Source organism: Clostridium algidicarnis, from assembly GCF_000703125.1.
In the GTDB taxonomy this organism is placed as follows: domain Bacteria; phylum Bacillota; class Clostridia; order Clostridiales; family Clostridiaceae; genus Clostridium_L; species Clostridium_L algidicarnis.
The window spans coordinates 1,723,641-1,838,983 of sequence record NZ_JNLN01000001.1 but is presented as its reverse complement, the minus strand read 5'-3'; the positions used below and the strand labels follow the sequence as shown (position 1 = coordinate 1,838,983).

Here is a 115,343-nt window from a genome sequence, read left to right as displayed (position 1 = left end):
CTTCTTCTGCTATGTCTAGCGGTAATAACGCACTTTTTAGTCAAAAATCCACAATAAAACAAACTAAAGATACATTTTTAACTATAAAAAGTGAATTAAATGAATCTGTAAATGAAATAGAAAAATGTATAGTTAACCTTACAAATTCCTCTGAAAAAAAAGATATAATAATATCCTCTATAGATGATATATCTTCTTTATCCGAAGAAAACTCTTCTTTATCTGAAGAAATTGTAGCAACTATGCAATCTCAAGATTCAACAATACAATCAATTAATGAAGGAATAACTAATATAGAAAATTCTTTTAAAGAATAATCCATACTTTGATAATATCTTCTAAAACGCAAAAAAATAGTCAGTTAAAACTGACTATTTTTTTGTTTATATAAATAAATTTACATTAGATTCTTCAGCCTCACCTAAATAGTATCCAACTCCCGCTATTTTTACCCCATCTATCAACTCTTCCTTTTTTAGTCCTAAAAGATCCATTGACATTTGGCAGGCAACTATCTCTATTCCACTATCTATAGCTGCTGTTATAAGTTCTTCTAAAGATGAAACATTTTTATCCTGCATTAATTTTCGTATAACCTTAGATCCCATACCAGCCATATTCATATTTGAAAGCTTAAGCTTCTTTGATCCTCTTGGCATCATAAACCCAAAGGCCTTTTCCATAAACTTCTTTTTTGTAGGAACTTTTTCATCTTTTCTTAATATATTTATTCCCCAAAAGGTGAAGAACATAGTTACCTTTTTACCCATAGATGCAGCTCCATTTGCTATTATGAATGATGCTATAGCCTTATCTAACTCTCCACTAAATACAACCATGGTTTTACCATCTTTTTGTGTAGATACTAATTCTTTATTATCCTCATCTTTTGTTACTCCCTTAGATCTTTTTTTTATATAAGCTTTTATCATGCCTCCTTCTCTTTCCAAATCTAAAAGCTGATTCCCTGTATTTTTACACCAAGACTGTACATCTTCGTAAAAACCTGGGTCCGAGGCCTTAATACTTAATATTTTACCTTCTTCTAATTTATCCATACTATTCTTTAAACTCATTAAAGGACCTGGACAACATAGGCCTGAGGCATCTATTTCTTTATCAAATTCTTTATCCTTTAATTTTATTAAAGTTTTATCATCATCTTTTATATTACTTTTATTTATTTCTAAAGGTTTAAAATCAGCTTTTTTTATACTTTCATATCCCCCAGTTAAATTTTTCACCTTAAATCCATTTTGGGTTAATATTCTCGATGCTATATATCCTCTAAGTCCTACCCTACAATATACCCATATTTCTTTTTCTTTATCTAATTCGTTCATTCTGTTTCTTAAATCATTAACTGGTATATTTATTGCCTTGTCTATAGATCCATTTTCTACTTCTACCTGATCTCTTACATCTAATAATATTTCTTTATTTTGATTAAAATCATTAATATCTTCTATATTTAATATATCCATTCTATCTTCTAATACATTTTCAGCTATAAATCCCATCATATTAGCTGGAGACTTTGCAGAAGAATAAGGTGGTGCATATGCAAGTTCTAGTTCTGTTAAATCTTTAACTGTACCATTTAACTTTATTACAGTTGCTATTACATCTATAGTTTTATCTACTCCGTCATATCCCAATATTTGAGATCCTAATATCTTGCCTTCCTCATTAAATATAAGCTTAATGGACATCATAACTGCTCCTGGATAATATCCTGCATGAGAATTTGGATGAGCATATATTACCTTATAAGGTATTTGAAGCTTTTTTAAGTTTCTTTCGTTATTTCCAGTACTAGCAGCTGCCATATCAAAAACCTTAATAATTGATGTGCCTAAAGTGCCTTTGTATTCTGACTTAATTCCATATATATTGTCTGCTACAATTCTTCCTTGCCTATTAGCAGGACCTGCTAATGGTATTGCTGTTGAATTTCCATTTATAAAATCTTTAACAAGTATAGCATCTCCTACAGCATAAACATCTTCTACATTTGTGTTCATATATTTATCTACTACTATATGACCTTTATCTCCAAATTCAATACCTGTATCCCTCAAAAATCCTGTATCAGGGATTACACCTATGGCAAGTATCACCATATCTGCATCTAACTTTTTACCACTACTTAAATTAATAGATACCTTACCTTCATTATTATTAAAACTTTTAACACCATCTTCAAGAATTAAGGAGACTCCATGATCTTCTAATTCCTTTTCAGCTATAGTTACCATATCAGAATCAAATGGTGCCAATATATGAGGTGCAGCTTCTACTAAGGTAACTTCAAGGCCTCTTTTTGAAAGGTTTTCTGCCATTTCTACTCCGATATATCCACCACCAATTACTACCGCACTTTCAGTTTCATTTTTATCTACGTAAGCTTTTATACTATCAGTATCTGGTATGTTTCTAAGTGTAAATATTTTTTCATTATTTATTCCCTCAATGTTTGGTCTTATAGGCTTAGCTCCTGGGGATAGTACTAAATAATCATAAGATTCTTCATATATACCTTTTTCTTTGCTATTAATACTTAATGTTTTTTCTTTAACATTAACCTTTATTACTTCACTGTTAATTCGTGCATCTATATTAAACCTATCTTTCATAGACTTTGGTGTCTGTACTAATAACTTATCTCTCTCATCAATAGTTTCACCTATATAATAAGGTAACCCACAATTAGCAAAAGAAATATATTCATCTCTTTCAAAAATTATAATTTCAATATTTTCGTCTAGTCTACGAAGTCTCGCTGCAGTGGATGCACCACCTGCAACTCCTCCTACAATTAAAGCTTTTTTTGTCATTTTTACCCCTCCTTATATATCTTAATTCGCTGGTTTTCTTTTTATTCTTTAATCAAAATTCCCATTAATAGTTTAACTCTTGGATCTTTAATGCTATATATAACCTCAAGGCCTCTTCTTTCACTTTGCACTAATCCTGCAGCCTTAAGTTTTTGTAAATGCTGAGATATTGTTGATTGTGGCACTTCAAGGCAGCCTTGCATGAAGGTTACATTGCACTCACCTTTTTTAATAAGACCATTTAAAATACAAATCCTCACGGGGTGTGCCATAACCTTTAATAATTCTGCTACCTCATCAAACCTTTTATAGTTGTTATCCATAATTACTCTCCTATCAATCTATATATTCATATATTACAATATAGTGATTTAGTTGTCAATAAAAAAAGATAATACGCCTCCAATTTTAAAAAGAAGTTGTATTACCCTTTTTTTATTTAGCCATATTCATAAAAGTTTTTAAGCGTATTTATTAAATTCATCTCTCAAACTTCTGTTTTGTTAATATATCTTATATTAATTTAGCCATCTTTATTATTTCATTTCCAAAAACCTTTTTATTATAAATTAAGCTATAATCAATCTTTTTATAAAACTCAGCTACATATGCATCTTTTGCTAGTAATGTACATCTAGAGTATTTACTTCTTTTAGCTAAGGTTTCTGCGTGCTCCATTAAAAGCTTTCCTATGTGAAGGCCCTTTGCTTTTTCTGCTACAGCTATATTTGCTATATAAAGGTCTCCTTTGTCGCATTCTTTAACAGTTATAAATTTTAACTCACTTATTATAAACTTAAACTTTTGCTTTATTCCTTTAAGCCTTTTTAGTATGGCTACACTGGTTTTTATATTAGATGTCCCTAATTTATTATATGGTATTAAAACAAGAACCCCTGCAACCTCACCTTTATATTCAGCAACTTTAGCAAATCTACAGCTATATCTAGAATCATGGTTTTTAATAAGGTATTTTATTAACTCTAAGTTTTCTTCTTTGTTACTACCTCCCCATACATCTTCTGGATTACTTTCTGTACTATAAATTAACTCTGCTATAATATCACTGTCACTATCTTGAGCATCTCTAATGCTCTTATCCATGATTTTAACCCCCCCTAGTTATTATATCAAGTGATTCTTAGACTCAGGTGGAGTTTGCTTATAAGGAATACATCTCTCCATCTGAGTCTTAGAAGAACTTATCCAGGGGCGTAGCAACCGTCATCCCCCACCTTGAAGAGGATAGGGGTGTTACGGATGGTAGCCATCGGATAAATCTTTTTTTTAGAATTATACATATCTTTATATATAGTATATGACTTTAAGTTCATATTTTTAATCCATACTATTGCGGATTTTATATACACAAAATCTACTTATTTTAGATAAACTTTTAATGCTAAAATCACAAATTAGTACCTGAAATAACCCTAAGTAGTCCTTATACCTTGTAAAATATATAAAGTACATTTAAAAGCAAACAAAGTAAGACAAAGTTAAATTAATAACTTCGTCTTACTTTGTTTATTCTTAAATTAAAATTCATAGATATAATTGGTTAAATATTATCTTCATCTAATATAAAACTATTAGTTGCAAAGCTTTAATGTGGTTTTTAATCAGATAAAATCTTCACTGGATCAAAATCTATATAATCACAAGAGGTCATTATATATTCCACTCCATCTTTATCTCCATTTAATACCTTAGCTAGTGCTGGTCCATGCAAATGACCATATATAACCTTAGATACATTATATTCTTTAAATATTTTAGTAACTTCTGACTCCTCAAACCTTTCGTTAGTTGGAGGATAGTGAATCATCACTATTATCTTATCATAACCTTTTTTCACTGCCATATCTAATGAAAGTTTTAGTCTTATAAGCTCTCTTTCATATATCTTTTCATCATGTTTAGTGTAGTTCTCTCCACCAGGACAAGTCCATCCTCTAGTACCACAAATGGCCCAGTCTTCATAATTAAAAAAGTTATTTTGGATAAAATCCATATTATCGAACATAGCATTAAGTTTTGTAATACTATTCCACCAATAATCGTGATTCCCCTTAATAAATATCTTCCTTCCTTGAAGATTATCTATCCATTCTAATTCTTTTTTGCTATCTTCCATAGTCATAGACCAAGATATATCTCCAGCAATAAGTACAGTATCCTCACTAGAAACCTTCTTTAACCAATTTTCTTTTATCTTTTCATCGTGCTTAAACCACTGCTGCCCAAATACATCCATGGGCTTATCTCCACTTAAAGCTAAGTGTAAATCTGATATTGCATATAATGCCATTATTCACTCACCTTTCTCCTAATATAGCATCTATATCTGTAATGTAAGCTATTATCTCCGCTATAGCTTCATAAAGTTCAGAGGGTATGAATTCTCCTACGTCCACATTATTTAACAAATCTGCAAGTTCCTTATTATATACTATTGGAACATCACTTTCTTTAGCTTTTTCTAGTATTTTATCTGCTATATCTCCCATTCCTCTAGCTGTAACCATTGGTGCATCATAGGAATGTTCATATTTAACAGCTGCTGCCTTCCTTGCTTTTTTCATACGTTACTCTTCACCACCTTAATAGCTATAATTAATACTTATCACATCTTTTAACCCTATTAGTAATTTTAGCACTTATAATATGATTTTTAAAAGATCTCTCATATGATTTTACACCATAACATTTAAAGATGTAAAATCATTATCATTAAAAAACTCTCTACAACTCACTATATCACATGCTATTTCTTTTTTAGAAAATTTAATATCACAATTATATCCTAAACTTTCTAATGATTCTTTTAATGATTCTCTTTTCATATTTAATATCTTTATAGACTTTTCATAACACTTTATTTCTAAATTCATAAAATCATTTTTAACTTTTATAAATCCATCAACCTCGCCTAAAAACTGTGTCTTTACTGTAACTACCATTTTAACATCTTTAGAATCAATTTTCTTTCCTTCTTCTCTCTTATCTTTTATTATTACCCTACAAGGATACTCTTTATAGTTCATTTCTATAGGTAAATCCATATAATAATATTCATTAGAAATTGTATTGAATAATTTAAAGTCACTTAAATTATTCTTTATGAAAGATAATATGTTATTTATATTATCCTTCCCATCTAAAGACTTATTTAACACATCATTTACTATGTTTTTCATGTTATTTAACTTTATATCCATCTGATTTTTAATTATGGTGGCACTGTCCTTTAACAACTCTTTAGATGTACTTTCAGCTAAGCTTTCGTAAATGATACCTTTTGTTTCTAAGGACTCTTGATTTATATTTTCTTCTATATTCTTGCCCATGATTAAAGATAAGGTCTGTTCACTATCTATATTAAAATTGCTTAAACTATCTTTTCCCTTGCTTTGTGAAAAATTCATTAAAAACTTTACGGTTTCGTTTAATTGAAGGTTTTCTTTATTAACCAGATTTAAAATCTTTTCAAGGTTATCTCCAGTTAGATTATTTAAACTTAACATAGTTTCTGTAACATTTTGTGAGATGTTTGCTATATTTTGCTTAAACTCAACAAAAGATTTTGGCTCAGTTTCTTTTTGTATAAAATTTGATAAGTTATTAACTTCATTTTCTGTTAAAATGAGTTCTTTTGGAAATATTTCTTTAAGTTCAATTTTTATTTGATCCTTACTATTTAAAATTTGATCTTCCACTGCATTTATCAAAGTAGAAAGATTCCTAATTCCCTCTTCATCAAAGTCTCCTTTAGATATATCTATTAACATATCATCTACATTTATGTTGTCAATCTTTAATACTTCTTGTATGCTTTTTAAAATGTTCTCTTTAGTGAACTTATTTAGTGATGACATTAAATCACTTATAGAATCTTTATTGAAATTTACATCCATATTTAAAGTATCTTTTATTCCTTTAGAAAGTATTGCTTCTACCTCTTTTTCATTAAGGCTTCCCCTTTCTACCACTTGTGTTTTAATTATAGATGATTCTTCCACCTCTATATTGGCTGAATCTTTAGCAATACCATTTTCTTGTTTTACATCTTCAATTGCGAGTAGCTTTTCCATATCTTTTAACAAATCATAAAGCTTACTATCTTCCTTAAATATATTTTTAAAACCTTCTATAGTTTCTTTATCTAAAGTCAGATCATTTTCCATCATAAACATTAAATCCTCTATAGATAACTCTTTAAATTTAGAAAAGGATTCTTTTAAAACCTTTTCTATGTTTTTTCCTTGTTCACTGTTTATATCTATGGATTTACTATTTAAATATTTTAATATAAATTCTCTTTCTTTTGAAGGATCAGACAATACATTTTCTTTAAAATCTATTAATGTTTTAACTTTTGAAATATTTTCTTTATTCAGCTCTATATTATGTTTTAACATCTTAACTAATATTTCTCCATCTGCTTTGGTAAGACCATTTTCTTCTAATATTAAGTCGATGGATCCTTTAAAATTATCTTCTAATGCTACTTCTGACTTTAAGATTTTTATCTTAAGCTTGTTATCTTCAAATCCTTCTACTACAAACTTTCTTATTCCTTTATAATCCAAGTCTATATTTTCATCTATTTGTGCTTCAAATTGCCATCCATCTATCATCCTTAAAGTAACTTCATCTTTAGAATCTCCATATGCTACAACTCTTGCTGAAAAACTTTCTCCATTTTGAAATGTAAGTTTTGAGGTAAGTTTTTTATTATTAGTTCCATAAGGATTATTTACATTAATCATATTTCCCATAGTTCATCCTCCAGATTAAATTTATCTATATGTTTTAAATTAAGAATCATTTCATTGAAACCTTAATTTAAAGGTATTATGACACTTAATAGCTATTTTTAAGCTTCTATTTATTATCGTTTAAATTAAGTTTTTCTGAAGATTATACTATATGACTACACAAAACAAACTAATTCTATAACTAAAATAAACTACTTTCTTAAAAGAAAGTAGTTTAAAATTAATTTTTCTAAGTATTATCAGAGCGCGTTAACATTTTTAATACTATCTGTAAATTTAAGCCGCATACTTTTGTAAAAATAGAGGTATTTCACTATAATCTGCATTTATATTTATATAAAACTCCAACTTATAATTGTGAGCCAACTTTTCCATCTTCAAAAATAAATGTGCGGCATCTTCTAAGTTTCCAGAAATAATGTTACACAGACCATCTATAAAGATAGTTTCTATATCATAGTCTTCTGAAAGTATGCCGCACAAAAAACCGTACATTTCATTATAATCTTTTAATTTAAAGTCATCTGTAATAATCATTCTAATCCTAGAATCTAGATTAAACATGGGCCCCTTATCATCATCTATATATATAACAGTACCTTTTGCTTTTTCAGCTTTAGCGTTTGCAAGTTTTATTAATGATTTGGTTTTTCCTGTACCTCTTTGGCTGCAAAATACATGTATCATCTTAACCACCCCTTTATTATATTTGAGAGAAAGTCACTTTGTTAATATAATTATATAATATTCAGAATATTATATCAATGAAGCTTCAAAACTTAATAAATTATTTACATTTTCCTCTACTTTAGTTAATTATACAAAAAAAGATTACTTCCTTAATTAGAAATAACCTTTGTTTTAAATGTTATACATAACTTTATTTTTACCTGCTCTTTTGCCCTTATATAATAATCTATCTGCAGTTTGGATCAAATTTATTATATTCTGACCATCTATAGGATAAAAAGATATACCAAAAGTTGCAGTTACAGCCTTATAATCTTCTACTAATGAATATTCATTATCTTCTATAGACTTTCTAATATTATCAACAATTTTATAAACACTTTTGAAATCTTCGCCTTGGTCTATATATAAAACAATCTCTTCTCCACCATACCTAGCTACAATATCTTTTGGACCTAAGCCTTTTTTTATTTCCTTTACTGTCTTTAGTAAAACTTCATCACCAAATTGATGCCCAAAAGAGTCATTAATCTTTTTAAAATCATCTAAATCAATCATAACTATAGCAAATCTACTACACTCATTCTCACTAATCTTATCATTTACAAAATTCATAAAATATTTTCGTGTGTAAATTCCAAGTAGGGGATCCATGTTTATCTGTCTTTGTATTTCCTTATACAAAATGTTGTTTTCAATAGCAATAGCAATTTGATTAGCTATAGAAGATATGAACTTCACATGATCTGGGTTAAAAAAATTACAAAGGCTATGCTCTAGAATCATATATCCCATAAACTTTTCTCTAAGATTTATAGGTACACCTATTGCGGAATGCATGTTGCCTCTATTTCTAGTATTAAAAATTGTTTCTTTAGAATTTAAGATAAAAGGTTTCCCACTTTTTATCTTTTCAATATAAAAATTTTCTTCAAATATTAAGTATGCTTCTTCCATATTACTGGCTTTTATTATGATTTCACCGTTTTCTTCTAAATAAATAGAAGAATAAGTTGCACCTAATATACCTATTATCATATCATTTATCATAGGTATTAGATTTTCATTACTTAAATATGAATTTATATATTTACTTATTTCTACTATATTAACGAGGGCATCAAGACTTTTTTCTAAGCTTATATTTTTTTCACTCAGCATTTGAATTTGTGTTTCTGCAAAGTTTTGGTATATTTCAAATTCTTCTAGTGACTTTTCATACTTTTCTTTATAACCTTCCATTTTTTCTTCTCCAAAATTAGTCTTATTATTAACCTTATCCATGGTTTAATAATAAAATAATTTATTTATCTATAGTTAATAAATTGAAGTTCTATCCCAAAATCTTTTCCTTTTAATAAAGCCATAACAGCTTGCAAGTCATCTTTGTTTTTTCCTGTAATTCTTAACTCATCATCTAATATTTGTGTTTGTACCTTTATTTTACTTGATTTTATTTCAGATACTATAAGCTTTGATTTTTCTTTGTCTATGCCATTTACAATTTTGCCCACTTGTCTTACGGTTCCCATAGTAGCATCTTCCACTTTTTCAAAATCTAAAGCTTTTGCTGAAATACCCCTTTTTATAAGCTTTGCCTTCAATATTTCTATTACAGCTTTTAATCTAAAGTCATCTTCAGAAGCTATTTTAATTTCATTCTTTACAAGTTCAACTGTAGACTTACTACCTTTAAAATCATATCGTTGACTTATTTCCTTTAAAGTTTGATTTATAGCATTATCCACTTCTTGCATATCAACTTTTGATACTACATCAAAAGAATAATTACTTGCCAATACTTTCTCCCCCTTTGTGTATAATCTTATGATTTTACCTAATACTTATAGTTTAAAATACTTCCAATATATAATCAACCATTTATTTGTTTAATTATAGCAATATTATATCATATATACCTTTATTATTGAAATTTTATATCATTAAAGTAGATTGAATAATTAATTAATTTCATATTGAAATATTATAACTATATGTTATAATATCATTATGAGCTTGGCTCTATATATTATATGGGTCCAATTTAATGAGGTAATTTCCCTTCCTTTGATCAAGGGAAGAAGTTATCTATAAATTAACCCTTTGATCACAAGGAGGTTTGTAAAATGGAAGATAAAAATATTGTATGTAAAGATTGTGGAAAAGAATTTGTTTTTACAGCTGGAGAGCAAGAATTCTTTAAAGAAAAAGGATTTGAAAATGATCCTGTAAGATGCCCTGATTGTAGACGAGCAAGAAAAGCTGAAAGAAACAATAGATAAGAGAATATAAACTTTATTTTCTCATGAGTTCTAGGACTAATTTATTTATAAATTAGTCCATTTTTTTATATTTAACTTGTCCTATTTTCCCTTTTATACTATTCTATGAGTTTCTACTACCTTTATTAAAGGTAATGCAATTATTATACCTACAAATACCTGTAGTATATTCCCTGGTATATCATAAGAAGATACTATAAGCGCCTTCATAAATGTTATGCCCTCGCCTAAAAACAGCATCTTTATTAAGGCTCCTGATATAAAATATGCACCTATCATAAATATCCCAGATACTAAAAATGCAAAGGCATATTTTAATGTGGATTTATTCTCCCCCCTTTCAATTATCCATCCTGCTATAAGTACCATTGAACCTTTAATAATAAATGTAAAAGGTGCCCAATAAGTATACCCATGAAGTATATCAAACAAAAACATTCCTAATGCTGAGGATACAGCACCTTTCTTCTTACCTAATAAGATAACTGATATAAATATAATACTATCTCCTATATGAATAACTCCATTATAAGATGGTATTGTTATAAGAGAGGTTCCTAAAAGTACAATTGATGACATAAGCGCCATGTAAATTAAATCCCTTATTTTACTTTGTGTCTTTGCTATTTTGTTATCTCTTTTCTTTTCCATCACCATTCCCCCTAAAATAATATTGTAAATATAATTACCTTTCCTATATATATACTATTCCCTAATTACCACTAATTCAAATATATGTAACACATTTATTGTTTCAAGTTCTATTAATATAAATATGTTTATTGTATATTGACATAATTATTAAATAGTACTATTATAGACTCAATACAATTAACAATGTATATTAAAATCCCAATAATTTAAAACTTTAAAGAGAAGTAAGTAAGTTTAAAAACAGATTTTAAGAGAGTTATGGATGGTGGAATCATAATAGTCATGTTTAAACCCAATGGGTCTCTTTTGTGCTTAAATGAATTTTAGTACTTTAAGCCGTGCATCTTACGTTAAAAGGATAAAGATATGATAGTATCTTTAAAAGATGAGGATTATTTCCTCAAATTAGGTGGTACCGCGGTTATACAAGCGCCCTATGATTTTTTCATAGGGTGTTTTTTATATCCAGGTATATAAATACTAAAAGTTAGCTATTCTATATTTAGATACATTATAGGTATTCTAGAGTACCTATATATAATAATCTATAAAACTTAAAGGAAGTGTAACTTATGGAAGATACAAAAAAAATTATATTCAGCGGAATAAAACCCTCTGGAGATTTAACACTTGGTAATTACTTGGGAGCTATAAAAAACTGGGTAAAACTTCAAGATCAGTATGACTGCTATTTTTGCGTTGCAGATTTACATGCAATAACTGTAAGGCAAGAACCTAAGGATCTTAGACGAAGAACTTTAGAAATCTTATCTATATATATATCTTCAGGCATAGATCCAGAAAAAAATACTCTTTTTATCCAATCTCATGTCCCTGCTCACTCTGAAGCTTCATGGCTACTAACTTGTTCTAGTTACATGGGTGAACTTGGACGTATGACTCAATTTAAAGATAAATCTCAAAAGTATGGTGAGTCTATAAGTGCTGGTCTTTTTAATTATCCAATTCTTATGGCAGCAGATATACTTTTATATAATGCAGATTTAGTTCCAGTAGGTATAGATCAAAAACAACACTTAGAACTTGCAAGAGATATAGGCGAAAGATTTAATAATTTATATAGTCCTACTTTCACTATCCCTGATGGATATATACCTACATCTGCAGCCAAAATAATGGACCTTCAGGATTCCTCTAAAAAGATGTCTAAATCTGAAGATAATCCTAATGGATATATTTTAATAATGGATCCACCTGAAGTTATTAAGAAAAAAATAAGTAGAACTGTAACAGATAGTATTGGAATAGTTAACTACTCTGATGATCAACCTGGCATTAAAAACTTAATAAATATATTAAGTTCTATAAAAGGTATTTTACCTAAAGACATCGTTAAAAACTATGAAGGTCTTGGCTATTCCGACTTAAAAAAAGATGTTGCCGAAGCTATAATTTGCGAGCTTTTACCTATTCAAACTAAAATAAATGAATTAATGAGTAATAAAACTTACCTAGAAGAGATATATAAAAAAGGTGCAGAAAAAGCTAACTATGTAGCTAATAAAACCTTAAGAAAAATGCAAAAGAAAATAGGTTTAATTCCTAGGTAATATTGTTAACTTAAATAAGGTACGAAAACTAAATATAAGCCCATTAAATGTCTAATAATTTTATATTAGATTTTTAATGGGCCACTTCTTTTATCTCATAAACTTTTTAAAATTAAATTTATACGATCTTTGCAAAAGAAATATTTACAACATTTCTATAAATGCTGAAATTCTAGTTTTTACTTGTCCTATATCCGAAGATGAGTAGCTTGTTTCTAATGCCATATAAGGAATTTCTTTATCTTTTGTTACAAACTCTCTTATCTTTTTAGTCTCTACAGCGTAGGTATGACAGGCTTGGAGTACAACCTCTATAACCCCTTCTACTTTATACTCATCTATTAGTTCATTTAATAAGCTTATTCTATTATTATTAGGTGACATAACTGAGCAACCTATATTTATATACTTTTCTGTAAGTGCATCTATAGGATCAATACTTTCATCTACCAATCTACTTTTTTCCTTAACCCCAGAACAATTTTCATAGCATACTACAACTGCATTATTATTCTCTTCTATAGATTTTATAATCTTGTCTGCTACCCCTCCAATAGGACATCCTGTTATAAGTATTCTTTTAGCATTTTTACTTATTTTTCTTTGTCCATTTTCATAACTATGTTTTATATCTTCTATCATCTCTTTGAGACTTATATTTTGTTTATGCTTGTCCAAATTAAAGGATGATCCTTCTAATACTTTATGAATTTCATACCCACTGATTGGAGGCGGACATAGCTTTTGAAGATCATAAAACTCCTGTAATAATAGTCTTTCTTTATTCCTTGCTTTTATAGATTCTTTTATATCTTCTTTTGTGATAATAACATCAAAGTCATTTTCAAGTTTCTCTTTTAAATATAATATTTCATTTTTCCAAAGATTAAAAGAGTCTTTTCTCTCTAGATTTTGTGGTAACTGCATTACATGAACATTTTTTATTTCTCCTAAATATTCATACATCTTTTTCTTGCCATCACAAGTAGTTTCACCTACTATTAGATCTGCAAAATATGTGTAAGGGCAAGTTTTTGTAATTGCAAATCCATAGCTAGATTTAATAAGAGGGCATAAATTTTGTGGTAAATCTATCTCAGCATCTGATATAGGCTCATCACTCATTCCACATAGTGATACTGGAATTGCTCCTGCTGCAAATATAATTTCTACAGGAGTAAAGGTACAAAAGGTACCAACTATTTTTTTGCCTTCATCCTTTAATTCCTTAACTTTTATGAATCCATTTCTTCTCGCTTCACTAAACTCCTCGAATCCCTTAGGGTAATCTTCCATTTCCTTTATCTCCTTTTAATTTATATTTAACTTTTAATTTATATTAACATATAAAATAATCAAATCCTTATAGTACTTTTCTATACTATTTAACCACTCTATAGCTTATATTTATAATGCCATTTAAAACCTTTAAATACTTTTGTATATATTTTCTCATATCTAACATTTACTATTATTGAAAATTTCTTTTTTAACTGTTATAATTACTGTGTTTAGAATTAAAACCCTAACCTTAAATGGTCTAGGGTATAATCCTTAAAAACATAAGGAGGATTTTATAGTGAATCTTAAAGAAGAAATAGAAAAAAGACGAACCTTTGCCATAATCTCTCACCCAGATGCTGGTAAGACTACACTTACAGAAAAACTACTATTATATGGTGGAGCCATAAGACTTGCTGGTTCCGTTAAGGCTAGAAAGGCATCAAAGCATGCAACTTCAGATTGGATGGAGATAGAAAAACAAAGGGGTATTTCAGTAACTTCATCTGTAATGCAATTTAATTATGATGGATACTGTATAAATATATTAGATACACCTGGTCACCAAGACTTTAGTGAAGATACTTATAGAACTTTGATGGCCGCTGATAGTGCAGTAATGGTAATTGATGGTGCAAAAGGTGTTGAAGAACAAACAAGAAAGCTCTTCAATGTTTGTTCCTTAAGGAATATTCCAATATTTACTTTCATAAACAAAATGGATAGAGAAACTAGAGATCCTTTTGAACTTTTAGAGGAACTTGAAAACGAACTTGGGATAAAATCTTATCCTATGAATTGGCCTATAGGTTCCGGTCATGATTTTAAAGGCGTTTATGAAAGAGGCACTAATACTATACAAGTCTTTAATGGCAACAAAAGCCATGGTCAAACTAGAGTGGAATCAGTAAAAGAAAGTATAGATGATGATGTATTTAATGACCTTTTAGGTAAAAACCTTCACGATAAATTAATAGAAGACATCGAGCTTTTGGATATTGCCGGAGATGAATTCGATATAGAGAAGGTAAAAAAAGGAGAGTTATCCCCTGTTTTCTTTGGTAGTGCTATTACAAACTTTGGTATTGAACCATTTATTAAAAACTTTTTAGAGTTAACTTCTCCACCTTTATCAAGAAATTCAAATATAGGCGAAATAGATTCCTTTTCAGAGGACTTTTCAGCTTTTATATTTAAGATTCAAGCAAATATGAATCCTGCTCACAGAGATAGAGTTGCCTTTATGAGAATATGCTCTGGCCAGTTTAAAAAGGGCATGGAAATATTTCATATGCAAGGTAACAATAAAATAAAATTATCTCAGCCTCAACAATTTTTAGCTCAAGATAGAGAAGTTGTTGAAGAGGCGTTTTCAGGAGATATAATAGGTGTATTTGACCCAGGTATATTTAGTATAGGCGATACTCTTTGTAAAGCAGATAAAAAATTTAAATTTGAGGGAATACCTACCTTTGCGCCTGAATTCTTTGCAAGAATAAGACCTGTAGATTCAATGAAGAGAAAGCAATTTGTAAAAGGTATAACTCAAATAGCTCAAGAAGGTGCTATTCAAGTATTTAAAGAACTTTTTATAGGAATGGAAGAAATAATTGTAGGTGTAGTTGGTGTTCTACAATTTGAAGTTCTAGAATATAGACTTAACCATGAATATAATGTTGAAATAAAAATGGATAGACTAGCTTATAGATTTGTTAGATGGATAGAAAATAAAGATTTAGATATGGATAGCCTTAACTTAACAAGTGATACCAAAAGGGTAGTGGATTTAAAAGATAGACAAATTCTTATATTCCAAAATGATTGGGGTATAAATTGGGCTTTAGATCATAATAAAGGCCTTATATTATCAGATGTAGGTAAGGCTGACAATTAATCTTTTTCTAAAGTAAATAAAACCCCCTCAAAATATAATTTTGAGGGGGTTTTTATTTATTATTTAATTTAAGCTCTCCATAGTCCATGAAGATTACAATATTCTCTTACAGATACTATTTCTCCACATATAGTGAAAGTTGCTTCTGGCTTTTCACCTGGTTTTAAGTGTTTTCTATATACCTTGTTTTCTGTTATGATCTCTATCCACTCTATGTAGTGTTTATCCTCCATTGGGTGCTCTACAGATCCAACTTTAACAGTTACAACATCTTCATCTTTTTCAACTACAGGTACATGCTTTTCTTTTGCTGCATCTACAGTGTTTTCTTCCATAAGCTTCATAGGTTCTCCACAACATACTAATTCACCTGCTGATGCATGAACCATTTCCACAATATTTCCACATACATTACATTTATAAATTTGATGTAATTTTGTCATTTAAATTACCTCCTTAATTATTTAATAACTGCTTGTACACTTAATTATACATCATATTTAACATTAATAAAGTACTACTAGGTTAAATTTTAAAATATTCATATAATTTTTACATCAGATACCTTCTTTATTTAAAACTTCCATTTTCTTTGTATTATTATTTTAGAAATATTCCACATACTAAGTATAGAGGTGATAGATTATGAGTAAAAAATCTAAAGTTCCCTATCTTCCATTGGAAAGGGGTTATTTAGAACAATCTTCTAAAGATTTAAAATCCTGTTCTAAAGAAAATAAAGAAAGTTGTTCTAAACTTCCTGATCCCGTTGAAGATCCTATTGTTTGTAACAATATAGCTTGGATGGAATTCGACTATACCTCGAGAGATCAGCCATAAATAGAGCACCATAAGAGTATTAGATCAGATAGTCATTTCACAAAAAAAGGTTATCGTAGTTACGATAACCTTTTTTAATTGGATTTATCTAATATTTTTATTATTTTTATTAGATATCTTATATATATACCACTATATTTTGCTCTCCTTCTTTAAAGTTTATGAATCCATCTTTAGATATCACCCCATCTATTAACACCCTTTTCTCTTCATCTCTTTTTACAATTATATTGTAAATCCCTTTGTCTTTTTTATATGTTATTTTATATTCATTCCACTCTATAGGCACACAGGGTTTAATAATAAGCCCTCTTCCTTTTATTATTTTTAATCCTAGTATATCTTCTACTGCTGTTTTATACATCCATCCAGAAGCTCCTGTATACCAGCTCCACCCGCCTCTGCCTTCATAAGGCTCTAGGGAGTATATATCTGCTGTCATAACATAGGGTTCTGTCTTATACCTTTCAATATCCGTTATGGATAATGTGTGATTTATAGGGTTTATCATATTAAATAACTGTAAAGCTTCACTATTATAATTTAATTTACACATAGCTAGTATAACCCAAACTGCTGCATGGGTATATTGGCCTCCATTTTCTCTAACTCCTGGTATGTAACCTTTGATGTATCCTGGTTCTAAGCTTGATTTGTTAAAAGGTGGAGATAGCAATACTATCATACCTTTATCTTTTTTTATAAGGTTTTTTTCTACGGAATTCATAGCTTTCTTTGCTCTTTTTATATCTGCTGCACCTGAAATAACAGACCAACTTTGTGATATAGAGTCTATGGTACACTCACTATTTTCTATGGATCCAAGAGGAGTACCGTCATCAAAATAAGCCCTTCTATACCAAGCACCATCCCAGGCATTCTTTTCTAAATTTTCTCTAATAAACTTTTTAGTTTCAGAATATTTCCTCTTAGTATCTTCATCTTTTTTTATATTACATATTTCAATAAATTCTTCTAATATATAATATAAAAACCAACCAAGCCAAACACTTTCTCCTGTACCCTTGTTGCCTACAGTGCTAAATCCATCATTCCAATCGCCGCTACCTATTAAGGGTATATTGTGTGGTCCAAAGTTTAGTCCCTTATCTATAGCCTTTAAACAGTGTTCATATATGCTTCCCTGCTTATCACAGTTCATAACTACATTATATCTTTCATCTTCTCCTTCTTTTAAAGGCTCATCTTTTAAGTAAGGTACATTTTCATCTAAAATGGATAGATCCCCAGTATGATTAATATAATCTGCTGTTACAAAGGGTAGCCAAAGTAAGTCATCACTAAACCTTGTACGTATCCCACTATTAATGACTGGATGCCACCAATGTTGTACATCCCCTTCAATATATTGCCTTCCAGCACTTCGAAGGATCTGATCTCTTGTAATATTTTCATCTACAAGTCCTATAGCCATAGAATCTTGGAGCTGATCTCTAAATCCATAAGCTCCTCCTGATTGATAAAAGGCAGTTCTTGCCCAATATCTACAACATAAAGTTTGATACATAAGCCACCCATTTAACATTATATCCATACTCTTATCTGGAGTTTCCACCTTAATCTTTCCTAAAACTTCTTCCCAGTATAATTTAGTTTCATCTAGTTTTTTTTCAACTTCTTTTGTATCTGACATATCTAATAATATATTCTTTATAGAATCTATATCTTCTAGCTGACCTAATGCTATAACTATAGTCTTTTCTTCTAGCGGATTTAACTTAATCTTACTACACTGACTTAAACAAGGATCAAATCCTGCACCTGCAGTATTTGAAAGATTCTCCTTTTTCATAGCTAAAGGGTACTCTATGGCTCCGCCTTTACCAATAAACTCTCTTCTATTTCCAGTAAAACTTATATCTTCTCCACCTACAATCTTTAAAAAGGTCTTTAACCCTCCAAAATGCTCACTATAAGGATTCCTTGCCCAAATAAAATCTTCTTCTATCTTGGTATATACATACTGGCTACTTTTTTCTATAGATTCCCCTAACACCATTCTAGAGTAATAAAAACTAGATATATTCTTTATTTTGTTGCTAGTGTTTTTTAATGTTACAACAATATATTTTATTGGATTATCTTTGTCAACAAAAACTGTATAACTACCATCTACATCATATGCACTATGTGTAAACTTGCTATATCCAAAACCATGTTCGATTATATATTCACCTGAATCTCTTACAGGTCCTGGAGTTATGCTCCAAAAATTTCCCTCATCATTGTCTCTTAAGAAAAAAGCCTCTCCTGCTGGATCTATTATACTATCATTACTCCAAGGTGTAATTTTATTTTCTCTACTGTTTTTATTCCAAGTATGTGCAGATCCGCTTTCTGAAATAAAGCATCCGAATTCCCTATTAGATAATATATTTATCCAAGGCGCTGGGGTATTATTATAGGATTTTAGACATATTATATAACTATTTCTTTTAGGGTGAAATCCTCCAATACCATTAAAAAATAATAACTCAGATGTATCAAAAAAAATTTTTCTTCGTGTATGCTCTTTTGACCCTACGTCATAAGATTTACTTATTTCTAAGCTAAACTCTGTAGCAAAACTATCCTTTATCCACTTTAAGTTTTTAATTCCTTCAATTTCTCTATTCCAAGACTTATTATAATCATCCTTAGAATCGCTATTAGCATTTGCTATTACTTTATTATTATTATAATTATAGTTTCTAATAAAACTTACTGCATTACTTTTTGGTTTAAACTCAATATTATCAATTAATTGCGGAGATTTATCTTCTATTTTATTTTCTATCCGCTCTTTAATATTATTATTGAAGTTACCCCGTTCTCCATAAAAGACAAATCTTGCAATACCTAATATAAGATTTATATCTTCTTTTTCCATACTGTGCTTACCTTTAACAAATATTCCAGCTGGTTTTTCTTCTTTATTACTAAGTCCAAGCTTTCCTATAATCTGTTTTATTTCCTTTTGCAATGGTTCATCATAGGATGAATCTTCTTCATTAAGTATTATGCAGTCAAACTTTATAGCTTTTTTGTTTAAGTATTTGTAAGCCATAAAAACCTGTGTTACTAACTCTAAATCCTGGTTTTTAGAAGCCTTCACTAAGACTATAGGATAGTCCCCAGATATACCATAACTCCAGAGATTTTTCTGACTTCTTTTTATACCTTTTAGATATTCTTCTCTTTCCCTTTTTGAATCATTTAGAAATATTATCTTAGATGCAAGGATTTGATATAAGTTTGCTTGATTTGATGTTATTCCAAGCTGCTGAAGTTCAGTTTTGACCTCATTATTAGCTATATTAAAAGCTCTATCAATATCTTTTATAGTTTCATATCTATTTACTATATCTAAAATATCCTCTTTATCATCACTTACAGAAGTTATAAAGGCTATTTGTGCACTCTGACCCTTTTTAATTTTAAATACTCTTCTTAAACTTATTATGGGATCTAGCACATATCCTACTGTGTTTTTTAAAGGTACTTCGCTTTCCATTGTATAAGGATTAGAAAGATTTCTATTCCTTCCTATAAAATTTAATCTATTTGTTTCATATTGTAATGCTCCTACTGTATCACCTTTTGAAATAATCTTATTTGCCAAGTATTTTCTTTTTTCACCCTTACTTCGAGGCCTTCTACTTGCTAAAATGCATTGATCTTCTTCTATATATTCAGTATTTATAAATAAATTACTAAAGGATGGATGGGCTACATCTGCTTCATAGGTTGAAAGTGTTACTTCCATATAACTTGTTACTTCTATATATCTAGTACTATCACTATTATTTGTTATAATTAATTTCCTTATTTCAGTATTATCATAACTTGCAATACTAACATCTAGTTTAGTTAAGATATTTCCATCTTTTCTTCTATACTGAGCCTTATCTAGTGAAAATATAGCTTCATATTCTTCACCTTCATGTTTGCAGGGTTCATAGGTAGCACTCCAAAATTCATTAGAATTTAGATTTTTTATATAAAAATACTGACCCCCTATAGAAGTTGTAGAATCTTCCCTCCATCTATATAACATCATATCTTTCTCTTTACCATATCCGCTACCATCATTGGTTACCATTAAAGAATAATCTCCATTAGACAATACTTGAACTTCAGGGAACTTTGTATTTGCATCACTATGTCTTCGTATTAACATATTCTTTTCATAAACTTCTTTCTTTGAATATGAAGGATCTCTTTTTCTACTAAATACTATTCTATTTATAGGTTTTTCTTGAAGTAATAACTCTATAGACTTCACTTCAGGAATATTATGAAACCTGTTTTGTAGTGTATCTTTATTGATTATATTATTTAAAGCCATAAAACTCATTCCTTGATGATGGACCATATAGGATTTTACTAAAGCTTTATCCTTTCCTTTTGGAATTCTTTCTTTTGTATAATCTAAAGCTTCATATAATCCATATCTCCCTAACATACCCATACTTATTAAAGATTTAATATTATCAATAGACGCTCTAAAGTCTACCATAAGAGCCATTACAGTTGAATATGGTGATATCACAGTATCATCTTCGAGACCTCTTTTAAGACCCACACTTGGTACACCGAAGGCCTTATACTGAAAATTTTCCTCTAAGTCAAATTTAAAGTAAGCAGATTCTGATATACCAAAAGGAATATTAAGGTCTTTTGCATAATTTTTTTGAGCTTCCACTACTCCCTTATAAGTTTCTTCTAATAAGGTATCAGAATATGACCTCATTAAAAGTAGTGGCATTAAATATTCAAACATAGTACCGCTCCAAGACATTAATATCTTGTTTTTTTCCACCTTTCTTAAAGATCTTCCAAGCTTAAACCAATGTTTATATTCTATATCTCCCTTTGCAATGGCTATATAACTAGCTATTCTAGACTCAGAGGCTAAAAGATCATAATAAGAATCGCTATACCTTTCTTCTTCTAGGTTATACCCAATATAAAATAATCCAGCACTTTCATCATATAACATCTTAAAATCTGTTTCTTTTATTATCTTTTCACAATTTAAAATTAAAACTTTAATCTTATTTATAAGTCTACATATTTCTTTTATACTATTTTCAATAAGAACTTCTAACTCAAAAGAGCATTCACCTATACTTTTAAAATTATTTAATCTATCTGGCAAATCCTTTAGGTTAGTATTTATAACTATATCCATTAACCTATTACTAAAATCTTCATCTTCCTCCACTGCAGTATCAAAAAAGGGTAATAAATCTTGCAATTCTTTAAGTCTTTTATTTACCATAGATTTTAGTTTCTTATTCCAATAATAGTTCTCTCTCTCTTCCTTTTCTATATGAAAACAGCCATCTCTTATGGCTCTAAGCTTATCCTTATAATCTTTTAATGATTTATATGAAGTAAAATCTAAGTTTTTATCAAAGTATGTGGTTTCTTTTTCTACCTCTTCTAGTAATAATTTTATGGTATCTTCTAGCCCATTCATATAATTTTTATTTATAAGTGGTGTTTCAAGGTATTCTTTAAGTGTTCCTGGTACCATCCAAAGACAAGCTACTAAATTACCACTATCTACTGTAGATACATATCTAGGATGCAAAGCTTTTGATGTTTCAGTATCATACCAATTATAAAGATGTCCCTGGCACTTTTCTAAATCCATTAATGAGTGTATAGATTTATCCATCCTATTTACTACCTCTTCTATGCCAATATAACCTAAGTCATAAGCTGATATATTAGAGGTAAATATCATTCCTATATTAGTAGGCGATGTTCTACAAGCTAATCCTTTTAATGGTTCTTGTTGGAAGTTATCTGGAGCAAGCCAGTTACTTTCTTCATTAATAAAATCTTCAAAATATGCCCAGGTTCTTCTTGATATATTTTTTAATAAATCTATTTCTTCCTTCTTAAAATCTTTAGTATCAATGTTGATTTCTTTGCTTATATAGTAGGCTATAATTGGGCTCAATATCCATAAAAGACTTGGTAATAGATAGACATAAAATGCTTCTTTGCTATTTATATAGGATAAATAAAGTATTGTTATACCAACTATACTTCCTATAGCCATGGATTCCACATAATCTATAATTTTATTTGAAACCTTTGATTCAACATCTTCAGCTGTTTTCCACTGAAGTAAATTCTTTTTACTAATAAATAATCTATATAACGTTCTAACCATTGCATCTATCATGATGTATCCCTGATATGGTATAAATGCGAACGTTAAAATTACTTGCTTTATTATTCTTTTAAAGGAGTTAGTATATGTAAAAATGCTTATACTTTTTAAAGGCGCTGTTACAATATCCGTTATATTAAATAATATAGGACATATCATGGAAATAATTCCAATAGCAGTGCCTATACCATAGCCTCCAGGTTCTAATGTCAGCGCATACAAAAATAATATAATAATAGATGGTGTGATTAAACTTCGCCTTAAGTTGTCTATAATCTTCCACCTTGATAAAGAGTTGATTGGAGATTCTTTGTATATCCAAGGTAGCAGCTGAAAGTCACCCCTTGCCCATCTATGAAGTCTTAATATACTAGAGTTGTAATATGCAGGGTAACCATCTACTAGCTGTAGATCTGTTACTAAAGCGCATCTCACATAGCTTCCTTCTAAAAGGTCATGACTTAGTACAGTATTTTCAGGAATAGCACTCACTAACATTTCATTAAATACATCCACATCATATATACCCTTGCCTGTAAATATGCCTTCGTAGAATAAATCTTGATATACATCAGACACCGCCGTTGTATAAGTATCTATACCATTTTCCCCAGAAAATATCTTAGAGAAAAGGGTCTTATTTGAATCCTCCATACCAACTGTAATCCTTGGCTGCATTAAACCATATCCACGTACCACCTTTTTTAAACTTGCATCTACATAAGGTTTGTTTAATACGTGGGCCATGGCACCAATTAGTCCTTTAGCTGTTCCCATTGGTAATTTAGTGTCTGCATCTAAGGTTATTACATATTTTATCTCTTGAAGTTTAGATATATCACCACTTATTACATCATAACTAGTATTTTCATCTCCTCTTAATAAATAGTTAAACTCCATAAGTTTGCCTCTTTTTCTCTCCCATCCTATAAACGCATCTTCTTTTTCATTATACTGTCTATACCTATTAAAAAAATAAAAGATATCCTCACCCTTTGAATATTTTTTATTTAACCTTTTTATTTCTTTTAACATAGTTTCTATTATTACATTGTCCTTTGGCTCTTCTTTTGTTTTTGAATCTTTAAAGTCTCCTAAAACTCCAAAACAAATTCCTTCCATTCTGCTGGCAAGATAGTATACTTCTAAGTCTTTTATGAGATCAGTACCTCTAGTTTCGTTGTTTATCAATGTAGGTATCACTACCATAGTTTTATATTCCTTTGGAATAGACTCTTTGAATTCTATTTTTGGCACAAACTTTGGAGGAGTATACTTAATTATAATCCAATGAAAAATAGATATAACAATTTCACTTAAAGGTATTATAAAAACCATAAATCCTAGTACATACTTGTATATTTTAATATCTAAATCCTTAAGCCTAAAGTTATATAAAATTAAATACTGGGAAATTGCTATCATGGATATTATAAAAGAAATATAAAGAGTGAATTTGTTCATTTCTAAAAATGATGATAATTTATTCATAGCACTATTTTTATTTATAAAACATTCTTTAAGTTCTCTTGACCCTTGATCTATTATGTAATATCCCACATGACATTTATAAATTTCTTTATCTTTTACTTCTTTTAATTGTAAGTTACTTTTTTCGCTTAGCTCTAATACCTTATCTACTACCTGGCTTTCCTCTACCTTAACCTTTCTTGCAATCTTTTCTAATTCATGTCTATAGTAATCTCGTGAGCTAAAGTCCATAGAAGTATATACATGTAGGGTATCCTTTGAAAGCGTCTTTTCCACATAACTTATTTTTTCAAATGTACACTTCCAGTCTTTAGATTCTATATTTTTTAAAGATGTTATTGCATTTTCCATAAAAGAGTTTAAGTTAGCTTCCTCTATACTTTCTCTTCTACTTATTAAACCTATGTTTTCCTTTGAAACACCGTACTTATCTTCAATCCACAAATATATTTCTTCTTGGTCTAAACCATTATCTTTAACAGATTTTACAAGCTTGTTTATGAAGGTATCACTATAGGGTATATCTTTATGCTTTAGTATCTCTAGATAATCCTTTAATCTATCCTCTGTATAAGCTAAAATTAATTTATCTATTATAATATCTGCTTTTTTTCTTTCATTATAAATTTTATTAATTATAGATGAATCTTTGCTTATAGACTCTATAAGTACCATCCTAAGCATTAAAGGAAAAGACCATAACTCTCCCATTGAAAGGTGGTTATAACTTTCATAACTTATTAGAAAGTCTTCTATATTATCCTTATTTACACTATTATCAAAATAATCAACAAAGGTTTTAGTCATATAGTAAACTCTAAGATTTCTATCACAAATCTTATTTTCTACTATAGGAAAATATCTACAATAATCTTTAGGAATATTATATTTTATAGTCTCGTATTCTTTTTCTATCACATATATATTATCCAAAAGCCACTCTGCAGCTCCCGTTAAATTCTTTTGTGTTTTCTCGTTTTCTTTTAACATTTCATAATTTTTTATTATATTTTTATAATCTTTATTTAATTTATTCATTAACCTTTTTTCTTTAATTCTTTTGTTTGGAATTATCTTATTATTAGCTATGATGGATGCCAACTTATCTATGTCCTTACAATTTAGATCTTCTTTTTTGTCTTCGCCCTGAATTATGTTTTCCTGATTTTCATTACCTTTTTTAAACTTTATTAGATATGTGAATAGTAAAGCTAATAATAAACCTACAGCTATAAATATATACGTCATAATATCCGACTCCTTTTGCTCGCTTATTTTCATATTTGTAACATGCCTTTTTAGTATTCACATATTCACATAAAATTATAGATACAAAAACAAAAATAAGGATACCAGTAAATTTCTTTTCCGGTATCCTTTAAATTTCATTCTTGATAAAGATTGTAATAAGTTATTTAAATTTTATAAAACTCTTCAAATGATTTAGTTATAGATTCTTGATCTTCTATTCCACCAAGCTCTCTTATAGAGTGCATTGCAAGTATTGGTGTTCCAATATCTACAGATCTTATATGAAGATGTGTAGATGATATAGGTCCTATAGTAGATCCACCTCTTAAGTCTGATCTATTTACAAACTTTTGTACAGGTACTCCTGCATTGTTACAAATTTGCTCATATACTGCTATAGAGTTACTGTCTGAGGTATAGCTTTGATTTGCACTTATCTTTATAACTGGTCCTTTATTTATAACAGGTCTATTTACAGGATCATGTTTTTCACCTGCATTTGGATGAACCGCATGAGCTAAGTCTGCTGATATCATAAAGGACTTTGAAAGTGCTCTAAAGAAATCTTCTCTGCCTTTATTAAAACTTAAAGCTATTCTTTCTAATATGTTGCTTAATAGATTAGAATCTGCTCCTTGTTTTGTAGAACTTCCTACCTCTTCATTGTCGAAACACACCATAACATTTGTAGCCATATTAACCTTTGTATTTATAAGTGCCTTTATCCCTGCATGAACCATAGCAAGGTCATCTAGCCTTGATGAGGATATAAACTCTTCATTTAAGCCTATAACGCTTCCTTTTTCATATTCATAAAGGAATAAATCAAAATCTAATATATCACTTACATTTACAGAAAGCTCTGCCGCTATAGTATTTATTAAATACTTATCTTTTTCAAGGCTTTCATTTACAAGTGACAACAGTGGAAGGGTATCTTTTTGTTTGTTTAGTTCCACTCCTTGATTTACTTCTCTATTCATGTGTATTGCTATATTAGGAATTATAAGTATTGGTTTATTTATATTCAACAGTCTTGTTTCTGGGGAAAGTGGATTATTCCCTCTTAAAGTAACTCTACCTGCTATAGAAAGTGGTCTGTCAAGCCAAGTATTAAGTATTGGACCACCATAAACCTCTGTATTTAATCTTACATAAGTATTTTCAGAAGTCATTTCTGGAAATGGCTTTATTCTAAATGAAGGTGAATCTGTATGTGCACCTATTAGTTTAAATCCATTGCTTTCTAGCTCTCCGTCTCCTACTACAAAAGCAATAAGAGCTGAATCATTTTGAGTTGTGAAATACTTTCCACCCTTTTTAAGATCCCATTTTTCAGAATCCAAAACTTCTGTAAAACCTTCTTGTTTTAACATTGATTTTATAGTGCTAACTGCGTGAAAGGCTGTAGGACTCTCATAGATAAAATCTATTAATTCATTTGCTAATTTAATATTTTTTTCCATAATATTACCCCCTCTTAACTTCCATTATTATTTTAACATAAATATTATTAGCATGCCTTACATTTATATAATATTTTAACCTAATGTATTCCTTCATTTAATCATTCTAACTTCTAAAGACTTATGATAACTATATACGCCCAAACTTCATTATCATTTGATAATCAAAATCTATAGATTGTTAATAAATCCTGTGGTATAATGTAAAGCTAATGACAAAGAAATAAGGAAGTGTATTTATGATATCAGATTTTCTTGTAAAAAAGTTTGTTAAGAATTATAAAAATACTGAAGAAGAAAAGGTAAGAAACTCCTATGGTTTCCTTGGTGGGATTATTGGAATTATAATTAATTCTTTGCTATTTGCAATTAAATTATCTATAGGGCTTATAGTTGGAAGTATAGCTGTCACAGCAGATGCCTTTAATAACTTATCTGATGCAGCTTCTTCATTAATTACCATCCTTGGATTTAAATTATCTAGTTTACCTGCAGACGAAGAACATCCTTTTGGCCATGGTAGACTAGAATATATCTCCGGCCTTATAGTAGCATTTATGGTAATGATGGTTGGTATTCAATTTATTAAATCCTCCTTCCAAAGGATCATAAATCCTGAAGTGGTAAGCTTTGAAACTGCACCCTTCATACTACTACTTGTGTCTATACTTTTCAAAATATGGCTAAGCAGATTTAATAAACTTATTGGAAAGAGAATTAATTCTTCTGCTTTAAAAGCTGCATCTATAGATGCTTTAGGAGATGTAGTTACTTCTAGTACAGTTGCTTTATCACTATTGCTTTCTAATTGGATCAGCTTTCCAATAGATGGTTATATAGGCGTAATAGTATCTTTAATCATTTTATATTCAGGATATTCACTAATAAAAGACACACTAAGTCCTCTTCTTGGTGAATCACCTGATAAAAAATTAACAAGTAATATAAAAGAAGGTGTTTTATCTTATGATGAAATATCCGGGGTTCATGACCTTATTATTCATAATTATGGGCCAGGTAAAGCTATGGCTTCTATTCATGCTGAAGTTCCTAGTACATCTTCTATAGTGAAAATACATGAGATTATAGATAAAGCTGAAAAGGAAGTTTCAGAAAAATTTAATATTCATTTAGTTATACATACAGATCCTATTTGTGTAGATGATAAAGAAATATTAAAAACTCAAGAGGAACTCCAAAGTATTTTAAATAAAATAGGAGTAATAAAGTCTATGCATGATTTTAGGGTTGTTGGAGAAGGTGACCATAAAAATCTTATTTTTGATATAGTTGTAGACTCTAGTAAAAGAGGAAAAGAAATTACTGACACAGAACTTATAGACATGATATCTATGAATGTAAAAAGACTATCACCTTATTATAATTGTGTAATAACTATTGATAATGATTTTACTGTGATTTAAACATAACATTTAAACTTAAGTTTAGAGAGACTTCTTTAAATATATAAGAGCTATATTACTTTAAAAATTGACATCTAAAGTAATATAGCTCTTTTTTATTTTTTAAAATAATTTCCTTTTATTATCTTGTTAGAAATATAAGGACCTTTTAGCATTAAATCCTTTTCTTTATCTGAGGGTGGATTCCCTACAACTTCCCCAGAAAATAACACAGTAAAATTCCAATTATCTTGAAACATGACTCTTCCCATAGCTGAATTATTAAATTCTTCTTCTGGAACACCCATAAGATAGGCTACTGTTGGCATAATATCTATCTGCCCACCTACATTATTAAAAGTTTCGCCCTTAATATTCTCATTATATATAATAAAGGGTACTTTCATTTCTTTTTCTAACCATTTTTCATTTTCTACATCTAACCCTTTTAACTTATCTTCATAAAATTTATGCACACCTGTATGATCACCATAAATAACAACAACGGTATCATCTAACATGTCCTTATCTTTAAGTGTATTCATAAAGTTTCCTATTTCCCTATCTACATAATTAATACTTTGAAAAAACTTACCTAGTACATTTTTATCTAACTCACTTGGTAAATTTAAAGCCTTTTTATTCCCTGGTAAATCAAAGGGTCCATGACTTGTAAGTGTTGCCATATGCAAAAAGAAAGGCATATCTTCTTTTGAAATTTTATCTGATATCTGATTAAAGAAAGATCCATCGGAAAGTCCAGCCCCTATTACCTCCTCTAATTTATAATCATTAATATCAAATATTTTCTCATATCCTAAGGCTTTATGATTATGAAGCCAATTCCAATTACCGCCTTTTTCTGGGTGAGTAGATATGGTATTGTATCCTAAACCCTTCATAAGATCTGGCATAGATTTATATTTATTAGCAGCATGATCCATATACGCTACCCCAGATTTTAATGGTAGTATAGATGTATTACTAATAAAATCTCCATCAGCACTAGTTCCAGAGCCTGTCTGCTCATATATGTTATTAAAGTAAAAAGAGTTTTTAACCATTTTGTTTAAATTAGGAGTTATCTCCTGACCTTGAACCTTTTCTCCTATAACAAAGTTTTCTAGAGACTCTACTTGTATAAATATTAAGTTTTTTCCTTTAAGTTGCCCCTTATAGCTATTGTTTTCATCTTTATAATTTAGTAATCTTTCTTTTTCTATATACCAATTATTTATTTCCTCTTTTTCACTTTTAGAAAGTTCTATAGATTTTGAATCATTAAACTGTCTAACAGCATCAAAAAAGTGATATCCTATAGGCGATAAGTTCGACATTGTCTGAAAGGGATACCAAGAATTCCTAAAGAACATAATGTTACCCTTACTTACATCTTTTACATCTATAATGTAGTGATCACAACCTATCTTTGTAACAGAAATTGACAACATAATTAAAAATGCTACTATATTTCTTCGATTATAAAGGTTATCTCCTTTTTTCTCATTATACTTTTTTATAATAAAGGGTATATCCATTACTAATAAAATATCAATAGGTCTTATCTGAATCAAGTTTCTATTTAGCGGATTAAATATCTCCTTGTTTTTAATAAAATAAAAAGATAAGAATGTTCCATAGTTTCTGTAATAAAAAAGATCTAGAAGCAATAATATTGTTATAAGCATGTGAAATATTATGTAATAAATTCCTCTGTTTTTCTTTAATAAAAATCCTATGCTTATAAATATTAAGAAAAACATAGCATGAGAAATTATAGGTCCAACAGTAAAATAGACTCCAATTAAGTTAAACCTAGAAGAGTTTTTACTATTTACAATACCTTGAAATAAAATATATTTTATAATTAAACAAAAAAACGTAAATGATGCAATTTTATCTCTTTTAGCCCATATAACCTTAATATTTTCTTTATCAAAAATCTTTTTGGTTTTGGCAAACATATTCATAGTAATTCACCCTCACCTTTTATTAAATTATATTGATTCATAAAATTCCTCCTCACATAATTAAATTTTCACTTAATAATTGTTATTTTTAAGAATCTACTAACTAACTATTGATTATACTATAAGTACTGACCTAATAAAATAAATCTTCATAACATGTATTAATTTTTAATTTAGGAGCGTGATTTAATGGTAAATAATTTAGAAAGACATATGTTTTTAGGTAGCAATAGTTCTGAAGGATTCTTTTCTAACTTTCAATATATATTATCTCAAAAGGAAGCTAACAAGATTATCTGTATAAAAGGTGGTCCTGGTACAGGTAAATCTTTTATGTTAAAAAAGGTAGGCAACCATTTTAAAGAAAAAGGCTATACTGTAGAATTTCATCATTGTTCTTCAGATGTTGATTCTTTAGATGGAATTCTTATAACAGAACTTAAAGTTGCTATGATAGATGGTACTGCGCCTCATTCAATTGATCCTAAGACCCCTGGGGCTGTTGATGAAATATTAGATTTAGCTAAATACTTAGATGAAGATAAAATAAGGGGCGAAAAAGAAAAAATAATGGATATAAGTAAAGAAGTGTCCCTATATTTTAATCGTGCCTATAAATATCTTAGAGCTTCAAGAGTAGTGTTTGAGGACTTGGAATCTTTAAATAAACTTGCTTTGAATGTTTCAAAACTTAATTTAATTAAGGAAGATTTGAAACATAAGTTATTACCTATGAACGTATCTGGTGTTGGTACATCAAGGCATCTTTTTGCCACTGCATTTACACCTACTGGTATAGAAACCTTTGTTGATACTCTTTACAAAGGTTATAACACTGTTTATTTGTTAAAGGGTGATGCTGGTACAGGGAGTAGAGAGGTTTTAAAATATATTTATGAAGAGGCAATTAAAAGAGATCTTTATGTAGAAGCCTTTCACGACCCTTTTATACCTAAAAGATTAGAGCATATATTAATTCCTGACCTATCCATTGCACTATTAACTTGTAATGAGATAAATAAAGAATATTTTAAAGAAAACTTAACCGATGTAGAATTACAAATAGACATGGATACAATTTTAAATAAAGATATTTTAAATAAATATGAATCTGAAATAAAATATAGTGAAGATCTTTTTTATGAACTTTTATCAAAAGCTTTAAATATATTATCTGAAGTTAAAGTCATTAGAAATACCTTAGAAGATATTTATATAAATAGCATGAACTTTAAAGAAATTGACGCCATTTATGAAAATATCATAACTAAAATTATGTCTTTCCAATAAAAAATATAGTCTTAGTTTATGAATATCATAAACTAAGACTATACTGAATTAATTTAGTTATTAAATTAATTTTTAATGATTTATTCTGACTCTAGATCTGATGAAGAGTTTGACTTTTTAAAAGTAACCCACCCTCTTTTAGCTAAATACTTTAGGTAAATAATTAATCTACGTAAAGATTCATCTATATCGTCTCCAGCCTTTGATGAAACTATCTTTGCAATATCATATATGCTTCTTTCGCCATCTATAAGTAACCATGCGGAAGAACAAAGTTCATCAAATTCAATATCGCAGACCTTTGGTTTTTTTACAAGCCATGCTGCAAACTTTTTAACAGGATCTGTTACTTCATAGTATAGAGTAACCTTTCCGTCTTTCTCTTCCCATCTATCATGCTTTATTTCTGGCACATATAGTACAAAGTTGTATTTTTCATCTTGGGTATTACTCATAATTAGATAACTCCTTTGTCTTCTCTAGTTGAAAACATGTATATCCATACTGCTAATCCAAGGAACATAATAAATGATAATAAGTTTCCTTGAGTTATGCTAGGTGCTATTTTAGCTCCAAAACCTAGTTTTTCGTCTAAGCTTAAAGTTGCAAATATAGCTATTATAATACCTACTAGAGCATCTCCTGCTACAAGTCCTGAAGCAAGTAATGTTCCTTTTTCTAAAGAACCTGACTTTCTTTCTTCATTATTCTTGAATTTCTTCTCAACTAGAACTCTGATTAATCCACCAGATAATATAGCTGTGTTTAATGTTATAGGTAAATATAATCCTAAAGCAACTGGTAATATAGGAATCTTTGCAAGTTCGCAGAATATAGCGATTGCAGCTCCTACTATAACCAATGTCCATGGAAGTTGAGCTGTCATAATTCCTTCGACAATCATCTTCATTAATACTGCTTGTGGTGCTGCTACAGCTGCACTACCTATTCCATAAGCTTTATCTAGCATTTTTATTACTAGCCCTGAGAATACAGAAGCAAATGCTACTGCAACAAACATACCAACTTGAACCTTTTTAGGAGTACCTCCTATAATAAATGTTGTCTTTAAACTTTGTGCTGTTCCACCTGCAACTGCAATAGCAACGCACACAACTCCACCTATTAATAGTGCCTTTTTAATACCTTCGTCTCCTACTGATCCTGTAAGTTTTAATACTGTTGTAACAAATAATAATGTTGCTATAGTCATTCCTGAAACTGGATTGTTTGAAGCTCCGATTATACCTACCATTCTAGCAGATACAACTGAGAAGAAGAAACTAAATACTACAACTAGTAATCCTCCAATGAATCCTCCTCCTATAGCTGGTAATAACCAAGTTAAAAGGAATCCAAGTATTGCTGCCGCGATAACCCATATTAAAGGTGCTTCAACATCTATTCTGTCTACTTCGCCATTTATTTTTGAACCAATACCTGACATTGCTTGTTTAAAGCTCTTTATGATTGTAGGTAAAGATTTAATAAGTGAAATAAATCCACCCATTGCAACCGCACCTGCACCAATATATCTTATATAGCTTTTCCATATTTCCATTGCTGACATTTCTGAAATTAATTTAGCTGAAGGAAATAATGGTGCTGCAAGTCCGCTTCCTAAATATTTTATTAATGGTATAAAAGCAAACCAAGCAACGAAAGATCCACCAAACATAAGTAAAGATGCATTCGTACCTACTATAAATCCAACACCAAGTAATGATGCTAATGTATCTACTCCTATCATTGTTCCTTGGTAACTTTTTATTGTATATGTAGCTTGTTCAGCCCATAATCTAGTTCCACCTGATAAGAATTTATATGCTCCACCCATTCCAAGTCCTGTTAAAACTGTTTTAAAAGCACTTCCACCTTCACTACCAGTAACTAAGACTTCAGCTGCTGCCATAGCCTCAGGGTAAACTAAATTACCATGCTCTTCAACTATTAAGAATCTTCTTAATGGTGTTACAAAGAATACTCCCATAAGTCCACCTACTACAGTTACAGCTACTACAGTTGTAATGCTTAGGCCAAAATTTGAAAGTATTAATGCAGGTAATACGAATATAATTCCACCTGCTATTGATTCTCCCATTGCTGCTAATGATGATACCATATTAGCTTCTAAAATACTGTTTCTTTTAAATAATCCCTTCAAGATTCCTGTAGCTAAAATAGCACCAGGTATTCCTGCAGAAATTGTAAGACCTACTTTTAATCCAAGATATGTGTTTGCTGCTGCGAATAAAGCTGCAAACAAAATTCCAAGTATAATTGAATAACCTGTAGTTTCAGGCATTGCTACTGTTGTAGATATAAATGGTACATAATCCTCGCCTTTGCATCCGGAATATGCGGTGCTAGAAAGTTTCTTTTTATCACTTGCCATTGGTAAACCCAACCTTTCTTAATATATATTAATATAATTGCTAAAATACATATCTCATGTTCCTTTTATAAAAGAATACATGAGATATAATTTTATATTGATAACAAATTTAAAATTAATAATCCAAGTAAATACAACGTAGCAATTCTAGTAAATATTAACACTCACTAAACTAATAAAAACTTATTTATTATTTTATATTTTTAAGTAGTTCTTGTAAGAAGTTCCATACTCTTTCTACAGACGATACACTTAAATGTTCATTTGGTGTATGGACATCATATAAGTTAGGTCCAAAACTTATCATATCTGTATCTTGCATCTTTTCTTTTAGAAGTCCACACTCAAGTCCAGCGTGTATTGCATCAATCTTTGGTTCTTCGTTAAATAATTTTTTGTGAGTTTCTATACATAACTCTCTTATTTTTGAGTTCTCTTCATATTGCCATTCTGGATATTCGTTAGAAGTTGTAAAATTACCTCCAGTTATTTTTGCTAGAGATTCTATTCTTTCTGAAATTTCATATTTCAAACTCTTAACGGAACTTCTAACTGATATAGTAAATTTAACTTCATCATTACAAGTTTCTAAAATTCCTATGTTTAAACTACTTTCAACTAAGTTTTCAATGTCTTTACTTACAGTTTGAACACCATTTGGAACTGTCATTAAAAATGTGATTAACTTTTCTGTATCTTCACAGCTCATTTGTCTTTTAGATTTCCCTGATTTTGAAACATTTATACTTATATTTGGATCTTCTACTCTAAATTCATTTTTAAATGTTTCTTCTAACTTTTTGCATAAGTCTTGTACCTTTGTAAATTCATCTGAATTAACTGTGATAATTGAGTTACATTCACGAGCAATAGCATTGTGTTTTGATCCACCATTCATTGATACTAAGTTAAAAGATAGTTCCTTCTTTAATGAGTTAAGAACTCTTCCCATTAACTTAACAGCATTAGCTCTTTGTTTTATTATCTCCATACCTGAATGTCCACCATTTAAACCAGAAATCTCAATTTCTACAGTTTCCTTTGAAGTTTCTTCAAAGGTTGGTTTAAATATAACTGTTGAATTTACTCCACCAGCACAACTTACTAGGTATATGCCTTCTTCTTCAGCATCTATGTTTAAAAGTATTTTACCCTTTAAGCTAGAAGGGTCTAAAGCATCAGCTCCGAACATTCCTGTTTCTTCTTCAGTAGTAATTAAAAGTTCAATTGGAGGATGTGCTATACTATCGGAATCTAACAATGCTAAGCCGTAAGCTACAGCTATTCCATCATCTCCACCTAAAGTTGTATTTGTTGCATATAAATGATCTCCATCTAGTCTTAATTCTAAAGCATCTTTTGAAAAGTCATGTGAACTATCCTTTGATTTTTCACAAACCATGTCCATATGTCCTTGAATTATTACTGTAGGAGCATTTTCATATCCTTTGGTTCCTTGTTTCTTTATAATTACATTTAGGTTCTTATCTTGTACTACCTCTAAACTTCTTATCTTTGCAAAATTCACTAAATAATCGCTTATTTGTTTTTCTTCTGCTGAGCAGTGTGGTATCTTAGTTAATTCTTCAAAAAAGTTAAAAACGTTTTGGGGTTTTAAATTACTTGTAAAACTCATTATTATTCCTCCTTTTTATTTAGATATTTATTATAACCTTATTAACAATTAAGTCCCCTCTCTAGTCTAACAGAAAAGGTTTTCTTTCATGCTATTAGTTTTAATATTTTAAAATATAACACTAAAAAAACACAAATTCAAGGATATGTATTTCAAAAATCCGTTGTATATACATTGCTTTTTTATACATATCACGTTTTAGTGAGGGTTTTATTATTTAATTATTAATTTAGCCATACAAATAATATTATACTACTATTTTTCTTGTTTTTGTTTAATATTATTTAATATTATTGCGAATTTTTTGATAATTTATTTATTTTTCAACATATTATTTCATTTAATAATATTTAATGAAATATATCTTTTTAAAATTGCAAAATTATTATTTATCTATACTATAAACTTTTAAGATATTAAAAAAAACAAACTAAAGTGTTAAACCTTTTATAACACTTTAGTTTTAAATGTTAAGTTATTATATTAAATTAAATTCCTTTAGTTCATGTAATGCCCTAGTACACATAACATATTTTACTAGATCTTCTCTTTTTTCTTGCTTATTATCTACCAAAATTGCTGCATCAAATTCTAATCCTTTTGCAAAATAAGATGGTATTAGCACTGCTCCACCACTATATATGTCATCTTCTGATGCAATGACTTTTATTAGCACCTCATCCTTCAAAGGTTTCTTTATTGAATTTACCATACCTTCGTCCCTGCATATTACAGCTATAGTGTCATACCCCTTATTTTTAAAATTTTCTAAAGCATCTTTTAAACTTTTAATAAGCTGAGATTTTTCTTTGAATATTTTATATTCTACCTCTTCACCATCTCTTACAAAAGGTACTATTTTATCTTCTGTTAAGTATCCATTAGCATAATCTATTATTTGCTTTGTTGATCTATAGCTTTTATTTAGATTGAAATATTTTAAATCTTCCGTAAACACTTCATTTAAATCATCTAAAGCTGGATTATTTTTGTTATTTATAAGTCTTTGATTGATATCCCCTACTATAGTAAAAGAATTGCATTTTGTAATCTCTTTTATTACTTGCATTTGAATCAAACTGTAATCTTGTGCTTCATCTATAACTACATGTTTTATATCACCTTCATATTTCACTCCATATAGCTTTAACTTAAGATATAGCATGGGTGCTAAATCATCTATAATCAACTTATTATTTTCATTTAACCTTAGGTATATCTCTTCTAGCGATTCATTATCTAGCCAATGTAATTGTTCTTTGCAACTCATGACATCCCTTATGAGTTCTCTTATTTGTAGTTTTCTATTGTATTCTATGGTATTCATTTCATCATTTTTTTCTTCCTCTGAAAGATTATCTATTAGTTCTTTGTATTTCTTTTCTATTTTTCTAAAATAATCATCTCTTTTATCTTTTATTTTACTAATTAAAACTCTTCTTATTCTCTTGCTTCTTTTAAAAAGAGGCATATATGCATAATGGATATTAAACATTTCTTCAATTTCACTTTTTTCTACAATAATTTCATCTCTAAAATAAAGGTCCTCTATCTGAAAGTAATCCTTATTTAATATCCCTATATGTTGATCTAAAAATTTAATATACTCCCTTGAATTCTTATATTCTATATCTTTTATTAATTCTTTATCTTCTCTTACTATAGACTCAACATAATCTTTAAAGTTCATTACTTCTGATTTAATTTCTAATATGTCTTTTGCAAAATCTTGAAAAGTCTCTTGCTTTACAGCTACTTCACCTAAACTTGGTAGCACACTTGATATATACTCCATAAATATATTGTTAGGTCCTAGTATTAAAACCTTATTTTCTAATGCCTTTCTGTTATTATATATAAGATACGCAACTCTGTGTAAGGCTATAGTAGTTTTTCCACTACCTGCCACACCATTAACTGCAACCACTCCACCTTTTGGATACCTTATTATTATATCTTGTTCTTTTTGAATTGTAGTTATTATATCTTTTAACTTTTCAGAGCTATTACTACTTAATACTATTTGCAATATCTCATCTTTTATATCTAGTTCAGAATCAAACATACCTTGAAGTTCAGCCTTTTTTATTATAAACTGTCTTCTTTCTACTATATCAGTATTAACTAAGCCTTCTGGAGAATTATAAGTTGCCTTACCAAGTGTCCCTGCATAAAAAAGAGAAGATACTGGCGCTCTCCAGTCAACTACAACAGGATCAATACTAGAATCAGGTATAACACCAAATTTACCAATATAAATTTGTTCATTAGTATCATCACCCTCTTCTATAAAGGTTACCTTACCAAAATAAGGCGATAACTTTAATTGCGTAAGTTCTTTTAACCTTCTATCTATAGTTTTGAATGCTTCTTCTTTTATATATCTTTCATGATCAAAATAATCTATTATCTTATCCTCATCATCTCTAAACTCTTCTATAACATTTTTCCTATAGTCTAATATATACTGTGATATCTCTTTTCTCTTTTTTAAATACTCAATTACCTCATTATTTATAATATCTTTAGTGTATTCTAACCTTAACTTTTCTGCAGCAATCTCCAAATCTTTGTTTTTATCTTTCGTATCTTTCATATCTCTCACATCTTCCTTACTCATAATCATAATATAAGAAGCATTAATCTTCCTATATACCTCCTTTCTTGTTAAGTTTTAAAAGGTTACAAAATAGACAGAGCACTTAGCTTTAGGATATCCTAAAGAAGTGCTCCTTATAACCATTTTAAAATCTACTAGCAATTTATATCTTCTATAGTGCCAAGGATTTTAATTTATATTTATATTAATCTTCCTTAGTTTCAATATTAATTTTGCTTTCAATCCTTGGAAGATTATTTCTATCTCTATATGCATTTATTATACTCATAAATTCATCACCGGAAAGTGTTTCTTTTTCAATAAGAGTTTCTGATATTTCTACTAGAAGATCTTTGCTTTCCTTTAATAACTCAACAGCACCTTTGTGACAACCTTTTATTATACTTAAAGTTTCTGAATCTATAAGTGCTGCAGTTTCCGCACTACAATTTTGGACTGGTCTTCCATCTAGATATCTGTTACTCATAGATTCAAGTGCCATCATATCAAACTTGTCTGTCATACCATACATAGTTACCATACTTCTAGCAGTTTGAGTTGCTCTTTCAATATCATTAGAAGCTCCAGTGGATATACTGTTAAATTCAACTTCTTCTGCTGCTCTTCCACCTAACATAACTGTTATTTGATCTATCATTTCTTCTTTAGATACTAAATACTTTTCTTCTGCTGGTAATTGCATAGTATATCCAAGAGCTCCCATGGTTCTTGGAACTATGGTTATCTTATGAACTGGATCAGCATTATCTAATGTAGCTGCTACAAGAGCATGCCCTACTTCATGAAATGCTACTATTCTCTTTTCGTTAGAAGACATGATTCTGTCTTTTTTCTCTTTACCAGCTATTACAACTTCAACAGCTTCTTCTAAGTCTTCTTGGGTTACAACTTTTCTATTATTTTTTACAGCTCCTAGAGCAGCTTCATTTACCATATTAGCAAGATCCGCACCAACAGCTCCTGGAGTAGATTTTGCCAAAGATAGAAGGTCTACATTATCTCCAAGTTTAACGTCTTTTGAATGCACCTTTAATATAGCTTCTCTACCTTTAAGATCTGGTCTATCCACAATTACTCTTCTATCAAATCTACCTGGTCTTAAAAGTGCCTTATCTAATATTTCTGGTCTATTAGTTGCAGCTAATATTACAACTCCTTTAGATGAGTCAAAACCATCCATTTCCGAAAGTAATTGATTCAAGGTTTGTTCTCTTTCATCATTACCACCTTGCATCGATGTATCTCTACTTTTTCCTATGGCATCTATTTCATCAATAAATACTATGCATGGAGCCTTTTCTTCTGCTTGCTTAAATAAATCTCTTACTCTTGAAGCTCCCATTCCCACGAACATTTCAACAAAATCAGAACCTGATAATGAGAAAAATGGCACTTTAGCTTCTCCAGCTACAGCCTTTGCTAGTAATGTTTTCCCTGTACCTGGAGGTCCCACAAGTAGAGCGCCCTTAGGTAGTCTAGCTCCAATTTCTGCGTATCTTTCAGGTTTATGAAGGAAATCTACAATTTCAACTAAAGATTCCTTTGCTTCTTCTTGACCTGCAACATCCTTAAAAGTCTTTCCTGTTTCATTTTCAGCATAAAGTTTAGCAGTGTTCTTTCCAAAGGACATAACCCCGCCGCCCATTTTTTTATCTATTTTACCAAAAAGAAGTCTTCCTATCATAAAAAATATAATTAAAGGAAGAATCATAGATAATATAGAATTTAGGATAGGACTATTATTTGGAACATCAGCATTAAATTCTACGTTAGCATTAGTTAATACCTCTATAAGATTAGGATCTCTAAGATTTCCTGTATATAAAGCCTTTTCAGCAAATTCAGTACCTTCTTTAGCTTTTATAACAATTTTATCTCTTTGAATAACTACTTTTTCTACGTTTCCTTCTTGGACTAAAGTTAAAAATTGATTGTAAGGTATTTCTTTTGTACCCATATTTGTAGCAAAATAGTTTGCTGCAAATATGGCTAGTATTACGCCTACAAAATAAACCATCCTGTATTTAAATTTTTTATCATTAAACATCATATTACCCTACCTTAAAATTAACTAAATTTTAAAATAAAGTTGTTACACATCCTTTCTAATGTCTATTTCGCTAATTCATATATGGCATTACCATATATCTTTGCATTTAGTATTAAATCGTCAATTTCTATATATTCATTAGGTTGATGATCTAAATCAGGTTTCCCTGGGAAAATTGGTCCGAATGCAACTATATTAGGTATTTCTTTTGCATAAGTCCCTCCACCTATAGCTAATAATTTTGGTTCATCACCTGTTTGCTCTTTATATACCTTTTGTAATGTTTTTATTAATTCATGTTCTGGTGGAAAATATAATGGCTTATCTTCCTCAAAGTTTTTAATTTCAATACCAGTTCCCATTAAAGTCTTTTTGAAAGGTTCCATCATATCTTCTAGCTTAAAGGTTACAGGATATCTTAGATTTAAGGTCATAATAATCTTTCCTTCATTATAATTTATAACCCCTACATTAAAAGATAATTTTCCTGAGGCTTTGTCTTCTAAGTATACTCCAAAATTTCTTCCATAAACATCATAACTTATATTTTTATTAACAAAACTTATAAATTTCTTTAAAGAATTATTTGAAATATCAATATTGCTTAAGATATCCATCATAAACATTATTGCATTTTTGCCTCGTTCTGGTGTACTTCCATGAGCTGAAACCCCATAAGTCTTAATTATTATATTTTTATTTTCTTGTTCTAATAATACCTTAAGTCCTTCTTTTTGGTTAAACTTTTCTATATGAGATGTTAACCATTCATAAGAAAGTCCTGATATAGATGATTCACAATAATCTGGCACCATATTAGCTCTGTTTCCGCCTTTTATATAGTTTATCTTAAGACTTTCATCTTCTAATACATCTATTTCTTTTACAATATCAAATATTGTGGCACCTTTTTCCGCATAAATGATAGGATATTCTGCATCTGGAGTAAATCCAGCTATAGGTGGCTTTTCATACTTCATGTAATAATCCATATCTTTAGATCCTGTTTCTTCATTAGTTCCAAATATAATACGCACCTTTTTAGCTAAGGATAAGTTACTCTCCTTAACTGCCTTTAGACCATACAAAGCTGCCATTATTGGACCTTTATCATCTAGAGCTCCTCTTGCATATATTTTTCCATCATGAATCTCTGCCGCATAAGGTGGATACTTCCATCCATCGCCCTCTGGAACTACATCTAAATGTCCTAAAATGCCTATATATTCTTCACCTTCACCATACTCTGCATAACCTACATATCCATCCATATTTACAGTTTTAAATCCTAATTTATCACATATATCTAGTGCCTTGTCTAAGGCCTCAGATACACCTTCCCCTAGTGGAGCATTTTTAGTTGGCTCTCCTTCAACGCTTTTTATCATCAAGATATCTCTTGTGGATTGTATAAGTTCCTCTTTTAATTCATCTATCTTTTTAGATATCATAATAATCAAATCCCCCTTAAATTAGTTTTAAATCAACAGTTACATCTATCTAACCATTCCAACTCGATCAAAAGGGTATACCCTAACTTGTGCCTTTCCCTTTATCTCGGATTTATCTATATAAGGATCCTTCCAAAGTCTACTATCTTTTGAATTGGCCCTATTATCCCCTAAAAAGAGGAATTTATCATTTGGAACATTAAAATCACCACTATGGCCATCTGGGTGTTTAACATAAGTTTCTTCAATTTTACTACCATTAACTAAAACGCTTCCTGTATCATCTATATTTATTTCATCCCCTGGTAATCCAATTACTCTTTTGATTAAAAGATCTCCAAGCTCATTAGAATAAAATACAACTATATCTCCTCTTTCTATTTTTTCTGTATTATATATCTTGGTGACAAATAGCTGATCTCCTACTTTAAGAGTAGGGAGCATAGATTCAGATGGTATAAGTACTTTAAACACTAAAAATTTATTTATAAGTCCTGCTATTACTAATGCTAATAATATAGGTAATATCCATTCTGTAAAAATCTTCATAAATTTATTGTTGTCAGACTTTGGATTCTTAATTTCTTCATATCCTTCTGTGAAATCATTATTCATCTATCCACATGCCTTTCATTAAATTATTAATATAATCTTTTCTCTTTTTAGTAAGCGTAGAGTCTTTAAAATAGGTTTCTCCTTTTAGGGTTATAATATCCCCTTCATTAATATGTCCTTTAAACAACTTTAAAGATACATTTAATATATCCCCATTATAATCCTCTAATACAACTAAATTACTTTCTATTCGATCTACTATAAAATTGTTTGAACCTAATTTGAATTCCATTACTATACCTCCAAATAAAGAGTATCACGATATAATTATATCATGATACTTGTAGTTTCACTAATTAAAATAGCAATTAACATAAATTTAATACTTATAAGTAAAATTAATAAACTATTTTATTTTTCCTGTTAAATAATTCATCTCTACTTCATAATCTACTAATTGTAAATTATAATCTCTTATAACAGTTGTTAAAAGTTCTGAATATATTTTTTCACCCTTGTGGTTTTCAGCAGTACTGTAACCACCCTTTTCTATAGCTTGTACTTGTTCTATATAATGTGTGCAATTAAAAACTCCTGAGACTTTATATCTTGGATTCTTATACAAAAACTCCCTATGGTCATTTATCGAGTCATTTTTATTATCATATACTCTAAAATTATCCGTTATCATTTCATTATTATATTCTGAGGTCTTCATTGAAATCTTTTCACCCTTCCAACTTGAATCCGCCTTAATTCCAAAAAGATTATTAGCCTTTACAGTAAGTTCTGATTCTCCCCACCCTGATTCTAATATAGCCTGAGCAATTGTTACTGATGGGAATATACCATATTTAACATATCCATTCATAGCCTCATCTTTAATGCTATTAATGAATTCCGTTTGAATACTATCCTTTGAAAGTTCTTCTTTTAAGGTTCCTTTATAAGCCAAATCCTCTAAATACTTATTAGCTCTTTCTATTTCTTTAGATTTAAACCCAAGTTCTGTCATAACTTCATCCATGCTAAGTAGCCTATAAGCACTATCTTTAACTTTAAACTGTCCTTGGTTTTGTTCTAAAAATTTGTTTGATAGTTCAAGTTTGGTCATATGGTTTGATAAAGTAAAATCATTTTTATATATTACCCCTTCAATTGCTGCTACTTGTTTCCAGTTCACTTGTAATTTCCCTTTGCTTGCTTCATCTGCCACCTTTATGTATTCTATAGCCTTAAAATCTTTTAGGTTTATATCCTTATACTTCATATTATAATTTCTTACATATAAGATATAAGCCAAAGCAAGGGCAAGTATTATTAATATAAATGATGTAATAAATCTTTTAATCTTTTTTGGCATTATTATTCTCCCTAAAATTATATTTTATATATTGTGACAAAACTACTTATATTATCTTATAAAAATCTTAATTTTACAATAGCGCCTTTTTTAATATTAATTAAATTCAAATTGAGGCAACTATTTTATATAATCTTTAAATATATAATAGTCTTACATTCTATTATGCAAAAAAAGAGCTATAAAAGCAATTCTTTATATAGCTCTTTCTATCTTTAATTTTACTTTAATCTTATTATTTTAGTTTTCTTACTAGATTTATATTTACCCTTTGCAACTTTTCTGTAGATGTATCACCTCTAACAGTTACATCTTCTACAGATAATCCTAGTTCTCTTGCAATTATTGCCTTAACTCGTCTTTGGCAAAAGTTCCCTTGACATGTTCCCATACCTGCTCTTGTTCTTCTTTTTACAGCATCTGTAGATTTTATAGGTATTCCTCTGTGAAGAGCGTCCACAATCTCTGACTCTGTAACAGTCTCACATCTACATATTATATTTTTATCTGGATTCTTATCATCTATTTTTAATCCTAAATTGTTATTCATATCTTTTGCTTTAAAAATAGGTTTTCTATAAGGATCAAATTTCTCATTTTCATTTAAAACAAGCCCTGATTCCTTTAATATAGCACTTACCTTCTTTGCAATAGCTGGAGAAGATGTAAGGCCTGGCGAGTCTATCCCTGCTACATTTATAAAACCTTTAACCTTACTTTCTTCTATTATAAAATCTCCAGTGCTACTTATAGCTCTTATACCTGAAAAAGTTGTAAGAGCCTTTTTTACATCAAAATCTGGAATAGACATTCTTGCAGTATCTAAAACTTTGTTTAAAGTTTCTATATCTGTTGCTACATCCATCTTATCGTCTACTTCTTCTGCATTAGGTCCTATCATCAAATTCCCATGATAAGTGGTAGTTACAAGTATACCTTTTCCTTTTTCTGTAGGAACTTGAAATATTACTGTACTTATAAGCTTTCCTTGATCCTTACCTAATAATATATACTGTCCTCTTCTTGGTAATATTTTAAAATCATAAAGCCCTACCATGTTAGCAATTTTGTCGCTGTAAACCCCTGCAGCATTTATTACATATCTGCTTTCTATATCCTCTTTGTTTGTTTTTATTATAAACCTTTCCTCTTTTTTCTCTATAGATTTTACTAAGGTTTCAAGTTTTAATTCTACGCCATTTTTTATAGCATTTTCTGCAAGGGCTATGGTAAATTCATAAGGGGATGTAACTCCTACGCTTTTTGCATACAAAGCTACATAAACTTCTTCATTAATATTTGGTTCTATTTCTTTTATTCTATCCTTATAAATAATTTCTAAATCATCACAGCCTATTTTGATTCCATTATCATAAAGACCTCTGATTCTTTTCTCATCCTCTTTATCAAACCCTATAACTAAGGCTCCTGTTTTCTTATATCCAAAGTGTAGCTGCTCCTCTAATTCCTTATACATACTATTTCCCTTAGCACAAAGTTCTCCCTTTAATGTTCCATATTTTGCTGAATAGCCTCCATGGACTATCCCACTATTTGCCTTAGATGCTCCTGTTGTAACATCGTCCTCTTTTTCTATAAGACAAGTTTTTAGATTATATTTTGAAAGTTCCCTTGCTATAGCAGATCCTACAACTCCTGCTCCAATAATGGTTACATCATACATTGCATTCACTCCTTTGTAAAATATAAAAAGACGAGAAGGTGTCTTGATTTATATTTCAAGTACACCTTCTCAAATTCTCAGGCTAAATATTTGTTTTATTTAATTTTACTATTATATATTTATCCGATGGCTACCATCCGTAACACCCCTATCCTCTTCAATGTGGGGGATGACGGCTGCTACGCCCCTGGATAAGTTCTTCTAAGAATCACTTGATATGTTATTTAAAAGATCTTTCATATTGTTTTGGGAATTCTAATTCTATGCCATTCTTTTTTGCCTCTTGAAGGGTCCAGTAAGGATTTCTAAGTAGTTCTCTTCCCAAAGCTACCATGTCAGCTCTTTCATTTTGGAGTATTTCTTCAACCATATCAATCTTCTCTATAAGTCCAACTGCAATTGTTGGTATTTTGCAGTTGTTCTTTATCTCTTCTGCAAATTTCACTTGGTATCCAGGGTAAGTTTTTATTCTTGTGTTTACTACAGCCCCTGAACTTACATGAATTATATCTACCTTATCTTTTATAAGATTAACTATTTTTATCATTTCATCTATATCTATTCCGCCCTCTGCATAATCAGATGCTGAAACTCTAAGGCCTATAGGTTTACTTGAAGGCCATACTTCTTTTATTTCATCTAATATTTCATTTAAAAATCTAACTCTGTTTTCAGTACTCCCTCCATACTCATCTTCTCTTTTATTAGCTAATGGTGATAAAAATTCATTTATTAAGTATCCATGTGCTCCGTGAATTTCTATCATATCAAATTCAGCTTTATCTGCTCTAGAAGCAGCATCTTTAAATCCTTTAATTATTTCTTTTATTTCGTCTTTTGATAAGGCTTTTGGTTGTCTATATTTTTCACTAAAGGAAATATCACTAGGTGCTACTATAAAGTCAGCTTTTGCTTCACATTTTCTTCCTGCATGAGCTAGCTGTATAGCCACCTTTGAACCATTATCTTTTACTGACATTGCGATGGTTTTAAGTCCCTCTATATGACTATCATCCCATATGCCAAGGTCATTATCTGATATTCTTCCATTAGGTGCAATTGCTGTGGCTTCTAAAATTATAAGTCCAGCTCCTCCGATAGCTCTTTCTGTATAGTGTACAAAATGAAACATCTTAGCCATACCGTTTTCATCTGCACTATACATACACATAGGTGGTAAGACTATCCTATTTTTAAATTCTATATCCTTTAATTTGTAACTCTCAAAGGTCTTCACTTATATCACCTCTATCTATATATTTTTGAAAACTAATTGTTATTGTAATTTTACTCTAAAACAGTTATAAGGTAAAGTATCTATCTATCTTTCTTGGTACATATTTTAACTTTCTTTAATATTCTCCATATTCTGTCTCATTTTTAAGTATATTTATCCCATAACCACCACCTTTATTTATTAAAATTAGCCCTATATTTCACTTTTGTGAAATCTTTTTGCTTGTCTTACCTAAATCTAAAACCTTTAGCATTGCATAAGCTATACCACTACCACCTATGGTGCTTATTAAAAATGAAACTACGTAAAATAATGCTGCCACATCCTTACCTAATATAAACTTTGCTATAGGAAAAACCATAATCCCCCCTAGTATGCCTGTACCAAATACCTCACCTAAAATAGCCATTTCTTTTTTTGAAGTAATTCTAAATAACAATCCTGCAATCAATGCCCCTATCATACTACCTGGAAATGCCAACAAAGATCCTATGCCTAGAACATTTCTAAGTAGTGATATTGAGAAGGCTATTCCAACAGAATACACAGGACCTAAACTAATAGCTGAAATTATATTTATGGTATGTTGAACTGGAAAACATTTTGAAGCGCCTACTGGAATGTATATAATTTGGCTTCCTAGCACTCCAATTGCTACAAACATAGCTGAAATTGTCATGTTTTTAATTTTCATTTATGTCCCCCTCTTCCCTTTATTAAAATATAATAAAGCACAGACCAGTACGGCCTGTGCTATATATCTTGCAATATTACTATAGTACACTTCCTACGCTGGCATTATCCAGTTCAGGTTTTGGGTCTAAGAATAGTCATTCTTACTCTCAGCCAGTGATTATCTAGCTCCCCTGTGTTATATTATTCTATTAAAAAAACTTACCCTTTTATCTAATCACTTGATTAGACTATTCATATATATGTTATATATTTCATCATAGCCTACCTTTTCTGGATGATTTTTTAACTTAGCTTCATTACTACACATTATTTTTGCATATACCTGTATCTCTTTTTCAGTTATATCTAAGGTAGTATCCATTAATTTAGATATTATGCTACTAAGCTCTTCTATGTCTTTTAAATTTAAAAAACTTAAAACCTTATTTACTCTAGTTTTATCTTTAAAAACATTTAAGTATTCTCCATACAATAAAGCATTTGCTTTTCCATGAGGTACATTTTTAAAATATGTCAGTGGATAGCCCATGCCATGTGGTAATGAAGTACCTGTTTGAGCTATTACCATTCCTCCAAGTGTAGATGCTAGCATAAGATTTTCCCTAGTAGAGTAATCTATATTATTTTCTAATATATCTTTTAAACACCTGCCAAAAAGACGCAATCCCGATTCTGCCATGGTATCCGTAAGTTCGCTTGCATTATTATTTAAATAACCTTCTGCTAGATGCGTAAATGCATCTATGGCAGTGCTTACTGTTACATCACACCCTATATTCATGGTATAAGAAGGATCTAAAAATGCTACATTTGGAAAAACACTTTGACCTAAATTCTTTTTTGTTTGATTATTATGATCAGTAACTATAGCATACTGTGTGACTTCAGATCCAGTGCCTGAGGTTGTGGCAATAGCAATTATAGGTAAACTTTTTAAATCTTTTGTTTCATTTATATTATCCTTATTTATGTTAGGGTTATTTATAAAAATTCCAATAGCTTTAGCAGCATCTAGTGGGGATCCCCCTCCAATACCTATTATAAAATCTACTTTTTCATTTTTACCTATTACTGAAGCCTTTTCAACAGTTTCTAATGAAGGATTCTCTTCTACTTCATCAAATATTATATGTTCTATGTTGTTATATTCTAAAGCTTCTATCATATTATCTAAAGATCCATTAACTTTTGATGAACTTTTACCTGTAATAATATAAGCTTTCTTTCCAAAATCTTTGAGTATATTCTTATTTTTAAGTACTACATCTTTCCCAAAATATATTTTAGTAGGCATAAAATAATTGAATAACATGATTATTCCACCTTTCAAAATTTTATCCGATGGCTACCATCCGTAACACCCCTATCCTCTTCAAGGTGGGGGTTGACGGCTGCTACGCCCCTAGGATAAGTTCTTCTAAGACTTTGATGGATAGATGTATTCCTTATAAGCAAACTCCACCTATGTCTAAGAATCACTTGATCTTTCTAAATTCCAAGAAGCATTGTTGCTGTAGCAAAGTATAATATTAAAACTAAGGCATCGACAATAGTTGTTATAAGCGGACTTGCCATTATAGCTGGATCCACTTTAAGCTTCTTTGCTATTATAGGTAGTAATCCTCCTACAGCTTTTGCAATAACTACAGTAAAAAACAAAGTAGAACATACAGTTAAAGCCACATAAAAGTCTACCTTTTCCAAGAAATAAATTCTTAGAAAGTTTACAACCGCTAAGGTAGATCCTACAATAAGACTTACTCTAAATTCTTTAAATAAAACCTTAGGCCAATCCTTAAGTTTTATATCTCCAAGTGCAAGACCTCTTATTACCAAAGTGGAAGATTGTGAGCCTGCATTTCCACCAGTATCCATAAGCATGGGAATAAATGCCGTTAAAATAACCACAGCTTGAAGTATGTCTTCGTATTTTCTAATTATACTTCCAGTAAATGTAGCAGATATCATAAGTACTAATAACCAAACGATTCTATGCTTTGCTAAAGAAAAAACGCTTGTATCTAAATAATCTTCTTCTGAAGGCTCCATTGCAGCCATCTTGTAGAAGTCTTCTGTAGTCTCTTCTTCTATAATATCTAAAATATCATCTATTGTTATTATACCAACTAACCTATCTTCATTATCTGTTACTGGCATAGCTAAAAGATCATATTTTTTAAATAATAAGGCAACCGTCTCTTGATCATCGTGAGTATTTACATACTTCACATCTTTATCCATAATGTTTTCTATTATTTCATTTTCATCACTTAATATAATTTGCCTTAACAACACCACACCCTCAAGTTTTCTTCCCTTTGATGTGACATAGCAAGTATCTATAGTTTCCCTATCAATTCCAATCTTTTTAATTCTAGATATAGCTTCTTTTACTGTCATATTTTTTTTAAGGTCTACATATTCTATAGTCATTATGCTTCCAGCAGAATTCTCAGGATAATTCAAAAAGAAGTTAATCCTCTTTCTTGTTTCATCATCTGTATTTCTTAGTACCTTTTTAACAACATTCGCTGGTAGCTCCTCAACAAAATCTACAGTATCATCTAGGTATAAGTCCTCTACTAAAGATTGAACTTCCTTATCTGTTATAGATTCAATTATAAATTGTTGCTCTTTTTGGCTTATATAAGAAAATACTTCTGCTGCAATATCCTTTGGTAATATCCTAAATATTATGAGTTTCTTTTCTTCTGGAATTTCTTCAAATATTTGAGCTATATCCACCACATTCATTTCAGTGAACTTTTCTCTTAATATTTCTATTCTTTCCTTATCTAAGTAGCCAAACAATAAATTTTTCATAGCCAAACCTCCTTAGTAAGTTCGACCCTATTTTCATACCACATAAAAAATAATGATTACTCAATTATAATCGAGGCACACTAATACATTGTTTTAAGTGAACTTATTATAACTAATATTATTAGTAAGAAAATGGTCTAACATTACATTGCTTATATTTAATTTTGTCCTATACCCGCTAGGGTAATCATCCACGACCACCATCTCACTTTCTCTTTTTTATAAATTTAATCCTTAAAACAATTAAGACTTACATATTGTATGTAAGAATTATTTTTTTAAATCATCATATTATTAATTATATCAGAAAATCAGTTAAACATACATGGAAATATTCCATCTTAGCAACCTTATATCCTTTACATTCATAACTAATTTATTTTGCTTTGGTTAAATGTTAAAAAGCGTCTTTAAGATGAAACATCTTAAAGACGCTAATTTTTATTTTATTAACCTTTTTACAAAGAGGTGTTTTAAATCTAATTACTATTTTAAGCTTTTACTTACTTCTAATACTAAACCATTTTTTATCTTCCGGTACATCAAAAGGTGACTTGCCATTCTTTCTTTTTGCAATTATAGGAAGTATAAGTCCAAGCCCTATAAGCACAAAAGGTGTAAGTAGATTTAAGGTTATTTGGAATTTCCATTCCTTTGAAAATGATGTAACGCCCTTAGGGAACATGCCCATTATACATGCAAATGCTGTAAATGCAAAGCACCATAACCCTACTATAAATCCTCCATTTTTGCTTTTTATAAACTTATAACCTGAATCAAACTTACCATCTACGGATTTCTTTAAGGCCATATATGCAAGGAATACCCATAGATATCTAAGTGGCATTACTACTGAATTAAGGTCTAGTAACCAATTAAATAACGTATTCATATCACCTATTCCTATAGCTGGTAGTATTATAAGTATACTTACCAATACCGCCGTTAGCTTATATCCATTAATTGGTGTTCCACGGTCATTCATTTTAGCTAATTTTTCTGGAACATATCTTTTATCAGAATCTGCAAGTAAAACTTTAAGTGGTGCATCGATAGAAAATACCAATGCTGATATTTGCGCTGCCATATTAGCTAAAGCGTATATTACAAGCAGTATGTTTCCAAGTCCATAATATTCTCCAAGCATCTTAAATGCATAATACTGTCCATTCATTTTTAAATCTTTTGGAATATTATTAGCATCAAACATCATTCCCATAGCTAAAGAACCAAGTATTGCTGATACAGCAACCATGGCTGCTAATATTATCATTCCTTTTGGGAATTCTTTTGACGGATTTTTGGTATTGTTTACATAAGGGGATATTTTTTCACATCCACCCACTGCAAATACCAACATAGATATAGTAGTAAAATATGCAAAATTAAATTCCGGCATAAATGTTTTAAATGTTAAGTTTGTAGTAGCAGGCCTCACACCTCTAAGTGCTGGAGCTGCTATTACAAGTAATATGTAAAGTATAGACATTACAAATGTTGCTGTACCAGCTATAGTACCTATCTTTTTTAGTGAGTTAATCCCTCTTGATGCAATCCACAAAAATATAAAGAATAATACCAATGTAATAGATTGTAGAATCATAGGATTAATTGATTTAATTCTGCTTCCATCTTGAAATATCGCCCAGCTTAAAGCTATTAGTATAGATTGGGGCTTTTGTGCCAAATATGGTATATGAACTACCCAGTAAGTCCACCCTGCAAAATATGCTAGAGTAGGTCCCATAGTAGATCTTATCCAAGATGAAACTCCCGCTTTTCCATCTTTAAATGTAGATCCAAGTTCCCCTACCATTAACACATAGGGTACAAAATAAATTGAGATCATAATTATCCATGAAAACACCACCTTTAAACCTTGGTTTGCAAAATTATTTACAACGTTACCAAATCCCCAAACCATAACAAAGCCCATTAAAGATAGGTTATACCACCTAAGTTTTTTTGATTCATCTTCCACAATATAGCCTCCTATCGAATTCTGTACATTTTTTTGCGTGTATGTTTAAACTTCTACTTTAATAATATATTTTTAATTATTATCTCTATATAATCTTTAGGAGATCAGAACTATTTTACTATCCCTATAGAATAAAAAAATATTAACAACAAAAATATGGGAGATATATATCTTATAACAAAATAATATAATTTTATTAGTTTTATATTGTTTAACTCACCCTTATTTGAAAGTTCATCTATTATACTCTGCTTTTTGCTATAGTACCCTACAAGTATTATTATTAAAAACCCACCTATAGGCATAAGTATGTTAGATGATAAATAATCAAAAATATCAAAAATTCCTTTTCCGAATATAGTTATTCCACCCAAAATCCCTTCACTATCTGCAGATAATGTAGCAAAAATTCCTATACAAATTATAATTAGAGCATTTATTATAACAGCTTTTTTTCTACTCATAGACTTTTCTTCTGTATAGTATGCAATTAGCACTTCTAACATAGACATCATAGCCGTTGTTGCAGCTATAGAACTTAATACAAAAAATGCCACTAACATAACCTGACCAAATGGTATCTTTGAAAAAACTAAGGGTATTGTTAGAAATAGCAACCCAGGTCCTGCCTCTGGTTTTAATCCAAAAGAAAATACTGCAGGAAAAATAGCAATGCCAGCTAATATAGAAACTAAAGTATCAGATAAAGCTACCTTTAATGAAGTACCTATCATATTATTATCTTCTCTAAAATAACTACTATATGTAACCATAGTACCTACACCAAGAGATAATTTGAAAAAGGCAAGGCCTAATGCTACTAAGAATGCATCTTTAGTAAGTAATGAAAAGTTGGGTTTAAATAAAAATTCCAAACCTTCTGATGCATGAGGAAGAGTTAACGCCCTTATATCACAGATAATTATTAACACAAATAATAAAGGCATAAGAGTTTTAGTCACCTTTTCTATTCCTTCACCTACACCTAAATATATTATTGTAGACACTACTACAACCACAAGTACTTGCCATAAAATAGGTTCTATGGGTCCTATAATAGTGTTTTTAAATGCAATATTTGCAATATCCCCATTTATATTCTTAAAATCTCCTTTTAAGGCCTTAAAAACATAAGAGTATACCCATCCACCTACAGAGCTATAAAAAAACAAAATCAAGTAGGCTGTTACTATACCTATTATCCCCATATGTTGCCACTTTGATTCTCCCTTAATAGTTTTTATAGCACCCACTATATTCTTTTTTGTTTTCCTACCAATATAAAACTCACTTATCATAATAGGTAATCCAACTAAAAGGATACAGCAAAGATAAACTATTAAAAATGCCCCTCCTCCATTACTACCTATTAAATAAGGAAACTTCCATATATTCCCTAGACCCACAGCTGAACTTAAAGTAGCAAAAAATATTGCCATACCCGATGAAAATGACTCTCTATTATTTAAATCTTTCACTTTTTATCTCCCTTCAGTGTTTTCACCTTATAATTTAATACAAAAAAAGTACCACGTATAAAATGCAGGAGTTTTATCCGTGGCACAATCTATATCACAGTTCTTACACCATATCCTTAAAATATAAAGTTGAATAATTATACTTATTATTTATATATTCTATTAGCAAATTCATAATTATACAACTAAGGTTAATCCTATTTGACTAAAGGTAAATGTTTACACCATCAATTGTTTGTTTTTTTCTTTAATTATTGATGAAATTCATATTTTAAATTAATAGAGATTTTTTAGCTAATAATTTTCATTTGATGAGTACCAATTTTGAATCAAAAACCTTTTTATAGAGTTAATTTATGACCGTTTATTTTAAGCCACTGCTTCTCTTCTTTGTAACTTGGCATTATAGACTCTACTAAATTCCAAAAATTTTTAGAATGATCTTTATGAACTATATGGCACATTTCATGCAAAATGACATAATCTATAGCCTGTGGACTTGCCATTACACATCTCCAGTTAAATAGTAATCTGTTATCATAGGTACAGCTACCCCACCTCTTTTTTTGTTCCTTAACCACTATGTCCTTTGACTTTTTATTAAAAATCTTTTCATACTGCTTTATACTGCCTAAGATATAATTTAAAGCTTCCTTTCTATACCAAAGTTCCAAACTCTTTTCTACATCCGCCTTATTGTTTTCCTTAAGTCTAACCACAATATGTCCTTCTTCTATATATACCTCTGGCTTTTTTCTTAAATAATCTTCATATATTATAAGATTATATTCTCTTCCAAGATATAATAACTTCTCACCATTAATGAATTCTCTATTTATAGGTTTATAATCTATAGCTTTGAAATTATTTAAATGTTTTAATATCCAATCTCCCTTTTCTGTAAGTCGTTCTATAATCTTATATTTAGGCAACCTCATAGGCACTCTTACTGTTATTTTATCCGGTGGTTTTATACTTATCTCCATAGTTTTTCTCTTACTATATATTATTTCATATTCTATCTTTTCATCCTTATATACAAAACTTTCCTTCATCTTCCCCTACCCCTATATAATTTTCTATTTTAGAGCTACCTCTATAACATCCAATACTAAGTATTGACTTAAAACATCTTAAAATTTCGAACTTATTTTAAATTAAAATCACTATATAATAAAGCCTCCAAAGTCTTTGCATGGGCTCTAGGTATTTTATTTATTGAATTACCAAATACTTTAAATATACTTTCTGCTTCCTCTTTTAAATTTATATCTCCTGTAATTTTAAAAAGTCTTAGCATATTCATAGCAGCTACACTATTCCCTGAGGGTATCGCTCCGTCATAAATATCTTTAGGTCTTAATATAAGTTCCTCACTATCCTTACCGTATAGGAATAATCCACCTTTTTCTTTATCTAAGAATAATTCTATCATCTGTTTGTTTAACTCTAAAGCTTTTTTTATATAAAAATAATCTTTAGTTACTTCATAAACCTCAATAAGTGCCCAAATAATAAAAGCGTAATCATCTAAGTAAGCCTGGTAGCGTGATTCACCCTGCCTAAATCTAGCAAGCAATCTCCCATCTTCTCTTTGAAGTTTACTAAAAATAAAGTCTAAAGCTTTAGTAGATACATCTTTATACTTCTCCTCATGGAAGACCATACCTGCCTTTGCAAAAGCTGCAATCATAAGTCCATTCCAAGATGTTAGTATCTTATCGTCCTTATGCGGATGAATTCTTTTTTCTCTATAGTCAAAAAGTTTTCTTCTTATATTTTCTAATTTCTCCTTTAAACTGTTCTTATCTAAATCCTCTAATTCTTCCCCAATTAAATTGGGTATATTACTCCCTTCAAAGTTTCCTTCCCTTTGTATACCGTAGTAATTAATAAATAAATTGGCCTCTTCCATATTTAAAACCTTGTATAGTTCTGTAAAGTCCCATAGATAAAACTTACCTTCAACCCCTTCCGAATCTGCATCTTCTCCACAATAAAACCCTCCTTCTTTTGATGTCATATCCCTTAATATATAGGTAAGTATCTTTTCTGCTACTTCTTTGTATATATTATCTTTAGTTATTTCATAGGTTTCTATATAAGCTATAGCTAAAAGAGCGTTATCATAAAGCATCTTTTCAAAATGAGGTACTAACCACTTTTCATCCACAGAATATCTAGAAAATCCAAATCCTATGTGATCAAATATACCACCTTTATACATGCTCTTTAATGTAATTTCAACCATTTCTAAAGCCTTCGGTTCTCTTGTATCCTTATAATAACTTAAAAGATAAGATAAGTTATGAGGGCTAGGAAACTTAGGTGCCTTACTAAATCCACCAAATACAGCATCAAAAGAATTTAAGAAACTTTGAAATCCTTCATTAAGGATATCTTTTGAAATATTAGAACTCTCATCATAAGTATCCCCATTTAAAGTTTTAACTACCTGATCTGCTGTGGTTAATACATGGTCGTTGTTACTTACCCAAACATCATGTATACTTTCTAAAATCTCCATAAACCCTGTCTGATTCTGTCTAGAAGTCTTAGGAAAATAAGTACCTGCATAAAAGGGTTTTTTATCTTTAGTTAAAAATAAATTAAGAGGCCATCCACCCCCTCCTGTCATAGCCTGACATACTGACATATATACACTATCTATATCCGGTCTTTCTTCTCTGTCAACTTTTATAGACACAAAATAATTGTTCAATATATTTGCTACTTCCTCATCCTCAAAAGATTCATGCTCCATAACGTGACACCAATGACAAGTACTATATCCTATACTTAAAAAGATAGGTTTATTTTCTGTTTTAGCTTTTTGAAAAGCCTCCTCACTCCATGAGAACCAGTCTACAGGATTATAAGCGTGTTGAAGTAAATATGGTGATTTTTCATTTATTAGTCTATTAGTCTTTTTATTTATCCTATCACTTACCATTGTGTATCCCTTCTTTCAATTTTTATTATATATATTAATAAAATTAAATATCTAATATATAGATTTAAACTATTGTTTTTATCCGATGGCTACCATCCGTAACACCACTCTCCTCTTCAAGGTGGGGGATGACGGCTGCTACGCCCCTGGATAAGTTCTTCTAAGACTCAGATAGCGAGATGTATTCCTTATAGGCAAACTCCACTTGAGTCTAAGAATCACTTGATATATTTATTATAACCTAAAAAGCTATTGGATATTATCCAATAGCTTTTTAGGTTATTTTTATCAAAATATTATTTTAATAAAGAAATACTTGTGTTAATTACTTCTGGTGCTCTTTTAAATAGGAATTCTCCTTTTCTAACGGAACAATTAACTCCTACTCTTTCTAGTATTGCATCAAATTCATTTTTTGCATTTAACACTATAAAATTGGCATCCTTTCCTACTTCTACACCATATTTATCTTCTATATGTAGAGTCTTTGCACCATTTACTGTAATTAAATCCAGTGCATTATTAATCTCTTCAACAGACATCATATGACAAATATGAATTCCAGCATCTAAAATATTCATTAAATTTCCGTTCCCTAATGGATACCATGGATCCGAAATTGAATCTTGTGCAAAACAAACATTCATCCCTGCATCATTTAATTCCTTAACTCTTGTAAGTCCTCTTCTTTTTGGATATGTATCATATCTTCCTTGCAAATGGATATTTTCAGTTGGACATGATATAAAGTTCATTTTTGATAATTTTAAAAGTTTAAATAACTTAAAGGCATATGCATTATTATATGAACCCATAGCGCAAGTATGGCTTGCTGTTGTAAGCTCCCCAATTCCATTCATATAAGACTCTGCAGCTAAAAGCTCAACAAATCTTGATTGTTCGTCGTCTGTTTCATCACAATGAACATCAATTAACTTATTGTATTTCATAGCAAGCTCTACAGTTTTCTTAACTGATTTTTCTCCCATTTCTCTTGTAAATTCAAAGTGAGGTATAGCACCTACTACATCAGCACCCATTTTTAATGCTTCTTCTACTAATTTATCTCCATCTTTATATGAATACATACCTTCTTGTGGAAATGCTATAATTTGTATATCAACAAGATCCTTTACTTCTTCTTTAAGTTCCATCATTGCTCTTAAACCAGTAAGTTTTGGATCTGTTACATCAACATGGGTTCTAAGATATTGTGTTCCATATAAAATCTCTTTTTTAAGCGCTACTCTTGCACGCTCTTTTATTTCCTCTGTTGTCATGTTTCCTTTTGTTTCAGACCATCTTTGAATACCTTCAAAAAGAGTTCCTGTTCCATTGCTTGCACCAGGCATACGAGCTGTATATACGTAATCTAAATGAATATGTGGATCAACATAAGGTGGAATAACAAGGTTTCCTTCTAGGTCGAAGCTTTCTACATCTTTATATTTCGCTGAAATATTTGAACCTATTTCTTTATATACCCCATTTTCAACAAACAAATCAACTAATGTTTCATTTCCTTTTAATCTAGCATTTTTAAATAAAATAGCTTTCATTTAATAATCTCCCTTCAGTTTTTACTGTTTAATCTTTACTATTAAAATTAGCAATAGAGGAAGTTTAACATGAAAACATAAACTAGTCATTGTACTAAATATACAATAATATTTTAATATCACTGTGCATTAAAAGAACATATTTTTGTGAATATCTTTGTATTTTTAGTACATTGTATGTACTATATACCCAGAGTATAATAAATATTGCTTTTAAAAAATATTATTAAAGATATAAAAAGGAGACGTTATTATGTATGAAAATTTTAAAATGTCAAATATGACTTGGCAGGAATTTGCAAAGAAAAAAGATGATGTAATCATCTTGCCAATAGGTGCTACAGAGCAACATGGTCCTCATTTACCTACTTGTGTAGATGCTGTACTTGCAGAAGGATTTGCTTATCGCATAGCTGAAAAAATAAACGGAGTAGTTGCTCCAACTCTTTCTTATGGTTATAAATCAAAACCATTAAGTGGTGGTGGCCCATTATTCCCTGGAACTATTGATTTAAATGGAGCTACATTACAAGCTTTAGTAATGGATATACTTGATGAGTTTGTTCGTGATGGATTTACAAAAATCTTTATTTTAAGTGCCCACTTTGAAAATGAAGCCTTTATTGTAGAAGCTATGGATTTATGTTCTGCAAAATATGGTGATAAAGTTCAAATTCTTCTTACTAACTGGTGGGATCCAATGTCACCTCATGTAATTGATGAGGTATTTAATGAAGTACCATTCCCAGGTTGGGCTTTAGAGCATGCTGCTGTTACAGAAACTTCACTTATGATGTATTTTGCACCAGAACTTGTTAGAGAAGATCAAATCTTAGACACAAAAAATGCTAGCCCAGCAACTTACTATAGATATCCTGTAGAAAAAGGTATTGTTCCTGAAACTGGTATATTAGCATCTGCTAAATCATCTTCAGCAGAAAAAGGAAAGATAATTGTAGATAATGTTATTCCAAACATTTTAAAAATAATGGATGAAGCTTTTAAATAAATTTATACGGAAAGAAGTAATTATAATATGAAAACAAAAGGAATAATTCTAACAATGTTATCTTCTATTACTTTTGGATTTGCCTTTACTCTTGGACCTATGACCTATGGTGCTGGAGGAAGCAATCCTGTAACCTTAACCTTTCTTAGAAACTTTTTAAGCTTACCTTTTTTATTGCTTATTATATTGTTTTTAAAGGTTGATTTAAAAGTAACAAAAAAACAGCTTAAAAATTTAGCAATACTAGGGTTTATAGGTAATGCGATAACAACGCTTATGTTAAATATAGCTTTTGCTAATATCGATGTAGGCATAGTAACTCCAATACATTTTACTTATCCAATGTTTGTAACACTTGCTTGTGTTATATTCTTCCATGAGAAGTTAAGCAAACAAAAGATAATAGCATTAATTATAGCTATGTCTGGTATAGGATGCTTTTTCTTTGCAGCTCTTAATTCTGCATCCTTTAATTCTAGTACATTAATTGGATTAGTTTTAGCAGTAGCTTCAGGAATGTTCTATGCATTCTATATTATATTTATGGATAAGAGTGGTTTAAAAAGTGAATCTCCATTTAAAATAACATTTTATGTTGCATTAGCTTCAAGCATAGGCATGTTTTTATATGGTAATATTACAAGTCAACTTGTTTTATCTACATTAACACCTAAGTCTTGGGCTATATCTACAATATTTGCATTTTTATGTACAGTTGTTGCTTTATCCTTATTACAGGTTGGTATAAACCATATTGGAGCAAGTGAAGCAGCGGTTATAAGCACATTTGAACCTATAACCAGTGTTATTTTTGGAGCACTTTTACTAGGTGAGAAGATAACATTAATAAAAATTATTGCATGTTTATTAATTTTTGCAGGGGTTTTAATATTATCTTTCGCAAAGGACAATACTACAGAAAAAACTACGGTATAGCGAAGATAGTTTCCTTTAATCAATCTTATAAAAAAATAAAAAGGTTCTGTATAAAAACATTTTTTATACAGAACCTTTTTATTTTTTTAGATTAAGAAATTCATAAATTAATATGCTATTAAAAAGTTCTAGATCCGTCATAGCATCATCTAAGTCTCTTTTTAGGAGATCTTTTATTGTAGACAATCTATAAAGTAATGTGTTTCTATGAATAAAAAGTTCTTGTGACGTCTTTAATAAATGCCTATTGTTCTTAAAATAACATTTTAAGGTTCCTATTAGATCCATACCGTGTTTTTCATCATATTCTAAAATAGGACCTAAATTTTCATAACAATACTTTTCAATATCCCTAACATCGTCTAATTCAATAAGTAACCTTATAATACCTAATTCTTCATACCTTATAACCTTTGAATCCTTGTTATATATATGTATCATAGATAAGGCTTTAAATGCTTCCTTGTAACTCGTCTTTATTTCTGAATTTGATCCTCTTATTCGACTAAAACTTAAACTAATTTCAGCATTAGGGTATTTTGCGCTTACAAAATTAAATACAGCTTCAACAGAATCTGATGATTTTTTTGCCTCTTCATAATCGTTCGCAAATATTAAGCTCGTCATATGATTAGCACATTCCATAGGTATTAAGGTGTAATTTTCTTCATTTAGCCCTTCCCCTAAAGAGTGAACTATATACTTGCTTACATCTTCCATGTCATCAGAAGTATTAAGTAACTCCTCCATCTTGAATATACAAATGTAGTAAAATGGTCTCAATTTTATATTGTAAAACTCTGCCAAGGTTTGAATGTCTTCATCTTGTTTACTTGGTGATAAAATAAGAGATTCAAGAAAATGTTTTGCATTCTTTGATTCTTCTCTTTTTTGTTCTATCTTAAAAAATATTTCTTGTATAATATCAATTAGCTTAACATCCCATGGGATTGTAAAAAGTGGTAGGTTTTCTTCATTAGCCCTATTTATGATTATCTTTGATATACTTCTTCTATCTTTATCGTTAATTAAAATCACAACACCAGAAAGTTTTTTTTCAATACTTTCTTCTAATAACATCAAAAGACTATCATCATCTTTTTCAATACCTGTATAGGTAACAAACAACAATTCCCCTCCATGAAGCCACTGTGAGATAGATTCTGTCATTCTTGCATAAGGCCAAGAAATCTCACGATTTAATCCACCCTCTCCAGCTAATAGCACTGCCTTTGAAAAATGTTTAAATTGAAATAGGTCTCTACAGCAAAGAGTCATAAAATCGCTCCTTCTTATTTCTAAAATTAAATAATTTATCTTATAATTCTTATATAGGATTTAAATATTATCCTCCTATTTAATTACATTAGTATATTTTAGCACTATTTTTTGGTATTATAAAGCATGTATTGTAAAAAGTAATGATAAGGTGGTTACACGCAATGAATGAAGGGAAATTATCGAAATTTACAATAAAGGGGTATCTGAAATTATAGGTCTAATTAAAGAACTCTCAAATCAAATAAAAACTTTGGAATCTGAAACAAAGAATCTTTCTGATGAAAATAAAATTTTAAATGAGCGTGTTAAATTGCTGGAAAGTCAAATCAATAAAAATAGTAATAATAGTAGCAAACCGCCATCATATGATGAATTAAAAAAAGAAAACTAAGAGTTTAAGAACTAAATCAAATAAAAAACCTGGAGGTTAACAAGGTCATGATGCTAAAACACTAGAATTTAGTGAAACTCCAGATGAAATAATAATGCATGCTGTAGATAAATGTGATATTTATGGATAATCCTTACGGTATGTAACTTCGGAGAAATATATTGTACGTCAAATAGTTGATATTCCAGATATAAAAGTTAAAGTTATTGAGCATAGATCAGAAATCAAAAATGTCTAAAGTGCATAAGAAAAAACACAGGTAAATTACATGATAGCATAACTAATGCAGTTCTATATGGATAAAAAGTAAAAGCTGTATCTGTTTATTTAACTCAATATCAATTGATTCCATAGTCTACTTCAAATATCATTGATCCCACCTTAGTATAACTAAGATATTTTTAGGGGTATTAGTTGAGTTGATCCCCTTATTTGTACATAATTATTATAAATAATTTCAACCTTGGAATCATCAAATTTTGATAATGAGATTTCACTTTGCACCTCTAGGCTTTCATATTTAAATTTATAATACCTAACAAAAAAATCAGATTTATAGTTGCCATGTTCAATCATTATTACTGTTTTATCTGAAAAATATTTGTGAAAAATTGCAATAACAAATTGAACTAATTTCTATTTATGACTTAAGTCGTTGAAATTACTTATGCTGCATATATTATATCTAACTGTGCTTCAAATAGCTCCTCTGGAGTTTTGTATTTCAGTATCCTTCTAGGAAGGGTGTTCATCCAATCTTCTATGAAGTGCATAATAATCCCTCCATCTTCTACTTCTCCATCCTTGTATATTCTTTCTGTGACATTTATATCAAAGTATCAATTCGATAGCTTTAATATTCTCCTTAAGATATTCCATCCAATCAGCCTTAAGCTCACCATATCCTTTTCCGAAATAATCCTCATATGTTAATGTATCGAAATCCTCAACTCTTAAATATAAAAGCTTTTCCAACCCATATTCATGTATTAAATAGTTAGTGAAAATTTGATTTAAATAATAATCAATATAATTTCCTTCATCCATTGGCCTTAATGTTTGATTAGCATTGTATCCATCTTTAACAAAAACTGTATCTTCAATAAGTATTTCTGATCCTTTGTTTTTTATAACTTTTATTCCATCTATAAGTACTATATTAACAATTTTTATTCTCTCATCTTTATCTTTTATTATCTTATCTAGCTTATTTAAATCTATATCATTTACTTCAAGAACCTCGATAACTTTATCATAATCATAATATATTTCTTTTACTGTGTCGTCTTTTCTTGCCTCTAACAAATCACTTACCATCTCTTCTGTAATAAGTCCAGAATATGCCATATCCAAATAGTTTACTATACCTTCATCTAGCCATTCGGGCATATTATCTATTTGTATACTATTCTTTAAAAAAGAGTCTGTCACTACTATATGACCGAATTCATGTGCTTGAGCGCTTAATCTTTTAAGTTCAATCATTCCTTTTCCCAAAAATGCACCACCTTGTGTCTTTGAGTTATTATCAAAATAATAGTGTATCTTAGGAACATTTTCTATTACAGTACTATAATCATTATAGAAATTAGGAGCGTCTTTTTTTATTCCTTCTTTTATGCCTTTTATACTTGTATCCATCTTAAGTACAAAATCTTCTAGTTCTTCAGCAACATCATATTGTTTATCTATGGTTCTCAATTCTATGGTAAAGCCATTAATATCTTCCTTTGTGTTTAAAGTTAAATATACATTTGAATTTAATTTATTTGCTTCCATTCTATTCATTAGGCTCTCTATACTTCTTTGATAAGATAGGTCTATATTCTTATCCTTTGCCCATTCTTCAATATCTGATATGTCTACTTGATTTTTCAGTAATTCTTCTTTTTTTCCCTTTTTTATTGTATACTCTACTAAATCTATTGATGCAGCTTGTACATTTTCTATTTCCCTATTAGATGCGAATGGCTCAAAGAATCTTGCTCCAAATAATGAAAAGTCATGTTCTTCATAGTATTCAGGAAACTCTAAAACTTCCATATCCTCCTTAAATATCCTTGCATAAAGTCCTTCTGAAATCCAATTATCATATATATCATAGGATTTTTTTATAAGTTCCTTTTTAAATTCTTCTGTCTTTATAAAACTACTATTACATTTAATACTTCTTTCCACTTTGGGTGTAACATTCTTTTCATCTATATCTATTTCTATATTATATATTGGTGAAAAGCTGTTGATTTTCTGTAAATCCTCCAACAGCATACTATAGATATTTTCTTTGTCCTTCACTGTATTGGATATCTTTATACTTATATTGTCATTTGAATACATTATGAAATACTTTTCTTTGGTTTCTACTAAGCTTACCTCTTTACCACATCCAATTATTGATAATGTTACGACAAGTATTAGCAAAATAAATATTATCTTTTTTTTCATATTATATAACCCCTTAAAAATTAATATTATTACTACATAAAATGAACAAAAGATTAGACTTCAATCTTTTTGTTCATTTTATTGTAATTTTTAAGTTATATCATTCTAGTTTCCTCATTTGCTAAATACATCCCCCTGCATATATTCCAGACTGATAGGAACTACAACCAGCATAATTACACATACAAGCATCTGTCAACATAGTAGGCTGTCCAATCCCCATTGGCACATATTCATTATCTTTCCCTTTTTCTTCCCCTATCTCTACATCTTTATTCCATAGTATGTTATTCAATGATTTCATTTTTTCACCTCCTTTCTGCAATTTTTATATCAAAGTATCAATTCGATATCTTTAATGTTCTCTTTAAGATACTCCCTCCAATCAACCTTAAGTTCTTCATAACTTTTCCCAAATTGATCTTCATAGGTCAATGTACTGAAATCCTCAATCATTAGATATAAAGTCTTTTCTAATCCATATTCTTCAATTAAATAAGTTGTAAAGCTAAGGTTAGCGTGATAATTAATATAATTTCCTTTGCCCATAGGCCATGATTTTTGTTCAGAATTCCTTGGCTCTTTTGAAAGAAAAACAGTATCTTTTATCACTGATTCAAAACCCGGAACTTCTGCATGTTTTAAAACAGAAGCCATCCATATATGGCACATTTTAATTCGTTCACTTTTATTTGTAATAATTTCCGTGGTATTACTTAAATCCATATTATTCGCCTGAAATATAGTATTCATATTATTTATTAGATTTTCTTCATGTTCATTAAGTTTTTCTTCGGACATTAAATCATTAATACCTTTTATAATAAATTTATATCTGTCTGAATATGCATAATCCAAATAATTTGCTATACCTTCATCTAGCCATTCAGGTACATTTACTACTATGTTGTTATTTAGAAAGGAATCCGTTATTAGTATGTGACTGAATTCATGTACTTGCGTAGTTAGATCTTTAAGTTTTATTATTCCTTCTTTTGTTAATGCAAACCCATTTACCTCTAATGTATTATCAAAATAATAATGTATTAGAGGAATATTTTCTATTGCATCACTATAGTTATTATAAAAATTAGGAGCATCTTTTTTTATTCCTTCTTTTATGTTGCTTATATTTTTATCCATCATCAATATAAACGTTTCTATCTTTTTAGCAGTATCATATTGTTCATCCATAGTCTGTATATCTATGATAAATCCATTAATATCTTCCTTTGTGTTTAAAGTTAAATATACATTTGAATTTAATTTATTTGCTTCCATTCTATTCATTAGGCTCTCTATACTTCTTTGATAAGATAGGTCTATATTCTTATCCTTTGCCCATTCTTCAATATCTGATATGTCTACTTGATTTTTCAGTAATTCTTCTTTTTTTCCCTTTTTTATTGTATACTCTACTAAATCTATTGATGCAGCTTGTACATTTTCTATTTCCCTATTAGATACGAATGGCTCAAAGAATCTTGCTCCAAATAATGAAAAGTCATGTTCTTCATAGTATTCAGGAAACTCTAGAACTTCCACATCTCTCTTAAATATCTTTGCATAAAGCCCTTCTGAAATCCAATTATCATATATATCATAGGACTTTTTTATAAGTTCCTTTTTAAATTCTTCTGTCTTTATAAAACTACTATTACATTTAATACTTCTTTCCACTTTGGGTATAACATTCTTTTCATCTATATCTATTTCTATCGTATGTATTGGTGAAAAACTGTTGATTTTCTGTAAATCATCTAACACAATATTATATATATCTTCCTTTTCCTTAATTGTATTGGATATCTTTATACCAATATCATCATTTGTATATGCTGTAAAATAATCTCCTTTAGTTTCTAAAAGACTTATTTTTTGACTACATCCATAGGTGAATACTGGGAAAATCAATATTAACAGGATTAATGATAGCTTTTTTTTCATATTATTTCCTCCCTTTTCAATCCATATGTTGCATATATTTTACCATAATTCTCATTGATTTACATCAGTTCTTTTTATAATAATAGATATATTTAAATAATTTATGGTATTCCCTTTTCATAAATTTAAATAACTTTTAAAAGAATATAAAAAATAATAAAAGCACAAAATACACATATATCAAATAATCTTTAAAAATATAAACAAAAAGTTTGACAAAAATTAAACAATCTAATAAAATGAGTTCATAGAGAAGTTTGATAAAAAAATAACAATTGAAAGTTCAAAATTTTTATATGATTCTAGGAGGAATAATTATGTTAGTAACAAACTCAAAGGAATTAACAGAGAGAATTAGGCAGTTAAGAGAAGCCCAAAAGTTATTTGCAACATACACTCAAGAAGAGGTAGATGAAATATTTAGGCAAGCTGCTATGGCCGCAAACAACGCAAGAATTAAACTAGCTAAAATGACTGTAGAAGAGACTGGTATGGGTATCGTTGAAGATAAAGTTATAAAGAACCACTTCGCAGCAGAATATATATACAACAAATATAAAGATATGAAAACCTGTGGGATAATAGAGAAAGATAATACCTTTGGTATTACTAAGGTTGCTGAACCTATTGGAGTTATAGCTGCCATTGTCCCAACTACTAATCCAACCTCAACAGCAATATTTAAAACATTAATAGCCTTAAAAACAAGAAATGCTATAATCATAAGTCCTCATCCAAGAGCAAAAAAGTCTACAATTGAGGCTGCTAAAATAGTTTTAGATGCAGCAGTTAAAGCTGGTGCACCAGAAGGAATAATAGCATGGATAGATGAACCTTCTGTTGAATTATCACAAAATGTAATGCGTGAATCAGATATAATCTTAGCTACTGGAGGACCTGCCATGGTTAAATCCGCATATTCATCAGGTAGACCAGCTTTAGGTGTTGGTGCCGGAAATACTCCAGCTATAATTGATGAAACAGCTCACATAAAAATGGCTGTAAACTCAATATTACTCTCTAAAACCTTTGATAATGGTGTAATCTGTGCTTCAGAGCAAAGTATAGTTGTTATGGATTCAGTTTATGAGGAAGTAAAAAAAGAGCTAGCTCTTAGAGGAGCTTATATATTAAAAGGCGAAGAAGTGGATAAGGTTAGAAAAATAATTTTAAATGATAAAGGTGGATTAAATGCTGATATCGTTGGACAATCAGCCTTTAAAATAGCTGAAATGGCTGGAGTTTCTGTACCAAAGGTGGCTAAGGTTTTGGTTGGAGAAGTAGACTCCGTAGAGCTTGAAGAGCCATTCTCACACGAGAAGTTATCACCAGTACTTGCAATGTACAAAGTAAAATCATTTGACGAATCTTTAACAAAGGCTGCTAGACTAGTAGAATTAGGTGGATTCGGTCATACTTCCATACTTTATACAGATCAAGTTAAGTCAATGGATAGAATTACCCAGTTTGGAGCTGCCATGAAAACTGCTAGAACATTAATAAATATGCCAGCATCCCAAGGTGCAATTGGAGATATATATAACTTTAAGTTAGCTCCATCTTTAACACTAGGTTGCGGATCTTGGGGTGGTAACTCCGTTTCAGAAAATGTTGGTCCTAAACACTTAATTAACATAAAAAGTGTTGCTGAGAGGAGAGAAAATATGCTTTGGTTTAGAGTTCCCGAAAAAACTTACTTTAAATATGGTTGTTTACCAATAGCTCTACAAGAGCTACATGATTTAAATAAAAAGAAGGTATTTATAGTTACAGATAAGATATTATTTGACTTAGGATACACTCATAAAGTTACTGATATACTAGATCAAAATAAAATAGACTACAAAATATTTTCAGATGTTGAACCAGATCCAACACTTAAAACTGCAAAAAAGGGTGCTGAAGAAATGTTAAGCTTCAAGCCTGATGTAATACTTTCATTAGGTGGAGGCTCACCAATGGATGCAGCTAAAATTATGTGGGTAATGTACGAACATCCAGATATTAGATTTGAAGATCTTGCTATGAGATTTATGGATATAAGAAAAAGAGTTTATAAATTCCCAGTTATGGGTGAGAAGGCAATGATGGTTGCTGTCCCAACATCAGCAGGAACCGGTTCAGAAGTAACCCCATTTGCAGTTATAACGGACGAGGAAACAGGTATTAAGTATCCATTAGCCGACTATGAATTAACTCCAGATATGGCTATAGTCGATGCAGAACTCATGATGAGTATGCCAAAAGGATTAACAGCAGCTTCAGGCGTAGACGCATTAACACATGCCCTAGAAGCTTATGTATCAGTACTAGCATCAGAATATACTAATGGTATGGCCTTAGAATCTATAAGATTAATATTCAAATACTTACCAGATGCCTACAATGAAGGAACAACTAATATTAAGGCTAGAGAAAAAATGGCTCATGCTTCATCCATGGCTGGTATGGCTTTTGCTAATTCATTCTTAGGAGTCTGCCACTCAATGGCACATAAGTTAGGTGCATTCCACCACATACCACATGGTACTGCTAATGCACTTTTAATAAATGAAGTAATTAAATTCAACGCTACCGATGCTCCAGTTAAGCAGGCAGCCTTCCCTCAATATAAATATCCAAATGCTGCATGGAGATACGCTAGGGTAGCTGATTACCTAGGTTTAGGTGGAAGTACTATAGATGAAAAAGTTCAATTGTTAATTAAAGCTATAGATGAACTAAAATCTAAGGTTAACATGCCTAAAACTATAGCAGAGGCTGGGGTATCATCACAAAAGTTCTATGCTACCCTTGACGACATGGTTGAACAAGCCTTTGATGACCAGTGTACAGGTGCTAACCCAAGATATCCATTAATGAGCGAAATTAAGCAAATGTATGTAGATGTATTTGAAAGCGTAAAACTCGAAACTAAAGAATCAAAAAAGGCAACTAAAAGCAAGTAATATTAAAGTTTAAATATTAAAAAAGGCTAAGCTACATGTGGTTTTAAAATCCACTTGCAGCTTAGTCTTATCTTTTTACTTAAATAATCCTAATAATTCTTCTTCATTTAGACTTGAAAATCCTTCTCCTTTAGAAGATTCATCTCCTATAAATTCTGATATAAGTCTTTTCTTTTCTTCTTGCAATAAAAGAATCTTTTCTTCTATGGTTCCTTTAGCTATTATTTTTATTACTTCTACCACATTCTTTTGTCCTATTCTGTGAGCCCTATCTGTAGCTTGTTCTTCTACTGCTGGATTCCACCAAGGATCAAAATGGATTACAGTATCAGCCGAAGTTAAATTAAGTCCCGTGCCCCCAGCTTTTAAACTTATTAAAAATACAGCATTCCTACCTTCATTAAAACTATTTACTAATTCTATTCTTTTTTCTGAGGATATAGATCCATCAAGATAGTTAAAGCCTATGCCTTCTGCTTTTATTCTTTCACCTATATTTTTTAACACTGTAGTAAATTGTGAAAATATCAATATTCGATGCCCTTCTTCTATACTCCCTTGAATTAACTCTAATAAAGCTATAAGTTTTCCGCTATCCCCAGTATAATCAGTCATTAATATTGTTGGATCTAAGCACAATTGCCTTAACTTTGTTATATAAGATAATATCTCTATCTTACTATTTTTAAACTCATCATCCTTTACCTTTTTTTCTATTAGCCGAGCTACATAATCAGCATAAGCTTTATATACCTTTTTTTGCTCTTCTTCTAGGTTAACTAGTAATACCTTTTCTATCTTTTCAGGTAACTCTTTTAAAACATCACTTTTTTTCCTTCTAAGAATAAAGGGTTTTATTAGCCTATTTAAATCCTCCAAAACTTCTGGTTCTTCCTTAAGCCTTTTTTGATATCTAACACTAAATCTTTTTTCATCATAAAGATATCCTGGCATTATAAAGTCAAATATTGACCATAGGTCCATAAGAGAATTTTCTAAAGGAGTACCTGATAATGCAAATCTTGTCCTTGCCTTTATACTCTTTGAAGCTATGGAATTTTGAGAATTATAGTTTTTTATATTTTGCGCTTCATCTAATATACAATAATCAAATTCTAAATTACAAAAAAGATCTATATCTCTTTTTAATAAATTATATGTAGTTATTAGAACATCCACATCTTCTATATTCTCTAAAATACATTCCCTCTCTTCTTTTGGTCCATTAATAGCCACAACCTTTAGATTTGGTGCAAACTTATGAAATTCATTTATCCAGTTATAAATTAATGATGTAGGGGCTACAATTAATGATTTACTTCCCTTATTAGATAGTAAAAATGCAATTATTTGAATAGTTTTACCAAGACCCATTTCATCAGCTAAAATCCCTCCAAATCCTAAGTAATCTAAAGTTTTAAGCCAGTTATAACCTATCTTTTGATATTCTCTTAGTGTGCCCTTTAATTCAGAGGGCACATTAAACTTTAATTTTTCTATGTCTTTAAGTCTATCTTTTACCTTCTTTAATTCACCCTTGCCTTTTATATATCTAATATTATTTTCTTCTATATAACTATCTAAAAACACCGCTTTATTCTTAGATATTTCAATATGATTCTCCTCTACATTAAAAGAAGATACTGAATCTAAAAGCTTTAAGAACTTATTAAGTTCTAGTTCCTGTAAATCTAGGTACTCTCCACTTTCTAATTTATAATATTTAAGGTTATCCCTAAATGATCTTATTATATCCATAGTTTCTTTAGATGATATATCCCCTATATTAAAGTCCATATCAAAATAATCATATTTACCTGAACTAATTTGTGCATTTATGCCTTTAGTTCCTATATATTTTAGTCCCTTAAAATTTTCAGAATAATAAACTTCTCCTATTTTTTGAAGCCTTTCTATATCATTTTTAAAAAAGTTAAATATATAATCATCATCTTTTAAAAAATGAAATACTCCATTTATTTCTTCAAATCCTAAGGCTTTAATAATTCCAATTGTCTCCTCTTCCTTTTTAATAGCTCTATATATAACCTTTTCTTTAAAGTCCTTAAAAATATTAAATTCAAAGGCTCCATACCTTACCTTAACCTTTAGTGTTACAATTTCATCTTGTCTATCAAAATAAAAATTAAATTTGCAAGAATCAATTACAATCTTATCTTGTATAGAATTTGATAATGAAACCATAGGTGATAAGGAATTAAGGTCTGGAATTAATCGCCTTAATATAGTATCTTCTTCAGATATTGGAATAGTTACAATTTTAGCCTTACTAAATATTTCAAAATAAGGCCTTATCTTATAACAAAATTCAAAGCTTGGAAGATAGACATTTGTGCCGTATAATAAGACTTCATTTTTGGGTTCTAAAATGCTAGGCATACCTTCAGTGACCTTCAGGCTGTAATTACCTTTAGAATTATTTAATTCAAATCTTATTTCAGGGTCCTCTATTATAATTTCTGTTTCCACTGGTCTTGAAAAAAATCCTTCGTTTAAATATACCCTGTGATTTTTTATTATATGAAAAAATTCCCGAACCATGTATTCTGGAATGTTTATATATTTCCCATCTATATTTTTCTCCCGACTACTCTTAAAAGCCTTAGTATTTTTATCTAAAGTCCAAAGATTTTCTGTAAAATCTATAAGCCTTTTGTCTTTTACATTTAATTTTCGAGTCTTTTTATGAAATGTGAAGGTTTTACTATAAATCACTGGAAAATTATTATAGTAAGCTAGTAAAAATTGATTAACATCCTTTAACACATTAAGATCACTTGACCTTGCAAATTTACTACCTATTTTAAATTCAACCTTTATACCATTATTCCACTTATGTTTATTAATATAAACCTCTATTTTAATTTCTTCTTTATCTTTTTCATCACCTAAAAGTATATCTAGAACACCACTTTTATCCTTATATAAACTATCCAAAGGAGGATGCTCTGTATTTAAAACCTTCAGAGTTTGTAAGCTTTTAAGTGCTTTATAAAATGTTGCTACTAAGTGTTTACAACAATAATTTTCTTTTTTAAATTCATTTTTCTCATAATCAGCACAACTACAAAAGGTAGACAAAATACTCTTGCTTTTTCCATCTATTTCAATTATAGTCTTGTACTTATTAAAAAGGCTTTCAGAAATAACTCTACCATCTACACAAATTAAGTTTTCTTCACTTATTATGTCTATAGAAGAAACTAAATCATTATCTATAATTCTTTGGCCTTTAATATGATTTTTACCACTGGTTCCCTCATTAAACATTTGTAATAACTCATATTTTTTCAATGTTTTCGCTCCTTAAATCATATCTTATAATACTTATTTTGCTATAATTATAACATAACTTATCCGATGGCTACCATCCGTAACGCCTCTATCCTCTTCAAGGTGGGGGATGACGGCTGCTACGCCCCTGGATAAGTTCTTCTAAGACTCAGATGGAGAGATGTATTCCTTATAAGTAAACTCCACGTGAGTCTAAGAATCACTTGATAAAATACAAAGGAGACTTATGAAAATGAAATTATTTTTTATATCAGATATCCACGGTTCTGCCTATTATTTAGAAAAAGCTTTAGAATTCTTTGAAAAGGAAAAAGCTGACTACTTAGTTATCCTTGGTGATCAACTATACCATGGAGCTAGAAATCAACTTCCTAGAGATTATGATACTAAAAAGGTTGCCTCAATTTTAAACTCCTATAAGGATAAAATTATAGCTGTAAGAGGAAACTGTGAAAGTGAAGTAGATCAAATGGTACTAAATTATCCAACTATGAGTGATTATTCTATAATTCTATATAACGACAAAAGATTGTTTTTAACTCATGGTCATATTTTTAATAAAGATAATATACCAAATTTAAGTGATGGAGATGCTTTAATATATGGTCATACTCACGTACCTTTAGCTGAAAAAATAAATAACATTTTTGTAATAAATCCTGGTTCTATTACATTTCCAAAGGAAGATACCCCCCATTGTTACGGTATTTTGCATGAAAATATATTTGAAATCAAAACTTTAGATGGAGAAATATTTAAAAAGATAGATTTTTAAATATATTTAAACAACAACCTCAATAAAATTTATAATCTACTGACATGTTATTTTAAAAATAAACTTTTTATATATTTTCCGCTGTGTGTAAAGATAATAGTTTTCGACTAATAATCATTATTGACATCACTGGTGATTAGAGCTATTATATATTTATAATAATAACTATATAACAGATTACGAAATTTATGATATAAAATTATTGAAAATTTATAAAGCGAGGTGTTTAATTTTGAAATTTAATATATTAGTTGGTGGTACAGCGGGACAAGGCATGGATACCATAAGTGATTTTCTAGAAAAGTTGCTTTTTAAAAAATGCTTTTACGTATTCTCTAATAAAGATTATATGTCAAGAGTTAGAGGTGGACACAATTTTACGCAGGTTCGTTTTGGTGATGAACCAATTTATACACATACAACCTCAATAGATTTAATGATTGCTTTAGATAAAGATACTATAGATGCTCATTTAAATAATCTTAAAGATAATGGGATAATTATAGCTGATGAAAAAATAGAACATGATGATAAGAGAGTTAAAGCTTTTCCACTTATGAAACTTGCTAAAGCTGCGGGACTTACAAGGGCCTTTGGTTCTGTAGCTGCTGGTATTGTTATAAAACATTTTGGAATATCAAATGAGGGTGTTTCCGAAATCTTTAATAATAAATTTACAGATGAAATAAGGGATATAAATGTGGATGCTTTTAATAAAGGCTATGATTTAGTAGATAGCACCTATGATTTAAAAGAAGGCCATCTAAAAGATAATATGCTTATAAATGGCAATACCTCAATAGCTCTTGGAGCTTTAGCTGGTGGGCTTTCCTATTATGCTGCTTATCCTATGACTCCTGCCACAAGTATAATGACCTACCTTTCTAAAAAACAGGTAGAAGCTGGAATTGTAGTAGATCAAGTAGAAGATGAAATAGCAGCCATTAATGCAGCTATAGGAGCCTCTTATGCAGGAGCTAGATCTATGACTGGTTCATCTGGTGGTGGTTTCTCACTTATGGTAGAAGCTTTAGGTCTTGCAGGTATTATGGAAACTCCTCTAGTTGTAGTAGATTCACAAAGACCAGGTCCTGCTACAGGACTTCCTACTAGAACTGAACAAAGTGATTTAAGCTTCTTACTTACAGCTTCTCATGGTGAATTTCCACGAATGGTTATAGCTGTTAGAAACCCTGAAGATGCTTTTTATCAAACTTTTAGAGCCTTAAACTTAGCAGATAAATATCAAACTGTAGTTTTGTTATTAACAGATCAATATCTAGCAGATTATAATATTACTGTTCCAAAGTTTGATGTTCAATCTCTTAAAATAGAAAGACATATTTCAGGAGAAGAGGTCTTAACCGATGGAGAAGAATATCAACGATATAAGTTAACTGAAAATGGAATATCTCCAAGGTTTATCCCTGGAAAAGTTAAAGGCCAGATAGTACTAGTTGATAGTGATGAGCATACTGAAGATTCCCATATAACTGAAGACTCCGATGTAAGAAATGAACAAATGCAAAAGAGAATGAAAAAACTAGATTTAATTAAAGAAGATTTAATTGAACCTGAGTACTTTGGAGTGGAAACTCCTGACACCTTATTACTAGGTTGGGGTTCAACTTATGGTGCTTTAAAAGAAGCTGTAGATATGCTTAATAAAGATGGTCTCAGTGTTGGTGCTCTTAGCTTTGGAGATATATCTCCCCTACCTCAAAATTTACTAGCTAAGTATTCTAAAGATGCTAAAACATTAATAAATGTTGAACAAAACTTTACAGGACAACTAGGCAAGTTTATAACTCAAGAAACAGGATTAATCATGGATAAAAGTATACTTAAATATGATGGGCGACAATTAAATTCTTTGGAAATATATGATTCAGTAAAAAAGGAGGTGCTATAAATGTTAGATATAAAACTTTATAACACTAAAGATGAAAATACATGGTGCCCTGGTTGTGGTAATTTTAATATACTAGATGCCATAAAGAGAGCCGCTGCAGAGCTTGATATAGCCCCTGATCAATTAGTAATGGTTTCTGGTATAGGGCAAGCCGCAAAGACACCTCACTATATAAGAGCAAATGGGTTTAATGGTCTTCATGGAAGAGCTCTACCTCCAGCTCAGGCTATAAAAATGGTTAACCAAAATTTAAAAGTTGTGGTTACTGGTGGTGACGGTGATGCTTATGGAGAAGGAGGAAATCACTTCTTACATGCACAAAGAAGAAATGTGGATATAGTTCAATTAGTTCATGATAACCAAATTTACGGATTAACTAAAGGACAAGGCTCTCCTACCACTGCTTTAGGTCAAAAAACTTCTATGCAATTTGAAGGTGTTAACATATATCCTTTAAATCCACTAGCCGTTGCTGTAAGTGCTGGAGCTACCTTTGTAGCTAGGGCCTTCTCTGGGGATAAAGATAAACTAGTAGAAATTATAAAAGCTGCTATGAATCATAAGGGATATGCTTTAATAGATATACTTCAACCTTGTGTAACATTTAATAAAGTAAATACTTTTAAGTGGTATAAAGATAGACTTTATTATTTAGATGAATCTCATGATCCAAGTAATAAGCTTTCAGCCTTTGAGAAGGCATCGCAATTTGGAGATGAGGGAATTCCAGGTGGTATAATTTATGAGGAAAAAGGTAAAGCCACTTACGGAGAACTTCATCCTGTATTAAATTCAGGAGTATCATTAGTAGATAGAACATGGGAACCTAAAAATGTAGATAAGTTCCTTAATGAGTTTATGTAAATTATATAATTCATTAATTAAAACCTCGCCTTAAGTGGTGAGGTTTTTTTATGGTGTAACCATTCATAAATACATGAATAATATATTAATATCTATAATCCCGTATTATATTCCCGGGGAAATACGATAAAGTCTTACAAAATAATATTGGCAGGTGATATGATGTTAGAGTCCCTACTATTGGTACTAGCCTTATCTTTAGATGCACTAGTGGCTAGTATTGCTTATGGTGCAAATAAGATAAAAATCCCTTTTGTATCTATAACAGTTATTAATATAGTTTGTTCTTCTTGCCTTGCTATATCGCTTTTTTTTGGTTCCATAATAAAAAGACTTATTCCAGGTAATATTACCTCCATAATAAGTTTTTTAATATTATTTTTACTTGGTATATACTATTTATTTCAAAGTCTTGTGAAAAGTTATATAGGTAAATCTTCAAGTAAGAAGATAAATTTAAAATTATTTGATTTAAGATTTATAATTGATATATATGCCGATGAAACTAAAGCCGACTTTAATAATTCAAAGGAGCTTGAGCCAAAAGAAGCCTTATATCTAGCAATAGCTCTATCTTTAGACTCTTTAGCTGTTGGGTTTGGAAGTAGTCTTGGAAATGCTAATTATATACAAGTAATCTTGTTATCTTTAGTTTGTGGCATTGTAGCTATATATTCAGGTATCTTTTTAGGCAAAAAACTTGCTAAAACTTCAAAACTAGATTTATCTTGGCTTGGTGGAATATTGTTAATTATTTTATCTATTTTAAAGATAAAGTGATTTTTAATTTAAACATAATATTAGCCACCTTTATTATAAATTTCAAAAAGGTATATTAAATATTTTAAACTAATATTAATGTATAGCTAATTTTTAAATATTAATAAAATAAAAAAGAAGCTTTGATAAAAGCTTCTTTTTTAATTATATTATAGTTACATCTTAAAATTAATCTGTAACTATAAATTTTCTTATGTACTTTTTATATATGTAATTTACTATAAAAACTAATACATAACCACCTATGACATCTAAAGGATAGTGATTTCCTACATATATCCTGGCAATACCTACCATTATAGATAAAAAGGTTAAAAACATTCCTATTAAATTATCAAATGAAAACAATCCTACAGCTATACTCATAGTTCCCATAGCGTGGTTACTTGGAAAAGAAGCATTACTTTTGTGATCTATAAGCAAATTAACCTTGTTTTTAACAAAAGGCCTGTCTACATAAAACACTTTGCCTATTATAAAACTTAATATCATGCTAATTATAGTTATTATTAAAGTTTCTGTAGCATATTGAACTGGTCTTCTTTTATTTTTATATAGCCCTAATATAAGTATGCTTCCTAAAACTAATATAGATATATAAGGGCCATACTTTGAAATTACAATCATTACTCCATCTAAAAGACTACTTTTATTGGCTACATTATTTATTGCATGAAAAATATAATCGTTCATTCTCTTCACCATACTTTCTTTATCCAAAGACCTATCGAGGTATAAGTTCAGGGTGTTTGAATCTTTTAAATAAAGATGTTTAAGCTTTAGTATGCCCTTTTTCTACTCCCAAAGTTTCCAAACCTCTATGGCATAGCCAACTGTAGCCACCTTACCATTACGAACTATAGGTGTTTTGTATAGTTTAGGGTTATTTAAAAGAATTTCTTCTCTTGTACTATCGCTTCTAATATTTGAAAGATTTAGCTTTTCATATTCTTTACTTTCCTTATTTATTAAATTTATTAATCCTACAGAAGATTTTACACTTTGTAGCTCTCCCTTACTTAATGCCTTTTCATTTAAATCAATAAACTGATATTTTATATTTCTTTCCTTAAAATATCTTTCTGCCTTTTTTGTATCAAAGCATTTTTTGATGCCAAAAATTTGAATATTCATAACTAATAACTCTCCTCTAAATATTTCCTGTAAACTTCTATAAAAGTCCTAATTCACCTGTTAATCTTCTTGAATCTCAACTCTTCCACCATACATATATTTCTCTGGAATAATAATCTTAAAGCTATCTTCATATTTTTTTATAAGGCCTTCTTCTTTAGGATCTACAAGAGAAAATACTTCTCCTATTTCTCCTGCCCTTGCAACTCTTCCTGCTCTATGTAGATAATCTTTAGAATCCTTTGGTAGATCTAAATTTATCACATGAGTTATGCCTTTAATATCAAGTCCTCTTGCAGCAATGTCAGATGCAACTAAAACTTGTATACTACCTTTTCTAAAGTTTTCTAAAGCTCTTTGTCTGTCTTCTTTATCATTACTACCGTGAACAGAGTCTACCTTTATATTATGGAATCTAAGCTTTTCAAGGGTTTTCTCTACATCATAACTACTGTTAATAAACACAAGAGCCCTTTTAGGTTTTACTGCAGATATAAGTTTTCTTAATGTATCTATCTTCTTTCTATGTTCAGTTAAAATATATCCATGAATTATATTCTCATTAACGGCATTTGTATTTTTAACACTTACAACAACAATATCTGAAGCTAAAGTTTTAGAAACATCTAAAGTATTGCCTGTTATTGTAGCTGAAAACATCATTATTTGAGTTTCCTTTGGTGTAGCTTTTATTATCTCTTTTATAGAAGGGATATTATCCTTATCTAAAAGCTTATCTACTTCATCAATAACCATGGTTTTTATGGTGTGTGCAGATATCTTTCTTTTTTTTATTAACTCTAATATTCTTCCTGAAGATCCTACTATAATATGAGGCTTTGACTTTAACTTTTCTATTTGTCTTGTAATATTAGCACTTCCTATTAAAGGTGTAGATAAAACCTCTATACCTGAACTGTTTCTTAAATCTGAAATGGTATTATGTATCTGCATTACAAGCTCATGGGTTGGAGCTATTATTATACATTGCATCTCTTTTTTATTTACATCTATTTTTTCTATTATAGGTAGAAGATAAGAGAGCGTCTTACCTGTACCTGTCTCAGACTGTCCTATTAAATTTTTTCCCTCTAAAGCTAAAGGAATTACCTTTTCTTGAATCTCAGTAGGGTTTTTAATTTCTAAACCTTCTAACCCACTTATCATTTTTTCTGTTATTTTAAGACTTTCAAAATTAACTTCCATCTTTTTTCTACCTCTTTCATCAAGTTACCTGATTATTAATTTTATCAATAGTTTTATCTATTGTCAAAAAATTATTATAGGTTTTATTTTAATTAAAAGTTCTATATAAAAAAGATCAGCATATTTTAAAAAAATCACTGATCTCTAGTTAATTAATATTTATAAGAGTTTAGCCCTTCAATACTATTGCTTTAATAACAGCTTATAAGAGATAATAACCCTTAACAAGTTCTTCTTTAATAATGTTTAAAAAGATAGCTAATTCGTATGTAGCATATTTTATACCTTTAACTATTATTTTTTTCAGATTCCTTAGATAACTCTTCAATCTTAAGTTTTAAAATTGCAACTTCTTGTACTAAGTCTTTTATACTGTTAGATCTTTTTGAAATAGTAAGTGTTAACGTAAACGTAACTAATAACAGAAAAAATATAACTAAAAGAAATATTGTATTAACAGGTTCTTCAATATGTAATAATCTTGAAACACTAATTAAGGTACCTGGAAATATAGACATTAATATGAAAACTAAGCTAGATAAAACCCAAACCAAACTATGTCTAAGGTCCATCTTATAATTTGTTATCATTTTATAAATAAATATAAAAAATCCTATTGACACTAATATTAGAATAATCTGAAGCTGATAATTCATCTATCCATCCTCCAAAGTTCAAATTATAATTATGTTATCTATTAGAAATTGAAGTAAAGCATATAGCTATTGAAACCTTTATCATATAGTATATGGATTTAATGAGATTTATTGATGATACTCCACTTTCTCTCTCATTCATTACTACCGGAATCTCTTTTATACGAAGCTTGTTTTTTGCTAAATAAACTACCGTTTCAGGCTCTGGGTAATCTGTTGGATATCTTTTTGCAAACATCTTAATTACAGTTTTATCACAAGCTCTAAATCCCGAAGTTGGATCTGTTATTCTTTTTTTACATACCAAATATATAAGGTTTGAAAAATATACTATACCTATTCTTCTTGCAAAGGTGGATTGAAATCCCGCCTTATCTATAAACCTTGATCCAAGACACATATTTTCTCCCTTATTAATCTCTTCAATAAGATCCTTTATGTACTTAGGATTATGCTGACCGTCTCCATCTACCTGTATAGCAACATCGTAATCATTATAATATGCAAATTTATACCCTGTCTGTACGGCTCCACCAATACCTAAATTAGATCCTAAATCCACCTTATAAACTGGTGCCTCAAATCTTAAAAGTCTTGTATTATCTGTTGAACAATCATTTATCACTAAGATATCATAAAGAGGACAACACATCTTTATGCTATCTATCAATTTAATTAAGTTTTCTTCTTCGTTAAAAGCAGGAATAATAATCAGTACTTTCATTATTAGTTTACCTCTTTATCTTCTTCATTGTTAATTATATCTAAGCATTTTCTTTATTTTGACATCAATTATAACATATATCCTCTGTATTTTAAATTTTGAAATAGCTAACTACTATATTGTAAATTATTTCTTAACTTACTTTATCACATTTATTTACATATGTCACCTGTTGTGACATAATACTATATATATTCATTAATTCCCCATATAAAAATAATTATTTTAGAGGTGAAATATGATTAACAAAAAAATTATTAAAGATCTAACTAGTTTAATTTTAGGTATTATTTATAGTTTTACAATTTCTCTTTACATTAATCCAAACAATAATAATAGGATGCTTATACCACTATTTTTTATTATTCCCCTAACTATATTTTCCAATAAAATAATAAATGAGCTACCTAATAAATTTAATAGTTTAAGCAAAGCGCACAAAATACTAATACCTATTTTTTCTTTTCTAGCATGTATATTATATAAAATTATATTTATATCTTATAAAAACTACTTATTACCTTATCCAACTATTGTTAACTATTCAATCAAACTATTTATGTTTTTACTTCTTTTTACTTCTTTTTTCATCTTTTTTATATACCTTTTACAGTTTGAAATTCCAGTTGAACATAAAAAGGTAAATAAAAAAAGAATACTTATCTATTCTGTTCCTTTTATTTTATTGGGGATCTTTTATTTACTGTCATTTTATCCAGGGGTTATGACAGCAGACTCCATGAATCAATGGACTCAAATATCAAAGGGTGTATATTATGATTCTAACCCTGTAGTACATACCTTATTCACCTATTTAATTACAAGAGTATGGTATTCTCCTGCTGCGGTTGTTATAGTGCAGGTGATTATTATGTCTATAATGATTGGATATTGTATGTATAACTTTGAAAGACTTGGTGTAGATAAAAAGATTTTATATTTAATTATTTTAGCCATGGCCTTAAACCCTGTTAATGGAATAATGTTTGTTACTTTGTGGAAGGATATAATTTATAGCGGATTTATACTCTTATTTACAATGCTAATTATAAACATTGTTATTACTAATAATGAATGGATATATAATAGAAAAAATCTTATTTATTTTATACTTTGTTCCCTTGGTGTTGTGTTATTTAGACATAATGGCTTAGTTCCGCTATTCGGAACATTAGTAATATTAATAGTATCAAATATAAAAAAATCAAAACCATATATAATAACGTTTGTTTCTGTCTTAGTTGTTTTTCTTTTAATAAAGGGACCAATTTATAGCCTAATTGGAATAGAACCTGCTTCCTCTAGTGAGGCTTTTGGAATTCCAACACAGCAAATTGCTGCGGTTATAAAAAATAATGGCTATTTAAATGAAGATCAATTAAAAAAAGCTAGTGAAATAATGCCTTTAAATTCTTGGTCAGAAAATTATATGCCAGGTAATGTAGATTATATTAAATTTCACAAAGACTTTAAAGTAGATAAATTAATGGAGGATAAAATGGCCTTCCTTAAACTTTGGGCTGGTGCTTGCATTCAAAATCCTAAGATAGCTTTTGATTCTTACCTAAGCCAAACTGCTATAGGTTGGTCAGTCAAGGGATATGTAAATTGGGGTAGTAGAGAGATTTCAGCAAATTCTTTAGGATTAAAACAAACTATTTTAAGTAATAGCCTAACTAAGATGGGTAATAAATTTTTAAATTTAACTCAGAAGCCTGATTTGCAACATTTCTTTTGGAAACCAGCTTTTCAAATGCTTTTTATTTTATTATTTGGGTTTTTAGCTATATTAAGAAATGGTTCAAAAACTTTACTTGTAATTTTACCAGTATTGCTAAATGCAGCAACTATATTTATAGCTACCCCGGCTCAAGATTTTAGATACCTTTATGCTAACAGTCTAGTTTGCCTTATACCTATTGTATTTTCTTTTATTAAAATAGAGAGGCCAAGAAAAGATATTTCTACTGTACCTAAGGATACTTCTAAAAAATAATTGTATATAATCCTTCTATTTGTTACTTTAATAAAAGTAAGGTTTGTACTATAATTAAACTAGTTATTCTACAAAGATACCCTAAAGTAAAATTCAGATAGGAGATTTATTATGCTTAGAACTATAGCTTGGTATACTCACTTTGCCACAAGTTTAATTGGTAAAATCCCAGGTGTTTATAAAATTAAATCTTTAGAACGCCAAGGAAAAATTAAAGAAAAGGATGAATATATAAATAAGGCTACATCAGCCTGGGCTATGTCCCATGTTAAGCTCAGCGGGGCAAAGGTTAATGTTTATGGCAAAGAAAATGTTCCAAAAGATATTCCTGTGCTCTTTGTTAGTAACCATCAAGGTAATTTTGATATTGCCTTGTTTATGAGTTATATAGATAAGCCTAAAGGGTATGTTGCTAAGATTGAGATGAAAAAGATACCTGTTTTAAGTACATGGATGGAATATATGCACTGTGTTTTCATGGATAGAAGTAGCATTAGAAAATCAGCTGAGGCTATTGTAGACGGTATAAATATCCTTAAAAGTGGTTATTCTCTAGTAATATTCCCTGAAGGCACTCGAAGCCGTAAAAATGAAATAGGTAATTTTAAAGCTGGAAGCTTTAAATTAGCCACCAAAGCCAAAGTACCTATAGTTCCCGTTACCATAAATGGATCTTATAAACTCATGGAACAAAACAGTGGTAGGGTAAAACCTGCTGAAGTTGAAATTTTTATACATCCAATGATAAGAACAGATAACCTTTCTAAAACAGAATTAGATAATTTAGCTTTTAATGTTAAAGGAATTATTCAAAGTAAATTATAATATATCTCCATAAGAAATAAAGAATCAATATAGCAAACGCCATAATGATTCTTTATTTCTTATGTACTACTTTTCTTTTAATACTTTATCCGATGGCTACCATCCGTAACACCCCTATTCTCTTCAAGGTGGGGGATGACGGCTGCTACGCCCCTGGATAAGTTCTTCTAAGCCTTTGATGGAGAGATGTATTCCTTATAAGCAAACTCCACCTGAGTCTAAGAATCACTTGATATTCATATGTTACTTATTAACTACCTTTTTGAAATGATCCATATTCATATACCCACTTACCATAACTCTTTTTAATTTATTCAAATCATCTTTTCCTGTAGCATGTCCAAACTTTGTAGTAAAAGACATTTTATAGCCTTCAAGATAAGCATCTCGAACTACTTGTTTGTTGCACCTTCCATAAGGATATGATATATATTTCACCTCTTTATTTAACACTTCATTAATATAATCCTTAGAACCTCTCAATGTGTTAATCCTATCAACTTCCGTAAGCTTGTCTAGTTTTGCATGATTCGTAGTATGGCTTTCAATGTCAATATTATTGAGCTGCATTTCTTTAATTTCATCTACACTAAGGTAAGCACTTTCATCTAAATAATCTGTAACTACAAAAATAGTGGCATTCATTCCAAATTCTTTTAATATGGGGTAGGCATTATAATAATTATCTTTATACCCATCATCAAAGGTTATTGCTATAGACTTATCTTCAAAGGATTTATTGGTTTTAAAGTGCTCATACATTTCATCCATACTTAATATAATAAAATCATTATCTTTTAGATATCTCATTTGATCATAAAAATTATCTTTAGTGACCCTAAACATCTTTTTATTATTATCTGTAATAGAATGATACATGAGCACAGGTATATCACAACCCTTTTCATTAAATTTACTTTTAGATAAAACTTGTCTTACCGTAAATAGATTAATTGCTATTAATATAACTGCAAATTTAATCCATCCTGTGTTCCTTTTCATAAAAATCCTCACTTTCTTGTATATCCATAATAATTAGGATTTCTTATTTTCAATATAAATATTATATTAACACACAACTTACCAACTATCCTAATCTATTTTTTGTTTTATGTAGAAATAAAATACATAAATAGTATATACTATTTATATCAACATTATAGGGAGGTATCATTATGAACTTAAACTGGAGCTTAAAAGAACTCTACACTTCTTTTGATAGCAAAGAATTTAAAGAAGATTTAAATGAGTTAAAACTATTTATATATAAAATAAATAGTGAAGTTAATTCCGACATAAATAGCAATGACATAAAATCTACCCTTGAAAAATATATAAATGACAATATAAAGCTTACAAACTTAGTAACAAATTTATATTCTTTCTGTAGTTTAACAACCTCAGTTGATACTAATAATTCCGAAGCTTTAAAAAATTCAGAAATAATCCAAAAAATATTAGCTGAAATGGCTGAAAGTGATTCAAAATACAAAAAATTCATAGGATCTATTGATAATTTAGATAATATAATAGAATCTAGCCCTTTGCTTAAAGAACATGAGTTTATGCTTAAAGAGATTAAGGCAAATAGTAAATATGTACTAAGTGATAAAGAGGAATCTATAATAGCAAAAATGCAGACTACAGGATCCTCAGCATTCGACACCTTAAAAGAAGCTTTGGTTTCAAAGCTTATGGTGGATATAGAAATTGATGGCGAAAAGAAGATATTGCCGCTTACAGAAGTTAGAAATTTAGCTCATCATAAAGATAGCGAAGTTAGAAAGGCGGCTTATTATGCTGAACTTGAAAGCTACAAAAAGATTGAAGACTCATCAGCTGCTGCCCTTAACGGAATAAAAGGTGAAGTTATAACTACTTCTAGATTAAGAGGATACGAATCACCTCTTCATGAATCCTTAATTAAATCTAGAATGGACACGGAAGCCTTAGATGCTATGATAGATGCTATGAAGGAATATATTCCTTATTTTAGAGGATACTTAAAAAAGAAAGCAGAAATTTTAGGTTATAAAAATGGACTACCTTTTTATGAAATGTTTGCTCCGATTGGACAAGTAAATAAAACTTACAGCTATGATGAAGCAAAAGATTTTGTTGAAGAAAATTTTAGAACCTTTAGTGATAAACTTGGAGATTTTGCTAAAAGAGCTTTTGATGAAAATTGGATTGATGTACTTCCAAAGGAAGGAAAAGTAGCAGGAGCTTTTTGTGCTGGCCTTCCTACTATAGGAGAAAGCCGAATAATGTTAAACTTTGGTGGAAACCTTAGTGATGTAATTACTCTAGCTCATGAACTTGGTCATGGATACCATGGTAATTGTCTTCTTAACGAATCTATACTAAACTCTGATTATCCAATGCCTATAGCCGAAACAGCTTCCACTTTTTGTGAAACCATAGTTAAAAAGGCTACTCTAAAAAAGGCAACCAAGGAAGATGCTTTAAGTATTCTAGAAAGCGAGCTTCAAGATTCTACACAAATTATTATAGATATTTATAGTAGATTTTTATTCGAGAAAAAGCTATTTGAAATGAGAAATGAGGCGGCACTAACGCCTAAAGAGCTTAATGAAATAATGATCTCAGCTCAAAAAGAAGCCTATGGTGACGGTTTAGATCAAGATTTATTACACCCATATATGTGGATTTGTAAGCCTCACTACTATTCAGCAGGATATAGCTATTATAACTTCCCTTATGCCTTTGGTTTGCTATTTGCAAAGGGACTTTATGCTGAATATCTAAAAAGAGGTAAAGAATTTATTCCTGAATATGATAAACTATTAGCACTTACAGGAAAAAATAGTGCAGCCGATGTAACAAAAGTTATGAATATAAATATTAATGATATTACCTTTTGGAGGAACTCTTTAGAAATAATAAAGGGAGATATAGATGAATTTTTAAATTTATGCCATAACTAATATCTGTAATATATTAATTTAAGAAACAATATTAGATATTTAAAAATACCTTATATTGTCTCTTAATTTCAAAAACATATAAAACAAAAAAGACTTCAGCTACTTTAAGCAATTACGCTTAAAATAGTTGAAGTTTTCCTTCTTTAATAAACTTTAATGATTATGGTGTTCGCCATTATGGTTACACACTACATTCTTATCCTCTAAGTCACCTTTTAAATAAGCTCCTAGTATCTCATCTATTTTGCCACTAACTCCTCTTATAACCTCTAAATTGTTTTCTTTTAAAGCATTATAAGCTCCAGCTCCTATCCCTCCTGTTATAACCAATGAAACACCTTCATCTAAAAGTAATTTTGAAAGCCCTCCATGATTATGTTGCAACTCTAAAGATGAAATTTCCTTTTTATTTATAATATTTCCATCTTTAATTTCAGCAATTAAAAAACTTTCACTTTTACCAAAGTGTTGATTAATCAATTCCCCATTTTTAGGCATTGCTATTTTCATGTACACAGATCCTTTCCATATAATATATATACATTATACACCATTCCCTTTAAATTTTCTTATTAGCAGAATATCTTTTCTTTAATAAAGCCACTATAAATATTATAAATGGAAATATAATTTGCATTAAAAGCGCATATGGTGGCCACAAATCATTTGTAAATTCCATGGCCTCCATAATACTTTTAAACATTATTTGAACAAAATTTATCATTAAAATAACTATAGGAATTAAAATATTTCTATACTCTTTTAAATTGAATACTTTTGTAACCCCCTTAGACACTCCTAATACACAAAAACTTATTTGAAGAAATTGTATTATTGTGAAAGCTATAGAAACTATTACCTCTGCTCTTTGGAACTCTCCATGTAATTCTAACCTTTTTACAGCCTCATAACCTGAATAATAAAATGAATTATACTCTTCCCCCCCTAGTATCATTATATTAACAAGTGTAAAAACTACTATAATTACACCACCTATAATTAAGGGTTTAACGAATATGTTTTTACTCTTTTTATTGTAATCTAGATAATCAAAAAATGTCATAAATATAAATATGCCGCTAAAAGGAAATATCATTAACTTAAGTGATTCTTTTGATATAGCCTTAAATCCACTATAAAATACTGGTTGTAAATTTGTAATATCCATTTCAGGTATTAATAATATCCATACCAAAATTACAAACACCAATATAATCCTTATAAAAAATTGGCTCCATGCTGACATAACTTCAATTCCTTCTTTTAATATCCATATGACTAAAATTCCAATACATATGCTCGTAACTGCCGAAGGTGTATTAAAAAGAGCTGTTAATTTAATAAAGTCAATAAAATCTCTTAATATATAAGATCCTAATAAAAATGCATGAATAACAAAAATTATATTTATGCATTTACCAAAACCTTTTCCAAAAACTATTTCTATAATATCAAATAAGTTATTTCCCTGGTATAAATACATAATCCTACTGTACATAATCATGATAGGAATAGTAATTATTACTGATATAATAGAGGCTATCCACGCATCTTGTTTTAAACTAGCTCCCATATTAAATAAAAGGTATCCTCCTATACTATAACAAAATATAAAAAGTTGCATTTGCCTATTGGATATAGACTCCCCCTTCATAAAAATCCTCCTAGTATACTTTTTATTACACTTAATAGCTTTCCAAAATACATCATGGGTTTCATATTAATTTTTAAAGCAATCAAGATGCTTATTATTACACTTATAGATAGTATAGACATATACACTATTGCTTCTTTTTTTAACTTATTATTATATAAATATATTAAGTCACTACTAGATATTAAGATATATCCCATCAATACTAAAACAATCATATCAATCGCCCACTTCTATATTTTTATTAGTTACTCCATTATATTTAATCTCTAGATTTATATCTAAATTAACCTCTATATTTTCAAATATATCTAGCCAATTATACTCCATTTTTTTCCACACATTAGGGTTTCTCTTCTTTAATATATCTCCAAATCCTATTGCATCACTTTTATATTCTTTTTGAAGTTTTTCTATTACTTTATAGCAACTAATCTTTATTTGTTTTTCTGATTGTTTTTTTAACTTATCTCTTTCATCTTTTAAAATATAATCAACTCCACTTGACGCTAATTCAGATAAAGCTGTATCGATATTTATAGTCATATCTATAACAACTTTATTATCTTTTATTTTAGTATTTATACTTCTATCAATATTCATAATTTCTAAACTTATATTATTACCTTTTTCCAATTCAATAGGTAATACAAACCTTACATTATCTTCTTTTAAAATTTGTAAAAACATAGTTTCAAATTCATTTAGTGTACCTACCATTTTTTCACCTTTAAATATAGCGGTTCCAGAAACCTCAAATTTTGATTCAGTATTATTATTATCTACATTAACCATAGGCGCTATAGCAGAAGACCCTCTATCTGAGATGTCACTTATAATTTTAAATATCTCTACCTTCATATACTTACCTATTTTATTTGAATTTGCAATGGATGCTGCTAATTCATAGGATATAATTTCATTTCCTTCTTTTCCTTTACGTAGTATATCTGACGCAGTATCACTTTCAGAAATTAAAATCCACATATCGTTTCTTAATTCTACATCTCTATCTATTAAATCAATAACTGGGACTATCCCTTCTTCTGCAATGTCTTTACTTACGATAAATACCTTTGCATGAGAACCTTGAAGCATATTTCCTGTCTTTTTAATGGCATCTCTAAGTGCTCCATGTATTGTTTTGCCCCTACTTTCAATAATATTAGAGTTTATTGCCTTTGAATTTGTAGATGCTTCTAATACCTCTAAAGTTAATATGTAATCATTGGTGTATTTATCCTTATCTACTGCAATACCAGCTAAATATTTTAAATTAACCATTTCTTCATAGTCCCAACAACCCAGAAAGGTTACCGCAAAAGATATTAATATAAATAATATAAAGGATTTTTTTAAATATCTTTTCATTATCTATACCTTCTTTTAATATAATCTTTACTTCTTACTTCATCTTTAGCAATAAATTTTGTTCTATACTTTAAAATCCACCATGGTGCCCTTATACTAGAATCTCTTATATTATATTTATCTAAATCTATAAGTTTCATCATATAAGGTATACCAAAACTTTTTAGGGACATTAAATGTATAACTAATCCCATAAGTGTGAAAACAACTCCATACAAACCTAATATTGATCCTAATATTAAAAATATTAATCTTGAAACAATTATACCTGCATTCATTTCATATAAGATAAGTCCACATATACCTGCAATAGCTGTTACAATTACTATAGGTGCACTTACAAATTTAGCATTAACAGCAGCATCACCAAGTACCAGTGCCCCTACAATACTTACTGTGCCTCCTATATGCTTTGGAAGTCTTAACCCTGCTTCTCTTATTATTTCAAATATAATAATCATTAATAATGTCTCTACAACTGTAGGTAATGGAACTCCCTGTTTTGATACATATATGCTTAAAGCAAGCTTAGTTGGAATAAGTTCTTTATGAAATGCAACAAAGGCAATATAAACTCCTGGAGTACTTATAGTAAGTATAAATGCTATTAATCTTAAAATTCTATTTATAGATGCATAAATAAAACTATCATAATAATCCTCATTTATTTGAAAGTTTTCAATGAATAAAAATGGTAAAGTTAATACTGTAGGTGACCCATCACATAATATAATAATTCTACCTTGTAATAATTTAGATGCCGCTACATCTGGTCTTTCAGTATTTCCTATAGTCTTGAAAGGTGATAAAGGTCTATCATTTATAAATTCTTGTAGTGTCCCACTAGAAAAAAAACCTTCTATATCTATTTTATCTAGCCTAAGTTTTAATTCTTTTAATATCTTAGGGTTTACTATACCCTCAACATATCCTATACATACTCTTGTACTCGTTCTAACTCCTATTTCTTGAATCTCAAATTTTAAATTTGAAGAGTTAATCCTTCTTCTTATTAAAGACATATTGATATTTAAAGACTCATTGAAACCTTCTCTTGGTCCCTTCACTACAGTTTCTGATTGTGGTTCTGATATGCTTCTAGTCTCCCATGATTTTGTATTAAGAATTATACCTTCATCAAAATCTTCTATAAGCAATAAGGTATCTCCATAAAGTAATAATTTTAAAATCTTTTCTACTTTACTGGATTCACTTAAATCATCTATTATTAAAACTTCTTCTTTTATGTAATCTATCATGTCTTTAGATTCAAAATTAAAATTATCTTGCATTAATGGATAGATTATATTTTCATTTATAACTTCTCTATCAGTCATTCCATCTATAAATATTAAGCAAAATTTCAAGGCAGTGTTCTTATTTTTAAACTCTCTATAAATCACTGTATCATCAGACTTAAGTATATTATTTTTAAATAATTCTATATTTTCCTTAAGTGATTTCGTTAAGGCATATTTACTAATATCATCTTTTAATGCTTTACCATCCTTATTATTATCTATGTCACTTGAAGAACCTTCCATAAACTCACCACCCACAATATAAATTTTCACTTAATCATATTCTGTGCAAATACAGTAAATTTATTCATATAATATTGTTATGGTATTCAAAACTTATTGTTAACATGGTATTATTACAATATAAATTAAAAACTATACTACTAAAAATAATATTTAACGGAGGATAGTATGAAAACAAAATTAACTAGAATGCTCCCAGACCTAGTCTTTGCTATAATAATATTTTCATCTATATATATGGGATATCCCCTTGTAGGTAAAATACTATTAGCTGTGTACTTTTTATATTTAATATATAAAAGTCTACCTGCTATATATGCAACAGCAGGAGGTAATGCTTATAAAAAAGGTGATAAAGAAAAGGCTCTAACTTATTTTAAAAAGGCTGCAAACTCTAAAAATGCAAAGGCTAACTTTATATCATCCTATGGCTACTTATTACTTCGAGATGGGAAAATTACAGAATCAGAACCTTACTTAGAAAAAGCTGTAGAACTTGATGATAAGTTACCTCAAATTAAATATAGTTCTCTTCTTAATCTTAGTCTTTTAAGATGGAAGCAAGGAAGAATTCCTGAAGCTATAAAAATAGCAGAAGATTTAAAGCCTAATTACCTAAATTCCGTTGTATACGAGGTCCTTGGATATTACTATATTTCTAATGGAAATTATAAAAAGGCTAAGACTTTTAATGAAGAGGCTTTATTATACGATGAAGACGATGATGTAATAAAGGATAATATGGCTCAAACTCACTACTTCCTTTCTGAATATGAGGAAGCTGAAAAGATCTATTCAAAAATAGTTCCTGATGTAGCTTTTCCTGAGGCTTATTATTATTATGCCCTTATAAAAATAGAAATGGGTGAAATAGATGAGGCTAAGAAGCTATTAGAAGTTGCTTTAACTAAAAAGGTTTCATTTATGTCTAATATAAATGAAGAATTAATCAAAAATAAATTACATGAATTAAATAACTTAAGTGATTTAAAGAGTATAGATGAACAAGAAAACCTAGACCCTTCAAATAGCTTAGATAATTCACATACACAAGCCCACTTAGAAAACTAACTGAACTTAAAAGGACTATATTGAAATAATCAATATAGTCCTTTTAATTAAACCTTTTGTTATAAAAATATTATTTTTTTAATTCTAAAGCCTTCTTAACTACGTTATCAACTGTAAATCCAAAGGTTTCGAATAAAACTTCTGCTTTTCCTGATGCTCCAAAATGATCTATTGATATTACATCTCCATCAAGTCCAACATATTTATGCCAACCAAAGGAAGTTGCAGCTTCTACTGCAATTCTTGATCTTACGCTTCTAGGAAGTACAGACTCTTTGTATTCACTGCTTTGTGCTTCAAATAATTCAAATGAAGGCACACTTACAACCCTAGCATCAACATTACTTTTCTTTAATTCTTCTGCTGCTTTATAAATAAGTTCTACTTCAGATCCTGAGGCCATTAATATCATATCTGGAACCTCTTTTACTGAATCCTTAAGGATATATGCTCCCTTTAATGCTTCTTTACCTGTGTTATCATAAAGAGGTAGCTTTTGTCTTGTAAGTACAAGGGATACAGGACCATCTTCCTTAGTTAAGGATAAATACCATCCTGCAGCTGTCTCTTTAGAGTCTGCTGGTCTAAATACAGTCATATTAGGCATACTTCTTAAAGCAGCTAAATGTTCTATAGGCTCATGTGTAGGACCGTCTTCACCAACTCCTATACTATCATGTGTAAGTACATAAGTTATTGGAAGTCCCATAATAGCTGAAAGTCTCATAGCACCTTTCATATAATCACTAAACACAAAGAATGTAGATACAAAAACTCTAAGGCCTCCGTGTAAGTATATACCATTTCCTATAGCAGCCATAGCATGCTCTCTTACTCCAAAGTGTAAGTTTGCGCCACTTCTGTCCTCTGCTGAGAAATCTCCTCTATCTTTCATATAAGTCTTATTTGAAGGAGCAAGGTCTGCTGATCCTCCAATAAGATTTGGAATAAGTTTAGTTAACCTATTAATAAGTATTCCTGAAGATTCTCTTGTTGCCATAGGCTTATCAAAGTTCCAAAAACCTTTATCATTTAATATGTCTGTAGATAACTTTCCATTAAACCAAGTATCCCATTCTTTTGCAAGTTCAGGATAAGCATTCTTGTATGATTCAAATAAACCATTCCAAGCTTTCTCTTTAGCTGCAGCATCTTTGTTAAAGCTCTCCATGTTCTCTTTAACTTCTTCTGGTACAGTAAATGATTCATGCTTCCAACCAAAACCTTCTTTCATTGCTTTTATATTATCTTCACCTAAAGGTTCTCCATGAGCTGATGCCTTTCCTTGCTTAGCAGCACATCCAAAACCTATTATATTTTTAACTATTATTATACTTGGTTTATTTTTCTCTTTTTTAGCTTTTTCTATAGCTTTGCTTATTTCTTCAACGTTATTACCATCTGCCACATTTATTACTTGCCATCCATAAGCATCGTATCTTTTAGCTACATCTTCTCTAAACGCGATATCGGTATCACCTTCTATGGATATATTGTTAGAATCATATAACATAATAAGCTTACCAAGCTCTAAAGTTCCTGCAAGGGATGATGCTTCACTTGAAATACCTTCCATTAAGCAGCCATCTCCAGCTATAGTATAGGTGTAGTGATCTACAACATTAAACCCTTCCTTATTAAACTTTTCTGCAAGATAAGCTTCTGAAATAGCCATACCTACAGCATTACATATTCCTTGACCTAAAGGTCCTGTAGTTGTTTCAACTCCATCTATATGCTTGTATTCTGGATGTCCTGCAGTCTTACTTCCATACTGTCTAAAATTCTTTATATCCTCCATGCTTACATCATATCCAAAAATATTAAGTAGTGAATAAATAAGCATTGATCCATGACCTGCTGAAAGCACAAATCTATCCCTATCAATCCAGTTTGAATTTTTAGGGTTATGTTTTAAATGTTTAGCCCACAATGTATAAGCCATTGGAGCGCAACCAAGTGGTAATCCTGGATGACCAGAATTTGCTTTTTGTATAGCCTCTGCTGAAATAACTCTTATTGTGTCAATAGTTAATTTATCGATATTCATCTAATAAATCATCCTTTCTTATTTTAATATTATCTTTGTTTAACTTATCCATGAATAGTGTTTTTTAATTTTAATTGAATTTAATATGATACAGTTTAATATTATATCAAAAGTAAAATCTCATCTCCTAGTTTACCACACTAGCTTTTTTTAGAAAATAGTAAATAACATAAAAAACTTATTACTAAACTAAATAAGGAAAACATTAGCGCTATCATTAAAAATACACTTAAATAAACATTATATCTAATCAATTGTAATTTATATTGTGTAATATTTACACTAAAATATACAAGAACTATATTCACTATAAATATAAATGCAAATAGAACTAAAAACCCATCCTTACCGTTTTCTATATCTGCTTTACTTAATGCCATATGAGATGATACACATATTGCAACTACTATAAATATCCAAAAGCTAAGGTGCTGAAGATTGTTAACACTAAAAACACTTTTTAAAAGTCCTCCTGATAAATTTAATAGTGATAATATTAAACCTTTATCTATTTTGTCACTGTTTATGCCATAGATAACATATCTTTTTAATATGCTAAAAGATTCCGGCATAAAATAATATAATGCTAATATTAACACTGAAGTACCACTAAATATAGGTCCTAAAGCTATAAACAAGTTCCCTATCCTTTGGTATAAACTATTTTTATTGTAACTATGCTTAACATATCCTAGTACACCATTTTTATCTTTAAAATTCAAAAGTTTTATATCCATGATTTTATGATTAAATATTATACACATTATAGCATGACCTATTTCATGGATAGGAGTACCAATAAAAGCTGTAATAAATATGCCCTTTCTACCTAAGGATCTTTGCATAAATGTATTTGCAGCCTTCTCAAAAAAGCCTAGAATAAGTCCTACAACAAGAATTAGCCCAGTAAAATATCCCATTTGCATTATGGTCATCTTAAGCACTTTTAGTAATGATTCTGTCATTGTGTCACCTCAATTAAATTATATCATATATACTTAACTATAAAAGTCAATAAAAAGTACACTTACTAAAACACTATAAAAGCTTAAAGTAAGTGTACTTTTTTATATGGAAAAATGTCACAATAAAAAATTCAAGTTGTATCTCATATTTTATTTTTAATCTTTTATCCGATGGCTACCATCCGTAACACCCCTATCCTTTTTAAGGTGGGGGATGACGGCTGCTACGCCCCTGGATCTGGATAAGCTCTTCTAAGACTCACTTGATAAGATCTCTTACATCTCCAATAATTGCTCTTGGAATTGGAAGGTCTAACATGGTTTTAAGGCCTGACTCTGAGTTTATTACTAAAGGAATCATATTTACACATATGGCAACTGTTGCAATTCCTCCTGGTATTTCTGGTTTTATTTGAAGGTTTAATTTTGGAACTCCATTAACCTCTATATAATCTCCTGTTTCAACATTTTCAAGTTCAGGTTTTATTTGTTGAGGATGATCCATTGTAATAAATAACTTTTCTCCTAAATCTGCATAGCCTAGTTGTCTACATCCTACCACATCTCCTTTTTCAACAGAAACAATATCTGTAGATCGTGGAACTTTTGTAAGAATAGGCTCTTTTTCCTGCCTAACGTTATTAAATTTAACACCAAAAGCTTCTTCAATCATTCCAAAGGATTGTAGGAATCCAACATGACCAGCTACAGTGTTATCTTTAGCTCCTTTTATAAACTCTTCTTCTTTAAGTCCTATGCCTTGTTCTACCATAACAGCCTTTCCAAAACAGGCTAAGTCATTAATTCTAGTTACATTAATATTATCTACTGATTCAGAAACTCCTGTAAGCATTATAACCATTAAATCCATTATAAATCCAGGATTTACACCAGTTCCAAGTATAGATACATTGTTTTCCTTAGCTATTTTGTCCATTTCCTCTGAAAGTTCTTTATCTAAAGCTTTTGGATAGGACATTTCTTCAGCAGTTGTTACTACATCCATGCCCGCCTGTGCTGCCATTTTTATTAAAGGAAATACTACCTTTGTAAAAGAAGCTGTAGCTATTATACATACTTTTGCAAAACCTTTTTTTATTACGTCATTTGCATCATTTGTAACTATGCAACAATTATCTTCATTTTCTTCTATACCTAAAACCTCATAAAGCTTCTTCCCTACTTTACTAGGATCCATATCAATAGCTCCTACAATTTGAAATCCTTTTTTATTTAATATCATATTAGCAATGCCACTTCCCATAGATCCAAGTCCAAAAACAACAACTTTTATCTTATCTTTCATAATATATCTCTCCCTTAAAATCATAGTAATTAATAATTTTATTAATAATTGCTTTTTAAATATTATTGCATCTTTTAAATATAATTATAAACCTCTTCATCCTTATAAGACTTTTCTATATATGGTGATGTCATAGCTGATAATAAGGTTCCATAGCTTAATTTAAATTCTACTATATCACCCACCTTTAAGTCTTCCTTACTATCAGTTACATCTAATATTAAATGATCACTACTAGCTCCAAATATGCTTATATTTTCATCTACTGGGGTTAAACCTTCTATTCTTACATCTTGTTTTCCAAGTGCCACGATGGCTCTCTTCCTTATTCCTTTATCTTCAAATTGTGGTTTCTCTCCAAAAGAATTTAATCCTATATTGCCCTTTGGAACTGAAGGCTTATACTTAAGTTCAATTATTTCACTTTTAAGTATAAAGGCATCTTTATAACAATTAGGTATTAATTCGCCATAGGCTGTCTCCACTCCAAGCACTATTGATTCACCAATCCTAAGATTATTAACCTCTCTTGGAATTGTGTCATTTATAACCATGTATAAGCTACTCGAATTTCCACCTGATATAATAGATAAATCTAAATTAAAAATGTTTTTTATATCATGTTTTAGGCTTATAAGTTTACCTAAGTTCCCTGTATCTGGAATTAGTCCTCCATAACAGGTTACATTAGTTCCAAGTCCAACTAAATTTATATTATCTAATGTTATTATTTGTCTTACTGTGTCTATTGCATCTTCTACTAGTACGCCTTCTCTTAAATCACCAATGTCTACCATAAGTAAAATATCATGTACCTTGTTTAATTCTACCGCAGCCATTGATAACTTTTTTATTGTATCAATCTCTGAGTTAAGACTCATATCGCTATATTTAACAACTTCATAACATTCACTTACCATTGGAATTCTAAGCAAGGTCTTTTTACAATTTAAATCTTCCATCTTTTTTAAATTTAATATTCTAGAGTCTGCAAGTTCATTAACTCCACCTTCAAGTATAGCCTCTACAATAGGTCTATAGGCACAGAACACCTTAGTTACAGCTGTAACTTTTATATCCTTTTTATCACATATAGATACAATTTCTTTAACATTATGAATTAACTTTGATAAATCAGCTTCTAAACAAGGATAAACTTTTCCCATAACACTACTCCCTTTTTATTTATTTTTATCAAATCAAGTTAAATCAGAAATTATTTTAAAATCTTATAAGTCATTTATCTATTTGATATATCCTCATCTATGCCTAAACTTTGGACTAATAGTGCTATAGCTGCCTCTTTATTTTCTTTACTTAAAACTCCAGCACAAGCCATAATATAATCTCTATCTAAAAGCACCTTAGCACCTTTTCTTGGGAGCATTGTTACCTCGTCTTTTAGGTAACGTATAGCTTTTAGTAACTCTTCTCCACCCTGTATCCTAGTTAATGCTCCTCCTGTTCCTACTATATATTTAACCTTTGATAAATCTTTCCCATAAGCTATAAATCCACTTTCCCCTCCATACTTTCTCTTTATCACACCAGCATGTCTATTTATAGCTATATCCATAGCTTTTTTTGTTAACATGATACTTGCATTTATATCCTCTTTTTCTATAGGTATTGCCTTTATATGTTCCTTCATATATTCTTTAGTTAAACCACCTAAATCTCTTATATCCATTAAATCTATTACATTTTTATTATTTATAAATATTCCGATATCTCCCTCTACAGTTCTCTTAGCCTTTGGCTCAGGATTTATAAGCATATCTAAAACCACACTACTCCCTTCAGTAACTGAGTGAACATCAGTAGTTGCTCCCCCTACATCAAAAACTAAAATATCTCCTATAATATCATATAAAATCTTTGTGCTTTCCATTACAGCTCCTGGTGTTGGCATTATGCTGCCCTTTACCATTTCTTTTATCCTACTCATTCCAGGTGCCTTTATTATATTTTTTTCAAAGGCTTGTTGAATCACTTTTCTTGCAGGCTCCACATTAAGTTCATCTATACTTGGGTAAACATTATCAATTATATAAAGCTCTTCATGCTTTAATATTTCTTTTATCTCTTCCCTATTTTCTATATTTCCACAGTACACTATGGGTTTATTAAAGTTTTCTTTACCTATAAGTTCAGCATTATAAAGTGCTGTTTCTCTTTCACCATAGTCTGTACCACCTGCAATTATTATCATATTGGGATCTATATCTCTTATAGCTTTTAGATCACTTTTTCTCATCTTACCTGAGGTAACCATTTTAATTATTCCTCCAGCACCTAGAGCTGCTTCTCTTGCCGCCTTAACTGTCATCTGTTCCATAAGTCCATGTACAGTTATTTTAAGTCCTCCAGCTGCACTGCTTGTAGCTATAATTTTATTCCATGTTAATGTATCTTTTATTTCTCTTTCAATATGCTTTATTGCATCTTTAAGACCAATGGTAACATCTCCATCTAAAACTGTAGTACAACTTTCTCCTTGAAATGGAATCTCTACATAGACCTTACCTTCATTATCCCTTTTTACATTTAAAGCTGTAACTAAAGTAGTGGTGCTACCTATTTCAGCAACTATATAATCAACCTTCAAAATAACACCTCCATTTTAAGTAAACTTTATTCATCTTTATCTACATCTTCACCCATTAACTTTTTAATTATAAAAGATGCTACATCCGTTCCATTTGATCCTCTTCCAAATCCAACATCCATGCCGTTAGCTCTTGCTATTTCATCTGTAACCTGAGTGCCCCCTGAAACAAGTATCAGCTTATCTCTTACACCCTTTTCAATACAAAGATCATTAAGTTTTTTCATATTTTTTATATGAACATCGTTATGAGTAATTATGGTGCTACACAATATGGCTTCAGCTTTCGATTCTATAGCTGCCTCTACTAATTTATCTATAGGGCAAGAAGTTCCAAGATAGATAGCTTCTACACCAAATCTTTCAACCCCACCATGTTTAATATCTATAACCTCTCTTAGCCCTACAGAATGTTCATCCTCTCCTACTGTAGCTGCTACAATCTTTACTGGATGCGTCTTAACATAATCTTTCATAACCCCATTTGAAAGTGTCTTTCTCCTTTTTGGAAGAATTAATTCATTACGCTTCACTGGTTCAAAATCACAGACTCCTTTAATTTCTACAAGTGTCCCCTCTGAGCTTTGAAGCACTTGTTTATGAAGAATCTCCACATCCTTTAGATTCATCCTTCTACCCATTTCAATAGCTGCTGCTTCACTTATTTGTTCATTTTCTGGAATACATAATGTTATTTTTACATATCCATCTTTAGACCATTGAACTTCTGGAACTACTGTACCATCCTCTTTAACTTTATCCATTCTCTCTTTAACATTATCCTTATCATCTAATTCATCTATATATTTAATCTTTGAATGGTTACATAAAGTACATTCCTCTATAGCATCACAGGGCTTTTTATATTGCTGTGGCACATTATTATATCCAAATTGTCCGCAAACCGGTGCAAAGTAATCCTTGTCTCTTTTTATTATGGTATTAACGGCATCTCCACCATCCATCTTCCTTGAAATACCATCACCATTTCTTTCTGGGTACTCACCTGAGTCTATAAAGAATCCAGAATCTACTGCCTTAAAATATCCACCACATTCAATTATTTCTTCAAGAAATAATATAGCTCTTTCTTGTATTTCTCTTACCTTTTCTGGTAAATATCCTGTTTCTTTAAGTTCTATCATTTCCATTAAACCATCCATACCTAAAAATGCTTGCTTAGCTGTATTTATTGCATGAATATTATTATAATGCCAAGGCACATTTCTTCCTTCATCAGGGGTTATTGTACTTTGAATATCCACTGATGTTAGCTCTGATATTAAAAGGTTTAAGGTATGTCCAACTGTTGCTTCTCTTTCACAGGATTCTATATATTTAGTATTCATTTGAGCTCTCATTTTATATTTTTTAAAGAACTGTCTAAGTGCTACCGCATAAGGTAGATCGTATCTCATACAAGGAGCTGGCGCAGAGGTTGGTGGCACTGTTGAAAGTGCTATATTTTCTGGTTTTATTCCAACCATTTCTGAAAACTTTGAGTTTATAGCGTGTTGAACCATCAGTTCTGGCATTACGTTATATCCCTTCATAGCTGTAGCATTGGCATTATGAGCTCCATCTATTTGAAGCATATCTACAGAAGCCATTATATGCTTTGCTGTTGCAGCATCTACAAAGGATCTAAACATATTTATATTTCTATAAAGCACATTGTATTGAGGGTCTTGATGAGCTCCGTTAACCCCTTCTTCTGCAAACATAACAGCTACATCAGGTCCAGCTACACCAGATACATAAGAGTGAAAGTTAATTTTTCTTCCCACTTCTTCTTCTATTAAATCTATAGCTTTTCTTGTAGCTCGAATTTCCTTTCTTGTAATAGGTACTCCCCCTATGCCTTCTGGACTTCCTTCTATCAATCCATCAAAATGGCTTTGTCCTGCAGTTCTTATAACCATTAAATGATCTGCACCATGCCAAGCAGCCATTCTCATTCTTCTTATATCATCTTCAAACCTACCTGAAGCAATTTCTGTTGTAATAACAGCCCTTGGTTGTGGATCTATACCTTCAAAACTTCTTGCAGCTGGAAGTGGATGACTTTTTTTCAAAGGAGCTGATATTTCTTTGTAATTAAACTCTCCAACCTTTCCATCCTCTACTTCTTCTCTCCAATGCCATCCTCTCCACTTTGGCTCATATTTATCTAAATCCTTTAAGATTTCTTCAATATTAAGCTTTTTATTTTCTTCTAACCTTTCTACCATTATCTCTCCCCTCCCTTCATCTCTTTTAAAACCATATCCCACCCTATGCCTTTAGATAGCTCTTCTCCTGCTTTAAGATAAGGAATATCACGAAGCCTTCCATAGGTTAAAACTACATTGCCTATTCCTTTTGACAGAAGATTCCACTTTGTACCATAGTCAATTATAGGTTTTGCTTCAATACTTGAAAATCCCATCCTTAAAAGCACAGACCGTTCAATGGCTGGGGATGTATAATCATGTCCAAGTTCTACCATAGGTTTAACTATATCTTCTGTAAGACTCCAAAACCTTTCGTATAACTCATCATTATTTAAATCCTTTAAATGTTCTCTTCTTTGTTTGAAATCGTTTTCTCTTTTCATTCTAATCCTCCTAATCTATTTCAATGTAGTGGGATCTTAATATTTCTGATACTTCACTTTTTGACATCTTAGTTTCCTTAGATAAAAATTCTATATCAATTTCTCTTACCTGATCTTTTCCTAGCCTTTTGATCATATTTTTTATATAAGAATTTCTCATATTATCCATATCTACATCTTTAACCGATACTAAAAATGGACTGGAAGGTATAACTATACTTTCCCCTGGAACTTGCTCTTTTGGATCACCAAGAAAAACCTTAATTCCATTTTTCTTTGCAAAATTAAGTTGGGGGATTAAGTGTTTACCAGCTCCTGTATATTCAGTTTCTTGAACAATTATTATAGCGTCATCCTCATATTCTTGACTTATTGAAAAGGCAGCTGAAAGAGATGTGTTACCTGCAGGCCCTCTTTCAAGACCTTCAATTTGAGCGAGTATTTCAGTCATCCAAAATACTTCTCCTTGAGTTATAGTAACGTATCTATCTAGATATCTTAATGGTCTTGCAGCACTTCTTGGAACGTCTGACCTATCTGGATATGTGATAAATGGAATACCAAACCCTGTATGACCTGTGGTGAAGGATTTTTTATTGAAATCTATATCTGAAGCCATGTGAAGACCTGAAAGATCCACGGACGCCCCTATTATCTTAGTATTTAAGGCTCCTGCCTTAATAAGACCTCTTGCAGTACCTGTTACATTTCCGCCACCTGCATGAGTTGCTATAACAGCTTCTGGGTACTTACCAAACCTTTCATTACATTCTTTTGCTATTTCATCTCCTAAGGTTTCTATACCTGCTATCCCATAGGAAGAATATAATGATGCATTATAATATCCTGTATCTTCAAGTACTTTTAGATAGGCATAAAATAATTCTGGACCTACAGTAAGTCTAATAACTTCCGCTCCATAGCCTTCACACTTTCTGCCCTTTTCTAATATTTCAGGTTGTCCAACTTTTCTTGAGTCGTAACACTCATTAGCTATTATGCATTTAAGTCCCCTCATATTAGCTTGAGATGCCACCGCCGCTCCATAGTTTCCTGAAGTTGCAGCTCCTACACCCTTGTATCCTCTTTTCATTGCATCATATACAGATATTGATGCCCTTCTATCCTTAAAGCTCCCAGAAGGATTACAACTTTCATCTTTTACAAATATTCTAGCTGCCTTTCCAGTTTTAGAACACTTTCTAGCAAGTTTTGTTATATTTTTAAGTTCTAGTAAAGGTGTGTTTCCAACCCCAACTTCCCTTTGTATATCCCTAACTTCATTTAATGAATATCCTACATCTTCCATTAGGCCTTCATAATCAAAGGAAAGATTTCCAGTTTCATATTTTTCAAAATTAATTCCTACAGATTTAAGCATTATTTCATTTTTTCGTTCCATAAGCTCTTCATATTTATTCATCTGTATACTTATGCCCCCTTTAAAAATATTATTGACTTTCAAATTAAAATGAGACCACACTACATTTATTAATATGTTCACTCATTATATTTTATTTAATCATCTCTTTTGCTTGAATTCCTATGTTAGATATCTCACTTACATACTTACCAAAGGTGTGATAATATCCTGGCTCTACCTCTACAACTATCCCCTTAGCAATTCTTCCTATATTAGTTTTAACTTCTACATATTCACCTAGTACACAATCCTCCATGCAATTACCCCGTATCCAGCACTTAAGGGGAGTAACTTTAGTTTCAATTGGTATATTACTAGCCCTATCTTTAACTTCTAAAACCACTTCTTCAATTTCAACCCAGGTTCCCTTTTTTATCATATCTTTCACCTGCCATATTTTATATTTTAAGCTTTAAATACTTTATTAGTCCATTTAATTTACTATAGCAATTCTTGTACCAAGTAAAGACACCTGTATCTAGGCCATTTCCTAAATACAGGTGTCTTTACTTGCATATTTTTTTGCTATTACTTATTTATTACATTTCCTTTTTCTTAAGATTCTGTATATTTATCCTTGTATATCAGCTGCATTTTTTTTTGCACATAAAGCAAATTTTTCTGCATGTAGATTATACTTTAAGTTTTGACATAATATACTTTAATTAATATTATACTTTTTTATCTTATATTGAAGGGTTTGCCTTGAAATACCTAGTTTTTTTGCACTTTTACTTATGTTATTATCATTTTCAGATAACACCTTATTTATTATTTGTTTTTCAATATTAGATATGTGTTCTTCTAGATTAAACCTACCCTCTTCTTTAGATGTGGCGTGAGAAATATCATTATCAGTATCCTTTGAATCTTTGTTTATTATTCTATTATCGAAGTGCTTTTGTGTGAGAATTGAATTATATTCCGCCATATTTATAGCAGACTCTATTACATTTTTAAGCTCTCTTATGTTGCCTGGCCAATTGTATTTTAAGAGCTTGTTTATCATATCTTCATCTATTCCTCTTATATTCTTATTTAAAATCTTGTTATATTTTAAAATTAACTTTTCTATAAATATAGGTATATCCTCTTTTCTTTCTCTTAGAGGAGGTATATTTATCCTAATTACACTTAACCTATAATAAAAGTCTTTTCTAAGTTTTCCACTTTCTATAAGCTTTTCCGGTTCTTCATTTATTGTGGCTATTATTCTAACATCAATATCTATAGTCTTATTACTTCCAATAGGTCTTACCTTTTCCTCTTGAAGTACTCTTAAAAGTTTAGATTGAAGATATGGTTCTAAGGAGTTAACCTCGTCTAGCAATATAGTACCATGATTACCCTCTTCAAATAGCCCCTTTTTATTTTCAGCCCCCGTAAATCCACCTTTTTCTGTACCAAAAAGCATACCTTCAAGTAATGTTCCAGGTATAGCTGCACAATTTATAGCTATAAAAGGCTTGTTCTTTCTTAAACTACCATAATGAATACTCTGAGAAAACACTTCTTTACCTGCTCCAGTTTCTGCATATATTAGCACAGTGGAATTTGATTTACTAGATCTTTTAGCCTTTTCTATTGCATCTTTCATAGCCGCGTTATTTCCGTATATATCTTCAAAGCTATAGTGCTTTATATTGTTTTCTTCTAAGTTTTGTAGTCTATATATCTTTTCTGTAAGTTCTTCTAATTGAGTTGTATCTTTTGCTATTTCCATTACACAAATAGTTTTATTATCTACAATTACAGGTATTGTTGTATTTATAGTTGTGACCTTTTTCTTATGACCACTATCATAATGTTGTATCAAATCTACAATCTTTTCACCGTTTTTTAGTGCCCTCATTATGGTAGAGTCATGATCTTTTACCTCTTTTAAATATTCGTTTACCTTTTTTCCTAAAACCTTCCTTGGATCTATTCCTTCAACCTTGCTCATAACACTATTATAATATATAGTCCTTCCATCAGAGTCTACTATATGAATTCCTTCATCTAAATTTTCTAATAAACATTGTAATATATGTTCTGCGTTAGACAACTAAAATTCCTCCTCTTATACTATTAAATATTATGTGTGAAATTACTCCATATTATTTAATAGTAGTATTTTAAAGGTTTATTTCATATCCTTTTTAGTGTAATAAACTATACCCATAGCCCTAGGTCCTACATGCATTCCTATTACAGGTCCTATGTCACATATATCTATATCTATATTTATCTTTTCTTTTATTATATGAGCTAATTTAACTGCATCATCTTTGCAATTTATATGATGTACAACTACTTCTCCAATTTCATATTTGCTAATATCCTGAACCATCTTATCTACTAATGTTAATAGAGCCTTCTTTTTAGTTCTTATTTTAGTTAATACCTCGGTCTTACCATTTTTCACAGTTAAAACAGGTATTATCTTAAACATATTTCCTATAAGACTACTAGCCCCGCCAATTCGTCCACCTTTTCTTAAATACTCAAGATTATCAGGTATAAACAAAAATCTACTTCTTTTAATATTATCTTTTGCAATATTCTTAACTTCTTCTAATGATTTTCCCTCTTTCGCAGCTCTTGCAGCTACAATTACCGCAAATCCAAGTTGCATGGAGTTAGACTCAGAGTCTAATATATCTATCTTTGCATCCTTATACTCTTCTAAGATCATATCTTTAACCATATTAGCTGTAGAAAATGTTCCACTCATATGAGAAGATAAAAATATGCATAAAAGACTATTCCCTTTTTCCACGACCTTCTTCATTTGATCATACATATCATTAACACTAGGTTGTGAAGACGTTGGTATTCCTTTTTCCTGCATTATATTATAAAAGTCTTCATTTTTCATGTCGCTTTCTTTATAACTTTTATCCTCAAATATTATATTTAAGGATACCATATTTATACCTAATTTATTTAGAATACCTTTAGGTATATAACTTGTACTGTCGGTTAAAATTTCTACTTCCATTAATGTATCTCTCCTATTTATGAAATATTTATCCAAAAAACCTTGAATTAATATATCAATTCTAACATACTTTTTCTTTAAGGTGCATAAATTTTTGCCCTTATTTTTAACAAGTGTTATTATCCAGCTAAATATGTATATAATCTTTAATATGCTTTTTTGAAACCATAACTATGGTTTAAGAATTAAATAATTATGTTTATGATATAACTAAAAAATAAATTCTAATTATCCACTTCTACTTCAATTTCAGCATCAAACATTGTACTTGTATTATCTACTAGATTTTTTTTATAGAATATGTAGAAACATATACTTGTTGTTATTGCTGCTAAAACATCTGCTATAGGTTCAGCTAATAACACAGCTTTAAGTTTATTTTCAAAAAACATAGGAAGTATTAATATAAGTGGTATTAATAGCACAACCTTTCTAAGTAACGCCATAATTAAAGATATTTTTGCTTGCCCTAATGCAAGAAATGTTTGCTGGCAAGCTATTTGAGCACCAAACAACAAAATTCCTGAAAAGAATATTCTTATACTCATAGATGTAATTTGCAAAAGCTCTGGTTTATTATTAAATATAGATACGAAAACTTTTGGAAATAACATTAGTAATGCCCACATAATTATGGTATAAGTTATGCAATTTATAAATAATATCTTAAAAGTTTTCTTTACTCTATGTAAATTTCCTGCTCCATAATTGTAACTTATAATAGGTTGTGCCCCTTGAGATAGGCCTATTATAGGGAGTGTTATTATTTGCATAATACTGCTCATTATAGTCATAGCTCCTACAGCTAGGTCTCCACCATACATTTGAACCTTATTATTTAAAGCTATTAAAACTACGCTTTCAGTAGAATGCATTATAAATGGAGAGACACCTAGAGCCATAATAGATAAAACTATATTGAAATCTGGAACCAAATACTTCCGCTTAATTTTAATTATGCTTTTATGTCCAATCAAAAAATGCAATACCCATAAAGCTGAAACAATTTGAGCAATTATAGTGGCTAAAGCTGCTCCTTTAACCCCCATATCAAATACAAATATAAATATAGGATCTAAGATTATATTTATAACCGCTCCTGTTATTACTGTAGACATACCAATTTTAGCAAACCCCTGGGTATATATAAAAGGGTTCATTCCTAGTGCTATTTGGACAAATATGGTACCTATAAGATATAAGTTTAAATAATCTAAAGCAAAGTTAATAGTTGCTTCACTGGCGCCAAAAGCCCAAAGTATAGGCTCTTTAAATATCATAAACAATATAGTTAAAATAGTTCCTAATATTAATAACATAGAAAAACTATTTCCCATTATCTTTTCTGCTCCTTCATTATCACCTTCACCCATTTTAATAGCTGCAAGTGGAGCTCCACCCATACCTATAAGTGCGCTAAATGCTGATACTAGCATGATAATTGGAAAAGCTATTCCAACACCTGCCATGGCTATATCACCACTAGGCATTCTGCCTATAAAAATTCTATCTACTATGTTATACAAAACATTTACAAGTTGAGCCAAAATAGCTGGTAAAGCTAGTCTTAACAAAATCTTTCCTACAGATCCTTTACCTAAATCTATTGACTTTTTGTTCAAATCATCATCCCCCTTATAAATAAAAACTTAATACCACTATAAATGATATTCATAATAATTTTTATATTTGTTCTGATAATAATTCTTGTATCCATATCACATATTTATTTTAAGACGTTTGACCTTAAATCAATTCCAGTAACTTCCTAAGTCAGAGTTTGGTATTATTAATATTTTTGGATTTCCACTTGGATCTACCCTTGTTATGATCTCACGCATTGATGTTTCATCCATAGATACGCATCCCCCTGTAGCTCCATTCCCATTGCAGTGTAAAAATATTGCTCCACCTTTATCTTGCACTTGCCCATTGTTATAATCTGTAACTAAAGCATACTTGTACTGATTTGGATAGCTTGCTAAATGTTCATAATCACCACCTGGATTGTTATATATGAGTCTATTATATGTAGAGCTACCGCTATTTAAATCCCAATACATTTCATCAGTTACTTTAGTATAAAAATATCTTGATCCTGGGTTATTTGCAACTCCAAAAGCTGAGATTATATTTAACACCCCAGCTGGAGTCTTATCGGTAGACTGTTTCCTATTAGATATATACGCTAATCCATTACTTCCAAGTCTTCCTGAAGTTTCAGTTATTACCTTCCAGTCTTCACCACTTTTTTCATAAAACTTTATATTGCAATAGCTTGTTCCCATTCCTTTTGCAGTAACTAAAATTACTTGTCTTGAATTTGAAAATGCTTGGTGCTTGAATCCCTTTTTATATTCTTCACTTGAATTACTAGTTACAGTAACGTTATCATTTGACTTATTGGTAACTCTTATATTGCTGGCTATTTTTTCATCCTTTTTCTTCTCTTCGTCATCTTTCTTCTTATCTTCTTCAGTATATTCTTCTATGTACTTAGCACTTACCCACCCTTCCTTTTCTTTATGTTTAATTTTATACCATCCATCTTGCTCACCAAATACCTGTAGTATACTTTTTTCCCCTATTGTATATTCAATGTCATCATTTGGTGCCTTTCTAAGATTAACTTCTGTAATGGTTTTCCCTGTAAAATCTTTTTTAATAAACTGAGACTCTACTTTTAATTCCTCTTCTTTATCATTTATCTTTGCTTCTTCAACAGGAGATTCCTTTTCTATAGAAGTTTCTTCAGCCACATTGTTTTTTCCCTTCAAAGTAGTTACATTATGTTTATTTTCTATAAATAGACCTCCAATTACGCCTATAGAAACTAATATAATTATTACAAAAGCAATTATAGTGGTCTTTTTGTTCTTTACTAATTTTATTATTTCTTTTCCCATAATATTATTCCTCCTCTATTTTTATCCGATGGCTACCATCCGTAACACCCCCTCTCCTCTTCAAGGTGGGGGATGACGGCTGCTACGCCCCTGGATAAGTTCTTCTAAGACTCATATGGAGAGGTGTATTCCTTATAAGCAAACTCCACCTGAGTCTAAGAATCACTTGATAAAGTTAGTACCTGTAGCTTTTAATACAAAAATAGACCTGATTTTCACAGGTCTATCTTAAAATTATCCTTCTATATCCTGTTCGTTTATAGTATTTGTTTCTATGACCTTACTATAACTTTCTTCAGTTTGTTTTGCATCTTCCTTTTTCCCTATACCTTGAAGGATGCTTAGTAAGTCTATTCCCGTAGTAGCCTTTACAGTTTCGGGAACCTTAGTCATTATATCTGTAACATAACCTGTAACTCTTGAAGCTCCCCCCCCGTTTTCTCCTTTTCCACCATCTATTATTACTATCTTTTCTGTTTTAGATAGTGGCTCTGCTATGGCTCTTGCTAACTCCGGTAACTTTTCTACTACCATTTGAAGTACGGCCGCTTCACTATATTGTTTAAATGCCTCTGCTTTTTTCATCATAGCTTCTGCTTCTGCCTTACCTGTTTCTCTTATAATATCTACTTTTGCCATACCTTCTAGCCTCATAGCCTCTGATTTAGCTTGGCCTTCTAGCTTTATGGTTTCTGATTTAGCCTGAGCTTCTTGTATAGCTTGATATTTATCTGCTTCTGATGACCTTTTTACTGTAGCTTCTAATTCCTTTTCTTTTCTTAAAGATTCTTGTTCTGCTAGTTCTATCTCTTTTTGCTTTCTAATTATTTGAACCATCATTTCTGTTTCTGTAACTTCCTTTTTTACCTTGTTACCTTCTATTTCATAAGCTAAATCAGCCATAGCTTTAGAAGTTTCTTGATCTTTTCTATAAGATTGAACTTTAAGTTCTTTATTTTTTACAGATTCAGCAACAGAGGTTTCAGCTATAAGTCTTGCTGCTTCTCCTGCTCTAAAGGCTTCTGATGTTCTTATTTTAGTTTCTTTTTGAGCTTCTGCTTCAGCTATTTCAGCATCTCTTTTAACTTCAGCAATTCTCCCCTTACCTAAGGCTTTAAGATATCCGTTTTCATCTGAAATATCTCTTATAGTAAAGGTCTTTATCTCAAGCCCCATTTGATCTAAGTCTATAGCAGCAACCTCTTGAACTCTAGCTGCAAACATTTCTCTATCCTTATAGATCTCTTCTATAGTCATCTTAGATACTATTTCTCTAAGCTTACCTTCAAGCACATCTTTAGATGTGTCTTTAATTATAGCTATTGTTTTATCTTCATTTCCAGTGTTAAATTGCTCTACAGCTGAAAGTACAGACTCATGATCAGATTTAACCTTTATCACTGAAACTCCATCTGCGCTTATTCCAACACCTTGACCTGTAAGTGCATTACCTATTCTAACTTCAATTTTCATATTTTCTAAGGATATTTTATCTGTTCTTTCTAATATAGGAATTACTATTCCTCCGCCTCCTGAGATTACCCTTTTCTTAAGTCCTGTAACTACTATAGCCTTGTCTTGAGGAACCTTCTTCCACATTGAAAGTATTATTCCAAGAACTATTAGTATAATTACCCCTATCATTATTTGCGGTATATAATTTTCCACAAACTTTCCCCCTTTTTATTTAGATTGATTTTGTACCTCAAAGGTCATAACAAAAAATGTATTTTCCTTGATTTCCTTTATAATAACCTTTTCCCCTACAGGTATTTTAGTAGCCTTAATGCATCTAGCTGGAGATGAATACTTATTTCCATTAGCTACATAAGTTATAGATCCTACCTTTCCTTCTAAAATAGTTTCTATAACAAAGGCTTCTGACCCTATAAGGTCTTTTCTTTTTACCGAACTAGTATTTTCAGCTTTTAATAAATTAACTATAACAAACCTCCATATAAAAATCGCTGAACATATTCCTAGAACCGTGGCAATTAAAATAGTATATTTCCACCCACTTCTTATACCTATAAGCCCCATACCTCCAAATACTGTTGAGAAAACTGCTAATACTGCGGGTTTCATTAAGGATATAAATGGAAATTCAAAGTTTAAATCAATACTGCCACCAATATTAAATATATCAAATATTCCTCCTAATATTACTGATAAAACAGAATAAATTATTCCTATTAAAAAACAATAATAAAACACCTTCTCCATGATTACCTCTAAAATACATATTTTAATATATTATACCATGTTTTTTTATTGAATAATTATAATTTATCATAAAAAATCATTATAAAGTAAAAGGCATCTGCATTGTAGCAGATACCTTTTTATTATTCATATTATTTTATTAGTTACTCTTACTTTAAATAATGATCAAACCAGTTTGTTATTTCTTGAAGCCTTCTCATCCTGTGCGTTGGCTTTCCACTTCTGCTTAATTCATGATTTTCTCCTTTAAATAAGCACATTCTTGAATCTACCCCATGATATTTAAGTGCACTAAACATCTGAAGTGCCTCAGCCATCCAACATCTATAATCCTCATCAGAATGAATAAATAATGTTGGTGTCTTAACTTTATCTGCATATTTAAGTGGAGAGTGCCACCATAATTTATCAGCATTATTCCAAGGTGTACCACTTTGCTGGTCATCTACAAAGTAGTATCCTATATCTGTAGTACCAAATTTTGATATCCAGTTAGATATACTTCTTTGAGAGGCTGCTGCTTTAAATCTATCTGTATGGCCTATTATCCAGTTAGTCATAAATCCACCATAAGACCCACCAGTTACACCAACTCTATCTTTATCTATGCTTTCATATTTATTTAAAACTTCATCAGTAAACTTCATTAAGTCATCATAATCAATGGTGCCATACTTACCTCTTATGTCTGAAAATTCATTTCCTTTTCCATCGCTTCCTCTTGGATTACAGAAAAACACGAAATACCCTTCACTCGCAAAGTATTGCATCTCATGGTAGAACACTTCACCGTAAACAGTTTTAGGCCCCCCATGAATATCAAGTATAGCAGGATACTTTTTCTTTTCATCAAAATCTACAGGCTTTAGTACCCATCCATCTATTATAACTCCATCTTCTGTTTCTACTGCTAACCTTTCAATTTTAGAAAGGCTTATTTCTTTATTAACCCATCCATTAAAATCAGTTAATTGTACTTCTTTTTTGTCTCTTAAACTATATAGTTCTTGAAGCTTTAAATCTCTTAATCCAATAAATAATATTTCTTCTCCATTTACTGTATAACTATCTACAGAACCATTAGTTTCTATGATCTTTTCTATGTTTCCTTCTAAATCTATTCTATTTAAATGAGAACTGTATCCTTCTGTTGTTATAAAATATAAATGATCTTTATATTTTTTAAATCCCGATCCTCCTCCATACCTAGCATCAGAACCTACAGAATTCCAGGTGCTAGTTTCGAAATCAGGTGTTATACAAATACATTTTTTAGTTTTAGTATTGATTTTATAAAATTTAGCATTTTCATTTATACCGTACTTTTTCATGTCACTTCCCATTAAAACAATAGTATCATCCTTCATAAAGTTTACATACGAATAAGCAAACTTTTCGTCTTTTGTTAGCTTATCTGTATTTTTACTTTCAATATCATAGGTATAAACATTATCTATCATTGATAACATATCTTTAAATTCATTTGCAACAAATACTACCTTTGATTTATTTTTATTTAAATTAAAACTTCCAACAGTACTTGTCTCTTCAGTTATCGCTTTACACTTATTACTTCCTATATCATAAATATATAACCTGTCCCTCTTTTTGTTAGTAAATCCGCTACCATTACTCCAAAATGGAATTTCATCTATTACCTGATAGTCCTTTTCTTCTTTTCTTTTCTTTAATTCCTTTGACTTTTCTTCATCACTTAATCCATCTAAATTAAATTGCATTGGGTCATATTCCGCTGCAAATATAAATTTATCTTCCCTAGCTTCTTTAATGCTTCCTACTCTTAGAGGTATTCTAAAGAACTTTTCAGCCTCTCCTCCATAAATATTTATCTTATAAAATTGAGTAAAAGCCTCGCCATCTTTTAACTTTTCCTTATCCTTCTCATCTCTAACACTTGAAAATAATATGTTTTCTCCATCTTCTAACCATATGAAATTAGATTCCTTATCAAATGAAGTGAGTTTCCTATACTCACCACTCTCTACATTATATAACCATAGATTGGATGAATACTTATTATCCTCTACATTTGATTCATGCATAACAAAGCAAGCAAATTTACCATTAGACGATAAATCAACATTTGATAAAAACTTGTATTTAGTAAATTCATCTAAGTTTAACTTTCTCATTTTTATCCTCCTTTTACTAATTTATAATTAGTCTTCCTGTCCTTATTATACTCCATTTGCTTTTACATTTGAAATTCTCATACGCTCTTTTACTTTAATCTTATTTGATAATAGTGAAAACTGTATCTTTTATATCCTATTATCCTATATATTTTGTTAAATTAAAAGAGTCTATACCCTTTAACCGATATAGACTCTTTCTTGAATCACTTATTTAAAGTAGCTTAATTTAGATTTTAAATTTATCTACTTCTATTTTTAGTTTCTCTGCAATTTCTTTTGAGTTTTCTGCTTCCTTTGTTATATCTAAGGACTTTTGAGTTATATTCATTACTCTTTCAGCAATATTACCTGTACCTTCAGCACCTTCATTGGAAGCTTGAGCTACTTGCTCTATAGTTTTTATAATTTCCTCTGTAGATGCTAATAATTCTTCAGAGGTTGAACTAAACTCTGTTACTAACTCATCTATTAAATTAGCGTCTTCACTATACAGTTCCGCTACACCTAGCATACGTTTATAATCGTCTTGAACATCTACAGAAACAAACTGAAGTAATTCATTAGAACTATCTGCTAGATCATTTACTGACTTAGTAACCTTATGTGTTATGCTTTGTATTTCAATTACTGTATCTTTTGATTGTTCTGCAAGTTTCCTTATTTCTTCTGCAACTACAGAAAATCCTCTTCCAGCCTCACCTGCTCTGGCTGCTTCTATAGCTGCATTTAAAGCTAAAAGGTTAGTTTGAGAAGTTATTTGCATGATTGATTCTGATAATATATCTATTTGCTTTACAACTGTTGAATTTTCTATTGCCTTTTCTAAGGTTTCTTTATTATTTTCGAATACACCTAATACTTTTTTCTGTGATTCTATAACTTCTCTTTTTATATCAATTGCTCTTTTATTTATTTCTCCAGCTGAAACTGCTCCGTCTTGGGCTCTACTTGCGATAGATTGAACTACTCTTTCTATTTCTAATGAAGATGCATTCATTTCTTCAGAGGATGCTGCTGTTTCTTCCATCCCAGCTGAAAGTTCCTCTGTAGTTGCTGAAACCTCTTCAATGTTAGTATTAAGATCATTTACATTTTTTAATGTACTATTAACTATACCCTCTATATCATCAGACTGCACTTTTAAAATTACCATCAAGTTCTTTAAAGACTCCCTCATAATACCCATAGATTTTCCCATAGTACCAATTTCATCTTTTCTTTTATTAAATATTTCAGGAAGCTCTGTAGAAAAGTCGCCTGTTGCTATTTTATCTAGGTATTCTACACTTACCCCTAAAGGTTTTGTAATAGAGTTAGAAATAATTAAAGTAAGTATAATGGATATAGCTATACTAATTACCATAATTAATTGAAATATTCTTATAGAGCTTTGAAACTCTGCTTCATTTAAATCAATAGTCTTTTTAGCCATATCACTATTATACACTGAAATTTCATTTAACTTATCTTGAAATTCATTTGATGTAGCTTCTATCTCATGATATTTTGATAATGCTTCATCTGAATTACCTTCCAATGCAAGCTTTATGACCTGGTCTCTTCCTTTTACATATTTTTCAAGGCTACTTTCAACACTAGTAACTCTACTTTTTTCGAATTCATCTATAGTACTCTCCTTATAGCTTTTCCAGTTTTCTTCAAATATATTAGCTCTTCTTTCTATATCCTTTATTTTTTCATTCTGTAGATTTTTATCATCCTTATGTAATATGATGTAATATATATCTGCTTCTATAGCTCTTGATTGGTTCCTGTTGTCATTTATATATTGAACTGGAATTAAGTTTTCAGAATATAATGATTCTATATCTTTATTTGCTTTAGATATATAATGATAACCAACAAACCCAATAATACAACATAATAAAGTCATTGATACAGACAATAAAAGTATCTTTCCTCTTACCTTTAAATTATTAAACATAGTATCTCCCCCAATAATATTTATTTAGCACTATTCGTCAACCATTATTTGTATATTTTTTTGAATTTAAGTTTAATT

Annotated in this window: 86 protein-coding genes, 1 riboswitch and 1 other annotated feature (1 of these 88 only partly in view); of the genes, 19 read left to right on the top strand and 67 right to left on the bottom strand. The window is 30.0% G+C overall.

What is annotated here, in order from left to right; all coding sequences use genetic code 11:
* A protein-coding gene (locus BV55_RS0108785; protein WP_029452461.1) for a methyl-accepting chemotaxis protein crosses the window boundary here: on the top strand, window positions 1–317 show its 3' portion. Its footprint begins 670 nt before the window's first position; the window shows 317 of its 987 coding nt (coding positions 671–987); the start codon falls outside the window, past its left edge; its stop codon occupies window positions 315–317.
* Window positions 318–383: 66 nt separating this feature from the next.
* On the opposite strand, the gene BV55_RS0108780 is transcribed toward BV55_RS0108785, so the two are convergent.
* The 9 genes from BV55_RS0108780 to BV55_RS0108740 all read right to left on the bottom strand — a co-directional run bounded on the left by BV55_RS0108780 (window position 384) and on the right by BV55_RS0108740 (window position 10,107).
* Window positions 384–2,837 (bottom strand): CoA-disulfide reductase, encoded by a 2,454-nt coding sequence (locus tag BV55_RS0108780; RefSeq protein WP_029452460.1) that lies wholly within the window; start codon window positions 2,835–2,837, stop codon window positions 384–386.
* Window positions 2,838–2,878: 41 nt separating this feature from the next.
* Entirely contained in the window at window positions 2,879–3,160 is a 282-nt protein-coding gene (locus BV55_RS0108775) for an ArsR/SmtB family transcription factor (RefSeq protein ID WP_029452459.1), read from the bottom strand.
* Between the two features lie 190 nt (window positions 3,161–3,350).
* The gene (locus BV55_RS0108770; protein ID WP_051652465.1) at window positions 3,351–3,941 is read right to left on the bottom strand and encodes a GNAT family N-acetyltransferase; all 591 of its coding nucleotides are present in this window, start codon (window positions 3,939–3,941) and stop codon (window positions 3,351–3,353) included.
* 514 nt (window positions 3,942–4,455) lie between these two features.
* Window positions 4,456–5,148: a metallophosphoesterase gene (locus BV55_RS0108765; RefSeq protein WP_029452457.1), complete on the bottom strand. Its 693-nt coding sequence runs from the start codon at window positions 5,146–5,148 to the stop codon at window positions 4,456–4,458.
* 7 nt (window positions 5,149–5,155) lie between these two features.
* Window positions 5,156–5,422 carry an EscU/YscU/HrcU family type III secretion system export apparatus switch protein gene (locus BV55_RS0108760; RefSeq protein ID WP_029452456.1) on the bottom strand — a complete coding sequence of 89 codons (267 nt, stop codon included), beginning with the start codon at window positions 5,420–5,422 and terminating at the stop codon, window positions 5,156–5,158.
* A gap of 111 nt (window positions 5,423–5,533) precedes the next feature.
* Window positions 5,534–7,618, bottom strand: coding sequence for a hypothetical protein (locus tag BV55_RS0108755; RefSeq protein ID WP_029452455.1), 2,085 nt, complete (start codon window positions 7,616–7,618; stop codon window positions 5,534–5,536).
* A gap of 276 nt (window positions 7,619–7,894) precedes the next feature.
* Window positions 7,895–8,305: a hypothetical protein gene (locus BV55_RS0108750; RefSeq protein WP_029452454.1), complete on the bottom strand. Its 411-nt coding sequence runs from the start codon at window positions 8,303–8,305 to the stop codon at window positions 7,895–7,897.
* Window positions 8,306–8,479: 174 nt separating this feature from the next.
* Entirely contained in the window at window positions 8,480–9,550 is a 1,071-nt protein-coding gene (locus tag BV55_RS0108745; RefSeq protein WP_029452453.1) for a sensor domain-containing diguanylate cyclase, read from the bottom strand.
* 65 nt (window positions 9,551–9,615) lie between these two features.
* Window positions 9,616–10,107: a YajQ family cyclic di-GMP-binding protein gene (locus BV55_RS0108740; protein ID WP_029452452.1), complete on the bottom strand. Its 492-nt coding sequence runs from the start codon at window positions 10,105–10,107 to the stop codon at window positions 9,616–9,618.
* A 327-nt stretch (window positions 10,108–10,434) separates the two neighbouring features.
* Here BV55_RS0108740 and BV55_RS0108735 point away from each other — a divergent pair, with 327 nt between their 5' ends.
* Window positions 10,435–10,590, top strand: coding sequence for a zinc-ribbon domain-containing protein (locus tag BV55_RS0108735; protein WP_029452451.1), 156 nt, complete (start codon window positions 10,435–10,437; stop codon window positions 10,588–10,590).
* 93 nt (window positions 10,591–10,683) lie between these two features.
* On the opposite strand, the gene BV55_RS0108730 is transcribed toward BV55_RS0108735, so the two are convergent.
* Window positions 10,684–11,241, bottom strand: coding sequence for an ECF transporter S component (locus BV55_RS0108730; protein ID WP_029452450.1), 558 nt, complete (start codon window positions 11,239–11,241; stop codon window positions 10,684–10,686).
* A gap of 208 nt (window positions 11,242–11,449) precedes the next feature.
* Window positions 11,450–11,684, top strand: a binding site (T-box leader).
* A 132-nt stretch (window positions 11,685–11,816) separates the two neighbouring features.
* Between BV55_RS0108730 and trpS the strand changes: the two genes are divergently transcribed.
* Entirely contained in the window at window positions 11,817–12,815 is a 999-nt protein-coding gene (trpS, locus tag BV55_RS0108725) for a tryptophan--tRNA ligase (RefSeq protein WP_029452449.1), read from the top strand.
* Between the two features lie 144 nt (window positions 12,816–12,959).
* Here trpS and BV55_RS0108720 read toward each other — a convergent pair whose 3' ends face one another.
* Window positions 12,960–14,111: a double-cubane-cluster-containing anaerobic reductase gene (locus BV55_RS0108720; RefSeq protein ID WP_029452448.1), complete on the bottom strand. Its 1,152-nt coding sequence runs from the start codon at window positions 14,109–14,111 to the stop codon at window positions 12,960–12,962.
* Between the two features lie 280 nt (window positions 14,112–14,391).
* On the opposite strand from BV55_RS0108720, the gene BV55_RS0108715 reads away from it, so the two are divergent.
* On the top strand, window positions 14,392–15,990 hold the full coding sequence (locus BV55_RS0108715) for a peptide chain release factor 3 (protein ID WP_029452447.1): 1,599 nt from the start codon (window positions 14,392–14,394) through the stop codon (window positions 15,988–15,990).
* A 68-nt stretch (window positions 15,991–16,058) separates the two neighbouring features.
* Here the strand turns inward: BV55_RS0108715 and BV55_RS0108710 are convergent, their stop codons facing one another.
* A complete protein-coding gene (locus BV55_RS0108710) occupies window positions 16,059–16,433 on the bottom strand; it encodes a desulfoferrodoxin (protein WP_029452446.1) in 375 nt (124 codons plus the stop codon).
* Between the two features lie 202 nt (window positions 16,434–16,635).
* On the opposite strand from BV55_RS0108710, the gene BV55_RS0108705 reads away from it, so the two are divergent.
* Window positions 16,636–16,830, top strand: a complete 195-nt coding sequence (locus tag BV55_RS0108705; RefSeq protein WP_029452445.1) for a hypothetical protein — start codon at window positions 16,636–16,638, stop codon at window positions 16,828–16,830.
* A 118-nt stretch (window positions 16,831–16,948) separates the two neighbouring features.
* Here BV55_RS0108705 and BV55_RS0108700 read toward each other — a convergent pair whose 3' ends face one another.
* Both BV55_RS0108700 and BV55_RS0108695 read right to left on the bottom strand, forming a co-directional pair.
* Window positions 16,949–25,759 carry a glycoside hydrolase family 94 protein gene (locus BV55_RS0108700; RefSeq protein WP_029452444.1) on the bottom strand — a complete coding sequence of 2,937 codons (8,811 nt, stop codon included), beginning with the start codon at window positions 25,757–25,759 and terminating at the stop codon, window positions 16,949–16,951.
* A gap of 167 nt (window positions 25,760–25,926) precedes the next feature.
* Window positions 25,927–27,228: a M18 family aminopeptidase gene (locus BV55_RS0108695; protein ID WP_029452443.1), complete on the bottom strand. Its 1,302-nt coding sequence runs from the start codon at window positions 27,226–27,228 to the stop codon at window positions 25,927–25,929.
* A gap of 239 nt (window positions 27,229–27,467) precedes the next feature.
* On the opposite strand from BV55_RS0108695, the gene BV55_RS0108690 reads away from it, so the two are divergent.
* Window positions 27,468–28,652, top strand: a complete 1,185-nt coding sequence (locus tag BV55_RS0108690) for a cation diffusion facilitator family transporter (protein WP_029452442.1) — start codon at window positions 27,468–27,470, stop codon at window positions 28,650–28,652.
* Window positions 28,653–28,747: 95 nt separating this feature from the next.
* On the opposite strand, the gene BV55_RS0108685 is transcribed toward BV55_RS0108690, so the two are convergent.
* Entirely contained in the window at window positions 28,748–30,601 is a 1,854-nt protein-coding gene (locus tag BV55_RS0108685) for an LTA synthase family protein (protein ID WP_051652464.1), read from the bottom strand.
* Window positions 30,602–30,790: 189 nt separating this feature from the next.
* Between BV55_RS0108685 and BV55_RS0108680 the strand changes: the two genes are divergently transcribed.
* Window positions 30,791–31,891, top strand: a complete 1,101-nt coding sequence (locus tag BV55_RS0108680; RefSeq protein WP_029452440.1) for a P-loop domain-containing protein — start codon at window positions 30,791–30,793, stop codon at window positions 31,889–31,891.
* Window positions 31,892–31,971: 80 nt separating this feature from the next.
* Here BV55_RS0108680 and BV55_RS0108675 read toward each other — a convergent pair whose 3' ends face one another.
* The 19 genes from BV55_RS0108675 to codA form a co-directional block, all read right to left on the bottom strand.
* Window positions 31,972–32,346, bottom strand: coding sequence for a PqqD family peptide modification chaperone (locus BV55_RS0108675; protein ID WP_029452439.1), 375 nt, complete (start codon window positions 32,344–32,346; stop codon window positions 31,972–31,974).
* Window positions 32,347–32,348: 2 nt separating this feature from the next.
* Window positions 32,349–34,286, bottom strand: coding sequence for an OPT family oligopeptide transporter (locus BV55_RS0108670; RefSeq protein ID WP_029452438.1), 1,938 nt, complete (start codon window positions 34,284–34,286; stop codon window positions 32,349–32,351).
* Window positions 34,287–34,476: 190 nt separating this feature from the next.
* The gene (locus BV55_RS0108665) at window positions 34,477–35,922 is read right to left on the bottom strand and encodes an aminoacyl-histidine dipeptidase (RefSeq protein ID WP_029452437.1); all 1,446 of its coding nucleotides are present in this window, start codon (window positions 35,920–35,922) and stop codon (window positions 34,477–34,479) included.
* Between the two features lie 478 nt (window positions 35,923–36,400).
* The gene (locus BV55_RS0108660; protein WP_242850867.1) at window positions 36,401–38,542 is read right to left on the bottom strand and encodes a HelD family protein; all 2,142 of its coding nucleotides are present in this window, start codon (window positions 38,540–38,542) and stop codon (window positions 36,401–36,403) included.
* A 184-nt stretch (window positions 38,543–38,726) separates the two neighbouring features.
* The gene (ftsH, locus tag BV55_RS0108655; protein ID WP_051652546.1) at window positions 38,727–40,589 is read right to left on the bottom strand and encodes an ATP-dependent zinc metalloprotease FtsH; all 1,863 of its coding nucleotides are present in this window, start codon (window positions 40,587–40,589) and stop codon (window positions 38,727–38,729) included.
* A gap of 65 nt (window positions 40,590–40,654) precedes the next feature.
* Window positions 40,655–42,046, bottom strand: coding sequence for a dipeptidase PepV (gene pepV, locus BV55_RS0108650; RefSeq protein WP_029452434.1), 1,392 nt, complete (start codon window positions 42,044–42,046; stop codon window positions 40,655–40,657).
* 42 nt (window positions 42,047–42,088) lie between these two features.
* A complete protein-coding gene (gene lepB / locus BV55_RS0108645; RefSeq protein WP_084170522.1) occupies window positions 42,089–42,658 on the bottom strand; it encodes a signal peptidase I in 570 nt (189 codons plus the stop codon).
* Complete coding sequence (locus BV55_RS0108640) at window positions 42,651–42,890, bottom strand: DUF3006 domain-containing protein (protein WP_029452432.1); 240 nt, start codon at window positions 42,888–42,890, stop codon at window positions 42,651–42,653. Before BV55_RS0108640 ends, lepB begins: the two co-directional genes overlap by 8 nt.
* Window positions 42,891–43,004: 114 nt before the next feature.
* Window positions 43,005–43,961 (bottom strand): glycoside hydrolase family 73 protein, encoded by a 957-nt coding sequence (locus BV55_RS0108635; RefSeq protein ID WP_029452431.1) that lies wholly within the window; start codon window positions 43,959–43,961, stop codon window positions 43,005–43,007.
* A 235-nt stretch (window positions 43,962–44,196) separates the two neighbouring features.
* The gene (locus BV55_RS0108630; RefSeq protein WP_029452430.1) at window positions 44,197–45,645 is read right to left on the bottom strand and encodes an NAD(P)/FAD-dependent oxidoreductase; all 1,449 of its coding nucleotides are present in this window, start codon (window positions 45,643–45,645) and stop codon (window positions 44,197–44,199) included.
* A gap of 220 nt (window positions 45,646–45,865) precedes the next feature.
* Window positions 45,866–46,882, bottom strand: coding sequence for an NADPH dehydrogenase NamA (namA, locus tag BV55_RS0108625; protein ID WP_029452429.1), 1,017 nt, complete (start codon window positions 46,880–46,882; stop codon window positions 45,866–45,868).
* Window positions 46,883–47,081: 199 nt separating this feature from the next.
* On the bottom strand, window positions 47,082–47,576 hold the full coding sequence (gene thiW, locus BV55_RS0108620; protein WP_029452428.1) for an energy coupling factor transporter S component ThiW: 495 nt from the start codon (window positions 47,574–47,576) through the stop codon (window positions 47,082–47,084).
* A 73-nt stretch (window positions 47,577–47,649) separates the two neighbouring features.
* Window positions 47,650–47,760, bottom strand: a riboswitch (TPP riboswitch).
* Window positions 47,761–47,792: 32 nt separating this feature from the next.
* The gene (locus tag BV55_RS0108615; protein ID WP_029452427.1) at window positions 47,793–48,890 is read right to left on the bottom strand and encodes an iron-containing alcohol dehydrogenase family protein; all 1,098 of its coding nucleotides are present in this window, start codon (window positions 48,888–48,890) and stop codon (window positions 47,793–47,795) included.
* Window positions 48,891–49,066: 176 nt separating this feature from the next.
* On the bottom strand, window positions 49,067–50,401 hold the full coding sequence (mgtE, locus tag BV55_RS0108610) for a magnesium transporter (protein WP_029452426.1): 1,335 nt from the start codon (window positions 50,399–50,401) through the stop codon (window positions 49,067–49,069).
* A 499-nt stretch (window positions 50,402–50,900) separates the two neighbouring features.
* The gene (locus BV55_RS0108605; protein ID WP_198023229.1) at window positions 50,901–52,337 is read right to left on the bottom strand and encodes an amino acid permease; all 1,437 of its coding nucleotides are present in this window, start codon (window positions 52,335–52,337) and stop codon (window positions 50,901–50,903) included.
* A 155-nt stretch (window positions 52,338–52,492) separates the two neighbouring features.
* Window positions 52,493–53,860, bottom strand: a complete 1,368-nt coding sequence (locus BV55_RS0108600) for a sodium-dependent transporter (RefSeq protein ID WP_029452424.1) — start codon at window positions 53,858–53,860, stop codon at window positions 52,493–52,495.
* A 341-nt stretch (window positions 53,861–54,201) separates the two neighbouring features.
* Window positions 54,202–54,915, bottom strand: a complete 714-nt coding sequence (locus BV55_RS0108595) for a M48 family metallopeptidase (RefSeq protein ID WP_029452423.1) — start codon at window positions 54,913–54,915, stop codon at window positions 54,202–54,204.
* A 92-nt stretch (window positions 54,916–55,007) separates the two neighbouring features.
* Complete coding sequence (locus tag BV55_RS0108590; protein WP_051652462.1) at window positions 55,008–56,813, bottom strand: thioredoxin domain-containing protein; 1,806 nt, start codon at window positions 56,811–56,813, stop codon at window positions 55,008–55,010.
* A gap of 296 nt (window positions 56,814–57,109) precedes the next feature.
* Window positions 57,110–58,372: a cytosine deaminase gene (gene codA, locus BV55_RS0108585; RefSeq protein ID WP_029452421.1), complete on the bottom strand. Its 1,263-nt coding sequence runs from the start codon at window positions 58,370–58,372 to the stop codon at window positions 57,110–57,112.
* 253 nt (window positions 58,373–58,625) lie between these two features.
* Between codA and BV55_RS0108580 the strand changes: the two genes are divergently transcribed.
* Together BV55_RS0108580 and BV55_RS0108575 are read left to right on the top strand one after the other, a co-directional pair.
* The gene (locus BV55_RS0108580) at window positions 58,626–59,381 is read left to right on the top strand and encodes a creatininase (protein ID WP_029452420.1); all 756 of its coding nucleotides are present in this window, start codon (window positions 58,626–58,628) and stop codon (window positions 59,379–59,381) included.
* A gap of 27 nt (window positions 59,382–59,408) precedes the next feature.
* Window positions 59,409–60,317, top strand: coding sequence for a DMT family transporter (locus tag BV55_RS0108575; RefSeq protein ID WP_029452419.1), 909 nt, complete (start codon window positions 59,409–59,411; stop codon window positions 60,315–60,317).
* 78 nt (window positions 60,318–60,395) lie between these two features.
* Here BV55_RS0108575 and BV55_RS0108570 read toward each other — a convergent pair whose 3' ends face one another.
* Window positions 60,396–61,595 carry a PucR family transcriptional regulator gene (locus BV55_RS0108570; protein ID WP_029452418.1) on the bottom strand — a complete coding sequence of 400 codons (1,200 nt, stop codon included), beginning with the start codon at window positions 61,593–61,595 and terminating at the stop codon, window positions 60,396–60,398.
* A 178-nt stretch (window positions 61,596–61,773) separates the two neighbouring features.
* Here BV55_RS0108570 and BV55_RS15830 point away from each other — a divergent pair, with 178 nt between their 5' ends.
* Window positions 61,774–61,989 carry a DUF6444 domain-containing protein gene (locus BV55_RS15830; RefSeq protein WP_423752111.1) on the top strand — a complete coding sequence of 72 codons (216 nt, stop codon included), beginning with the start codon at window positions 61,774–61,776 and terminating at the stop codon, window positions 61,987–61,989.
* 831 nt (window positions 61,990–62,820) lie between these two features.
* Here the strand turns inward: BV55_RS15830 and BV55_RS0108560 are convergent.
* The 3 genes from BV55_RS0108560 to BV55_RS0108550 form a co-directional block, all read right to left on the bottom strand.
* Complete coding sequence (locus tag BV55_RS0108560) at window positions 62,821–64,434, bottom strand: hypothetical protein (RefSeq protein ID WP_029452417.1); 1,614 nt, start codon at window positions 64,432–64,434, stop codon at window positions 62,821–62,823.
* Window positions 64,435–64,555: 121 nt separating this feature from the next.
* Complete coding sequence (locus BV55_RS0108555; protein ID WP_029452416.1) at window positions 64,556–64,738, bottom strand: hypothetical protein; 183 nt, start codon at window positions 64,736–64,738, stop codon at window positions 64,556–64,558.
* Window positions 64,739–64,767: 29 nt separating this feature from the next.
* On the bottom strand, window positions 64,768–66,381 hold the full coding sequence (locus BV55_RS0108550; RefSeq protein WP_029452415.1) for a hypothetical protein: 1,614 nt from the start codon (window positions 66,379–66,381) through the stop codon (window positions 64,768–64,770).
* Window positions 66,382–66,698: 317 nt separating this feature from the next.
* Between BV55_RS0108550 and adhE the strand changes: the two genes are divergently transcribed.
* The gene (gene adhE / locus BV55_RS0108545) at window positions 66,699–69,329 is read left to right on the top strand and encodes a bifunctional acetaldehyde-CoA/alcohol dehydrogenase (protein ID WP_029452414.1); all 2,631 of its coding nucleotides are present in this window, start codon (window positions 66,699–66,701) and stop codon (window positions 69,327–69,329) included.
* Window positions 69,330–69,404: 75 nt separating this feature from the next.
* On the opposite strand, the gene BV55_RS0108540 is transcribed toward adhE, so the two are convergent.
* The gene (locus BV55_RS0108540) at window positions 69,405–72,620 is read right to left on the bottom strand and encodes a DEAD/DEAH box helicase (RefSeq protein WP_029452413.1); all 3,216 of its coding nucleotides are present in this window, start codon (window positions 72,618–72,620) and stop codon (window positions 69,405–69,407) included.
* Between the two features lie 256 nt (window positions 72,621–72,876).
* Between BV55_RS0108540 and yfcE the strand changes: the two genes are divergently transcribed.
* The 4 genes from yfcE to ytaF all read left to right on the top strand — a co-directional run bounded on the left by yfcE (window position 72,877) and on the right by ytaF (window position 76,975).
* Window positions 72,877–73,419: a phosphodiesterase gene (gene yfcE / locus BV55_RS0108535; protein ID WP_029452412.1), complete on the top strand. Its 543-nt coding sequence runs from the start codon at window positions 72,877–72,879 to the stop codon at window positions 73,417–73,419.
* 232 nt (window positions 73,420–73,651) lie between these two features.
* Window positions 73,652–75,331 carry a 2-oxoacid:acceptor oxidoreductase subunit alpha gene (locus tag BV55_RS0108530; protein WP_029452411.1) on the top strand — a complete coding sequence of 560 codons (1,680 nt, stop codon included), beginning with the start codon at window positions 73,652–73,654 and terminating at the stop codon, window positions 75,329–75,331.
* Window positions 75,332–76,195 (top strand): 2-oxoacid:ferredoxin oxidoreductase subunit beta, encoded by an 864-nt coding sequence (locus BV55_RS0108525; RefSeq protein WP_029452410.1) that lies wholly within the window; start codon window positions 75,332–75,334, stop codon window positions 76,193–76,195.
* Between the two features lie 162 nt (window positions 76,196–76,357).
* Complete coding sequence (ytaF, locus tag BV55_RS0108520) at window positions 76,358–76,975, top strand: sporulation membrane protein YtaF (protein WP_029452409.1); 618 nt, start codon at window positions 76,358–76,360, stop codon at window positions 76,973–76,975.
* Window positions 76,976–77,143: 168 nt separating this feature from the next.
* Here ytaF and BV55_RS0108515 read toward each other — a convergent pair whose 3' ends face one another.
* The 5 genes from BV55_RS0108515 to BV55_RS0108495 form a co-directional block, all read right to left on the bottom strand.
* Window positions 77,144–77,668 (bottom strand): phosphatase PAP2 family protein, encoded by a 525-nt coding sequence (locus BV55_RS0108515; protein WP_029452408.1) that lies wholly within the window; start codon window positions 77,666–77,668, stop codon window positions 77,144–77,146.
* A 102-nt stretch (window positions 77,669–77,770) separates the two neighbouring features.
* Complete coding sequence (locus BV55_RS0108510; RefSeq protein ID WP_029452407.1) at window positions 77,771–78,109, bottom strand: arsenate reductase family protein; 339 nt, start codon at window positions 78,107–78,109, stop codon at window positions 77,771–77,773.
* Window positions 78,110–78,169: 60 nt separating this feature from the next.
* Complete coding sequence (locus BV55_RS0108505; protein WP_029452406.1) at window positions 78,170–79,315, bottom strand: DEAD/DEAH box helicase; 1,146 nt, start codon at window positions 79,313–79,315, stop codon at window positions 78,170–78,172.
* Window positions 79,316–79,602: 287 nt separating this feature from the next.
* A complete protein-coding gene (locus BV55_RS0108500; RefSeq protein WP_029452405.1) occupies window positions 79,603–79,971 on the bottom strand; it encodes a DUF2304 domain-containing protein in 369 nt (122 codons plus the stop codon).
* Between the two features lie 34 nt (window positions 79,972–80,005).
* On the bottom strand, window positions 80,006–80,695 hold the full coding sequence (locus tag BV55_RS0108495) for a glycosyltransferase family 2 protein (protein ID WP_029452404.1): 690 nt from the start codon (window positions 80,693–80,695) through the stop codon (window positions 80,006–80,008).
* A gap of 685 nt (window positions 80,696–81,380) precedes the next feature.
* Here BV55_RS0108495 and BV55_RS0108490 point away from each other — a divergent pair.
* Together BV55_RS0108490 and BV55_RS0108485 are read left to right on the top strand one after the other, a co-directional pair.
* Window positions 81,381–82,691: a DUF6020 family protein gene (locus BV55_RS0108490; protein ID WP_198023206.1), complete on the top strand. Its 1,311-nt coding sequence runs from the start codon at window positions 81,381–81,383 to the stop codon at window positions 82,689–82,691.
* A 111-nt stretch (window positions 82,692–82,802) separates the two neighbouring features.
* The gene (locus BV55_RS0108485) at window positions 82,803–83,516 is read left to right on the top strand and encodes a lysophospholipid acyltransferase family protein (RefSeq protein WP_029452402.1); all 714 of its coding nucleotides are present in this window, start codon (window positions 82,803–82,805) and stop codon (window positions 83,514–83,516) included.
* A 243-nt stretch (window positions 83,517–83,759) separates the two neighbouring features.
* Here the strand turns inward: BV55_RS0108485 and BV55_RS0108480 are convergent, their stop codons facing one another.
* Complete coding sequence (locus BV55_RS0108480; protein ID WP_029452401.1) at window positions 83,760–84,518, bottom strand: polysaccharide deacetylase family protein; 759 nt, start codon at window positions 84,516–84,518, stop codon at window positions 83,760–83,762.
* 173 nt (window positions 84,519–84,691) lie between these two features.
* Here BV55_RS0108480 and BV55_RS0108475 point away from each other — a divergent pair, with 173 nt between their 5' ends.
* Window positions 84,692–86,464: a M3 family oligoendopeptidase gene (locus tag BV55_RS0108475; protein ID WP_029452400.1), complete on the top strand. Its 1,773-nt coding sequence runs from the start codon at window positions 84,692–84,694 to the stop codon at window positions 86,462–86,464.
* 153 nt (window positions 86,465–86,617) lie between these two features.
* Here BV55_RS0108475 and BV55_RS0108470 read toward each other — a convergent pair whose 3' ends face one another.
* The 5 genes from BV55_RS0108470 to BV55_RS0108450 are packed head-to-tail and all read right to left on the bottom strand — an operon-like array spanning window position 86,618 to window position 91,033.
* Entirely contained in the window at window positions 86,618–86,974 is a 357-nt protein-coding gene (locus BV55_RS0108470; protein ID WP_029452399.1) for a NifB/NifX family molybdenum-iron cluster-binding protein, read from the bottom strand.
* A gap of 49 nt (window positions 86,975–87,023) precedes the next feature.
* Window positions 87,024–88,118: a GerAB/ArcD/ProY family transporter gene (locus tag BV55_RS0108465; protein WP_029452398.1), complete on the bottom strand. Its 1,095-nt coding sequence runs from the start codon at window positions 88,116–88,118 to the stop codon at window positions 87,024–87,026.
* On the bottom strand, window positions 88,115–88,336 hold the full coding sequence (locus BV55_RS0108460) for a hypothetical protein (RefSeq protein ID WP_029452397.1): 222 nt from the start codon (window positions 88,334–88,336) through the stop codon (window positions 88,115–88,117). The genes BV55_RS0108465 and BV55_RS0108460 overlap by 4 nt, the downstream gene beginning before the upstream one ends.
* Before the next feature lies 1 nt (window position 88,337).
* A complete protein-coding gene (locus BV55_RS0108455; RefSeq protein ID WP_029452396.1) occupies window positions 88,338–89,489 on the bottom strand; it encodes a Ger(x)C family spore germination protein in 1,152 nt (383 codons plus the stop codon).
* Window positions 89,489–91,033: a spore germination protein gene (locus BV55_RS0108450; protein ID WP_029452395.1), complete on the bottom strand. Its 1,545-nt coding sequence runs from the start codon at window positions 91,031–91,033 to the stop codon at window positions 89,489–89,491. The genes BV55_RS0108455 and BV55_RS0108450 overlap by 1 nt, the downstream gene beginning before the upstream one ends.
* 168 nt (window positions 91,034–91,201) lie before the next feature.
* Here BV55_RS0108450 and BV55_RS0108445 point away from each other — a divergent pair, with 168 nt between their 5' ends.
* Entirely contained in the window at window positions 91,202–92,104 is a 903-nt protein-coding gene (locus tag BV55_RS0108445) for a tetratricopeptide repeat protein (protein ID WP_029452394.1), read from the top strand.
* A 70-nt stretch (window positions 92,105–92,174) separates the two neighbouring features.
* Here the strand turns inward: BV55_RS0108445 and tkt are convergent, their stop codons facing one another.
* The 17 genes from tkt to BV55_RS0108360 form a co-directional block, all read right to left on the bottom strand.
* Window positions 92,175–94,154: a transketolase gene (gene tkt / locus BV55_RS0108440; protein WP_029452393.1), complete on the bottom strand. Its 1,980-nt coding sequence runs from the start codon at window positions 94,152–94,154 to the stop codon at window positions 92,175–92,177.
* Between the two features lie 140 nt (window positions 94,155–94,294).
* Window positions 94,295–95,119, bottom strand: coding sequence for a hypothetical protein (locus BV55_RS0108435; protein ID WP_029452392.1), 825 nt, complete (start codon window positions 95,117–95,119; stop codon window positions 94,295–94,297).
* A gap of 259 nt (window positions 95,120–95,378) precedes the next feature.
* Entirely contained in the window at window positions 95,379–96,425 is a 1,047-nt protein-coding gene (gene ord / locus BV55_RS0108430) for a 2,4-diaminopentanoate dehydrogenase (RefSeq protein ID WP_029452391.1), read from the bottom strand.
* A 74-nt stretch (window positions 96,426–96,499) separates the two neighbouring features.
* Window positions 96,500–97,591 carry an ornithine racemase Orr gene (gene orr / locus BV55_RS0108425; RefSeq protein ID WP_029452390.1) on the bottom strand — a complete coding sequence of 364 codons (1,092 nt, stop codon included), beginning with the start codon at window positions 97,589–97,591 and terminating at the stop codon, window positions 96,500–96,502.
* A gap of 74 nt (window positions 97,592–97,665) precedes the next feature.
* Window positions 97,666–99,033: a GlmL-related ornithine degradation protein gene (locus BV55_RS0108420; protein WP_029452389.1), complete on the bottom strand. Its 1,368-nt coding sequence runs from the start codon at window positions 99,031–99,033 to the stop codon at window positions 97,666–97,668.
* A 26-nt stretch (window positions 99,034–99,059) separates the two neighbouring features.
* Window positions 99,060–101,264, bottom strand: a complete 2,205-nt coding sequence (gene oraE / locus BV55_RS0108415) for a D-ornithine 4,5-aminomutase subunit OraE (RefSeq protein WP_029452388.1) — start codon at window positions 101,262–101,264, stop codon at window positions 99,060–99,062.
* Window positions 101,264–101,629, bottom strand: a complete 366-nt coding sequence (locus tag BV55_RS0108410) for an ornithine aminomutase subunit alpha (RefSeq protein WP_029452387.1) — start codon at window positions 101,627–101,629, stop codon at window positions 101,264–101,266. Before BV55_RS0108410 ends, oraE begins: the two co-directional genes overlap by 1 nt.
* A 10-nt stretch (window positions 101,630–101,639) precedes the next feature.
* A complete protein-coding gene (gene ortB, locus BV55_RS0108405) occupies window positions 101,640–103,052 on the bottom strand; it encodes a 2-amino-4-oxopentanoate thiolase subunit OrtB (RefSeq protein ID WP_029452386.1) in 1,413 nt (470 codons plus the stop codon).
* Between the two features lie 91 nt (window positions 103,053–103,143).
* The gene (ortA, locus tag BV55_RS0108400; RefSeq protein WP_029452385.1) at window positions 103,144–103,431 is read right to left on the bottom strand and encodes a 2-amino-4-oxopentanoate thiolase subunit OrtA; all 288 of its coding nucleotides are present in this window, start codon (window positions 103,429–103,431) and stop codon (window positions 103,144–103,146) included.
* A gap of 282 nt (window positions 103,432–103,713) precedes the next feature.
* Window positions 103,714–105,099 (bottom strand): sigma-54 interaction domain-containing protein, encoded by a 1,386-nt coding sequence (locus BV55_RS0108395; RefSeq protein WP_029452384.1) that lies wholly within the window; start codon window positions 105,097–105,099, stop codon window positions 103,714–103,716.
* A gap of 78 nt (window positions 105,100–105,177) precedes the next feature.
* On the bottom strand, window positions 105,178–106,035 hold the full coding sequence (locus tag BV55_RS0108390; RefSeq protein ID WP_029452383.1) for a DegV family protein: 858 nt from the start codon (window positions 106,033–106,035) through the stop codon (window positions 105,178–105,180).
* A gap of 224 nt (window positions 106,036–106,259) precedes the next feature.
* The gene (locus BV55_RS0108385) at window positions 106,260–107,657 is read right to left on the bottom strand and encodes an MATE family efflux transporter (protein ID WP_029452382.1); all 1,398 of its coding nucleotides are present in this window, start codon (window positions 107,655–107,657) and stop codon (window positions 106,260–106,262) included.
* Between the two features lie 129 nt (window positions 107,658–107,786).
* Window positions 107,787–108,941 (bottom strand): SH3 domain-containing protein, encoded by a 1,155-nt coding sequence (locus BV55_RS15135; protein WP_051652461.1) that lies wholly within the window; start codon window positions 108,939–108,941, stop codon window positions 107,787–107,789.
* A gap of 234 nt (window positions 108,942–109,175) precedes the next feature.
* On the bottom strand, window positions 109,176–110,585 hold the full coding sequence (locus BV55_RS0108375; protein ID WP_035794669.1) for a flotillin family protein: 1,410 nt from the start codon (window positions 110,583–110,585) through the stop codon (window positions 109,176–109,178).
* A 39-nt stretch (window positions 110,586–110,624) separates the two neighbouring features.
* Window positions 110,625–111,164, bottom strand: a complete 540-nt coding sequence (locus BV55_RS0108370) for an NfeD family protein (protein ID WP_029452379.1) — start codon at window positions 111,162–111,164, stop codon at window positions 110,625–110,627.
* A gap of 149 nt (window positions 111,165–111,313) precedes the next feature.
* Window positions 111,314–113,317: a S9 family peptidase gene (locus tag BV55_RS0108365; RefSeq protein WP_029452378.1), complete on the bottom strand. Its 2,004-nt coding sequence runs from the start codon at window positions 113,315–113,317 to the stop codon at window positions 111,314–111,316.
* 229 nt (window positions 113,318–113,546) lie between these two features.
* Complete coding sequence (locus BV55_RS0108360) at window positions 113,547–115,265, bottom strand: methyl-accepting chemotaxis protein (protein WP_029452377.1); 1,719 nt, start codon at window positions 115,263–115,265, stop codon at window positions 113,547–113,549.
* Between the last annotated feature and the right edge of the window lie 78 nt (window positions 115,266–115,343).

Excerpts from the sequence above, each read along its gene's own strand:
- BV55_RS0108515 (WP_029452408.1), bottom strand. The coding sequence starts at position 77,668 with ATGAACGATTATATTTTTCATGCAATAAATAATGTAGCCAATAAAAGT.
- BV55_RS0108760 (WP_029452456.1), bottom strand. The coding sequence starts at position 5,422 with ATGAAAAAAGCAAGGAAGGCAGCAGCTGTTAAATATGAACATTCCTAT.
- adhE (WP_029452414.1), top strand. The coding sequence starts at position 66,699 with ATGTTAGTAACAAACTCAAAGGAATTAACAGAGAGAATTAGGCAGTTA.
- BV55_RS0108435 (WP_029452392.1), bottom strand. The coding sequence starts at position 95,119 with ATGACAGAATCATTACTAAAAGTGCTTAAGATGACCATAATGCAAATG.
- orr (WP_029452390.1), bottom strand. The coding sequence starts at position 97,591 with ATGGGAAAAGTTTATCCTTGTTTAGAAGCTGATTTATCAAAGTTAATT.
- BV55_RS0108575 (WP_029452419.1), top strand. The coding sequence starts at position 59,409 with ATGAAAACAAAAGGAATAATTCTAACAATGTTATCTTCTATTACTTTT.
- BV55_RS0108500 (WP_029452405.1), bottom strand. The coding sequence starts at position 79,971 with ATGAATTATCAGCTTCAGATTATTCTAATATTAGTGTCAATAGGATTT.
- thiW (WP_029452428.1), bottom strand. The coding sequence starts at position 47,576 with ATGAAAATTAAAAACATGACAATTTCAGCTATGTTTGTAGCAATTGGA.
- BV55_RS0108445 (WP_029452394.1), top strand. The coding sequence starts at position 91,202 with ATGAAAACAAAATTAACTAGAATGCTCCCAGACCTAGTCTTTGCTATA.
- BV55_RS0108750 (WP_029452454.1), bottom strand. The coding sequence starts at position 8,305 with ATGATACATGTATTTTGCAGCCAAAGAGGTACAGGAAAAACCAAATCA.
- BV55_RS0108705 (WP_029452445.1), top strand. The coding sequence starts at position 16,636 with ATGAGTAAAAAATCTAAAGTTCCCTATCTTCCATTGGAAAGGGGTTAT.
- oraE (WP_029452388.1), bottom strand. The coding sequence starts at position 101,264 with ATGGTAGAAAGGTTAGAAGAAAATAAAAAGCTTAATATTGAAGAAATC.
- BV55_RS0108475 (WP_029452400.1), top strand. The coding sequence starts at position 84,692 with ATGAACTTAAACTGGAGCTTAAAAGAACTCTACACTTCTTTTGATAGC.
- BV55_RS0108720 (WP_029452448.1), bottom strand. The coding sequence starts at position 14,111 with ATGGAAGATTACCCTAAGGGATTCGAGGAGTTTAGTGAAGCGAGAAGA.
- BV55_RS0108365 (WP_029452378.1), bottom strand. The coding sequence starts at position 113,317 with ATGAGAAAGTTAAACTTAGATGAATTTACTAAATACAAGTTTTTATCA.
- tkt (WP_029452393.1), bottom strand. The coding sequence starts at position 94,154 with ATGAATATCGATAAATTAACTATTGACACAATAAGAGTTATTTCAGCA.
- ftsH (WP_051652546.1), bottom strand. The coding sequence starts at position 40,589 with ATGTTTAATGATAAAAAATTTAAATACAGGATGGTTTATTTTGTAGGC.
- BV55_RS0108460 (WP_029452397.1), bottom strand. The coding sequence starts at position 88,336 with ATGATTGTTTTAGTATTGATGGGATATATCTTAATATCTAGTAGTGAC.
- lepB (WP_084170522.1), bottom strand. The coding sequence starts at position 42,658 with ATGAATAATGATTTCACAGAAGGATATGAAGAAATTAAGAATCCAAAG.
- BV55_RS0108770 (WP_051652465.1), bottom strand. The coding sequence starts at position 3,941 with ATGGATAAGAGCATTAGAGATGCTCAAGATAGTGACAGTGATATTATA.
- BV55_RS0108555 (WP_029452416.1), bottom strand. The coding sequence starts at position 64,738 with ATGAAATCATTGAATAACATACTATGGAATAAAGATGTAGAGATAGGG.
- BV55_RS0108525 (WP_029452410.1), top strand. The coding sequence starts at position 75,332 with ATGTTAGATATAAAACTTTATAACACTAAAGATGAAAATACATGGTGC.
- ortB (WP_029452386.1), bottom strand. The coding sequence starts at position 103,052 with ATGAATAAATATGAAGAGCTTATGGAACGAAAAAATGAAATAATGCTT.
- BV55_RS0108700 (WP_029452444.1), bottom strand. The coding sequence starts at position 25,759 with ATGACGTATATATTTATAGCTGTAGGTTTATTATTAGCTTTACTATTC.
- BV55_RS0108680 (WP_029452440.1), top strand. The coding sequence starts at position 30,791 with ATGGTAAATAATTTAGAAAGACATATGTTTTTAGGTAGCAATAGTTCT.
- BV55_RS0108505 (WP_029452406.1), bottom strand. The coding sequence starts at position 79,315 with ATGGAAGTTAATTTTGAAAGTCTTAAAATAACAGAAAAAATGATAAGT.
- BV55_RS0108550 (WP_029452415.1), bottom strand. The coding sequence starts at position 66,381 with ATGAAAAAAAAGCTATCATTAATCCTGTTAATATTGATTTTCCCAGTA.
- BV55_RS0108695 (WP_029452443.1), bottom strand. The coding sequence starts at position 27,228 with ATGGAAAAAAATATTAAATTAGCAAATGAATTAATAGATTTTATCTAT.
- BV55_RS0108755 (WP_029452455.1), bottom strand. The coding sequence starts at position 7,618 with ATGGGAAATATGATTAATGTAAATAATCCTTATGGAACTAATAATAAA.
- BV55_RS0108470 (WP_029452399.1), bottom strand. The coding sequence starts at position 86,974 with ATGAAAATAGCAATGCCTAAAAATGGGGAATTGATTAATCAACACTTT.
- BV55_RS0108630 (WP_029452430.1), bottom strand. The coding sequence starts at position 45,645 with ATGTATGATGTAACCATTATTGGAGCAGGAGTTGTAGGATCTGCTATA.
- BV55_RS0108360 (WP_029452377.1), bottom strand. The coding sequence starts at position 115,265 with ATGTTTAATAATTTAAAGGTAAGAGGAAAGATACTTTTATTGTCTGTA.
- BV55_RS0108510 (WP_029452407.1), bottom strand. The coding sequence starts at position 78,109 with ATGAATATTCAAATTTTTGGCATCAAAAAATGCTTTGATACAAAAAAG.
- BV55_RS0108765 (WP_029452457.1), bottom strand. The coding sequence starts at position 5,148 with ATGGCATTATATGCAATATCAGATTTACACTTAGCTTTAAGTGGAGAT.
- BV55_RS0108495 (WP_029452404.1), bottom strand. The coding sequence starts at position 80,695 with ATGAAAGTACTGATTATTATTCCTGCTTTTAACGAAGAAGAAAACTTA.
- BV55_RS0108540 (WP_029452413.1), bottom strand. The coding sequence starts at position 72,620 with ATGTTTAATGAGGGAACCAGTGGTAAAAATCATATTAAAGGCCAAAGA.
- BV55_RS0108615 (WP_029452427.1), bottom strand. The coding sequence starts at position 48,890 with ATGTTATTCAATTATTTTATGCCTACTAAAATATATTTTGGGAAAGAT.
- BV55_RS0108635 (WP_029452431.1), bottom strand. The coding sequence starts at position 43,961 with ATGCCAAAAAAGATTAAAAGATTTATTACATCATTTATATTAATAATA.
- BV55_RS0108775 (WP_029452459.1), bottom strand. The coding sequence starts at position 3,160 with ATGGATAACAACTATAAAAGGTTTGATGAGGTAGCAGAATTATTAAAG.
- BV55_RS0108730 (WP_029452450.1), bottom strand. The coding sequence starts at position 11,241 with ATGGAAAAGAAAAGAGATAACAAAATAGCAAAGACACAAAGTAAAATA.
- BV55_RS0108685 (WP_051652464.1), bottom strand. The coding sequence starts at position 30,601 with ATGAATATGTTTGCCAAAACCAAAAAGATTTTTGATAAAGAAAATATT.
- BV55_RS0108640 (WP_029452432.1), bottom strand. The coding sequence starts at position 42,890 with ATGGAATTCAAATTAGGTTCAAACAATTTTATAGTAGATCGAATAGAA.
- BV55_RS0108375 (WP_035794669.1), bottom strand. The coding sequence starts at position 110,585 with ATGATAGGGGTAATTATACTAATAGTTCTTGGAATAATACTTTCAATG.
- BV55_RS0108675 (WP_029452439.1), bottom strand. The coding sequence starts at position 32,346 with ATGAGTAATACCCAAGATGAAAAATACAACTTTGTACTATATGTGCCA.
- BV55_RS0108410 (WP_029452387.1), bottom strand. The coding sequence starts at position 101,629 with ATGAAAAGAGAAAACGATTTCAAACAAAGAAGAGAACATTTAAAGGAT.
- BV55_RS0108390 (WP_029452383.1), bottom strand. The coding sequence starts at position 106,035 with ATGGAAGTAGAAATTTTAACCGACAGTACAAGTTATATACCTAAAGGT.
- BV55_RS0108450 (WP_029452395.1), bottom strand. The coding sequence starts at position 91,033 with ATGGAAGGTTCTTCAAGTGACATAGATAATAATAAGGATGGTAAAGCA.
- BV55_RS0108690 (WP_029452442.1), top strand. The coding sequence starts at position 27,468 with ATGATATCAGATTTTCTTGTAAAAAAGTTTGTTAAGAATTATAAAAAT.
- BV55_RS0108710 (WP_029452446.1), bottom strand. The coding sequence starts at position 16,433 with ATGACAAAATTACATCAAATTTATAAATGTAATGTATGTGGAAATATT.
- trpS (WP_029452449.1), top strand. The coding sequence starts at position 11,817 with ATGGAAGATACAAAAAAAATTATATTCAGCGGAATAAAACCCTCTGGA.
- yfcE (WP_029452412.1), top strand. The coding sequence starts at position 72,877 with ATGAAATTATTTTTTATATCAGATATCCACGGTTCTGCCTATTATTTA.
- BV55_RS15135 (WP_051652461.1), bottom strand. The coding sequence starts at position 108,941 with ATGGGAAAAGAAATAATAAAATTAGTAAAGAACAAAAAGACCACTATA.
- codA (WP_029452421.1), bottom strand. The coding sequence starts at position 58,372 with ATGAAAGCTATTTTATTTAAAAATGCTAGATTAAAAGGAAATGAAACA.
- BV55_RS0108485 (WP_029452402.1), top strand. The coding sequence starts at position 82,803 with ATGCTTAGAACTATAGCTTGGTATACTCACTTTGCCACAAGTTTAATT.
- BV55_RS0108570 (WP_029452418.1), bottom strand. The coding sequence starts at position 61,595 with ATGACTCTTTGCTGTAGAGACCTATTTCAATTTAAACATTTTTCAAAG.
- BV55_RS0108370 (WP_029452379.1), bottom strand. The coding sequence starts at position 111,164 with ATGGAGAAGGTGTTTTATTATTGTTTTTTAATAGGAATAATTTATTCT.
- BV55_RS0108590 (WP_051652462.1), bottom strand. The coding sequence starts at position 56,813 with ATGGTAAGTGATAGGATAAATAAAAAGACTAATAGACTAATAAATGAA.
- BV55_RS0108560 (WP_029452417.1), bottom strand. The coding sequence starts at position 64,434 with ATGAAAAAAAAGATAATATTTATTTTGCTAATACTTGTCGTAACATTA.
- BV55_RS0108455 (WP_029452396.1), bottom strand. The coding sequence starts at position 89,489 with ATGAAAAGATATTTAAAAAAATCCTTTATATTATTTATATTAATATCT.
- mgtE (WP_029452426.1), bottom strand. The coding sequence starts at position 50,401 with ATGAAAAATTTATTGTTTGGCTACTTAGATAAGGAAAGAATAGAAATA.
- BV55_RS0108580 (WP_029452420.1), top strand. The coding sequence starts at position 58,626 with ATGTATGAAAATTTTAAAATGTCAAATATGACTTGGCAGGAATTTGCA.
- ytaF (WP_029452409.1), top strand. The coding sequence starts at position 76,358 with ATGTTAGAGTCCCTACTATTGGTACTAGCCTTATCTTTAGATGCACTA.
- BV55_RS0108480 (WP_029452401.1), bottom strand. The coding sequence starts at position 84,518 with ATGAAAAGGAACACAGGATGGATTAAATTTGCAGTTATATTAATAGCA.
- BV55_RS0108665 (WP_029452437.1), bottom strand. The coding sequence starts at position 35,922 with ATGAGTTTTACAAGTAATTTAAAACCCCAAAACGTTTTTAACTTTTTT.
- BV55_RS0108465 (WP_029452398.1), bottom strand. The coding sequence starts at position 88,118 with ATGAAGGGGGAGTCTATATCCAATAGGCAAATGCAACTTTTTATATTT.
- BV55_RS0108745 (WP_029452453.1), bottom strand. The coding sequence starts at position 9,550 with ATGGAAGGTTATAAAGAAAAGTATGAAAAGTCACTAGAAGAATTTGAA.
- BV55_RS0108595 (WP_029452423.1), bottom strand. The coding sequence starts at position 54,915 with ATGAAGGAAAGTTTTGTATATAAGGATGAAAAGATAGAATATGAAATA.
- BV55_RS0108780 (WP_029452460.1), bottom strand. The coding sequence starts at position 2,837 with ATGACAAAAAAAGCTTTAATTGTAGGAGGAGTTGCAGGTGGTGCATCC.
- BV55_RS0108735 (WP_029452451.1), top strand. The coding sequence starts at position 10,435 with ATGGAAGATAAAAATATTGTATGTAAAGATTGTGGAAAAGAATTTGTT.
- ortA (WP_029452385.1), bottom strand. The coding sequence starts at position 103,431 with ATGATAAAAAAGGGAACCTGGGTTGAAATTGAAGAAGTGGTTTTAGAA.
- BV55_RS0108670 (WP_029452438.1), bottom strand. The coding sequence starts at position 34,286 with ATGGCAAGTGATAAAAAGAAACTTTCTAGCACCGCATATTCCGGATGC.
- ord (WP_029452391.1), bottom strand. The coding sequence starts at position 96,425 with ATGAAAGATAAGATAAAAGTTGTTGTTTTTGGACTTGGATCTATGGGA.
- BV55_RS0108660 (WP_242850867.1), bottom strand. The coding sequence starts at position 38,542 with ATGAGTAAGGAAGATGTGAGAGATATGAAAGATACGAAAGATAAAAAC.
- BV55_RS0108605 (WP_198023229.1), bottom strand. The coding sequence starts at position 52,337 with ATGGGCTTTGTTATGGTTTGGGGATTTGGTAACGTTGTAAATAATTTT.